Origin of the sequence: Methylobacterium sp. Leaf123 (genome assembly GCF_001423405.1) — a bacterium.
Classification (GTDB): Bacteria; Pseudomonadota; Alphaproteobacteria; order Rhizobiales; family Beijerinckiaceae; genus Methylobacterium.
Window position 1 is genome coordinate 57,672 of record NZ_LMNS01000003.1, and the last position, 113,148, is coordinate 170,819.

The following is a 113,148-nucleotide window of genomic DNA, read 5'->3' on the forward strand; positions in this document are numbered from 1 at the left end:
GTTGGCGTGGCGGTCGGCCAGGATCAGCACTTCGGAGGGGCCGGCGATCATGTCGATGCCGACCTGCCCGAACACCCGGCGCTTGGCCGCCGCGACCCAGGCATTGCCGGGGCCGACGATCTTGGCCACCGGTGCGATGGTTTCGGTGCCGTAGGCGAGCGCGGCCACCGCCTGCGCGCCGCCGACCCGGTAGATCTCGGTGACGCCGGAGAGTTTCGCCGCGGCGAGCACCAGCGGGTTGAGCTGTCCCTCGGGGGTCGGCACCACCATGACGATGCGCGGCACGCCCGCGACGCGGGCCGGCACCGCGTTCATCAGCACCGAGGAGGGATAGCTCGCGGTCCCGCCGGGCACGTAGAGCCCGACCGATTCGATCGCGGTCCAGCGCCAGCCGGCGGTGACGCCGAGATCGTCGGTGGAGAGGTGATCCTCGGGGATCTGGCGGCGGTGATAGGCCTCGATCCGCTCGGCGGCGAGAGCCAGGGCGGCCCGGGCCTCGGCCGGGCAAGCGTCGACCGCCGCCTCCACCTCTTCGGCGGTGATGCGCAGGGAGGCCGGCGAGAAATCCTGGCCGAGCCGGTCGAAGCGGCGGGTGTAATCGACGAGCGCCGCATCGCCGCCGGAGACGACCCCCGCGATGATGCCGCGCACGGTCTCGTCCACGTCCTCGGAGATCTCGCGCTTGAGGCCGAGCAGGCGCTTGAACGCCTCCGCGAAGTCGGGAGAGCGGCTGTCGAGACGGATCATCGGGCGATATCGGCGGTTCGGGGAAGGGGGGTCACGGGCGGTTCTCGACGAGGTTGCGCACGACCTCGTGGTCGGGGCGGCCATCGGCCTCCCAGACGGGGCCGAGATCCTTCAGACGCACCTCGACGCATTCGAGTTCGAGCCGGATCGCGGCCCCCCCGGAAAAGACCAGGGTGGCGACACCGGAGGGCGCCTCGGTTTCCTCGAAGGTGATCGCGAGCAGGCTCAAGGGATCGCCGGAGGTCGCCCCCGGCGTGATGCCCTTGGTCTTCACGGAGAGCACCCGCTCGAAATGCAGGCCCGCGAGGCGCCGCCGGGGCGGCTGGCCCTCCGGCACCGACCAGTCGAAACGGCGCGCAGCCAGGGCGAAGCGGTGCTCGCCCGGCAGCCACGCGAGATCCTCCGCCCGCAGGATCGCGTCCTGAAGGTGGGCGGAGATGACGGCAAGATCCTCGGCATCGAGGGCGGCGAGCTTGAGAAGCTCCATCATTGACGCTCCGAGCTCCCCGACCGAACGCGCGGCGAGCGGATTTCGAGGCGTAGGTAGCGACGCGACCCGCCTGCGGCAACCGGCAGCCGGACGGGTTGGAGCGTCCTTCGGCAAGCGGGAGGCCGGTTCGGCATCGGAAAGATTGCTTTCACAGGACCGTGTGCCGTGCCGGCCGCGGCATGTCGGAGCAGGGACGCTGCGCGTGCGGTTCTTTTGGGCTCATCGTGCGTTCAGAAGCGCATAGCTACGGTCGGCGCGACTTTTCCAAGTCATCCGGAGGGGATGCGGACGATGCAAAACGGAGTTCTGGCCATAGGGCGCGCCTTGGGGGTCGTTTTAGCCCTCGGGTTCGTGGCGAGCCCGGCGAGCGCCCAGTATTATCGCGATGGCTATGACGGTCCGCGCCGCTACGAAGACGGCTACAGCCGCCGCTCCCGCGATGATGACGATGGCTACGGTCGACGCCGCTACGGCGACGATAGCGGCCGCGGTCGCCGCCGCTTCGATGAGGACGACGATGGTCCGCGCTTCCGGGGGCCGCCCCGCGGCGGACGCGGCGGCAGCGTCTGCATCACCGCCCGCGGCAGCTGCTCGACGGGTTTTGCGCCGCCGAACGCGCCCTGCGCCTGCGATATTCCCGGCTTCGGCGTGAAGCGCGGCGCCATCGCCCGCTGACCCACCGGGGATCGTTCAAACGAAAACGGCCTGCACCGCGCGGTGCAGGCCGTTTTCGTTTGGAGCCGAGCGGAAAATCGGCGCCGGGCGCCGTCAGGCCCGCACGCGCTCGATCTGCGCGCCGCAGCGAGCGAGCTTGGCCTCCAGGGCCTCGAAGCCACGGTCGAGGTGGTAGACGCGGTTGATCTGCGTCTCGCCTTCCGCGGCAAGGGCGCCGATCACCAGCGAGACCGAGGCGCGCAGGTCGGTGGCCATGACGGGCGCGCCCTTCAGGCGCTCCACGCCCTCGACCACGGCAAGATCGCCGTCGAGGCGGATCTTCGCGCCGAGGCGGGCCAACTCCTGCACGTGCATGAAGCGGTTCTCGAAGATCGTCTCGCGGATGCGCGACTGGCCCTTGGCCAGCGTCATCAGCGCCATGAACTGCGCCTGGAGGTCGGTCGGGAAGCCGGGGAACGGGTCGGTCGTCACGTCCGCCGGGCTGATGCCGCCACCGTTGCGGCGCACGCGGATGCCGTCGGGCAGGGCCGTGACCTCGGTGCCGGTGGAGGCCAGCGTCTCGAGCGCCGAGGCGAGCAGGTCGGTCCGGGTGTTGACGAGGGAGACGTCGCCCCCGGTCATCGCCACCGCCATGGCGTAGGTGCCGGTCTCGATCCGGTCCGGCAGAACCTCGTGGCGGGTGCCGCCGAGGCGTGCCACGCCTTCCACGACGATGCGGGAGGTGCCGGCGCCCTCGATCCGCGCGCCCATCTTGATCAGGCACTCTGCGAGATCGACCACTTCCGGCTCGCGGGCGGCGTTGTCGATCACCGTGGTGCCGTAGGCGAGGGCGGCCGCCATCAGGGCGACATGGGTGCCGCCGACGGTGACGCTGGGGAAGGCGATCTCGGCGCCGCGCAGCCCGTTCTTCGTCTTCGCGACCACGTAGCCGCCATCGATCTCGATCTCGGCGCCGAGCTTTTCCAGCGCCATGATCAGCAGGTTGACCGGCCGCGTGCCGATGGCGCAGCCGCCGGGCAGCGAGACCTTGGCCTCGCCGAAGCGGGCCAGCAGCGGCGCGATCACCCAGAAGCTCGCCCGCATGGTCGAGACGAGTTCGTAGGGCGCGGTGGTGTCGATGACGTTCGACGCGGTGAGCCGCACGGTCTGGCCGGTCTCGGCGGTCTGGCCCGGCCGCTTGCCGACGACCATGTGATCGACGCCGTGATTGCCGAGGATGCGCGTCAGCGCTGCGATGTCGGCGAGCCGCGGCACGTTGATGAGTTCCAGCGTCTCCCCCGTGAGAAGGCTCGCGATCATCAGCGGCAACGCCGCGTTCTTGGCGCCCGAAATCGGGATCGTGCCGTTGAGCGGCGTGCCGCCGGTGATGTGGATGCGGTCCATCGGGATCCTCGGAGCACCCCCGTTCCGATCGCGGAGGTCGCCTTGCGTGCCGGGCGCGCGGGCGCCCCGTGTTCAGGGTGGAGGTATAGGCGGTATCCGGCAAAAAGAAGAAGCGTGACCGTTCGGTTCCATTTCGCGCGCCAAGCATCGCTTTCGCGCGCCAAGCATCGCTCCGACGATGCGGCGCGGGGGCAGCTAGGACGACGGGAGCTCGCTCTTCTCGGCCGGTTCGGCCGGTGGTGCCTTGGCGGGCTCTGGCGCGTCGTCGGCCCGGCTCCGGGCCTGTGCCTTACGGCGGCGCAGGTTGTCCCGCAGGGCCGCTTTGAGGCGGGCGGCGCGCTCCTCGTCCTTGGTCGCCATCTCGCATTCCGAAACGATGTCATCCGGCTGAGCGCTTGCCGCCGATGCGAGCGCCGTGGCCTTCACGGGAAAGGCCGTATCCCGAATTTATCCCCTTCGCCAGCGTATCGGCCGCCACGGACGGACGTGCTTCGCACCGCGACCCATCGTCACCCACCGCCGGATTCCGCGGCGAATCAGCCGATTTTAGCGCTCGCGAGCGATGCGTCAGATTGGGCCAGGACACCATCGCAAGACACCATCGTAGGGCGAGCCTTCCCTATCCACGCTCGGATAACGGCAAGATCGGAGGGCCCTTCGCGCCTGTGCAAAGCAGGAATGTCTCGAACTCACCTTGAACCAGTTCGAAATTACCTCCTATCTTGCGGTCACGGCGGCACCAGCGAGGGACTCGTCCCGGACGGAATGCGCAAAGCCGCCGGTCGGACGATGACGCGCGGCGAAGGCCGTGCCGCTCCCAGGGGGCTGAACCTCGGGAGATCACCGCCCCGGCCGCGAACGGTTCGGCCACACTCTCCGGGGTAAGGCCCGAGCCCGAATTCTTTGAACCGAGGCGTCCCGAGAAGAACGCCCGGCCAGCCGAAAGCGTCGAGGACGGATGCCCGTGAACCTGATGCCTGTGAACGCGGCCGACAGCGCCACCCTGCCCGACGAGTCGATCGTCGGCGGTGATGGCGGCGTGGACGAGGCCGGTGCTAGCAATGGCCGGGCCAAATTCGAGCGACCGTCGGCGCGCCCCGCCGGGCCGCGCACGGATTACGACGGCCATTTCCGCGCCGCCCTCGACCGGCTGCACAGCGAGCGCCGCTATCGCGTCTTCGCCGACATCGAGCGGATCTCCGGCCGCTTTCCGCAGGCCACGTGGCGCCGCCCCGAGGGCGGCAACCGCGAGATCACCGTATGGTGCTCCAACGACTATCTCGGCATGGGCCAGCATCCCGAGGTCGTCGCGGCCCTGACCGACACGGCCGCCCGGTGCGGCGTCGGCGCCGGCGGCACCCGTAACATCGCCGGCAACAACTCGCCGCTGGTCGATCTGGAGCGCGAACTCGCCGACCTGCACGGCAAGGAAGCGGGCCTCGTCTTCACTTCGGGCTACGTCTCGAATCAGGCCGGCATCTCGACCATCGCGAAGCTGCTGCCGAACTGCCTGATCCTGTCGGACGCCTTCAACCACAATTCGATGATCGAGGGCGTGCGCCATTCCGGCTGCGAGAAGCGCGTCTTCCGCCACAACGACCTCGAACATCTCGAGCAACTGCTCGCCGAGGCCGGCGACCGGCCCAAGCTGATCGCCTTCGAGTCGGTCTACTCGATGGACGGCGACGTGGCGCCGATCACCGCGATCTGCGACCTCGCCGACGCCTACGGCGCCATGACCTATCTCGACGAGGTCCACGCGGTCGGCCTCTACGGCGAGCGCGGGGCCGGCATCGCCGAGCGCGATCGTGTGATGCACCGGGTCGATGTGATCGAGGGGACGCTCGCCAAGGGCTTCGGCTGCGTCGGCGGCTACATCACCGGCTCGGCGACCCTATGCGACGCGGTTCGCAGCCATGCCGCCGGCTTCATCTTCACCACCGCCCTGCCGCCGGCCGTCGCCGCGGCGGCGCGCGCCTCGGTGCGCTATCTCAAGCGCTCGAAGACCGAGCGCGAGGCGCATCAGCGCCAGGCCGCCCGCACCAAGGCGGCCTTGGAAGCTGCCGGCCTGCCGGTGCTGCACACCGAGACCCATATCGTGCCGCTGATGGTGGGCGATGCCGAGCTGTGCAAGGCGGCCGCCGACCACTTGCTGGAGCGCCACGGCATCTACATCCAGCCGATCAACTACCCCACCGTCCCGCGCGGCACCGAGCGCTTGCGGATCACGCCCTCGCCCTTCCATGACGACGAGCGGATCGGCGCGCTGACGGCCGCGCTGGTGGAAACCTGGGATACGCTGGACCTGCCGCGGGCCGGGACGGTGTTCGCCGCGGCCGCGGAGTAGCTTTTCGCGAAGGCCGCGGCATCGGCTACACTGTCCGCATGGCCCCGGCCTTCGATCGCACCCGCCTCCTCCAGGCCCTCGAACGACTCGGCGCGGATCTGTCCGCGCGGGGGCTGTTCGTCGAACTTGCGGTCTACGGGGGCGGGGCGCTGATGCTGCAATTCGCGTGGCGGCGCGGCACCGACGACGTCGATGCTGTGGTGCGCGAAGGCTTCGACGAGGCGACGCTGGCGCCCTCGGTCGCGCGCGTGGCGGAAGATCTCGGGTTGCCGCCCGACTGGCTCAACAATGCGGTCGGCATGTTCACGCCGCTGGACGAGGACGATGCGCTGTTCACGGCCGCCGGCCTCTACCCGGCGGACGGGACGCCGGGGCTGCGCACCTTCCTCGCCACGCCGCGCTACCTCCTCGCCATGAAGCTGCACGCCCTGCAGAACCTCGATCGCGGCGACCGCGACCTGCGGGATGCCCGGCAGCTTGCCGCCCATCTCGGCATCCTCGACGCGGCCGCACTGCACGACCTGTACGTGTCCGTCTATGACGAGACGCCCCCGGACGAGGCGAGCCTGCGCTTCCAGTCCGTGCTTCAGGATGGTCCACGATGAGGCCCGCGAGCCTGCACGCGGTGGTCGAGCGGGCGCGCGAGGACGGTGATTGGGATCATCACCTGCAGAACTTCCTCGACGCCTTCTACGCGCATGACGGCGACACGGCCGCCCAAGTCGCGATGATCGCAGAGGAGCCGGGCTTTCTGGGAGAGGCGCGGCCCGATGCTTTCCTCGGCGGGGTCGGCGAGCACCTCGCCCGGCGCTGGCAGCTGCCGTTCATCCCGGCTTGGGTGCGGCACGAGAGGCGCTATCTCGAAACGGCGATGTTCGTGCCCGACGAGCGCAACCTGCGCAATTACCTGCTCTGCGTCAGCCCGGTCTCGTTCCGCCCGCGGCTGATCTTCACCGGGCCGGACCCGCTTCAGCGCGCCCGCTTCCCCTATCACCGCGGCGTGGTCCGAATGCCCCTGACCTTCCCGCGGGGGCCCGCGGCCGCGGCCTTGTTCGAGCCGGAGGTTTAAGACCGATTGCCCCCGTGAAGGCATTCGGCGGATGTCCGCTGAACGCATGGAAACCGACAATCGGTCGGCTGCCATGCCTTTTGGTCGAAGGGCGGCGTCAGCGCCGCTTGACCTCGTTCGACCAGCCATGCGCCGCGGCGGCCTTCTCGACCTTTTCCTTGATCTGGGGCAGCAGCGTGCCCATCCATTGCTGCATGCCCATCAGCATCGCCTGGCTCAGTTGCGGCTGCGCCTTGACGAGGTTCTTGCCCGCCGGCGTGGCGTAGAAGCTGGCAACCGCCTTCAGATCCTCCTTCGAGAGGACGGAGGCGAAGCTGAGGGCCTGGATCGCGAGCAGGTCGTCGTAATTCTCCGAGAGCGTGGGCATCACGACCTCGTCTACCATCACCTGGGCCTTCTTCGGGTCCGTGAGACCCATCTGCTGCATCACCCCGGCCATCGGCGCCTTCATCGCCGCGAGCACCGCGGCCCGGTCTCCCTGCGACGCGGCGACGACTTCGCGGGCGGCGGCCAAGCGCTCGGGATCGGCGGTGACGGTGGGGGCGGCCGGTTTGGCGGGCGCCTGCGCCGCGGCGGGAGCGGTGCCCGCGACGAGGGCCGGCGCGCAGAGCAGGCCGAGGCCGAGCAATCCGGAGAGCATTTTCGGGCGCATGGTCGGTGTGTCTCCGGTCGTAAGCTGAGGTCGGGGATCTACCCGAATGGGATGACGCGCGGGCAACGGTGGTCCGTGGAACGCCCGCTGCCGACTCGCGAAACGGTGGTTGGTTCCGAGCTATGCCCGCAGCGCGCTTGCCGGCCTGCCCATGGCACCGCTATGGGCGCGCTCACGGCGGCGTGACCGCGGGGAGCCAGACGATGCCGGATTCGGACGACAGCTACATCTACGACGAAGCGCTCGGCGAATGGCGCCCCGCTGGTGCGGCGGCGGCCGAGACACCCGCTGCGAGGGCGCTGGTTCGCGACGCCGCGGGCAACATCCTGGCCGACGGCGATGCGGTCACCCTGATCAAGGATCTCAAGGTCAAGGGCGCCAACCAGACCTTGAAGCAGGGCACCGTCATCCGGTCGATCCGCCTCACGGACGATCCGGAGGAGATCGATTGCCGCCACGACAGCATCAAGGGCCTCGTCCTGCGCACGGAATTCGTGCGCAAGCGCTGATCGCGATCAGCGTGAGGGGCGGGGTCAAAGCGTGACGACGAGCCCGTCCTCCGCCGCGATGTAACCGTCCGGCGGGTGAGCGATCATCTCCGGGCTCATATGCGTGAGCATCAGCCGCTTCGGGGCGATCTCGGGCAGGCGCCGCTTCAGCGTCGCCCAATCGAGGTGGAATTTCACGGGACGCTCCACGGTGTAGCCCTCGGCGATCATCAGATCCGCCCCGCGCCCCAGGGCGACGATGTCCTCCACCCATTCGGTGTCGCCGGTATAGCTGACGACCTTGCCCGCCGCCTCGATCCGCAGGGCGTGTGCCGGCGCGCCGGAGGGGTGGCGCATGGTGAAAGCGGTGGCGCTCACGCCGCCGGTCTCGACCGGGCGTCCGGCTTCCATCTCCACGACCTCGACCCGGAATCGGCGCTCGGCCGTACTGGAGCCGGGAAACAGCACCTCCATCGCCGCCGGAAGGCGCTCGGCCGTGCCCGGCGGCCCGACCACGGTCAGCGGCTCCGTGCGCCCGCTGACGAGTTGCCCGTCGAGGATCAGCCAGGGCAGGCCGCCGAAATGATCGCCGTGGAGATGGGTGAGGAACACCGTGCGGATCCGGTTCGGCTCGACGCCGAAGCGCCGGATCGCGATGAGCGCGGAGGCGCCGCAATCGATGAGGAAGGCGCCACCGGGCGTGTCGACGTGGAAGCAGGTGTTGAAGCGCCCGCCCGAGCCGAACGCGTCTCCGCAACCGAGAACATGGAGCTGCATGGATCACTCCCCCTGACTTGCCCATCCCGGCGGGGATCTCGGTCACCGGGAGCCGCGATCAACCGTCTCCGGCCAGCGATTTATCGCGTTCATGCTCGGCCGGGCGTCTCCCGCATCCTGATCAGCCGCAAGCGCGCCGTCTCAGGAGATCGTTCCTATCTCATTTGTTAGGATATCGAAGCGAGGAATTCGGGGACATACTGAATTTCGTGTCCCACCAGAGGTGCCGGAGTCTGGCGATGTGTCGGCCGGAATTGTTTTGTCGGGGACAATGTCCGGGAAAATACTGTTCCGGCGGGCCGGATGCGGTATCCTGCGGCCTGCGGAGGTGCCAAATTCCCATCTTGCGACCGCACGCCTTCCCTTCTTCTCGCCCGATTCATGACGATCCATTCCCACCCCTTCCCCTCCGCCATCCGCTCGGCCTCGATCGAGCCGGCCGCCGCCCTGTCGGCCGAGGGGGCCGCCCTGATCGACCGGATCTACGAGGCGGCGGCCTTGCCCGAGCTGTGGCGCGCGGTGCTGACCGACCTCGCCCGCTTTGCCGGCGCGCCGCAGGCGGTGATGATCGTCTCGACCGGGACGCACTTTCGCGACTTCGTGACGACGTCGCCTGAGTTCGACGCGCTGGTGGTCGATCATTTCGAGCGCTTCCCCGACAACGTCCGCACGGGGCGCCTGTTGGCGCTGCGCCATCCCGGCTTTCTCAACGACCTCGACGTCGTGACGGAGGAGGAGATCGCGACGCTGCCGCTCTATCAGGACTTCCTGATCCCCCAAGGCTACGGCGCGGGCACCGCGACGGCCGTGCTGGTGCCGAGCGGCGACAGCGTGATCGTCCATTGCGAGCGCGCCCGGAGCGAGGGCGATTTCGGGCCGCAGACCCTGGCCGCGCTCAACAGCCTGCGCCCCCATCTCGCCCGGGCCGCCCTGCTCTCCGCGCGCCTGGAGATGGAGCGGGTCGCCACCACCACCCGGACGCTCGAAGCGCTCGGCCTGCCGGCCGCCGTGCTCGGAAGCGGCGGGCGGGTCATCGACGCCAATCCGTCCCTGGTGGCGATGATGCCCCACACCCTCAGCGACCAGCCCTCGCGGCTCGCCGTGGTCGATCCGGCCGCCGACCGGCTGCTGCGCGAGGCCGTGACACAATCCGCCCAACCGCGGGCGATGCCGGTGCGCTCGATCCCGATCGCCGCCAGCGGCGAGCGTCCCCCGGTGATCCTGCATCTCGTGCCGATCCGCGGCGCGGCCCACGACGTGTTCGTCCGCGCCCGCTTCGTGCTGATCGCCACGCCCGTCGTGGCCCAGGACGTGCCGAGCGCGGATGTCGTCCAGGGCCTGTTCGACCTGACCCCGGCCGAGGCCCGGCTCGCCGCCCTGATCGCGGCGGGCGATGCTCCCGTGCCGGCCGCGGCCAAGCTCGGGATCACCCCCAGCACCGCCCGCTCCGTGCTCAGGCGCATCTTCCAAAAGACCGGCGTGTCGCGCCAAGCCGAGCTCGTCGGCCTGCTCGCCGGCCGGGGCGCCGGGTCGGGATTGCGCAAGTAACGGCCGATGCGCCGGCCGATACTCAGCTATGGCTTCGGCCAACTCGCAACTTCTGAAAAACTGCTCTATAAGCCCGGCTTCGCGCGAGGCGGGAGGGCCCGCGCGCATCACCCGATCGGGTGAGCGGAGAGAGTATCATGGCCGAGCGGTGGACCCCCAAAACCTGGCGCAACCTGCCGATCCAGCAGGTCCCGTCCTATCCGGACGCGGGCGCTCTCCAGGCCGTCGAGGCGCAGCTCGCGAGCTTTCCGCCGCTCGTTTTTGCCGGTGAGGCGCGCAAGCTGAAGGCCGCCCTGGCGCGCGTCGGGGCGGGCGAGGCCTTCCTCCTGCAAGGCGGCGATTGTGCCGAGAGCTTCGACGAGCACTCGGCCGACAACATCCGCGACTTCTTCCGCGTCTTCCTGCAGATGGCGATGGTGCTCACCTTCGCGGGCGGCTCGCCCGTGGTGAAGGTCGGCCGCATCGCCGGGCAGTTCGCCAAGCCGCGCTCCTCGCCGACCGAGACGCTCGATGGGGTGGCGCTGCCGAGCTACCGCGGCGACATCATCAACGGCCTGACCTTCAACGAGGAGGCCCGGATCCCCGATCCGCGCCGCCAGCTCGAGGCCTACCGCCAGTCGGCGGCGACGCTGAACCTGCTGCGCGCCTTCGCCACCGGCGGTTACGCCAACCTCGAGAACGCGCATCGCTGGATGCTCGGCTTCGTGAAGGACAGCCCGCAATCCTCGCGCTACCGCGATGTCGCCGAGCGGATGTCGGACGCGCTCGATTTCATGCGCGCCATCGGCATCAATCCGGAGACGCACCAGGAGGTCCGCACCACGGACTTCTACACCAGCCACGAGGCGCTGCTGCTCGGCTACGAGGAGTCGCTGACCCGCGTCGATTCGACGAGCGGCGACTGGTACGCCACCTCCGGCCACATGCTCTGGATCGGCGACCGCACCCGCCAGCCGGACCACGCCCATGTGGAATATGCACGCGGCATCAAGAACCCGATCGGCCTCAAATGCGGGCCCTCGACCACGGCCGAAGGGCTGATCCGCCTGATCGATCTCCTCAATCCGGAGAACGAGGCCGGGCGCCTGAGCCTGATCTGCCGCTTCGGCGCGGACAAGGTCGGCGACCACCTGCCGGGGCTGATCCGCACGGTGCAGCGCGAGGGCCGCAACGTCGTGTGGGTCTGCGATCCGATGCACGGCAACACCATCGCGGCCGGCCGCTACAAGACCCGGCCGTTCGAGCGGGTGATGCAGGAGATCGAAGGCTTCTTCGGCGTGCACCGCGCGGAAGGCACGATCGCCGGCGGCATCCATCTGGAGATGACCGGCAAGGACGTCACCGAATGCACCGGCGGCGCCCGGGCGCTGACGGCCGACGACCTGCAGGACCGCTACCACACCTATTGCGACCCGCGTCTCAACGCGGAGCAGGCGCTGGAGGTGGCGTTCCTCACGGCCGAACTGGTGAAGCGCGAGCGCGCCGAGATCGAGCGCCCGCGCCTCGACGCGGCGGAATAAGTCCGGTCGGGGCCGTCGGCGGCTCCCAACGCAGGCAAGATAAAGGGCGGGGCGATCCGGCAGGATCGCCCCGCCCTTTATCTTGGGCTGGCCCAAGGACCGTCCGCCCGACGCGGAGCCGACAAAAGATTCGGCGAAGCACCACATCGACGCGCGTCAAGAATGTTTCTCGCGCCCGAGCTTGGTTATCACCCTCTTAAGTGATCGGCTTTGGAGGCGGCATGGCGGTATCGGCGACCAGGAAGACATCTCGCATTCGCAGTCTCTGGCCGAGCTGGAATCCGGGTGTGCTCTCCGCCGCGCTTCCGCTGGATCGGCGCTCGATCGACCTGCGCCCCATCGAGTCCGAGGCGCGCCTGCCGCCGCATAACCTTACCGCCAACGAACTCATCGCCATGGCCCGCGCCGCTCGGGCGCGCCGCGTCGATTCGTGAGCGGAGGCTTCGCCGCCTCGTGACGGCGACGCCCTGATCCCGCCACCGGACGACCCGGCAGGCGCCTACTGCACCAGGGCCAGACGGCCGCGTGCCTCGTTTGCCCCGGTGCGGATCGGCGGCTCGCTGTGGCCGGCGAAGAAATCCTCGACCATCTCGCGCAGGATCTCGGCCAGATCGCCACCGCGATCCGCCTCGACATGCACGTCGCTGCCGACGCAGCGGCCGAGGCCCGGTGTGGCGTTGCTGGCCAGGCTGAGGAGGCGCTCGTTGTACTCCGCCCCCAGACCGTTCACCGCGATGAAGTTGCGCCCACCCAGCACGGGCCCGTACTTCACGGTGATCCGGTGCTCCTGATCGGCATCGTTCTGCAGCGTGGCGGTGAAGCCGACGAAATCGTCGCGATCCACCTCCGGGGCGGGGCAGGTGATCCGGCCGTGCTCGATGCCGTCTTCTTCCAGCACCTCGGCCATAAGATTCAGGGCTTCGGTGATCGGAGCCAGCGCCCGAACGCCGTCCTGAAGAAGCTTGGCCTGGATCCGATGCTTCTGCGCGTCGGCCGCACGCAGGCGCGCCCGGAAGCGGTTCTTGATGTCGAAGGGGTTCGTCATGGATGGGTCCCCGCTCGAATGTTCGGTGCCCTTGGATCGACTTGGAAGTTAGGAAGACAAGCAATAAACGTCAAGCTGATGCACAGTATTCATGCCCGCTTCGACGCTGGGCTCTTGCTTCATTATGTGACGTGAACATTTTTTGTGCAGAATAGAGCGCTGCGGTATTGGTGCAGTGCACGCGGGGGCGCCGCGGACAGTGCCGAGCCGGCCTTCCGCCCGCCTCCGCATTGCGCTTTCTCACGGAAAGTGCGTATCCGACAAACGGACCTTTTCCGGAGTCGTTCCCCGCGATGAGCGGCCGGGCGCCGATGGAGAACGAGCGGGAGCGACGCACCGTTGGCCAAAGCCAGCCGAGATTCGATCAGCCAAGACCCGACTAGCCGGGACACGACCCGCCAAGGCACGGCGAGCGACGGCACGACCATCGCGAGCATGACCGGGTTTGCCCGCTCGGCCGGCACGACCGGCGCGGTGCAGTGGTTGTGGGAGATCCGCACCGTGAACGGGCGTGGGCTCGATATCCGCGTGCGCGTCCCGAACGGCTCCGAGGCGGCGGGGGAGGCGGCCCGCATCGCCCTGTCCAAGGCGCTCTCCCGAGGCCAGTGCCAACTCGGTCTGACCTTGACGCGGCCCGAGGCGGCGGTGCGCGTGCGCATTGACGAAACCCTTCTGGCGAGCCTCGCGGCGGCGGTCGCCCGCGTGCCGCGCCCCGCCGAGGTCGGCCCGGCGACGCTCGACGGGCTGCTCGCCGTGCGCGGCGTCGTCGAGACCGAGAGCGAGGCCGGGGCCGACCCTGAGGCGCTCAATCGAGATCTGGTGACCGGGATCGAGACCCTCGTGGCCGATCTCGTCTCTGCCCGCCGCGCGGAAGGCGCGCGGCTGCACGCGATCGTCGGCGGCCAGATCGCGGATATCGCCCGCCTGACCCAGGCCGCCGAGGACTGCCCCGCCCGCCGGCCCGAGGCGGTGCGCGCCCGGCTCGCGGAGGCCGTGGCGACGCTGGTCGGTACCGGGGGGCTCGACCCCGACCGCCTGCATCAGGAAGCGGTGCTGCTCGCGGCCAAGGCGGATGTGCGCGAGGAACTCGACCGCCTGCGGGCCCACCTCGCGGCTATCGGCGAGCTGCTGGCGCAGGGCGGCGCGATCGGCCGGCGGCTCGATTTCCTGGCCCAGGAACTCGGCCGCGAGGCCAACACCCTGTGCGCCAAGGCCGGCGATATCAGCCTGTCGCGGATCGGACTCGACTTGAAGGCCGTGGTGGAGCAATTCCGCGAGCAGGTGCAGAACGTCGAATGAGAGCGAGAGACATGCGCAGCGGAGTTTCCCGCCGATGACGCAGGATGCCACCCAAGGTGCCACCCAAGGCAGGCCGGACATCGCCCGGCGCGGGCTGATCCTGATCCTGTCCTCGCCCTCGGGCGCGGGCAAGACGACGCTGACCCGCGCCATCGCCCAGCGGCCCGAATGGGGCCTCGACCTGTCGATCTCGGTCACGACGCGCTCGCGCCGCCCCTCGGAGATCGACGGGCGCGACTACCGCTTCATCGACCGCGAGGCGTTCGAGGATCTTCGCACGCGCGACGACCTGCTCGAATGGGCCGAGGTCCACGGGAATTTCTACGGCACGCCGCGCCGCCCGGTCGAGAAGACGCTGTCCCAGGGCCGGGACATGATCTTCGACATCGACTACCAGGGCACCCGCCAGGTGCGGCAGCGGCTGCAGGACGACGTGGTGACGGTGTTCATCCTGCCGCCGAGCTTTGCCGAGTTGCGCAACCGCCTGGAGCGCCGGGCGGAAGACGCGCCCGAGACCATCGAGCGGCGGCTGGCCAACGCCCGCAACGAGATGCAGCGCTGGAGCGAATACGACTATGTCATCGTCAATGACGACCTCGACGAGTCGTTTCGCGCGCTTCAGTCGATCCTGGCTGCCGAGCGCCTCAAGCGCACCCGCCGCACCGGCCTGCCGGGCTTCGTCGATGGCCTGCTGGCGGAGGCCGGGCGGAACGGCTGAGAAGTACGCCCTCCCTTCCCGCACGCGGGGCGAGGGGAGGGCGCTTCACGCCGCGATCTTCACTCCGCCGCCGTGCGCGGCGCGGGCGAAAACGGCTCCTCCACCTGCGCCGCGTGGAGGCGGCGGTAGTAGCCGTCGCCCGCCAGCAGCGCGTCGTGGCGGCCCTGCTCGGCGATGCCGCTCTCGGCCACCACCACGATGCGGTCGGCGTGGCGGATGGTGGCCAGCCGGTGGGCGATCACCAGCGTCGTGCGCCCCTCCGCCAGCTCGAACAGCGAGGCCTGGATCTCCCGCTCGGTCTCGGTGTCGAGCGCCGAGGTCGCCTCGTCGAGAATCAGGATCGGCGGGTTCTTGAGGAAGGCGCGGGCGATGGCGAGCCGCTGCTTCTGCCCGCCCGACAGCTTCACCCCCCGCTCGCCGATCACCGTGTCGAGCCCCTCGGGCAGGGAGGCGATCAGCCCATCGAGCCGGGCGCGGGTGGCCGCGTCCAGAATCTCGGCCTCGCTCGCGCCGAGGCGGCCATAGGCGATGTTCTCGCGGATCGTGCCGGCGAACAGGAACACGTCCTGCTGCACGATGCCGATCTGCCCGCGCAGGGAGGCCAGCGTCAGGTCGCGGATGTCGTGGCCATCGATGGTGATGCGCCCAGCCTCTGCTTCGTAGAACCGCGGGATCAGCGAGAGGAGCGTCGTCTTGCCCGCCCCCGAGGGGCCGACGAAGGCCACGGTCGCGCCCGCGCGGATCGTCAGATCGACGCCGGCCAGCACCGGACGGTCCGGGCTGTAGCCGAAGCGCACGCCGTTGAGCCGGATCTCGCCCTTGAGCGGCGGCGCGGGGAGGGCGCCCGGCCGGTCGGCGATATCGGGCTCGGTGGCGAGCAGTTCTTGGTAGCGGCGAAAGCCGGCGATGCCCTTCGGGTAGGTCTCGATCACCGCCCCGATCTTTTCCAGCGGCCGGTAGAACACCGCCACGAGGAGCAGGAAGCCGACGAAGCCGCCGGCCGTCAGGTCGCCGCGCACCACGAAGGCCGCGCCCCCGAGGAGCACCACGATCTGCACGAGGCGCAGGCCCAGATAGTTGATCGACAGGGCGCCGGCCATCAGCCGGTAGGCTTCGAGCTTGGTGGTGCGGTATTTCCGGTTGTCGGAGGCGAACAGTGCCCGCTCATGCGCCTCGTTGGCGAAGGCCTTCACCACGCGGATGCCGCCCACATTCTCCTCGATGCGGGCGTTGAAGGCGCCGACGCGCCCGTACTGCGCCTGCCAGTTGCGCGTCATGCGCCCGCCGTAGCGGATGACGATGAAGGCGATCAGCGGCAGGATCACCAGCGTCATCAGCGCCAGCGGCGGGTGGACGAGGAACATCAGCGCGAAGGCGCCGAACAGCGTCATCACCGCGATGAAGAGGTCCTCGGGCCCGTGATGGGCGACCTCGCCGATCTCCTCCAGATCCTTGGTGATGCGCGCCACCAGATGGCCGGTCTTCTGTCCATCGAAGAAGCGGAAGGAGAGCTTCTGCAGATGATCGAAAGCGCGGGCGCGCATCTCGGTCTCGATGTTGATGCCGAGCACGTGACCCCAATAGGTCACCACCACCATCAGGCCGGCATTGGCGACGTAGAGCAGGGTCAGGCCCATCGCCGCGAGCAGGATCAGGCTCCAATCCTGCTGCGGCAGCAGCCGGTCGACGAAGGCTTTGACCGCGAGCGGGAAGCCGAGTTCGAGCAGGCCGGAGAGCACGGCGCAGCCGAAATCCACCAGGAACAGCGTCCGGTGCGGCCGGAAATAGGCGAGGAAGGCCTTTAGCATGGCGCGGCTGTCGCGGGTCTTCTGGCCCGGAAGCGGGCACTCCCCGGCGCATAGGCGAGGGCGCATCGAAGCGCCAGCGGCGCCGACGCGGGGCGGCCCTCATGGCGCCGCGCGGTCAAGCCGCCATCGTCCGCGCGATCGCGCCGCGCAGGAGCAGGCCGGACCCCGCGACGCCGAGGGCGGAGACGGTGATGAGCGAGAGCGTGCCGAGCCGCCGCTCAGCGCATCACATACACATCGGTGCCGACGGTGACGCGCCCGAACAGGTCGGCGATGTCCTGATTGTACATGCGGATGCAGCCGTAGGAGGCGAAGGTGCCGATCGAATTCGGCCGGTTGGTGCCGTGGATGGCGTATTCGCCGCCGCGCAGGGTCATCGCCGCCACGCCCATCGGATTGCTCGGCGAGCCGCCGCGGATGAGGTTGGGCAGGCGCGGGTTGTCGCGCTTCACCTCGGCCGGGGGCGACCAGTCGGGCTGGTAATACTTGCCGTCGATCTGCGTGGCGCCGCTCCACTGCTTGCCCGGCTTGCCGACCGCGACGGGGTAGCGGATCGCCGTGCCGTCGCCGTTGACGAGGTAGAGCCGGCGTTCGGTGGTGCGCACCACGATCGTGCCCGCTCCGAGCCCGTCGGCGAAGGGGACGACTTCCCGGGCCTGGGCGGCACCGGCCGCGCACAAAGCCGCCACGACCGCGCCCGCGAGACACGCCCTGTACTTGATTGACCTGAACATCGAAGATCGCCTTCCGAAGCAGAAGCGTAACTGACGAAGACGATCCGACGTTCCAGCTTGCGATTCTGCTTTACGCGCCGCGAAATGCGCGCCTCATGCACGGCCTCTTGGCGGATTAGCGAATGCCGGGCTCGGAAATTGCGGAAAATTTTAAGTATCGGCAGGCGGCGCCGGTCCCAGCGCTGGTCTTAGCGTTCGTGGAGCCGGACTGCTTCCGGGTGCCGCTCCTGCCAGCCATGGCGGACGAGTTCGGGGTCGGCATGCTCCTCGATCGGGTGGCCGACACAGAGATAGGCGATCAGATCCCAGCCCTCCGGCACGTCGAGGGCATCCGTCACGATCGTGGGTTCGAGGATCGAGACCCAGCCGACACCGAGGCCGTGGGCGCGGGCGGCCAGCCAGAAAGCATGGATGCAGGCCGCCACCGAGTAGCGCAGCATCTCCGGCATGGTCGCGCGGCCAAGACCGTGGCCGGCCCCCGTCCCGGAATCGCAGAACACCGCGAGGTGAACGGGCGCCTCGCGCAGGCCCGCGAGCTTCAGGCGGGCGTAGAGCGTGCGTTGGTCCTCGGCATAGGTCGCGCAGGCGGCGGCGTTGCAGCGCTCGAAGCTGGCGATGACCGCCGCGCGTCGCCGGGGCTCGGAGACCCGCACGAACCGCCAGGGCTGGCTGTTGCCGACGGAGGGCGCCAGCGCCGCCAGATCGAGGCAGGTTCGCAGCGCCGCCTCGTCGATCGGATCGCCGGCGAAGCGCCGCACGTCCCGCCGCCACACGAACAGGTCCGCGAGGCGCGCACGGAAGGCGTCATCGAAGATGGGCGGAGGCGCCGCCGCGGGGGGAGGGAACTCGGACATCGCCGCCGCTTCTCGCGCCGACGGACGCGGCTGCCAAGATGGTCGCGACCAAGATGGTGATCCGGGACGCGACCGCGGCTCCATGCCGCGAGCCGCGTCCCGCACGGTGGCGGCCGGCTTTCGGGGCGATGCAGCCACAGGAGGCACCGGCCTCGACACGAAAAAAGGGCGGCGCTCCGAGGAGGCCGCCTGAAGTCCTTGGGTCTCGAAACCCCCTGGATGTCGGTTTGCCGAGATCCGTGGCATTGCCCGAGGGCTGGGGAGCTCGGGTTCAGGCGCCGCCGCGGTGGACAGACCGACGAGGTTTCAAGTCACAGTGAAAGCGTGTCGCGGTGGCGATGGCAAGGCGAGTCTGCGGCGGGACGATGATGTTCACCACCTCAACGTGCGGCGACGCACATGAGTCGCGCGCCGCGCCGAAATCGCGCTGCGCGGATGATGGCCGGCGAAGCACCTTGCGGGTGCCCCCCGCGGAGCCCATCATCTCTCCCACGCCGCAGGAACGCCGGCACCGATACGGGAGTGACGATGAGCGAAGGGCAGAGCGTCGATCACCGCTCGAACGACCGGGACAGCCAAGTGGCTTCACAAGCGCCGCCGCAAGTGATCCCGTTTCCGTCGCCCACCACCCCGCAGGTCGCCTTCCAGCGCGACGAGTTGCGGACCATCTTCAATCTCTACGGACGGCGCGTCGCGGAGGGCGAGTGGCGCGACTACGCCCTCGATTTCCGCCGCGACAAGGCGGTGTTCTCGATCTACCGCCGCGCCTCCGAGATGCCGCTCTACCGGATCGAGAAGGATCCCAAGCTCGCCCGCCGCCAGGGCGCCTACGCGGTGATCGCGGCGAGCGGCCTCGTGATGAAGCGCGGCAACGACCTGGCCCGCGTCATCGGTGTGCTGGAGGGGCCGTTGCGGGCGGTCTGATCCCGCCTCCGAAGGTCTCCAGAGGCGGGATCAGGCTGTGCGGCTACCAGCGCACGATCGCTCTACCAGCGAACGATGAGTCTACCAGCGCACGATCACTTGGGCCCGGACCGTGCGGGGGGCGCCCGGCATGATGTTGTTGTTGTTGTGCGCCGAGACGATGTAGTTGCGGTCGAACAGGTTCTCGATGTTCACCTGCGCGCGCACATTCTCGTTGATCCGGTAGAACAGGCCCATATCGAAGCGCGAGTAGCTCGGGAGGCGTACGGTCTGATCCGAGGTCGCGAAGGTGTGCGACTGGTTGATGAAGCCGACACCGACCGAGAAGCTCGGGTTGATGTCGAACTTGTTCCACAGCGTGAAGGAATTGAGCGGCACCAGCCCGACGAAGTTTCCGGCGACGATCGTCGGGGACAGATTGTTGGTGATGCGCGCATCGGTGAAGGCGTAGCCACCCGCGACCGACCACCAATCGGTGAGGTAGCCGTTGATGCCGATCTCCGCGCCCTGCGTATTGGTCTGGCCCGAGGTCAGGAAGAAGCCGGCCCGGTTCGGGTCGGGAAGGCGCTGGTTGCTGCGGTCGAGGTTGAACAGCGCGCCGGTGAGCTGAAGCACGGGCGAGACGTCGTACTTCACGCCGACTTCCGTGTTCTCGAACTTCTCCGGCTGGGCGATGGCGAGGCCTGGGCTCAACGTGCTGAACTGATCGCCCGACGAAGGCAGGTACGAGATGCTGAAGCTCGTATAGAAGGCGAGGTTCGGCAGCGGCTTCACGACGATGCCGGCCCGCGGCGAGACCAGATCATCCACGCGGGCATTGGTCGCCCTGGTGCCCCGGTCGGTCGCCGAGAAGTCGAAATGGTCGAAGCGCAGACCACCGATGAGCTGCACGTGCTCGTTCAGCTCGACTTGGTCCTGAACGTAGGCCGCCGCGAGGCCGAGATCGTAGACGCTGTTGGCGCCGGTCGTGTTGCGGAAGTTGATGCCCACGCGCGTCAGCGGCGAGAGCGGGTTGACGGCGAGGCTCTGCGGCGCGCCCGGCGTCGCGAAGAAGCCTTCCTGACGGAAGCTCAGGCCTTCCTGGTAGCCGAGTTCGAACCCGCCGAGCAGAGTGTGCTTCACGGGGCCCGTGAGGAACTGGTAAGTGAAGTCGGTCTGGTTGAAGTAGTTCGTCCGGTCGGTCTGACTGTTATAGGCCGAGATGTTGACGGCCGTGCCCGCTGCATTCACCGCGCCACCCGGGAAGACGTTCTGGTAGAACTTCTCGTAGTCGGCGATCCGCGACTGGCTGCGCATCACGACGCCGTTCTCGAAGACGTGGTCGAGCTGCGCCGTGGCGATGTGGGCATTGACGTAGGTCGGCGACAGGAACGGGTTGCCGAAATAGGTCGTCCGGTTGTCGCGATACCGGTAGGGCCGGCCGAACTGCGAGGGGATGCCGCGATCGGTCGTGCGGTCGTCATGGAAGAACTCGTAGGAGAGACGCAGGGTCGTCTGCGGCCCGAGCAGGAAGGTCATCGTCGGGTTCACGCCGTAGCGGCGGATATCGACGAAGTCGCGGTAGGTCGCCGTGTCCTCGAACACGCCGTTCATGCGGAAGAACACGCTGTCGGAGATGCGGTCGCCGACATCGAGCGCCACGCGCTTGTTCGCGAACTGGCCGCCCTGGGCGACGATTTCGCGGGTCGGGACGCCGTCGGCTTCCTTGAGCACGCGATTGATGACGCCGCCGCCGCCGCCGCGGCCGAAGATCATCGCGTTGGGCCCCTTCAGCACTTCGATGCGCTGGATGTTGTAGAGGTCGCGGTAATACTGCACGTCGTCGCGGATGCCGTTGACGAAGAAGTCGGCATTCGAGCGCTGACCGCGGATGATCAGCTCGTCGCGGTTGCCCTCGCCCTGGGCCTGGATCACGCCCGGCACGTAACGCGTCGCCTCGCCGATCGACTGGAAGCCCTGGTCGAGGATCTGCTCCCGCGTAACGACCGAGACGGATTGCGGCGTATCGAGCAGGGGCGTCGGCGTCTTGGTGGCGCTCCGCGTCGCCTTGCCGAGATAGCCGACCGTGACACCGCCCTGGGGTTCGAGGCGCAGGGCGCCGCGGCCGAGGCCCTCGACGGACAGTTCATCCAGCGCGACGGCGGCAGGGGAGGCCGTCACCGGAACGACAGGTTGCGCCTGTACAGGTCCTGCTAGTGCAGCGGTCGCCCCCGCCAGAATCGCAAAGGCGACTTCATTCGTTCCAGGACGTCTCAAGTTCAATCCCCCGTCTTCTTCGTAATATTAGACGATGCCGTTCCGCCGTCTTGGCGGTCATGACGGCATCGCCCGACGGGGATCAAGCGGGTGGGGTTCTATAACAAACGACAGAAACCATTCTTTAGTTTGTAATAATTTGAATTATGCTTCCAAGGCGTTGAGAGCGAACATAACTTTTTCAGAATAGAAACGTTACAGACTGTACAATCCAGCAACAATGTTGCTAATGGGCCACGGCACTGCTTAGAGCTGTTGTAAACTGCGCGCGCCACGCAGCGCCCCACGCAGCGCCCCACGCAGCGCCCCACGCAGCGCCTCCGCGGCGCCGACGAAACCTTGAGCGATCCGAGGCGAATCGCGGCGGCCCCGCATTCCTGTGCCTCACGGACAGGCGCGACGCGCCCGGCGCCCCGGCTGGCTCGGCAGCGGCTTGGGCGACTATGCTTTACCGGGCGGGCCGCAACGTCGCGGCGGCTTCGGCGAACCGGCGGATCGCCGCCGGGTCCGGCTTGCCGGCGGGGACCACCCAGCTTCCGCCGACGCAGAGCACGGCCGGGTGGGCGAGCCACTCCCCGGCGGTCGCTTCGGTGATGCCGCCCGTGGGGCAGAAACGCACCTGCCCGAACGGCGCGGCGAGCGCCTTCAGCGCCTTCAGGCCGCCCGCAGCTTCCGCCGGGAAGAACTTGAAGCGGTCGAGCCCGTGATCGAGGCCGCGCATGATGTCGGCGGCGGTCGCGACACCCGGCAGGTAGGGAACGCCCGAGGCAAGGGCCGCCTCCGTCAAAGGCGCGGTCAATCCGGGGCTGACGATGAACTTCGCGCCCGCGCCGATCGCGGCATCGAGATCGCGCGCATTCAGCACCGTCCCGGCGCCGACCACCGCGCCCTCGACGCTCGACATCGCCCGGATCACGCCGAGCGCCGCGGGGGTGCGGAGTGTGACTTCGAGGGCGGTGAGCCCGCCGCCGACCAGCGCCTCGGCGATCGGCACCGCGTCGGCGGCATCCTCCACCACCAGCACGGGGATGACGGGAACGGAGCGCATCAGCGCGTCGATGGTGCTCATCGGGGTCTCCTCCGGTGTCGGTTCGGCTTATCGCGCGTCTTCGGGACGATGCTCTAAAGGCCCGCTGCCGCCAGCATCGCCGAGCCGCCGCGCTCGGCCTCGTCGGCGCCCCGGCGCATGAAGGCGAACAGCTCGCGGCCGGTGCCGAGGCCGTCCGGCGGCCGCACCGCCTCCGCGCGGCTCTCCCACTCGGCCGAATCGACCAGCACTTCGAGCAAGCCGTGCTCGGCCGAAAGGCGGACGATGTCCCCGTCGCGGATGCGGCTGATCGGGCCGCCGCCGACCGCCTCGGGGCTGACATGGATCGCCGCCGGCACCTTGCCGGAGGCCCCCGACATCCGCCCGTCGGTGACGAGGGCCACCTTGTGGCCGCGGTCCTGCAACACGCCCAGCGGCGGGGTCAGTTTGTGCAGTTCCGGCATCCCGTTGGCGCGCGGGCCCTGGAAGCGCACGACCACCACGACATCGCGTTCCAGCTCGCCCGCCTTGAAGGCGGCGATGACGTCGTCCTGATCGGAGAAGACGCGGGCCGGGGCTTCGATGGTGCGGCGCTCAGGATCGACCGCGCTGGTCTTGAAGGTGGCGCGGCCGAGATTGCCCTTCACCAGCCGCATCCCGCCATCCGGCTGGAACGGCCGAGAGGGGGGGCGGAGCATGGCCTCGTCCAGCGGCTTGGCCGGCGCGTCCTCGAAGGTGAGGTCGTTCCCTTCGCCCAGAAGCTTCGGGTCGCGGGCATGGTCGCGCAGGCGCGTGCCGGCCACCGTCAGGAGATCGTCGTGCAGGAGGCCGGCATCGATCAGCGCGGCGATGACGTAGGACATGCCGCCGGCCGCGTGGAAATGGTTCACGTCGCCCGCGCCGTTCGGATAGACCCGCGCGATCAGCGGCACGACGCCGGAGAGCCGGTCGAAATCCTCCCAATCGACGACGATGCCGGCGGCCCGCGCCATGGCCGGTATGTGGATCGCGTGGTTGGTCGAGCCGCCGGTGGCGAGCAGGCCGACGATGGCGTTGACGATGGCCCGCTCGTCGATGCAGCGCCCGAGCGGCCGGTAATCATTGCCGTTCCAGCCGATTTCGGTGAGCCGGTGGATCGCCGAGCGCGTCACCGCCTGCCGCAGGCGCGTGCCGGGATTGATGAAGGAGGCGCCGGGCATGTGCAGGCCCATCACGTCCATCATCATCTGGTTGGAATTGGCGGTGCCGTAGAAGGTGCAGGTGCCGGCCCCGTGATAGGAGGCGGACTCGCTCTCCAAGAGTTCCGCGCGGCCGACCTTGCCCTCGGCATAGAGCTGCCGGATGCGCTGCTTCTCCTTGTTGGCGAGCCCCGAGGGCATGGGGCCGGCCGGGATCAGGATCATCGGCAGGTGGCCGAAGCGAAGCGCGCCGATGATGAGGCCGGGCACGATCTTGTCGCAGATGCCGAGCAACGCCGCGCCCTCGAACATGCCGTGGCTGAGCGCGACCGCGGTGGAGAGGGCGATGGTATCGCGGGAGAACAGCGACAGCTCCATGCCGCGCTGGCCTTGGGTGACGCCGTCGCACATGGCGGGCGTGCCGCCCGCGATCTGCGCCGTGGCGCCCACTTCGCGGGCGAACAGCTTGATCTGCTCGGGATAGCGCCCGTAGGGCTGATGCGCCGAGAGCATGTCGTTATAGGCGGTGACGATGCCGATATTCATGGCCCGGCCTGCGATGATCGCCGGCTTGTCCTCGCCGGATGCCGCGAAGCCGTGGGCGAGGTTGCCGCAAGCGAGCATCGGGCGGTGCACGCCCGCCTCCCGCTCGCGGTCGATCAGGTCGAGATAGGCACGGCGGCTGTCGCGGGAGCGCGCGATGACGCGCTCGGTGACCGCGGCGACCTCGGGATGAAGCTCCGGCATAGCTCGTTCGCCTCGTTCGGGTATCGACAGCACGGACAGGCCCGCAAGAACGGGGCCTGCGCTCCCCTTAACATGGAGAGAGTCCAAACGGGATCACGCCCGTGAGAACGCCTTCATGAGCCTGAGCCATGGCCGGATCTGCTCGGCAGAGGGTCGGGGATGCCGTCGCCGGATGACCCTGCCGCTGCCTTCGCGCGGGTCTGCCATGGGGATCGCCCCGGCAGGTGATCGGCTGCAAGGCGGGTGATCGCTGGATCGGCGGGCTGTCACCCGCCGATCCATCCGACCCCAGCCCAAGGGTCGCGCGGCCTGTGCCGCGACCCCGCACGTACATTGAAGAAAATGCGCCTCACGCCCCCGGCGCGGTCACGATATCCCGCTCGACCTCGGCCGGGTCGAGCACGTAGCGCCGCGAGCAGAACTCGCAGGTGATGGACACGGTACCGTCGTCGGCCACCATGTCCCGGCGCTCCTCGGCCGAGAACGAACGGATCATACCCAGCACCCGCTCTTCCGAGCAGCGGCAGCGCTCGATCACGCTCTGCGCATCGAACACGCGCACGCCGCGCTCGTGGAACAGGCGGTAGAGCAACCGCTCGCTCGACACCGCCGGATCGACGATCTCGTGGTCTTCCACCGTGTTCACGAGGCTGCGCGCCTCGGTCCAGGCGTCGTCGTCGCGGGCGCCGCCGGTGAGGATCTCGTGGCCCTCCGGTGCGTCGCCGGGCGGAAGGTCGGCTTGGCGCATGCGGTCGGGCGAGGTCGGCAGGAACTGCACCAGCAGGCCGCCGGCGCGCCAGCGGCTCTCCCCGCCCTCCATCTGCTCGGCCACCGCGAGGCGGACCAGCGTCGGGATCTGCTCGGATTGGCGGAAATACTGGTGCGCGGCCTCTTCGAGGCTTTGGCCCTCGAGAGCGACGACGCCCTGATAGCGGCTCTGGGAAGGCCCCTGGTCGATGGTCATGGCCAGATGCCCGCGACCCATCAGGTCGGCGGCGCGCGCCTTCGGGCCGAGGGCGGCCACCGGCTCCGCATCGAAGCGGGCGGTGGCCCGCACCCGGTCGGGCGCCTCGAAATCGACCACCAGCATGTTCACCGGCCCGTCGGTCTTGGTCTGAAGCTGGAAGCGGCCTTCGAGCTTCAGGGAGGCGCCGAGCAGCACGGTGAGCGCCGCCGCCTCGCCGATCAGCCGGGCGGCCGCATCGGGATAGCCGTGGCGGCGCAGGATGGTGTCGATCGAGGGGCCGAGCCGCACCGCGCGGCCGCGCAGATCCAGCGCTTCGACGGCGAACGGCAGGACGGCGTCGTCGTCGCCTTCGAGCGAGGGTGTGAAAGAAGGGGCGTGTCCGGAGCTCATGGGCTCTCCGTATCCGGGCTGGATGGAAAAGAGGAGCGGGAGGGCGGCCGGTCCGGCGGCATCGCACCGAACCGGCGGAAGCGCGTGAACTGGCGCACGTCCTCGGCGCTCCTCATATGGGGGGCACCATGCCCCGGCGCGAGACCGGCGCATGATGCCCTCGGCCGGTGCCGCCGCGCAAACATTTCGGAAGGGGCCGTCATGCCGTCCGGCGCCCTCCACGAACCATCCCGGACGGGTCAGAAATCCGTGTGCAACCGCGTGCCGAAGAAATCGGCCGGGCCCCGGTCGCGGTTATAGGCCGGGTTCTCGATGTGCTGGTAGTCGAAGGACATCGTCACGGCCTTCGTCAGGTTCATCGCGTAATAGACCTCGACCGCCCGCTCCGGGGCATAGTTGTCGAGGCGGCCGTCTCCGATCAGGAGCCCGAGGCCGCCATTGGCGAAATAGGCGCGGTGAGAGGACGAGATCCGGTTCGCAGCGGCGCCGACGCCGACCGTATCCTGCGGCCGGCCCCAGGCCGTGCCCTTGAGCGAGAGGCCACCCGAGACGGAGCCGTCGACATCGGTGAAATTCAGGTTCTCGTTGCGCCCGTCGTTGACGCTCGCCCGCGCGAACAGGCCGAGCTCGGCGGTGAGGGCCTGTTCGAGATTGACGTAGGCGCCGCTCTTGCGCCGGGGCTCCCGCGTCGCGGCGGCGGCCGTGTTGATGTCGGCGAATGCGCCGGCCTGCGTCAGCCCCACGACCTGCCGGAAGTTGGCGGTGTTGCCGACATTCGAGAACAGGCCGAGGCGTACCTTGCCCGGCTGGTCGAGCACGGGCAGCGTGTGGCGCTCCTCGAACTCGATCACGGCGCCGGCCCGCTCGAACACCCGCGGATCGAGCACGTCGGAGGACGGCTCCTTCGGCACCTGCGTATAGGCGGCGCGGATCGCGAATTCCGCCCGATTGTACTCGACCATCACGCCTTGCGTGAAGCCGGGGAGGTTGGCCGGGAAGTCCCAGGCGGCCGCGGCCCAAAGGCCCCAGTTCATGAAATCGACCCGCGGGTCGTGGGCGTAGACGTTGCCGTCGAAGAAATCGCCGAGCGCGAACTTGCCGGCGATGACCGTGATCCGCTCGACATCGCGCGTGCCGGCGATGGAATTCGGCCCGTCCGGCACCTCTTCCGTCTCGCCCCCGAGCCCGAAGGTCTGGCGGACGAAGTAGCGGTTCGAGCGCAGCTTCGGGAACGGCGCGCCCGCCTTCTGTGCCTCGCCGTTGACGAAGCCGGCCACGCCCAGCGTGCGCGACAGGCCGAAGCCCTGGCTGAATTCCGGATTGTAGTAGAGTTCCGTGCCCTCGAAGAGCTTGAGGCCCAGGAACAAGGTCGCGGTCGTCGTCGCCTGCGCTTGGTCCGGTACGAGGCTCTGCGGCCCACGATAGGGGGCCCGGAAGCCCGTCACGCCCTGGTTCACGAAGGTGGTCTGGCCGTGCAGCGAGAAGCGGGCGTCCTTCGGGGTCTCGTCCTCTTCCTCCGGCACCAGGGTCAGCGGCTGAGGGTGCCAGATCAGCCGCGCCATCATCTGGTTGGAGACGAAGCCGGTGCGGGTCGTCACCGGTCCCCCGTCGAGGCCCGGCAGCGTGCCGAGGCCGAAGCGCCGGCTCTCGCCGAGGTCGCTGTAGCGGTAGTCGATGCCGAGCGAGAGATGCGGATCGACCGCGAACTGCACACCCGCACCGAGCGTGAAGCCGAGATAGGAGACATTGCGAGCGGCCGTCGCCGTCGGGCCGCCGGCCAGATCCGGATAGGTGGCGAGCACCCGGCCATTGGCGCCGGTGAGCCCGGCCGTCGCGTAGATCAGATTGTTGCCGAGGGCGTAGCCGAGCCGCGCGCGAGCGGAGCCGAATAGGTCCGTCTTCTCGCGGATCAAGGCGAAGGGCGGATCGATCGCCTCGTAGCCGAAGCCCGGCGCATCGGAGCGCGCACCGCGCTTGAGGTTGGCGCCGGCGAGATCGGCTTCGATCCCATAGACGAGGGCGCCGTCCTGCCCGTTCCAGCCGGCAAAGGCGCCGCCGACCACCGTGGTCGCGTCGCCGCCGAGGTCGCGGCTGCCGGTGGCGTCGCCGGTCGAGATCGCACGGACCCGCCGGGCGCCGATCGCGGTCGGGCCGAAATCGTAATTGCCGAAGGAGGCGCCCGCGCTGCCCTGCACCCCGGCATAGATGCCGGACCAATCGATGAAGCGGGGCCGTGCGAGCTCCGCGAGGTCTGCGGCCAGGCCGGTGCCGGCATGAACGCCGAGGATCGCGGCAAGCCCTGCCGAGACCGCCCCCTGTTTCGCGATTACTCTCGCGCACGCCTTGAACACTGCGCCAGCCCCCGCCGCCACTCCATGAGCGGCCTAGCAGATGCCGGTGCCGCCGCAATGTGCCGACGACCCGCCGACGCACGAGGCATCAGAACGGTTGCGCGGGCGCCACGATGTGCAGTGAGAAGCCGAAACATCCGACAGGACGATGACGGGCCAATCGGCCCAGGCCGGGCCGGAGCGTGCTGAACTGGGATAAAGGCTCTAAAACCGTCCCGAAATGACAAATAAGTGACCGCGGGCGCTCATGCCTACTTGCGGCAGCGCAGCATCGCGCTAACCTTGACCGGACTTGATCCCCATCAGGTTTGTCGAACTTAAGGGCGCGCCAGAAATGGTGCGCCCCTTTTTTTCGAAAACGTTCGGCGCGTCACTCCGCGGGAGCGGCGGCTGCCTTGGCCGGAGCCGGCTTGGCGGCGGTCTTTGCCGGCGTCGCGGCGGCCTGCTGGTTCACATCCGGCACGCGGGTCCACGTTTGTGAGCCGCACAGCACCTTGAGCATGCAGCCCTGCACGCTCAGCTCGCTCTCGCTCTCACGCTCCAGGCTGACCTGATAGATCTTGCCCTCGTCGGCGTTGTAGATCTCGCCCGCGAAGCCCGCATCGTCAGGCTTGAGGTTTTCGAGGAGCGTAAGCCCCATGAGCGGGCGGGCCCGCTTCTTGGGATCGGGGTTCTTCACGTCGTTGCGCGGCGCCCCGGCGTCGTCGGTCGCAGATTTCAGCCAGACCACCTTGCCGCAGGCGTTGCCGCCGCTCGGCCCGCAGCGGTCGATACGGATCTTCGCGCGTCCGTCCCCCGTCAGCCACGTTCCGGAGAGGTCCTTGGGGGCAGCAAAGGCGGCGTTCGAGGCCAGGAGGGCGGCGAGACCGAGAGCGATACGCATGAAAGGCTCCTGAGGCTGGGCCCGAAACGGGCTGTGGCTTGCGGAGAAGGGATCACCCCGGCAGCGAGCGGGGGCAGGCGAACCGTCCACCCATTGAGCCGCCGCAATCCGGCGATTTTTCGGCGGTGTTGCGCTAAAGCCATGGCGGAGCCGAAAAACGCCGCGCTCGCCGGGATTCGGCTCGCACGGGCATCCGCGGCCTGCCGGTGGTTGAGGGCCTACCGGTCCACCGCTATAAGCCCGGCGCGCCGGGCGCCCACCAGGCCGTCGTTCGTCAGGACGGTCGATCTCTCGGGCGGCTTTCGAGCCCGCCCTCCTTCAGCGCGTCGCGCGACCCCTTTTTCCAACGAACCGGACCGGACCATGGCCAACGAGCGCACCTTCTCCATCCTCAAGCCCGACGCGACGCGCCGCAACATCACCGGCGCGGTCAACGCCGTGATCGAGGCCGCCGGCCTGCGCATCGTCGGCCAGCGCCGCATCCGCATGACCCGCGAGCAGGCCGAGAAGTTCTACGAGGTGCACAAGGAGCGCCCCTTCTTCGGTGAGCTGGTCGAGTTCATGACCTCGGGCCCTGTGGTCGTGCAGGTGCTCGAGGGCGAGAACGCCGTCGCCAAGTACCGCGAAGTCATGGGCGCCACGAACCCGGCCCAGGCTGCCGACGGCACCATCCGCAAGCAGTTCGCCGAGTCGGTCGGTGAGAACACCGTTCACGGCTCCGACAGCGCCGACAACGCCCGGCTCGAGATCGCGCAGTTCTTCAAGGACGCCGACATCGCCGCCTAAGGCATGACCCTCGCCGGCCCCACACGAGGGGCCGGCGAAACACGCGCTCGCGCTTGCGCGAGGCTGACCTTCCGGGCGCAATCCGGCGGAGTGTGACTCTCCTGCCCTAGCGGCGCGGGGCGGGCGGCCCGAAGAACGGAACCGATCGACGATTTCCCGTCTCTCTCGGATTTTCGCTCCCATGCGCCTCACGTTTTCGCGCACCGGCCGCCTGCTCGTCGCGGCTGGCCTCGTGTCCCTGCTCGCCGCCTGCAACTCCGCCGGCCGCTCGACGCAGTACACCTCGCTCGAAGGCTACGTGCCCGATCCGGCGCTGAAGACCGCCACGAAGAGCAATCTCTCCGGCCGCGTGCGCCACGCCTGCACCGTCACCCAGGCCCGGTTCCAGAAGGTCCCCGAGGACGCGCTGGCTGCGCCCTGCGGCTGCTATGCCGAGCGCACGCTGTCTACCCTCGACAAGGACGAGATCGCCTCCTACCGCACCACCGGCTACTTCAACGACAGCGCTCGCGCCAAGGCGCTGAACGCGCTCGATAGCTGCAAGCTGCCGCGTCCGGTCTAATGCGATGAGGGGGCGGCGCTGAGCGCCGTCCCATCGTGAAAGGAGCAGGACTCGAACCTGCACCTTTGACAAGGTCTCGGCTTTTCAGAGCCGGGATTTACAGCTTCTGACTCGGCGCGGTGGTGTCCTTGTCGTCCGGCTTGGTCTTCTCCGGCTTTTCCGGCTTCGGGCAGATGCCCTGAAGGCTCTGCCACTCGGCCTCGGACAGGATGCCGGGTCCGGCCGGCTTTGCCCCCGCCAATGACCGGATCCGCGCCGCCCGCTCCGCCGTGACCGGATGCGAGCGCAGGAACGAGGTTGCATCCGGCTTCTCGTCATCCGCGTCGGTGATGCGTTCCAGGATCGCGGCGAGCGCGGCCCCGTCGCCGCCGGCCCGCTTCACCGCCGCCACCGCGTAGGCATCGGCCGTCCGCTCCGCATCGCGTGAGTAGCCAGCCGAAATCGCGGCTTGCCCAATCGTCACCAGCACCGTCGAGCCGGTGAGATCGCCGAGCACGAGGCTCAGCAGGAACGAGGTGCCGCCGGCCGTGATGACCGAGCGCATCGGATCGCGGGCAGCGATGTGGCCGAACTCGTGCGCGAGAATGCCGGCCAACTCATCGCCGCTCTTGGCCTTGGTGATGATGTCCGAGAGCAGGATCACCCGGCCGCCCGGAAGGGCGAGCGCGTTGGCCACCGTATGACGGCGCACGCTCACCTGCGGGGTCGCCGGCAGCGCCATGCCCTCGGCCAGCCGCGTCGTCAGCCGATCGAGCGCTGCCCGCGCGGCAGCCTCGTTGCAGAGCGGCGGGTCGCCGAGCAAACCGACGATCTGCGTATCGACGCTGCGCCCGAGTTGGGCTTCGATCGCCTGCGGGACCAAAGGCGCGAGCAGGTTCGAGGCGGCCGGCACCCCGTAGACGGCGCTCAGCAGCACGGACACACCCGCCGCGATCGACCAGAGCACGAGGCGCGTGAGGCCGCCCCCGCTTTCGGTCCGGTTCAGGTCGGGGCATCGCGCCTTCAGGGCTTCCGCGAACGACGCGTCGGCGAACTCGACGCTCTCCGATCCCTGCGCGTGGTTGATCCGCATCAGGGGCGGGGCGGCGTCGGCCGCGCGCAGGTCGAGCAGGCTCCAGTCGCGGGAAACATCCGCGCCGGAGAGTTCGAGCCGGAACGTCAGCCTCAGCGTCACCGGCCGGGGCCGGGCGCTGATGCCGTCGAAGAACGTGCCGGTCGTGGTGATCGCCTCCATCGACGGGCTAGAACCCGATCTCGAGGGCGCCGCCGACATCGAGCGCATCGGCCAACCCCTCGTTGAGGCCACTGGCCGGTGTCCGCGTCGAGGCAAGCACCGCTTCCAGCGCCGGCAGATTCTCGATCTGCATCGTGGTCGCCACCGCGTGCCACAGGCGCACCGTGATGATGCGGACATAGAGCACGTTCGTGCCGAGGATCGCCCCAAGATAGAGCAGCACGCTCGATGCGATGACGAAGGCCTGGATGCCCGCATTCTCGGCGTCCGTGGCGATCAGGGGCACGAGAAGGGCGAAGATGATGCCCAGCACGAGGCTGAAGCCGATCAACGCCAGCATGTAGACGAGGTAGGGGAAGTAGAACTGGCGCGCCTTCAGCGAGGAGGCCAGCCTCGCCTCACCGAGAAAGGCCGCATTGAGGAAGGCGCGGGTCTCGCGGGCCCGATAATAGGGGATCAGCAGCAGCGCGAAGGGGACCGACACGCTGGCGGCGATCCCGACGACGCCGGCGTAGTAGACGATCGGCGAGTCTTCGTAGGCCGGGTTGAAGACGAATTTGCTCTTCTCGTTCGTCGGATCCACGATCAGCAGATCACTCGGGATGTCGAATCCGGTCGCCGCCAGCAGCGCTACGACGCTCACGAGAATCGGCAACAGCGCGGTGACGTAGAACATCATCCACGGCATCAGGATCGAGCGGCCGGTCGCGGTCGAGCGCATCCGGCTCTGGCCGATCAGCGTATGGTCGATGCGGTAGCGCTCCAGCGCCGCGCGCATGAAGGGGAAGGCCAGGCCGAGGCTGAAGAGAGTCGCAAGCCACCACAGGCAGGCGCGCCCGGCATAGGCGAAGCCCGAGCCGTCCTGACCGAGGCGGATGCCGCGCCAGCGGGTGCGCGAGGCCCGATAGCGCCGGCCGCGGAACAGCGCGTATTGCCCGAGCACGAACAGGCCGATGAAGGAGATCGGCGCGGCCAGGGCTGCCAGCTCCGGGCTCAGCAGTCCGACGACGAACAGGACGATGTAGATCGGCACCAGAATGGCGAGCGCCACGAGGAAGCCAAGGAATAGCTCCTTGCCGTTGCCGAGATACTCGGCCGGGCTGCCGGCAACGACCGTGCGGCTCCAGAAGTATCGCCGCAGATTGGTGATGTACCAGAACCGGTAGATCGAGAAGGTGACCAGCGAGAGCAGGAAGCCCTTGACGACGATGCCCGTCAGCCCCGGCGCCTTCCGGTCGAACGTAATCTCCCCCGTCCGCGCCCCAGCCGGGTTCGGCATGCCTTCCAATCGATCCATCGTCTCAGTCCCCCGCGTTGCCGGGAGACTAGAAGCCGCGCTGGTTGCGTTGCAACAGGCGGAGCACACAATCTTGGCTTTAGGAACGATCGATCAATGGAAAGCCGGTGCACCGGCCCCGCACCGCCAGGTTTTCACGGTTAATTTCACGTGAAAATCGTGTCGCCGCCGTGTCTCGGATGGGGAGGCGCCCGGCCGGTCGCCGAAGCCACTTTCGGTTCCCATTCTCCGCGATCGGGCGCGCAGCGATGCCAAGACGGGAAATCCGCGGCGCGGACTCTCAAAAAGAAAACGCCGGGCCCCATCACGGAGCCCAACGTCTTCACACGATGTCATCGCCGGAAGGACGACCCGCCCTTCCGAGGAATTGGCCGGAGCTTCAGCAGCAGCGGAAACCCGATGTGTTGCCGACGCCGAAGCGCGCGTTCTCGCGGTTGCGAAAAAACTCCCGCTCGGTCATCGGCGCCTGGTCGGGATGGGTCTTGGTGATATGGGCGACGTAGGTCCCGTAATCGCCCTGACCCACCATCAGCCGCGCGCCGTCGCAAACGCACTTGTTGAAGGCCTGAAGGCGTTCGCGAAAGCCCTGCATCGACGGTGCGGAACTGGTCATGATCGTCTCACTCCGCCGGGGCGAGATGGGGATCGGCTTCGAGCGCCGTCCAGCGATCGGCACGGTAGGCCTTCACGCAGGCCATGACGCCGAACACCGCGATCGCCACGACGAGGCCGACGAAGAACACGGCCAGGGCCGCGTCGATGCGGTCGTTGAAGACGATCTTGTGCATGTCCGCCATGCTCTTGGCCGGGCCGAGCACCTTGCCTTCCGCAATCGCCGCCGAGAAGCGGTCGGCATGCGAGAGGAAGCCGATCTTCGGGTCGGGCGAGAAGATCTTCTGCCAGCCGGCCGTCAGGGTGCAGATGCAGAGCCAGATAGTCGGGATGATCGTAACGAAGGCGTAGCGCTCGCGCTTCATCTTGAAGATCACGACGGTCGCGAGGGTCAGCGCGACAGCGGCCAGCATCTGGTTCGAGATGCCGAAGAGCGGCCACAGGGTGTAGATGCCGCCCAGCGGATCGGTGACGCCCTGGTAGAGGAAGAAGCCCCAGGCGCCGACGCACAGGGCGGTGGCGACCACGCTCGGCCCCCAGGCCGAGGTGTTCTTGAAGCTCGGCGAGAGCAGGCCGAGCAGATCCTGCAGCATGAAGCGGCCGGCGCGGGTGCCTGCATCCACCGCGGTCAGGATGAACAGGGCCTCGAACAGGATCGCGAAGTGGTACCAGAAGGCCATCATCGCCTTGCCGCCGATGGCCGAGGAGATGATGTGCGCCATGCCGACCGCGAGGGTCGGCGCGCCGCCGACGCGCGAGATGATCGAGTGCTCGCCGACATCCTTGGCGGTCTGGGCGATGACGTCCGGAGCGATCGGGAAGCCGAGCGCCGTCACCGCGGCGGCCGCGGTTTCCGGTGTCGTGCCGAGCAGGGCGCCCGGAGAGTTCATGGTGAAGTAGATGCCGGGGTCGATCACGCTGGCAGCCACCAGCGCCATGATCGCCACGAAGCTCTCCATCAGCATGCCGCCATAGCCGATGAAGCGGGTGTCCATCTCATTGTCGATCAGCTTCGGGGTGGTGCCCGAGGAGATCAGCGCGTGGAAGCCCGAGACGGCGCCGCAGGCGATGGTGATGAACAGGAACGGGAACAGCGAGCCCGCCCAGACCGGACCGGTGCCATCGATGAACTTCGTCGTGGCCGGCATCTGCATGTGCGGGGCGACGACGACGATACCGAGGGCGAGGCCGACGATGGTGCCGATCTTGAGGAAGGTCGACAGGTAGTCGCGCGGGGCGAGCAGCAGCCACACCGGCAGGATCGCGGCGACGAAGCCGTAGCCGATCAGCATCCAGGTGAGCTGGGTGCCCGTGAAGGTGAAGGCGGGGCCCCAGGTGGGGTGTTCGTTGATCTGACCGCCGCCGACGATCGCGGCCATGAGCAGGACGAAGCCGATGATCGACACCTCGCCGATCTTGCCCGGCCGGATGTAGCGCGCGTAGAGGCCCATCAGGATCGCGATCGGGATCGTCGCGCCGACGGTGAAGGTGCCCCAGGGGCTCTCGGCCAGCGCCTTCACCACGATCATCGCCAGCACGGCGAGCAGAATGACCATGATCATGAAGGTGCCGAACAGGGCGATCACGCCGGGGATCACCCCGAGTTCGGCCCGGATCAGCTCCCCCAAGGACCGCCCATCGCGGCGCATCGAGATGAACAGGACCATGAAGTCCTGCACCGCGCCCGCGAGCACGACGCCGGCGAGGATCCAGAGCATGCCGGGCAGGTAGCCCATCTGCGCCGCGAGCACCGGACCGACCAGCGGGCCGGCGCCGGCAATGGCCGCGAAGTGGTGGCCGAACAGGACCGACTTGTTGGTCGGAACGTAGTCGAGGCCGTCATTGTGACGGTGTGCCGGGGTCTCGCGCTTCGGATCGAGGCGCATCACCTTTTCGGAGATGAAAAGGGAATAGTAGCGGTAGGCGATGAGGTAGACGCAGACCGCAGCAACCACGACCCACAGGGCGTTGATCGCCTCGCCCCGTTGCGTGGCGACCACCGCCAGCGCCGCAGCGCCCAATGCGCCGACCAGGGCCCAAGGCCCGTGCTTCTGTATTGCGCCCATGCGACGCCTCACTCCGTCATTGGCCGCATTCTTGATGCAGGCGGCCTTTCGGCGTTCTGTGTGGCGCAATTTTTCCTGTGATGCCAGTTGCGGTGAACACACAAGTGCAGGTTCCCTCCGCACCGGCCATGACATCCACCATCCCGCGTTACCGAAACCTTGGGATGAGTCTGCCGCGGGGTCTCCAACGCCCATGCAAGGGGCCGCTGGGGGCCACATCCCGGGCGCTGATGAAGCGTCGGAAGACGGCCTCGTGCAATCCGAATCACATCGGCCGTGGGAAGCGCCTTCGAAGTTCTCAGTCGAGGACGATGACGCGGTTGGGGAGCTGGTTGTCGCTGTGGCTGCCCGGCAGCTCCGCCTTCAGCACGGCGCCGACCTGATCCACCGCCGAGACGAGTCCTTCGCCGAGGGCTCCGCGTCCGGCTGCACCGAGCAACTCCGAGACGATGGCGTGCCACCGTGCCTCCTCCACACGGGCCCGCACCCCCTTATCGGTGACGATCTCGGCGTAGCGCTCGGCGAGGGCGACATAGACGAGAACGCCGGTGCGCCCCCGCGTTCCGGTGAGACCGTGGGCGAAGAACTCGCGGCGGGCGGCGGCGTGGGCGCGCTCCCGCTGCCAGCGCCGTGGTGTGAGGGCGATCCGGAGACGCTCGTTCAGGGTCAGCAGCAGCGTGGCAAGCACGGCCGCCGCCTGGGCGAGCGCAATCTCACCCGCGCCGAGATCGGTGAGCAGGATCAGCGGCCAGGGCAGGGCCAGGGCGACCGCCACCGCCAAAGCGAGGCCGGGCGAGCGATAGAGTCCGGCGCTGGCGGAGACCAGAACCACGATCTCGCCCGAGGTTCCGGTTTCCGCCCGGCCGATCGCCGCGGCGATCCGCTCCCGCGCGGCGGAGTCGAGGATGGCCGCACTACCAGTCACCGGACGCTCCTCCGCCGCCGAACGAGCCGCCCCCGCCGGAAAAGCCCCCACCGCCGCCATCGGAGAAGCCGCCGCTCCAGCCGCCAGACGGCCCCGGAATCACGACGAAGCCGCCACCCCGGCCCCGCCGCCCGCCGCCATTCATCCGCGTCATTACGATGACGAGGGCAATGATGACGATGATCCAGAAGATCACCGTGACCGGATCGACCGTGTCCTCCCGCACCGGCGCGCGGCGCTGCCACTCGTCGGCATCGCCCGCGAGGATGGGAAGGATCGCGTCCACCCCGGCTTCCACGCCCCCGGAAAAATCGCCCTGGCGGAAACGGGGCGTGATCGCCGTTGTGATGATCGTCTTCGACAGCGCATCGGTGAGCGCGCCTTCGAGCCCGTACCCGACCTCGATGCGGACCTTGCGCTCCTTCGGGGCCACCAGCAGAAGCACGCCGTTGTTCGTCTTCTTCTGGCCGATGCCCCAGGCTCGGGCGAGACGGTTGGCGAAGTCCTCCACCGTGCGGTCCTGAAGGCTCGGCACGGTGGCGACCACGAGTTGATCGCCCGTCTTGTCCTCGTGGGCCTTGATCTTGCCGTCGATCCGCGCCCGCGTCTCCGGCGAGAGGATGCCGGCCGCATCCACCACCCGACCCGTGAGCTTGGGGAAGTCGGGTTCGGCCGCGTTGGCGAGACCCATGAGGCCCACGACGAACAGCAGCGCGAGCCACAACGCCGGCAGCCGGCCGAATGCAGAGTGCCGAGCGGGACGGGTCATCACTAGTTTGCAGGACGCACTAGAACTTCACGTTCGGCGCGCGCTCTGCGCCCGGCGTCGAGGTGAAGGTCTCCATCGGCTTCGCCTCCGGGTAGAACCACGAGGCGACCCACCGGCCGGGAATGGTGCGGATCTCGGTATTGTAGGCCTGGACCGCCTGGATATAGTCCCGACGCGCCACGGCGATGCGGTTCTCCGTCCCCTCGAGTTGCGACTGGAGGGCCAGGAAGTTCTGGTTCGATTTCAGGTCCGGATAGGCCTCGACCGAGGCGAGCAACCGTCCGAGCGCCCCCGAGAGCTGGTTCTGCGCCTCTTGAAACTGCTTGAACTTCTCCGGATCGCTCACCGTCGAGGCATCGACCTGGATGCTCGTCGCCTTGGCCCTGGCTTCCGTCACCCGGGTCAGGGTCTCCTGCTCCTGCTTGGCATAGCCCTTCACGGTCTCGACGAGGTTCGGGATCAGGTCGGCCCGGCGCTGGTACTGGTTCTGCACCTCACTCCAAGACGATTTCGCCTGCTCCTCCAGGCTCGGCACCCGGTTGATCGCCCCGCACCCTGCAAGGCACGTTGCCAGCCAGAGCGCCGCGAGTGCGGAGATGACCCGACTGAGGATGGAGGGGCGTGTTGGGGTTGCGGGGCTGAGGGAGAGGGACATAGCGCGAGGCCTCCAGGTTGATTTGGCGACAGAAGCCGCGGTCGGTTATCAATACTTTTCTCTTGTAGTAATAAAATTTCTCCCGACAATTATATCTAATAAAGCATGCTACAAAGTCTTGCTAGACAACTTATTGCAAGCATTTGAAAGAATCAAGACATGTAGAATCGATATTAATATCTGGATTTATTGTGATAATATATCGCACGAGGTGTTGCGCTAGTCATTAAATTGTGTTGGTGAAAACGATTTTATGCGGGGATTTAACTCCCAAACTTGCTCAATAAAGCTCAATTTGCTTACTTGTTCGGGAGTGAGAGAATTTATCTTCTCATGCGAACATGTGAACCACGCATCGACCTCGACAATGTCGCCGTCAAAGTGGCTGACAGGTTTGATCCGCCGAAGCATCAAGCCTGCTCGACCTAATAGATCAACAAGATCGTGCAGGAGTTTTTGCCCGTTATAAATTGGATATAGATGGGCTTCAGCTTTTAATCCAAGGCATTGGCTGAGCACTCCTCCAAAACCCTCAAGTACATTGTACTCGAAGCCCTGCACATCAATTTTAATCACGTCCGGAATTGGCACTTCGCCGTTCAGAACAAGACTGTCGAAGCGTACACAATCAACCTGAATCTCGTCCGTCTTTTCAAAGGCTGGAGCAATTGAATATTGCTTAAGAAAATCTTCATTTGGCTTGAGAAGTGATGTGCAGCCAAGACTTTTGGTGACGTGAAGAGTGCGATTCTCTGCTCGATTGCTGAGAGCCCGCTCTATGACGATTCCGCCAGGGCTAGCTGCGATTTTCTGCCGAGCAATTGCAGCTTCTGGGGGATTTGGCTCGAAAAGCACGGCGCGGACACGGCTGATATGCGGAAGCCATTCTTCACCGAGGCCGCCCAATCCTCCGACATCAACAAGCGTTAGCACATCAGATTCTTTTCGCAACGTTACTTCCTCGGGAAGGTTTGGGAAAGTACGGGTCATTTTGCCCATCCAGAGATCTGCAACAGCGCCGATATCAAGAACAACTGCACCCGAAGCCTTTAGCTTCGCCGCGTAAATTTTTCCAAGCATGCCGGCAGCTACAAGCCATAGCTCACCGCGGCGATCGACAGGTTTGTCGAGCAGTTCGTTTATTTCTCGATATCGATCAGGCCAGTGCTTGCCATTCACAGCTTTATCGCCAAGGGTGCTGCTATGAATCTGTTCTCCAGGAACTTTGATGAAGTCTACGTTTCTGATGCCATATGTCCGTTGCAATGCACTTGGTAGCTCATCCTGACAACTAATCAGGCCCACGCCTTGTCTATTTTTTAGGATTCTGCCGAGTGCGCCAGATAAAAGAAGGTCGTAATGAATTACAAGGTGGTAAATAGGGACTTTTTTGGCCCATTCTGGATTGTCTTCAGCGAGAGCCAAGAGCTTGCGCATTGTGTTTACAACCCAAGCAATTCCTCTGCGAGACGAGTAGTTATATTCGAGTTCAATCGCTTCGGGGTACATGCTGCCGCCAATGGCGTCTGCCGACGCTATTGATTTATTGAATTCGCCTATTGCATTAAGAAATTCTCCGTCATCTAGCACGGATGTGTCTTTGAACCATATCGTTGCGAATTCTTCTCTATTAGCTCGGTAGTAATTTGCGCGTGATTGCTCTTCCGTTTCGCTCAGGCGGATGTAGGCTCCTTCGCCGTCCCCGAGCCTAAGCAGAAGATAAGGAGTCCGGGCAACTAATGCGTTAGAAATATCCTTTTCGAGCTCTGAAACTGGTTTGCAAGCAAATAGCCCTTTTACGGTATCCAGTAAATTACATGCTCCGCGACGGTCATAGTCCCGAAGCATGTCAAAAAATTCATTATAAATTTTTATTTCATTCTTAGTTTTTTTATCGGGTTCATTAATCGAAAGCAGAGTAGCATTTGCTTCATTAAATCTTCCAAGCATCGCGTATTGCAAGGAAAGCCATATCCTCCTTTCTGGAGTGTCATCAATTGACATGGCTTTTTCAATGTACAGAATGGCTTTCTCGGGTCTACCAGATACGCCGAAGCTGTAGCCAAGTTCCCATGCAACAAAGCTATTGAAGGGTGTCGCACCAAGGAAATGAGACGCAATTTCTTCCGCCTCATCCAATCGGTTGCGATATCGCAACAAAATAATGGCACGCACAGGAAGAAGGTGTGAATTGCTTTCTTGATAATGCTTTTTGATGTTGTCTAAAAGGTGTAGGCGCGATGCTGTGTCCGAAAATTTGTAGCTGTCTACAAAATTCATGATCTCATCGTCGGTCATTTTAGCCTCTTACTTTTAGTTGCCTTCAATATTGGCATTATTTTAAATTGTCGGCATTCCATTTAATGTGATATTATGGACTCGCCGATTGCAAGATACGATTGGATTGCATGCATTGTTTGATAGAAGCTGTTCGATCAGTGGGAGAGCGTACGATGCCAGATAAATGCGATGCTCTAGTGAAAGCCTCTCCTTCGTTCATAACCCGCCCCCGCATCACGATCACCTACTGCACACAGTGCCAATGGCTCCTGCGTGCGGCGTGGATGGCGCAGGAGCTTCTGTCAACCTTCCGCGATGATCTTGGCGAGGTCGCCCTGCGGCCCGGCACGGGTGGGGTGTTCGTGATCGAGTTCGACGGGGAGGTCATCTGGGAGCGGGTGCGTGATGGCGGCTTCCCCGATGTGAAGGTGCTCAAGCAGCGGGTTCGGGATAAGCTCGATCCGGGGCGGGATCTCGGGCATGTCGATCGGGTTGGGCGGGAGGGCTGAGGCGGGGCAGTTGGCACCTATGCCCGCGCTGGGGCATGATGGGCAGGCGCCATCCTCAAAACCCTTCAGCGCAACGCCGCGGGACGCCTTGATCCGACGCATGCTTTCCCGGCTCGGCCAGCGTGGCTTCTCCACGCAGTTCTACCTGATCATGCTCGTGATCGCGCTGATCGGCCCCGGCCTGATCTTCACGGCGATCCTTTTGACCCGCTACGCCGCCACCGAGCGCGCCCGCTTCGAGCAGGATGCCCGGGAGAACGTGCGGGGCGTCGCGCTCTCGATCGACCGCGACACGGCCGGGCTCGTCTCGGTGCTGCAGACGCTGGCCACCTCGCCGCGGCTCAAGGACGGCGAGTTCGCGATTTTCGAGAATCAGGCGCGTCTCGTGCGTGAGGCGGTCGGCCTCGATCTCGTGCTGCGCCGGCCGGACGGGCAGCAGATCGTCAACACGGCCCTCAAGCCGGCCGCCCCCCTTCCGGTGACGACGCTGCCGATCGACCGCGAGCTCATCGATAGCGGGCAACGCTCGATGGTCACCGGCTATCTCGCGGGGGCCATGCCGGACCAGGCACATTATGCGGTCGCGGTCCCCGTGCGGATCGACGACGCGGCCGCCTTCATCCTCAGCTTCTCGGTGCCCCTGAACCGCATCGCCGGCATCCTCGCCCGCGAGCAGGTCCGGGGTTGGGTCACGGGGGTCTCGGATCGCGACAGCGTCGTGCTCGCGCGCCTGCCGGAGGTGCCGGGCGTGGTCGGGAATCCGCGGCTCGCGACCCTGCGCCAAACGGCGACGGGCACCCCCGGCGTCTGGGAGGGGCGCGACCGCGATTTCAAGCCTGTGACCGTGGTCGAGGCGCGCTCGCGGCTCAACGGCTGGACCGTGGGGGCGAGCATCCCGCGCGAACTGGTCGAGGCGCGGCTGCGGCGCTGGATCTGGGCCTTCGGCGGCTTTGGTCTGCTCGTGCTCGCCACCTCCTCTGTGCTCGCCGTCCATCTCTGGTCGCGGGTCTCGAAGCCCCTGCGCCAGCTCGCGGCGACGGGGCCGGCCCTCGCGCGGGGGCAGGCGATTCCGCGGATCGCCTCGCCGATCCACGAGATCCGCCGCCTGGCCGACGTGCTCTCGGAAGCCTCCCTGCGGCTGCGCACCCGCAGCGAGGAGCGCGACCGGGCGCTCGCCGAGACCCAGCGCGGCCTCGCGGCTTTGCGCGAGAGCGAGGCGCGCTTCCGCCACATGGCCGATTCGGCCCCGGCGCTGATCTGGATGACGGATGAGACCGCGGAAGTGGTCTTCGCCAACATGCATTTCGACCACCTGTTCGGCCGCCCGGCCGCGGAGATGGCCGGCGGCGGCTGGGAATCGATCGTGCATCCGCCGGATCTGCCGGCCTTCCAGGCGACGTTCCAAGAGGCGTTCGAGCACCGGCATCCGTTCCGCGCGGAGATGCGGGTCGTCGATCGCAACGGGGAGATCCGCTGGCTGCGCTGTGAGGGCGTGCCGCGCCTCGACGATCACGGCACCTTCCTCGGCTTCACCGGGTGCAGCGTCGATGTCACCGATGCCAAGCGGGCCGAGGAGCATCTGCGCCTGCTCATCAACGAATTGAACCACCGGGTGAAGAACACCCTGGCCACCGTCCAATCCATCGCCATGCAGTCCCTGCGTGGGCTCGATGGGGAGGAGGCGCTCGCGGCCCGCGCCGCCTTCGAGGCGCGGCTGCTGGCGCTCGCCCGCGCCCATGACGTGCTGACCCGCGAGAGCTGGGAGGGCGCCGAGCTGAAGACCGTGGTGGGGGATGCGATCCGCCCGCTGGAGGCGGGGGAGGGGCAGGACTCGCGCTTCGTCGTATCGGGCCCGCGCCTGCGGCTCGCGCCGCGTCTGGCGCTCTCCATCGCCATGGCCCTGCACGAACTCGGCACCAACGCCGTGAAGTACGGGGCTCTGTCCAAGGAGGGCGGGCGGGTGACGATCACTTGGACCGTGCAGCGCCGGCCGGAGCTCTCGCTGTCCCTACGCTGGACCGAGAGCGGCGGCCCGCCGGTCTCACCCCCGACCCGCCGCGGCTTCGGCTCGCGCCTGATCGAGCGCAGCCTCGCCCGTGAACTCGCGGGCAAGGTCGAGTTGCTCTACGAGCCGGACGGCGTCGTCTGCACGATCGAGGCGCCGGTGCCGCCGCCGGGCCTGTTGGAGCGCAAGGGCGGCACGCAACTCGCCGCGACGAAGCCGCTGCCGCTGGCGGGCTAACGGCCGGTCTCGATGCCGCCGGTGCCGGCCCCCTACTGAAACGTCATCGGGTCGGGCCCGATGCGGCCGTCGGCCCGGTCGAGACCGGCGATGGCCGCGTGGTCCTCGTCCGTGAGCGAGAAGCCGAACACGTCGATGTTCTCGTGCATCCGGGCGGGGGTGGCGGATTTCGGGATCGCCACGAAGCCATTCTCGATGTGCCAGCGCAGCACCACCTGGGCCGGGCTGCGCCCGAGCCGGTCGGCGATCCGGGTGATGGCGGGCTCATCCAGCACCTGCGCCTGGCCTAGGGGGCTCCAGGCTTCCGTGACGATGCCGAGCCGGGCATGGGCCGCGCGCAAGCGGCGCTGCTGGAACCGCGGATGCAGCTCGATCTGGTTGAGGGCTGGGGTGACGCCGGTCTCGTTCACGAGCCGTTCGAGCTGATCCTCGGTGAAGTTCGAGACACCGATCGAGGCGGCGCGGCCCTCCTCCCGCAAACGGATCAGTGCGCGCCAGCTGTCGAGATAGAGACCCTTGTCGGGGCAGGGCCAATGGATCAGGTACAGATCGACATGGTCGAGGCCGAGCCGGGCGAGGCTGTCGTCAAAGGCGTGCCGCGTCGCATCGTAGCCCTGCGCGTCGTTCCAGAGCTTCGTCGTCACGAACACGTCGGACCGGGATACGATCGTCTCCCGCAGACCGCGCCCGACGCCGCCCTCGTTGCCGTAGGCCGCGGCGGTGTCGATCGAGCGATAGCCGCTGCCGAGCGCGGTGCCGACGAGGGCAGGCGTCTCCGCCTCTTGCAGACGCCAGACGCCGAAGCCGAGCTGGGGGATGGACCGCCCGTCGTTGAGGGCGATCTGCGGCACGGGATCGGGGGCTGTCATGGCGTTTTTATTCTCATGCGCTGCCCGAGCGACAGGCCGGGGGCAGGGCTCGGAGAATTGGCATCATCCTGCCTGACGTACAGGCATCCTTCCGGGGGGCAGGCCTGCGCGCGCGTCAGGGCCCGGTGCGCGTCAGGTCCTCGGCGACGTCGCGATCCGGCATTTTGACGAGATGCAGATAGGTCGGATCGAAGTCGCAGAACGCCTGCAGGCGCTTGACGTCCGGAACGTGCAACCGGCGGTCCTTCAACTGGATCAGCCCGGCGAGGCGCAGGTCGCGCAGGATGCGGCTGACATGGATCGTGGTGATGCCGAGGATGTCGGCGAGCATCGGCTGGGTCAGAGGCAACGGGCAGTCCCGCTCCCCGGCCGTCCCGACGAGCTGCTGCCGCAGCAGCAATTCGCAGAACAGGTGGGCGATGCGCTTGTCGGCGGAGCGCTGGCCCATGCTGGCGAGCCATTCCCGCAGGATGCTCTCATCGACCAGGGTCGCCCACCACAGCGCCCGGGCGAGGCGCGAATCGCGGAAGACCAGGGCATCGACCCGGTCCTGCGGGATGTCGGCGACGGTGCAGGCGGTCAGCGCGGCGATGTAGTGGTCCGATGGGCCGAGCACGATCGATTGCAGATCGCAGAAATCGCCCGGCAGGAGCAGGCCGAGGATCTGGCGCTGCCCGTCATCGATGAGCTTGTAGCGGAAGGCGTACCCCTCAAGGACGAGGTGGACCCCCGCCGCCTGGTCACCGGCCCGCACGATATCCTGCTGCGGCTCCAGGCTGCGGTTGGATCGGGACAGGTCGGCCAACAGGGCCTTGTCGCCTGCGTCGAGGTCCGCGCCGTAGCGAAGCCGAAGGATCAGAGGGTTCGTGCGCGTGAGCGTCACAGTCGCGTCCATGGACGCTCAACGCGGATCGCGCCGTTCCGTGCCATGAAAGCGGAGGGCAATGTGCGATAAACCGCCCCTGCGGACGCGATGTTCCCGCCAGAGTGTCGGGCGCCAGACCAAATCCGAGGGATCCCTCCGGACGACCGGATCTTGGCTTCGCTCCCCAGCAGCGCGGGCTTGCTCACACGGTGGCCCGCATGAGCGAGCGGAACCCGTGTGAGCCGCCTCTCAAGCCGCCTTCCAGCGCCGGGCGGTGTGGTTGCCGAAGGCGCGGGCGTAGAGGTTGCAGTAGTTCAGCGCGGCCCCGTCCCAGCCGAAGGAGCGGGACATGGCGCTGCGCCGCATGGTGTTGAGGCGCTTCTTCTGGCCGAAGGTCTCGAAGGCGCGGCGGATCGCGGAAGTCAGCCCCTTCGGTGAAGCCTCCCCGAAGGTGAAGCCGGTGACCCCGTCCTCCACCGTATCGTTGAGGCCGCCGGTGCGGCGCACGATCGGCAGGGAGCCGAAGCGCTGCGCATACATCTGCGCCAGCCCGCAGGGTTCGAAGCGCGAGGGCATCAGCAGGAAGTCGCTGCCGGCGAAGATGCGGCGCGCCTCGGTTTCGCGGAAACCCACATGGACGCCGACATTGTCGGGATGACGCCCGGCGAGATCGCGCAGGGCCTCCTCGAACCGGCCTTCGCCCTGGCCGATCACCACGAGCTGACCGCCCTCGGCGACGATCGATTCGGCGGCGCTGATGCTGAGGTCGATGCCCTTCTGGTGCACGAGGCGCGAGACGATGGCGAAGAGCGGCCCGCGGGAGACCGCCATGCCGAACTGCTTGCGCACCTCGTCGGCATTGGCCCGCTTGCCCTTCCAGTCGTCGGGCTCGAAGCGAGTGGCGAGGTGTGGATCGGTGCGCGGATCCCAGCTCTCGTCGATGCCGTTGAGAATGCCGGTCAGGCGGCCCTGCGCCGCGCGGGTGCGGAGCAGGCCGTCGAGGCCGCAGCCGCCCTCGGCCGTCGTGATCTCGCGGGCATAGGTCTCGCTCACCGTGGTGACATGCGAGGCGTGAAAGATGCCGGCCTTGAGGAAGGAGAGCTGCCCGTAGAACTCCACGCCGTCCATCTGGAAGGCGTGATCCGGTACGCCGACCCGGCCGAGATTGTCGCGGTGGAACAGGCCCTGATAGGCGAGATTGTGGATCGTCAGCACGCTCGGGCGGCGGATGCCGAGCCAGGACAGATAGGCCGGCGCCAGCGCGGTCTGCCAATCGTTGAGGTGGAGCAGATCGGCCGACCAGAACGGGTCGATGCCACCGGCCAGTTCCGCCGCCGCCCGGCTGAGGCGGGCAAACCGCAGATCGTTGTCGCCGAAATCGCCGCGCTCATCGCCGTAGGGCGTGCCGTCGCGCTCATACAGATCGGGGGCGACCAGCACGTAGACGCCGAGGCCGTCCGGCGTGGTGCCGAAGCCGAGTTCGCAGCCCGGAACGCTGGCAAAGCTGCCAAGCCGGGCGATCATCGTCAGATTGTCGAGCCCGGCGAGCACCTGCGCGTAGCCGGGAATGAGGACGCGGACGTCGTAGTGGCGACGCAGGGAGCGGGGCAGGGCGCCCGCGACCTCGCCGAGGCCGCCGGTCTTCACGAAATCCGCCATCTCCGGGGTGGCGTAGAGAATGCGGGGAAGAAGGGCGTTGCCGAGTCTCGGTTCGAGCTCGAAGGTGGACGTCGGGGGCGTTGGATCGGTGACCGGGAACCCACCGAGATCCACGTAAGCCATCGACTCGCCTCTCAGCCACCCGCGCGGCCCGTGAAGGGCAGGAACCGCCGCTGCTGCGCTCGGCATTGAAATGCTCCGGAAGGCAATCCGTTCCGCTGCATCGCACAATTCAGGCCATGTTCAGACCAACATTTGTCAGCGGCCGCCCGCGCTTCCATCATGGGTTGTCTGCGCTGCGCGAATGGCAAGAGCGTCTTGCGTATTCCTCCCGGTTTGGTCCGGGTCGAAAGCGCAGAGTGCAGCGCCGCATCCGTCAGCCCTGCTGGCTTGCCGGCTTGAGGATGACGCCTTCATCGGGGCCGAGCCGGACATGAGCGTCGGCCCTGTCGCCCGCCCGTCCCGGAAAGGTCGAGAGCAGGATCGTCCAGCCCCCATCCTCCAAGGGGATTACCCGTTCCAGGCTGCCGAAATTGAGCAGGATGCGTAAAACATCGTCACCCGAGACGCGCTCGAAGGCAAAGACTTCGGTGGCGTGATCCGGCGAGAGCGGGAGGCTGCGCCAATCGCCGATCGACAGGGCCGGATGGTCGCGGCGCAGGGACAGGAGTCGACGGTAAAGGGTCAGGATCGAGCGGGCATCGTCGCGCATCTCCTCGACGTTGCGCTGCGCCGCATCCGGGCTGAGCGGCAGCCACGGCGTACCGGTGGTGAAGCCCGCATGCGGCGCGTCTTCCCACTGCATCGGCGTGCGCTCGGGGTCCCGGCCATGGCCGGGCTCGTTGCGCCCCCACGGGTCCTGTGCCTGCTCCGGCGGCACCGGAACATCGGCGAGGCCGATCTCGTCGCCGTAATAGAGCGTCGGCGTCCCGCGCAGCGTCAGCAGCAGCATCGCCGCGACGCGGGCCTGCGCCGCGCCGACGCGGGCGGCGATGCGGGGCTGATCGTGGTTGCCGAGCACCCAGTTCGGCCAGCCGCCCTCGGGCAGAGCGGCTTCGTACTCTGCCACCAGGGCCGCCACCGCGTCGGCGCGCCACGGCGTCTGGATGAGCTGGAAGTTGAAGGGCAGGTCGGCCCCGGTCAGGCCGGGCCCGTAATAGGCCACCAGCCGCTCGATCGGCAGGTAGATCTCGCCGATCAGCACCCGCTCGCCGTACTCGCGCAGGACCGCGCGCATCCCGGCGATGACGTCGAGCACCTCCGGGCGGTCGCAGGAAAAGACCTGCTGGAAGCGGTTGATCCCGGCCTGATGCGGCTGAAAATCGGGGTTGTGCGGATTGTCGCGAAATCCCTCGTCCTTGATCAGGTGCCAGATCACATCGACGCGGAAGCCGTCCACGCCGCGCGCCAGCCAGAAGCGCAGGGCGTCATGCATCGCGGCCCGCACGTCGGGGTTGCGCCAGTTCAGGTCCGGCTGCTCGGGCAGGAAGGCGTGGTAATAGTACTGGCCGGTGGCCGGATCACGGGTCCAGGCCGGGCCGCCGAAATTCGAGAGCCAGTTGTTGGGCGGTCCGCCGTCGGGGGCCGGATCGCGCCAGATGTACCAGTCGCGCTTGTCCGCCTCGCGGCTCGCCCGGCTCTCGGCGAACCACGGATGCGCGATCGAGCTGTGGTTGGGCACGAAGTCGAGGATCACCCGCAGCTTGCGCCGATGCGCCTCGGCGATCAGCGCGTCGAAATCCGCCAGCGTGCCGAACAGCGGATCGACTGCACAATAATCGGCCACGTCGTAGCCGAAATCGGCCATCGGCGAGCGGTAGAACGGCGAGATCCACACGGCATCGACGCCGAGCCATGCGAGGTAGTCCAGCCTTGCCGTGATCCCCCGAAGATCGCCGACGCCATCGCCGTCCGTGTCCTGGAACGAGCGGGGATAGACCTGATAGACTGTCCCGCTCTGCCACCAAGCCGCTTCGGAGCCGTTCGTCCCAGATACCGGACCGCCCATCGGACCTCCCGCGATGTTGCCATCGACGCCGTGCGCATCGTCCCAGAGTGGGGTAGGGCCGTTCAGCAAGCCTTCAAGCGGCAGGCGTCATCTCTCGTGCGAGGCGCCGGCCGATGCGTCGGCAATGTGTCTACAGTGACACAGTCCTGCGGGCACACGACTTGCGAATGATAAGTTTGCACGCATGTGTCTCGACAAGTCCGGCGGCCGGCAACACCATGGCGGCACAGGGCGACAGACCACGTCGCGGATCATCGTGCCGTCGCAAGAAGCGGCCAGACTCCGCGTCCAACCGACATCCTCGGCTGTAACGAAGGGGGATACCCAGGTGCTGAACGAAGCTCTGTCCGTTCTCGTCAGGAACGGCGAAGCGGACACTTCCGCTTCATCGGCGAAGACCGCAAAGGCCGCCGCCACCTATGTTAAGCCACGCCCCGCTGCCGGTGGCGACGCGGTGGTTGAGCTGCGCGAGGCCATCCGCGCCAAGCTCCTCTACGTGCTTGGCAAGACGCCCGAGGCCGCCCGCGAGCGCGACTGGTTCGCTGCCACGGCGCTGGCCCTGCGCGACCGGATCGTCGATGCCTGCTACGGCGCGCAAGCCACCCAGGTGCCGGAGAAGCGGGTCTATTATCTCTCGCTCGAATTCCTGATCGGCCGGCTTCTGTCGGACGCGATGAACAATCTCGGCCTCGTCGAGACCACCAAGGCCGCTTTGCGCGACCTCGGCGTCGATTTCGCCGGCGTCGAAGGGGCCGAGCCCGACGCGGCGCTGGGCAATGGCGGCCTCGGGCGGCTCGCCGCCTGCTTCATGGAGAGCATGGCGAGCCTGTCGATCCCCGCGACCGGCTACGGCATCCGCTACGATCACGGCCTGTTCCGCCAGTCGCTGGAGGACGGATGGCAGCGTGAGGCGCCGGAGACCTGGCTCGCGGAAGGCAATCCGTGGGAGTTCCCGCGGCCGGAGGCGACCTACAAGATCGGCTTTGGCGGCCATGTCACCATGACGAGCCAGGGCGACCACCACATCCGCCGGCACTGGCACCCGGCCGAGACCGTGAACGCCGTGGCCCACGACGTGCCGATCGTCGGCTGGCGCGGCAAACACGTCAACGTTCTGCGCCTGTGGAAGGCGGAGTCCGACGCGCCGGTCGAACTGGCGCGCTTCAATGCCGGCGACCATGTCGGTGCTGTGGCCGGCCGGGCCCGGGCCGAGGCGATCTCGCGGGTGCTCTACCCGAGCGATTCCTCCGCCGAGGGGCAGGAGCTGCGCCTGCGCCAGGAGTTCTTCTTCACCTCCGCCTCGCTCCAGGATCTCGTGCGCCGGCATGTGGCGGAGCGCGGCTCCTTGCGCTCCCTGCCCGACCACGCCGCGATCCAGCTCAACGACACCCACCCGGCCATCGCCGTGCCCGAGCTGATGCGCATCCTGATGGAGGATCACGACCTCACCTGGGAGGATGCGTGGCAGATCACGTCCAACACGCTGCACTACACCAACCACACCCTGCTGCCCGAGGCGCTGGAGACCTGGCCGGTGGAATTGATGGAGCGGCTGCTGCCGCGCCACATGCAGATCATCTACCTCATCAACTGGCTGCACCTCGAAGAGCAGAGCAAGAACGCCAAGGGTGGGGCGTTCGACGTGTCCACGGTCTCGCTGATCGACGAGTCGCACGGCCGGCGCGTGCGCATGGGACCGCTGGCCTTCCACGGCTCGCGGCGCGTCAACGGCGTCTCGGCGCTCCACAGCGAACTCTTGAAATCGACGGTGTTCAAGGACCTCCACGCGATCGAGCCGGAGAAGATCCTCAACAAGACCAACGGCATCACATTCCGCCGCTGGCTGCACAACGCCAACCCCGAACTGACGGCTTTGGCTGTCGAGGCGGCGGGCGAGGGCGTGCTCGATGATCCGACCCAGCTCGAAAAGCTGGTGCCGTTCGCCGACGATCCGGAGTTCCGCCAGCGCTACGCGGCGATGCGGACGATCCGCAAGCAGCGCCTCGCCCAGGTCATCGCCGAGCGCACCGGCGTCATCGTCGATCCGTCGGCGCTGTTCGACGTGCAGATCAAGCGCATCCACGAGTACAAGCGCCAGCTCCTCAACCTGATCGAGACGGTGGCGCTCTACCAAGCGATCAAGGCGGCGCCGAACAAGGACTGGACGCCCCGCGTCAAGATTTTCGCCGGCAAGGCGGCGCCGAGCTACGTGCAGGCCAAGCTCATCATCAAGCTGGCCGGCGACATCGCCAAGATCGTCAACGCCGATCCCGAGATCGGCGACCGGCTGAAGGTGGTGTTCCTCCCGAACTACTCGGTGAGTCTGGCCGAGGTGATCATCCCGGCCGCCGACCTCTCCGAGCAGATCTCGACCGCCGGCATGGAAGCCTCGGGCACGGGCAACATGAAGCTCGCGCTCAACGGTGCGCTCACCGTCGGCACGCTCGACGGCGCCAATATCGAGATCAAGGATCATGTCGGCGCGGAGAACATCTTCATCTTCGGCCTCGACGCCGAAGGGGTGCTCGCCCGCGTGAAGGAGCCGGACTACGCCACCCAGGCAATCGCGGCCTCGCCCCGGCTGGCCGCGGCGCTCGACGCCATCGCCGATGGCACGTTCTCACCGGACGACCCGGCCCGCTTCGCGCCGCTCGTGGACGAGTTGCGCCACGGCGACCGCTACCTGACCACGGTCGATTTCGAGGATTACTGGCGTGTCCAGCGCGAGATCGACGCGGCCTGGAAGCGCCCCGCCCAGTGGTGGCGGACGGCGATCCTCAACACTGCGCGCATGGCGTGGTTCTCCTCCGACCGCTCGATGCGGGAATATGCCGAGGAGATCTGGCGGGTGAAGGTCGCCTGAGCGCGGCCACCGGTTAAATCGAGAAAGGGGCAGGACGGGTGATCCGTCCTGCCCCTTTTCATTTGACCGAGAAGGGCAGCGCCCAATCGGTGAATGCGCTGTCCGAACAGGTTCGTCCGAACCAATGCCCTCATCCTGAGGCGCACGCCTCAGCGGGCCTCGAAGGATCCTCCAGGGCCCGCGCGGCTTCTGGAAGATCCTTCGAGGCCGCTTCGCGGCGCTTCAGGATGAGGGAGGTGGACCGGAGAACCGATTGGAAGGAAGCCTATGCCCCCGGTTCGAGCGGGATCGGGTAAAACCGCGCGCCTGCTGCCGCGGCCAGGACTTCCACGGCGCCGAGGGTCGAGGGGCAGCCGGAGGCGTGCACCACGTCGGTGGTCCGCAGGCTCGGGATATGGGCGGTGAGCGGGCCGGGGCGCACGTCGGGCCCCCGCTGGCGATGGCGGTCGGCGGCGAGCGTGATGCGGGTGACGCCAGTGGCGCGCAGCCATTCGAGCGAGGGACGCATGTAGAGGTCGAGGGGATCGCGCGCGCCGACCACGAGGCAGATCTCGCGGGCCGGCTCGATGTAGCGCGCGGCGCGGGCAATCGCCCAGATGCCGGCGAACCCCGTCTCCGCCGCCACCAGCACGAGACGGCCGCCGCCGGGCCGGTAGGTGCCGTTGCCGACGGGACCCTTCACCTTCACCGCGCGGCCGGGCTCGACCGGGCAGCCGAACAGGGCCGTGAGATCCTCCGCGCACTCGCCGCGGAGATGAAAGACGAGTTCGTTCAATTCCGCCCCGCCCTCGACGCCGAGCGTCGGCGTGAGCGTGACCGGGCGCCCGCCTTCGAGCGTGACGACGACTTGGTCGCCTGGCTCGAAGGGAAGTCTCCGCTCCAGGGTGGCGACCACCTGCAGGACCCGCGGGGCCAGCGCCGTGATGGCGTCGATGCTGCCGGTGCGGCGCGCGGCCGTGCGGACCGGCGTCTTGACCGGCCGGATCGTCGCGTCCGGATCGGGCGCGGACAGCGTCACCGCCTCCGCCCGCCGCGCCCGAACGGGCAGCCGCCGTGAGGCCGGGCCGGGGCCCTGGCCGAGCAGCCCGTTCATCGGGCCGATCATGCCATCCGCCAGCGCGGTTTCCAGGGAGGTGTCGCCGGGGGAGACCCGCAGGGGCTGGCCGTTGACGACAAGCGAACAACGGGCGCTCGTGGGAGCACGCATGGCGGCAACCCGCTCCGATCGGATGAGAGGTGTCTTAGAGCGCATTCCAACGAAGTGGTCACCGGTTCGTCGGAAAAATGCGCGTCAAACAATGAGCTAGAGACGCCGACCTGATGCAGTCAGGTCGGGTACGGCTCTAGAGGGATCAGAGCGGATTGTGGATCAGGCGCTCGACCAGCGCGGCCCAGCGCGCACGGACGGCCCGCGCCTCTTCGCTCAGCGTTTCCGCGTCCGCGAGGCCGAGGCTGGTCCGAAGGGCCTCGCTCTCCCGGCGCTCGGCGGCGAGGGCGGCCTTCATCATCGCCACTTCCAGGCGCAGGCGGGCGAGATCCGCTTCACCCGCATCCGCTTCGGGCTCGACGGACAGGGGGGCGGAGATGTCCGTCGCCGCATCGACCGCGATCGGCGCCACGGCGTCTGCCGGAGCCTGCGTCACCGGTTCGGCCGCAACCTCGGCAACGACCGCCCGCGGCTGCACCGCGGCGGCGAGATGCGCGTGGATGGGCCGCGTCATCAGGCGCCGCATTGCGCTGCCAGAGGGGGCCGGGCTCCTGCGTCTCGTCGCCTCGATCATCGTCCATCCTCAGGCCGCCGGGCCCGCCGAAGAGGCGTCCCGGATCACTCGGATGGACCTTCCCGCAACATGGTTAAGGGAGGTTTAAACAGAAGCGCGAGACCCGCGCGTCATCGCGGGATCAGGCGGCTTCGGGCGCGGCGCCGACGAGCTGGCGGGCCTGGAGCACGGTCATCGGCTCGCCGAAGGCCGCCCCTTGCGCGTAATCGCAGCCGAATTCCTGCAACACCTGCGCATCCTCCTCCGACTCGGCGCCCTCGGCGATGGTGGCCAGACCGAGTTCCTGGCCCATCCGCAGGACCGAGCGCAGCATGGCGGTGCGGCCCTGGCCCATCTGGCGCACGAAGCTCTGGTCGATCTTGATCGTGTCGAAGGGGAAGCGCTGGAGATAGGAGATCGCCGAATAGCCGGTGCCGAAATCGTCGAGAACGAGCCCGGCGCCGAGATCGTGGATGCGGGTGAGCATCTGCGCAGCGTATTCCGGGTTCTCCATCACCAACCCCTCGGCCATCTCCAGCTTGAGCGAGCCGGGCAGCACGCCGGTGCGGGCGATCACCGTCTTCACGTCGTGCAGGAGATCGTGGCGCAGGAGCTGGCGCGAGGAGACGTTGACCGAGGCGAAGATCGGCGGCTCGACGTCGAGCGAGCGCTGCCACGCGGCGAGTTCGAGCGCCGTACGTTCGATGGCGAAATTGCCGAGCGGGACGATGACGCCGGTCTCTTCCGCCACCGGCAGGAAGGTCGAGGGCGGGATGCGCCCGAGCTTCGGATGGTCCCAGCGCAGCAGCGTCTCGAAGCCGGCCACCGTGCGGTCTTCGAGCCGAACGATCGGCTGGAACAGCACCTTGATCTCGTTGCGCTCCAGCGCCTTGCGCAGATCCGCCTCCAGCATCAGCCGGTCGGAGCGCTCGAGACGCATATTGGCGCGGAACACCTCGATTCGGTCGCCGCCGCCGCGCTTGGCCTGGATCATCGCCATTTCGGCGTTCTTGAACACCTCTTCGCGTCGCGTTTGCCCGCTGCCCTGGTTGCCCGTGCCTTGCGTCGCCTCGTGCAGGGCGATGCCGATGGAGACGGTGAGGAACACCTCGCGGTCGGCATAGGTGACCGGAGTGGCGATGGCGCGCCGGATCATCTCGGCAAACGAGAGGATGCGGTCGGGCTCGCGCTCGGAGAGCAGGATCACTGCGAACTCGTCGCCTGCGACCCGCGCCAGCGTGTCCTGTGGCCGCAGCAGCCGCCCGAGCCGGCGCGAGAGCGTCAGCAGGATCGAGTCGCCCGCCGAGAGGCCGATGGCGTCGTTGATCGCCTTGAACCGATCGATGTCGAGGGCGATCACCGCGGGCTTGAGGCGCGGGTCCTGGCTCGCCAGAGCCAGCGCGGCCTCCAGCCGGTCGTGGAACAGCTCGCGGTTGGGCAGGCCGGTGAGGCTGTCATGCACGGCGTCGTGCAGCAGACGCTCCTCGGCGGTCTTGGCCTCGGTCACGTCGCTGATGGTGCCGACGATGCGGATCACCTCGCCATCAGTGCCGATCACCGGCCGCGCCTTCAGCCGGTACCACGCATAGGGGCCGTCGGCCGAGCGGAGGCGGAAATCGTGGGTGATGCGCCCGCGCCGCTCCTCGATCACCGTGTCGAGGGCGGCCGAATAGCGCTCCACGTCGAAGGGATGGAGCAGGCCGAGCCAGTTCGCCGCCGGGCCCTCCAGAGTGCCGCGCTTGAGCCCGAGCTGCGCCTCGATCTCGGGGCCGGCGAAGACGCGGTCGCCGGGCACGTCCCAGTCGAACACGATGTCGCCCGCGCCCGTCAGCGCCAGCGCCCGGCGCTCGGTGTCCGAGACGAGGCTGTGGCTGAGGCCGCCGCCGGCGAAGGCGTGCTGCATCACCGTGAAGCCGATCAGCATGACGATGAGCACGAGGCCGCCGATGAGGGCCGGCTGGACGAGGTCGGAGCCGATCTGCCCGGTGATGGCAAAGCCCGCCGCCACCACCCAGACCAGCAGCAGCAGCCAGGTCGGCACCAGCAGGATGGCCCGGTCGTAGCCGTTATGGACGGCGAGATAGAGGATCAGCAGTAGCCCGACGCCCGCCACCGCGGCGATAGAGATGCGCGCCACGCCCGCCGCCACCGGCGGGTCGAACACCGCGAGCGCCACAAGGCCGGCGAGGAAGGTGAGCCAGAAGAAGGCGACGTGGCTGTAGCGCACGTGCCAGCGCGACAGGTTCAGGTAGGCGAACAGGAACACGAGCAGGGTCGCGCCGAGCACGGCCTCGGCCGAGGCGCGGTAAATCCGCTCGGCGAGTTCGGTGACGGGAAACACCCGCTGCAGGAAGCCGAAATCGATGCAGGCATAGGCCAGCACCGCCCAGGAGAGCGCGGCGGCGGCAGGAAAGATGATCGCGCCCTTCACCACGAAGATGATGGTGAGGAACAGAGCGAGCAGCCCGGCAATGCCGATGATGATGCCCTTGTAGAGCGTCAGCCCCGAGGTCTTCTTGCGGTAGGCGTCCTGATCCCAGAGGTAGACCTGCGGGATGTTCGGGCCCTTCAGCTCGGCGACGTAGGTCACCGTGGTGCCGGGATCGATGGTGATCAGGAACTGGTCGGCGTCGAGACTCTCGTCGCGCTCGGGCCGGATGCCCTCGCTCGCGGTGATCGCGGCGATGCGCGAGCCGCCGAGATCGGGCCAGATCACCCCGGAGCCGACGAGGCGGAAATGCGGGGCGACCAGCAGGCGGTCGATCTGCTCGTCGGTGTCGTTGGTGAGCGCGAACACCATCCAGTCCGGCCGCGCGCCCGCCTCGCGCGCCTTGACCGCGATGCGCCGCACGATGCCGTCCTTGCCCGGGGCGGTGGAGATCTGGATCAGGTCGCCGTCCGAGCGGTAGCGCTCGATCGTCGGCGTCAGGTCGATGGCGGGCGCGTCGAGGGTGACGCGCACGGCCTCGACCGCGTAGGCGGGGGCGGCTGTCCCGAGGAGGCAGGCGAGGGAGCCCGCCACGGCCGTCAGGATCGCGAGGGCCAGGGCAAGGGCCAGTGAAAGCGTGCGCAACGGGCGATTCTTGACAACCGGCTTCAGCGGTGGGGGCGTGCGGCCAAGTCGTATCGGCGGCTCCCCGCCCCGGCAAGGCAAGCCGGCCGGGACGCGCGGCCCGCCCACCGCTCTTTCGGCGGACCACGGGAGGCGGATCGCGTGGCTTTGCGGCCAAAACAAGTTGGGATCGGTTGCCGTGGTCTCGCTTGGGCTGGGGCAGGCGGGTAGAGCGGGCGAGATGCGAATGATCGGACCACGCCGCCTTGAAACCCTCGTCCGTCCAAGCGGGAGGGCAGCCGCGCCCCGTGTTGCGATCCGATGATCCTCGCCCCGCTCTTCGTCGTGCCGCTGGCGGCGCTCCTCTCCGCCGGGCTCATCGTGCTGCTGAAGCCGCTCTTGCAGCGCTATGCCCTCGCGCGGCCCAATGCCCGCTCCAGCCATCGGGTGCCGACGCCCCAGGGCGGCGGGATCGCCATCATTGCCGCCGCGCTGATCACCGTGGCCGTCCTGGCCATGCCGGCCGGGATTGCGCTCGGGGGCGTCGAGCTGCTGGTGCTGGCGCTCTCGGTGATCGCCCTCGCCGTGGTCGGCGCCGTCGACGACATCCGGCCCTTGCCGGCCTCGCTCCGGCTGGTGATCCAGGCCGGCGCGGTCGCCGCCGTCGTGCTCACCGCCGAGGGACGCCTGCTGCCGGACGCCCCGCTCTGGCTGGAGCGGGCCTTCGCGATCCTCGCCGGGCTCTGGTTCGTGAACCTCGTCAACTTCATGGACGGGCTCGACTGGATGACGCTGGCCGAGTTCGTGCCGCCCCTCGCCTTCCTGTTCGCCCTCGGCCTCGCGGGCCGCACCGCGCCCGAGCCGACGCTGGTCGCCGGCGCGCTGCTCGGGGGGCTTCTCGGCTTTGCGCCGTTCAACCGGCCGGTGGCGCGGCTGTTCATGGGGGATGTCGGCTCGCTGCCGGTCGGGCTGATCGTGGCGTGGCTGCTGTTTCGCCTCGCCGGGGAGGGGAGTTTGGCCGCCGCTCTGATCCTGCCGCTCTATCCCATCGCCGACGCGACGCTCACCCTGCTGTGGCGCCTGCGGCGGGGTGAGGCCGTCTGGCAGGCCCATCGCAGCCACTATTATCAGGTTGCCACCGTCAACGGGTTCTCCGTGACGGAGACCGTCGGCTCGGTCTTCGCCGTGCAAGCGGCACTGGCGGGGCTGGCGGGCGTGACCTTGCTTTGGCCGTTTCCGGCCGTCACGCTTGCCTGTCTCGTCCTTGCGGCGGGGCTCGTCGGGTGGCTGCTGCGCCGGTTCGCGACGCCGCGGACCGCCAGCGCGTGAGGGGATGACCGGGTGAGCGGAAAGCTGATCGCGCTGACGGGAGCCACCGGCTTCATCGGACGCCACCTGCTGCGGGCCCTCTCGGAGCGGGGCTACCGGGTGCGCGTGCTGCTGCGCCGGCCGGTCGCGGTGCCGGAGGGCGCCAGCGGCGCCGTCGTCGGCGATCTGGCGCGGCCGATGAACATGGCCGCCGCGCTCACCGGGGTCGATGCGGTGGTGCATTCCGCCGGCCTCGCCCACGCGATGTCGGGTGCACCCGAGGACGACTTTCGTAATTCGAACACCGAGGCGACGCGCAAGCTCGCGGACGCCGCGCAGCGGGCGCGGGTGGGCCGCTTCGTGTTCCTCTCCTCGATCCGGGCACAGGCCGGTTCGAGCGCCCCGGCGCCCCTCTCCGAGGCGGACGCGCCCGCGCCGACCGATCCTTACGGCCGCTCGAAGCTCGCCGCCGAAGAGGCCCTGGCCGAGACCGGGCTCGATTGGGTCGCCCTGCGCCCGGTGCTCGTCTACGGCGCCGGCGTGAAGGGCAACATGGCCGCGTTGCTCAAGCTCGCCCGCACGCCCTATCCGCTGCCGCTCGCAAGCCTGACCGGGCGCCGCTCGCTGGTCTCGGTCGAGAGCCTTGCGGGCGCGGTGGCCACGGCGCTGGAGGCGCCCGGCCCCCTGCGGCGCCCCCTGGTGGTGGCCGATCCCGACCCGCTGACGCTGCCCGAGATGCTCGCCGCGCTCCGCGCCGGCCTCGGCCGCGGGCCGGGCCTGCTGCCCTGCCCGGTGCCGCTGATCGGCCTCGCCTGCCGCGCCACCGGCCGCGAGGCCGCCTTCGACCGCCTGTCCGGCTCGCTCGTCGCCCGCGCCGAGGGGCTCGAAGCCCTGGGCTGGCGGCCGGCGCAAGCGTCGCGGGACGGGCTCGCGGCGCTGGCGCGCGGAGGGGGCTGACACCCGGATTGTTGCCGGCCGGTCACCATCGGTGCCGATCCGATCCCGTGCGGTGCCACCTCGATTTCCCTGTCGTCGGTTTCGACGCACAAAGACGCAACCCCAGCTCGAACTTTGAGACACCACGGACATGGCGGATCTGACGATCGTGGCCGGTGAATGCGGCAGGGGAAGCGGCGAGTACGATACCGGCGTGTTCAATCTGCCCGGGCCCTCGGCTCGCGGTGCAGAGACGATTGCGGAGATCGTCGTGCATGGCGGCGTCGGCGAGAAGCCATCGACGCTCGGTCAGATGTTGGGTGGTCTGCGGGGCGGCTTGGCCCTGGCGCAGCAGCTCGATCTGTCCGTCCCCGTCAATGTCGCCGCCTCGGCGCTCGGAGCCGGCCTCGGTGCCCTCGACAGCGGGCCGAAGCAGAAGGCACTGATCGAGGTGCGGTTCCTCGATGGAGCGACCCTGCTCGCGATGACCGATATCGGCATCGCGGCGCTGATGGAGAACGACCGTAGGGTCATCCAGCTCGCGGCCAACCGCCTCCGCGCGGAGCCTGCGGTGCAAGAAACGCCCGTCGATCCATCGGAGGCCGGGTTCGGGGCAACGGCGCTGAATGCGGTCTCCGTCGTTGCCGGCACGACCGGAGCCGCCGTGTCGTCGGCGCTCGGATATCTGAAGCGGAGGACCGTCGGTTAGCGCTGCGCCTGCCCTAAGCGTTCGTCGGCTGTGGAAGCGGCACGGCTGACGGCACGGGTTCGACGGCACGGTTTTCGGGCTTCGCGTTCGGAATGGCCCCGGCGCGATTGCGGAAATCCGGGATCGCCTCCTCGAACACCGCCTCCGCCGCCGCCCGGTCCCCCGCGGCCACGGCCTCGTGCAGGCGAGCGATCCACCCTTCCAGCACGGCGCGGTCGGCGAAGACGGGCTTGGCCGCCATGACGCCTTCGATGCCGGCCAGCGTCACACGCGGCTCTTCCTTGGCGAACAGAATCTCGTTGAGACGCTCGCCGGGCCGCGCGCCGGTGACTTGGATCTCGATGTCCTCGCCGGGCTCGAAGCCCGCGAGCCGGATCATCCGCTCGGCCAGATCCCGGATGCGCACGGGCTGGCCCATCTTCAGCACGTAGACCGCGGCGCGCTGGTCGCCGGTATCGCCGCGCCCTTCCGCGTCGGCGTGGGAGGCGGCGGTGAGCACGAGGTCGGAGGCCTCGCGCACGGTCATGAAGTAGCGCACCATCTCGGCATGGGTCACCGTGACCGGGCCGCCGCGGGCGATCTGAGCCTTGAACACCGGCACCACGGAGCCGGCCGAGCCCAGCACGTTGCCGAAGCGCACGGCGATGAGCCGGGTCGCCTCCGCGCCGCTGCGTTCCGCGTCGAGCGATTGGGCGACCATCTCGGCAAAACGCTTGGTGACGCCGAGCTGCGAGACCGGTTCGATCGCCTTATCGGTCGAGATCATCACCAGGGCGCGCGCACCCGCGGCCACGGTCGCCTCGGCGACGTTGATCGAACCGAACACGTTGGTCTTGATGCCCTCGGCCCAATCGCGCTCGAGATAGGGCACCTGCTTCAGGGCAGCGGCGTGGAAGACGTAGGTCGGCCGGAAGTCGCGGAGGAGGGCGTGCAGCCGCTCGCGGTCGCGGATATCGGCGAGCGCACCCTCGATTGCGGCCTCGGCGTGGAGCAGGGCCGGTCCGTTGAGGACGGCGTGCAGGGCCGGCTCGGAGTTCTCGATGACGAGCAGCGCCGAGGCGCCGAAGGCGACGGCGCGAGCGCAGATCTCGGCGCCGATCGAGCCGCCCCCGCCCGTGACGACGACGCGGGCACCAGTGAGGAAGCGTTCGAGCCGCGGCCGGTCGATGGCGACGGTGGGGCGCAGGAGCAGATCCTCGATCTCCAGCGGCGCGAGTTCGGCGTCGCGCATGCCCTCGCCGAGGCTGGTGACGCGGGCGAGCGGCAGGCCGAGACGGCGGGCGCGGGCGATGAGATCATCGGGCTCGGATTCGGGCGCCAGCGCGCTCGGCGTCGCCACGAGCCGGCGCACCGGCAGGCCGCGATTGGCCAAGTCGGCAACCACCTGTTCGAGGTCGCGGAAACCGCCGAGCACGGGCACGCCGCGCATCATCTGGCCGGCCTCGTCCGCCCGCGGTGAGAGGATGCCCTTGGGGGAGAGCCGTTTGACCGAGCCGGATTCGATTGCCCGCAGCACGATCTCGATATCCGCGCCGCGGCCGAGCAGCAGCGTCGGCGTGGTGGCGGCGCGGGCCTGGCTCTGCCGGGAGCGGGCGTATTTCAGGTAGCGGAAGGCCAGTCGCGGCCCGCCGAGCAGGAAGATCTGCAGCACCCAGTAGAGGAGGATGGCGACCTTGCCGAAGAAGTAGAACCCGTAGAGGTTCGAGGAGACCAGCACGTAGTCAAGCACCAGCAGCGTCAGCGCGGTGACGCTGGCGGCGCGCACGATGCCGGCGAGGTCGGGCAGCGAGGCGAAGCGCCACTTGGTGCGGTAGAGCCGGAACCACGCGTAGATCAGGCCGGCATAGGCCAGGAACGGCGGCAGCAGCAGCGGCAGCGCGTGCAGGCGTTCGGCGAGCGCCCCGTCCTGAAAGCGGAAGACGAAGGTCAGCACCACGGCCGCCGCGGTCGCGGCGAGATCGTGGACGACCATCACCGCCGTCTTGAGGGTGCGCTTCTGCATGGTGCTTCGTGTCAGAGCATCGGCCCGAACGATGGAGACCGGGTTTCGGCACAAGGCCGATGCTCCAGGCGGAGGGCGGTATCGGCGCCGACCGGGGGGAATGTCAACGCGCGGCGCGGACCGCCTTGGCGACCGCCCCATTCCCCTCGTCGAGATCCGGGGCGTCGATATGGCGATAGCGGGCCTGGATCAGGCCGAAGGTGCCGAAGGCGAAGTGGCCGGCGGCGACAATGGCGAGCAAGACCCAGCCATAGGGCTGCGCCCTCAGCGCCGAGAAGGCGCCCGAGAGACCCGTGGCGTCGGAAGAGGCCTGCGTCCAGGCGGCCGTGAGGACGAAGCCGCCGATCATCAGGAAGACGAGCCCCCGCGCCGCGTAGCCGAACCTTCCGAGCCGGTCGATCCAGGCCTCGGAGCCGGCGGGAAGGGAGAGCCGTTCGGTGACGTTGCCCTTCCAGGCCTTCACGGCGTAGCCGATCCCGGCGCCGACGATGCCGAGCCCGACGATCCCGACGAGCCACGGGCCGAGGGGCTGGTCGAGCAGCCACTTGGTCCAATCCTGCACCCCGTCGCCGCCGGACGACGCGCGGCCGATGCCGAAGGCGAGGCGGGCCGCGGTGAGGCTGAGGCCGGCATAGATCACGGCGCTGATCAGGTGGGCGCCGCGCACGACCAAGGCTTTCGCCGAGTGCCCGCGCCGGTCCGCATCGGTCGCGCCTTCGAAGAGGCGCCATACGGCGAAGCCCGCGAGGCCCAGCGCGATCAGCCCGACGATGACGGCGCCGAACGGGCCGCCGAGCACCGCGCGGATCGCGCTCTTGCTGTCGCCAGCCGAGCCGCCCTGCCCGAGGGCGGCGAGCACGGCGAGCGCCCCCACCACGCAATAGACGAAGCCGCGCGCGCCGTAGCCGAAGCGGGCGAGGTGCTCCAACGCGTTGTCGTTCCGGTTCCAAGCCATCCCGGTTCAGTCGCGCTCACGGTCGGGCTTGCCGGCCAGTGCCACGTAGAAGCCGAGCCCGTCGCCCGCGGGCAGGGTCTGAAGCCGCTCGATCCAGCCGCGTCGCTTGGCGTCGAGGAGTTGGCGCCCGATCGGCTGGAACAGGGTCTCGCCCCCACCCTCCGGCGGCGGATCGAGGCGGATCGCCACGGTCTTGCCCTTGGCGAAGCGGCTGCGCTCCAGCATGTCGGTCAGCGAGGCCTCCGCGGTCGGGCGGTTGGACCCGCGCAGATCGAGCACCGATTCCGCATCGGTGACTCCGAGCGAGCCGCGCAGCTTGTTGGCGTAGAAGTCTTCGAAATGGGGCAAGGCCGGTCCCGCGCGGGTTCGTCGTCTAGAAGGCGATGTCGTCATAGATCTCGGCAACGGCCAAGTGGCCGCCGAGTTCGGATAGGTTGATCGCGCCGTCGAGGCCGTGGGCCTCGAACGCCCAGCCGCCCTCGGGCCCGCGGCGCCACACCTCAACGCGCGGTTCGTCCTGATAGGCGATCAGGAACAGCGTGAGCGAGGCGATGCTGCGATAAAAGTCGGTCTTCCGGCCGCGATCCCGGCTCATGGTCGAGGGTGAGAGCACCTCCGCGACGAGAACGGGATCGCGGGCATAGCCATCCTTCAGCGGCGGTCCGCAGCGCACCACCACGTCGGGGATCGGTGCGAAGGTGTCCATGCTGTCGCTCAGGACGGCAATGCCGGGAATCGCGCGGCAACCGCGGCCGCGTCCGAACGGTCGGAGATTCCGGATCAGGTTCGCGACGATCAGCTGATGCCGCTCGCTCTGCGGCGCCATCAGCACCGGCTCGCCGTCGATCAGCTCCCAACGCTCCTCGTCCGGAAGGTCGGCGACCCAGTCTTGATACTCCGCCACCCGCATGCCGGGGTCGCGCCGAAGAGCGAGCGCCATCGTGAGACCTCCGAAAACGAAGGCGATGCTAGCATCGCCCCGGAGCCAAGCAAGCGGCGTGCGGTGCGGGGTCAGAAGCTGAGGCGTGCATCGATCTCTGCCACCGACAGAGTGCCGCCGAGTTCGGGTAGGTCGATGACCGCGCCGGGCCCGGCGAACTGAACCGTCCAATCCGGCGCGCGGCGCCACAGCTCCACCCGCGCCTCGTCCTGATGCACGAGCAGGAGAACGGCGAGGGAGGGAATGGTCTGGTAGAACTCGGTCTTGCGCCCGCGGTCGAGCACGAGGGACGAGGGGGAGAGGACTTCCACGACGAGCAGAGGGTCGCCGGTATAGCCGTCTTCCGGCGGCTCGCCGCATTGCACCACCACGTCGGGAATCGGCGCGTAATCGTCCATGGCCTCGCTCAGGATCGCGAGGCCGGGATAGGCGCCGCAGCCCCGGCGCTCGGCGAGATCGTCGAGATGTTTGACGAGATTGGTGACGATGCGCTGATGTCGGCCCTTGGCGGGCGCCATCAACACCGGCTCGCCGTCGATCAGCTCCCAGCGCTCACCGTCCGGCCGTGTTGCAGCCCAATCCCGATACTCGGCGACCCGCATGCGGGTGTCGCGGCGTGCTGGCGCGGCCATCGGTCAGCCTCCGGTGCGAAGGCGCGAACCGTAACAAAAAGGGGCCGCCCCGGACAGGGCAGCCCCTCAAAGCGTTCGTTCGAAGAACCCTTAGCCGTGCACGAGCACGTTGCGGAACTGCCAGGGGTCGCTCGGATCGATGTCCTCGGGGAACAGGCCCGGACGGTCGGTGAGCGGGGTCCAGTCGGTGTAGACGCCCACGACCGGGCCGAGATACGGCGTCTGCACCTCCAGGCAGCGGCGGAAGTCGATCTCGTCGGCCTCGACGATGCCGGCCTCCGGGTTCTCCAGGGCCCAGACCATGCCGGCGAGCACGGCGCTCGTCACCTGAAGGCCGGTCGCGTTCTGGTAGGGGGCGATCCGCCGGGTCTCCTCGATGGAGAGCTGTGAGCCGTACCAGTAGGCGTTCTTCTTGTGGCCGTAGACGAGGACGCCGAGCTCGTCGATGCCGTCGACGATCTCGTTCTCGTCGAGGATGTGCTGGCGCTCCTGCACCTTGCCGGCATTGCCCCACATCTCGTGCAGCGAGAGCACGGCGTCGTTGGCCGGGTGGTAGGCGTAGTGGCAGGTCGGACGGTAGACCGCCTCGTTCCCCTCGTGGACGGTGTAGTAATCCGAGATCGAGATCGCCTCGTTGTGGGTCACGAGGAAGCCGAACTGCGCCTGCGCGGTCGGCGTCCAGGAGCGCACGCGGGTATCGGCGCCGGGCTGGAGCAGGAAGATCGCGCAGCGCGAGCCCTTGGTCTGCTCCTCGGCGTTGGCGGGCTTCCAGGTCTCGTGCGTGCCCCAGCCGAGTTCGGCCGGCTGATTGCCCTCGGAGACGAAGCCCTCGACCGACCAGGTGTTGACGAACACGCCCTGCGGCTTCGGGTTCTTGGCCCGCTGGGTGTCGCGCTCGGCGATGTGGACGCCCTTGACGCCGAGCTTCTGCATCAGCCCGGCCCATTCCTCGCGGGATTGGGGCTCCGGATCGGTGACGCCCGTATCCGCCGCGATGTTGAGGAGCGCCTGCTTGACGAACCACGACACCATGCCGGGGTTTGCACCGCAGCACGACACGGCGGTCGTGCCGCCGGGCGCGGCGCGGCGGGCGGCGAGGATGTTCTCGCGCAGCGCGTAGTTGGTGCGGTCGGCCTGGCTCAAGTCCTTGTCGAAGTAGAAGCCGGCCCAGGGCTCGGCGACCGTATCGATGTAGAGCGCACCGAGTTCGCGGCAGAGTTCGAGGATGTCGCGCGAGGAGGTATCGACCGACAGGTTCACGCAGAAGCCCTGGCCGCCACCTTCCGTGAGGAGCGGCGTGAGGACGTCGCGGTAGTTCTCCCTCGTCAGGGCCACCGTCTCGAAGCGCAGGCCGTGCTTCTCGGCCAGATCCTTATGGGTATCCACCGGATCGATCACGGTGAAGCGGGCGCGGTCATACTCGAAATGGCGCTCGATGAGGGGCAAGGTGCCCCGGCCGATCGAGCCGAAACCGATCATTACGATCGGGCCGGTGATGCGACCGTGGACGGGCCAATCCTTCTTCGGGCCATCAGACATGCGCGGACACTCCTGTCGGGCTGCTCGTTGTTTGAGAGCGGCGTGATTGATGCTTGGAAGTGACGAGCGGATGACGGTTCGGCGTCTGCCGGTCAACCGGTCGATCCCCTCTTGTGTTGCGGAATGGTGAAGATTGCAGTTTTTCAGCTATGAGTTGAGTGCAGGTCTGGGGCCGGATTGCGTCGGAGGCGTGCGCCGAAAAGTCTGTCTATGCTGCACTGCAACAAGGGAGTGACGCTCAAGGGCAGACAGCACGCACAAGGAACCCGAACCATGCTGACCGTCCTCACCGCACCGTCCATCCATCCCGAAGTCGAGACGATCGATCGCGACCCGGGCATCATCACCCTCCTCGCCGCCCTCGTCCGCGCCGGACGTACGGCCGCCGGTCAGGCCCGCGCCTTCCATGATGGGGCCAGCCGCCTGTCCTTCTCCGCGACCGCGTGGCCCTATCACCGTTGAGCCGGTGATCCGTGCCGGTGCTCCCGGCCCCTTCCATGACGACCATCCTCGACCGGACCAGGGTCCGCCGCCGCTCCTGCGCGTCGACGGGCCCTGTTTCGCATGCGAACCGCGCATTCAATCGAATGACGGGACGCGGGCTCTGCAGCCCGGCCTCGTCTCAGGCGGCCTGTCGTCGTGCCACGACCGCGGCGGCCTCGGCTGCCACCTCCGGCAGGTGCTCGAACGCGCCGGTCGCGCGCAGCACGCCTTCCGCGCCCGCAAGCGCACCGGCCGCCAGTTCCAGCCCGAGGAAGCGCTCGCGCTCGAACGGGCCGGGCATGTAGAGCCCCGCCGCCTTCTCCGGCTCGAAGCCGAAGCGGGCATAGTAGGGCGCATCCCCCACCAGCAGCACGGCGCCGTGGCCGAACGCCGCCGCTTGGGCGAGCGCGGCCCGCATCAGCGCGCCGCCAAGGCCGGCACCCTGAATTTCCGGATCGACCGCGAGCGGGCCGAGCAGCAGGGCCGGCCGGCCGCAGCCGGTCTCGACATCCCACAGCCGGACGGTGCCGACGAGCCTGTCCGCCCGCGCCGCGGTGAGGGCCAGACCGCGCGCGGGCAGGCGGCCCTCGCGCAGACGCTGCGAGGTCTTCAGGAAGCGGCCGGGGCCGAAGCAGGCGTCGAGCAGATGCTCGCGGGCTGCGATGTCGGAGGCGATCTCATCGCGGATCTGGATCATGGCCGTACCCTCCCAAGGTCGCTCGCAAGCGGGGGGAAACAGCCCTCGCACCCGCTCGAAAGCGGGCCGTCCGGGACAATCGACGAGCGCGTCTCGTGAGACGCGCGGCACTTCTGAGGGGAAAGGCGTGAACGAAGCCTGACCGGGGCCGGCCCGCCGGAGCGGGATGGCCTCAAGGATCAGATCACGATCTGCTCGAGGGGCGGGAAGCCGTTGAAGGCGACTGCCGCATAGGTCGTGGTGTAGGCGCCCGCGCCCTCGATCCACACCTTGTCGCCGATCGAGAGGGAGACCGGCAGCGGGTAATGGTTCTTCTCGTAGAGCACGTCGACCGAATCGCAGGTCGGGCCCGCGACGACGCACGGGGCCATGCGGTCCTCGTCGTGGTCGGTGCGGATCGCGTAGCGGATCGACTCGTCCATGGTCTCGGCGAGACCGCCGAACTTGCCGATATCGAGATAGACCCAGCGCACCTCGTCCTCGGCCTCCGACTTCTTGGAGACGAGCACGACCTCGGCCTCGATCAGACCGGCATTGCCGACCATGCCGCGGCCCGGCTCGATGATCGTCTCCGGGATGCGGTTGCCGAAATGCTTGGTGAGCGCGCGGAAGATTGCGTCGCCGTAGGTTTCCACGCCCGGCACCTGCTTGAGGTACTTGGTCGGGAAGCCGCCGCCGAGGTTGACCATCGATAGGCCGATGCCGCGCAGGGCGCATTCCCGGAAGATCTCGGAGGCGGAGGCGAGCGCCCCGTCCCAGGCTTCCGTGTTGGCCTGCTGCGAACCGACATGGAACGACACGCCGTAGGCGTTGAGGCCGTGCCGGTGGGCGTGTTCCAGCACGTTCACCGCCATCTCCGGCTCGCAACCGAACTTGCGCGACAGGGGCCAATCCGCACCGGCGCCGTCGCAGAGGATGCGGCAGAACACCTGCACCTCTTGCGCCGAGATGTCGGCGGCCTCGCTCGCGCGAACGATCTTCTCGACTTCCGCCTGGCAATCGACGGCGAAGAGACGGATGCCGAGCTTGAGCGCGCGGACGACGTCGCGCTCCTTCTTGATGGTGTTGCCGAAGGAGACGCGGTCGGCGGTGGCGCCGGCGGCGAGCGCCATCTCGATCTCGGCCACCGAGGCCGTGTCGAAGCAGGAGCCCATCTCGGCGAGCAGGCGCAGCACTTCCGCGGCCGGGTTCGCCTTCACGGCATAGAACACGCGGGTGTCGGGCAGCGCGCGGGCGAAGGCGGTATAGTTGTCGCGCACGACATCGAGGTCGAGGACCATCACCGGGCCCTCGTCCCGGCCGAGGTCGCGGCGCGCGCGCAGGTAATCGCGGATGCGATCGGTCATTGGTCGTCCCCACCACAGGTTCGAGGCGCCGTCGAGGGCGCAAGATCGAATCGTGACGGTCCGTGAAGGACCGTCGGCGTCAGGGGGCGATGCGTCGCTTCCGCTTCGCGCTTTGGAGACGCGGAACGGCCAGCGGGCGCGAGAAGCACCCCGGAAGCTGCCGTGGATTGGATGGGGGAAACCCCAACCGCACGCCGGGCAAGGATAAACAAGCCTCTTCGGTGTCGGCCTTTGGAGGGCCGACGAGACCAAAAAAGCCCGTTCGTCGTTGCTTTAAGCTGCGTCCCCCGTGGAGAGCGGGGTTCGCCGGTTTCGCCTCCGGCTGCCGGTTGTTGTTAGGGTCTGGTGTTGCCACCCGGATGCCGGCCGTAGGGATCCACCCTTTACGACCATCGATCCTTTAAGACCCCTGGCGGCTGTCCGGCAGTTGACCGGATGCCCACCAACCGACACGCGGCCACAGGCACGTGCGAAATTGGGCAGGCGCCATATACGGCCGGGGGCTCTCGACCACAAGGGAAAAGCCGGTCCGCTACCCCCTGATTTCCGGCCGGAACGGATGAGAATTCGGCTTGGCGCGTGATTGTTGCGCGAAAGACGCAGCCCCGTATCGCGCGAGCCCGGCCGGCCTCTTTCCAAGCCCGACCGAAGCGGCCATTGAACCGTGGCATTTCGGGATAGGATCATGATCCACGCCAAAGGCCATCACGCCCCCAACGGCCCTGTCGAGCCGGCCGTGCCCTCGCGCCGGGGCGTGATGTCGGGGCTGGCCGCCGCAGGTCTCGCTGTGGCGCTGCCGGCTTGCGCCGAAGAGAGCCCAGGGAGCCTTCCCTTCGAGCCCGGCATGGTCGAGCGCCAGGCGCAGGCGCTCGCCGCGCAGCCCTTCGACGGCCGTTTCCCGCCGCTGCCGGCACCGCTCGCGGGTCTCGATTACGACGCCTATCGCGACATCCGCTTCCGGAAGGACCATGCGTTTCTCGGCGAGGCCGGCGGGCCATTCCGGCTTCAATTGTTTCACCGCGGCTTTCTCTATCCGCGCCCGGTTTCCGTGAGCCTCGTGCGCGACGGGATCAGCACGCCGATCCCGTACGATCCGGCGCTGTTCGATTTCGGCCGGACGCGGATCGAGGGGACGCTGCCGAGCGACCTGAACTTTGCCGGCATCCGTATCCATGCGCCGCTCAACCGGCCCGACCGCCTCGACGAACTCGTCGTCTTCGTCGGCGCGAGCTATTTCCGCTTCCTCGGGAAGGACCAGCTCTACGGCCTCTCCGCCCGCGCCCTCGCGATCGGCACCGATGCCGACAAGGAGGAGTTTCCGTTCTTCCGCGCCTTCTTCATCGAGGTGCCGCCCGCGGATGCGAAGACGCTGACGATCCACGCCCTGCTCGACAGCCCCTCGGTGGCCGGCGCCTACCGCTTCACGGTCGAGCCGGGCCAAAACACGACCGTGCAGGTGAGCGCGACGCTCTACCCGCGGCAGGACTTGGCTTCCGTCGGCATCGCCCCGCTGACCTCGATGTTCTTCATCAGCGAGACCGATCGCGGCCATAGCGACGATTACCGGCCGGAACTGCACGATTCGGACGGGCTCCAACTCGCCACCGGCGCCGGCGAATGGCTGTGGCGGCCGCTCGACAATCCGCAGGGCCGGCGGATCTCGACCTTCCTCGACCGCGACCCGAAGGGGTTCGGGCTGATGCAGCGCGACCGCGACTTTGCCAGCTACCAGGATCTGGAAGCCGGCTATGAGCGGCGTCCCGGCTACTTCGTCCAGCCGGAGGGTGCCTGGGGCGAGGGCAGCGTCGTGCTGATGGAACTGCCGACCGACAACGAGACCGCCGACAACGTCGTCGCCTTCTGGCGCCCGAAACAGCCCTATCCGGCGGGTAAGCCGGCGCGGCTCGCCTACACGATCCGCTCGCATACGGGCGAGGATCTCCACCCGAACGGCAAGGTCATGAACACCTTCATCGCCGAGCCCGCCGCGAGCGGCGCTGCGCGCCGGGCCGCGGATCCAACCGCCCTGCGCAACCGCCGCTTCCTGATCGATTTCGGCGGGGGGGAGCTGAAAAACCGTCTCGGCGATCCGACGCCCCCCGACATCGTCGCCAGCGCCAGCAGCGGCCGGATCGTCGCGACCTCGATCGTGCCGAACCCGCATGTCGGCGGTTTCCGCGTCGCCCTCGACGTACAACTCGACGGGCCGGGCGCGACCGAATTGCGGGCCTATCTGAAGAAGAACGATCAGGCCCTGACCGAGACATGGTCCTATCCCTGGAGCGTCGCGTGAGCACTCGCAGCGAACGCGTCGCTGCCCGCATACCGGTGGAGATCCGGCCGGCCCAACTCGCCGATCTCGACGCCCTCGTCTCGCTCGAACACGCCGCCTTCACCACCGACCGGGCCGAGCGGCGGGCGATCCGCCACGCGATCCGCTCGGACAGCATGACCCTGCTGGTCGCGGTCGCGCGCGATCAGGCGGAGGGCGGCGCGGTCGAGATCCTCGTCGGCGCCGCCACGACGGAGCGGCGGCGCACCAGCCGCGTCGCCCGGCTCTCGTCGCTCGCTGTCGCGCCCGCACGCGCCGGTCTCGGGCTCGGGCGGCGCCTGCTCGAAGCCGCCGAGGCTGATGCCCGCGCCCATGGCTGCGAACGGCTGCGCTTGGAGGTGCGGTCCGACAATGGCAGCGGCATCCGGCTCTACGAGCGGGGCGGCTATGCGCGAACCGGGACCAATCCGGACTACTACGAGGACGGCATGGAGGCGTGGTGCTACGAGAAGGCCCTGACGGAGGGGTAACGTTGGCTTGTGCGCCGCAGCGCAGGTGCGCCAGCGCACTGGCGAACCGGTCGGCCAGATACAAGGTTCAGCCCACCCGAAGGTGGTTCACGCGCCTGCACCGCAGCGTTTTCGAGAGCCGCTCCCCTCCCGATCGAGTATCGAATGCCCTCAATCTTTGACCCGATCACGCTCGGCGCGTTGAAGCTGCCGAACCGAATTCTCATGGCCCCGCTGACCCGCGCCCGCTCGACGCGGAGCCACGTTCCGACGTCGCTGATGGGCGAGTATTACGCGCAGCGCGCGACCGCCGGCCTCATTATCTCCGAGGCCACCGGCATCAGCCAGGAAGGGCTCGGCTGGCCCTACGCGCCGGGCATCTGGTCCGACGAGCAGACCGAGGCCTGGAAGCCGGTGGTGAAGGCCGTGCACGAAGCGGGCGGACGCATCGTCTGCCAGCTCTGGCACATGGGCTACCTCGTCCATTCCGACTTCCTCGGCGGCGAGCCGCCGGTCGCCCCCTCCGCTGCCACGGCACCGGACGAGGCGCACACCTACGACGGTAAGAAGCCCTACAGCCCGGCGCGGGCCCTGCGCGAGGACGAGATTCCGCGGCTCATCGCCGATTACGAGCGGGCGGCGCGCAACGCCGTCGCGGCGGGCTTCGACGGCGTGCAGATCCACGCGGCGAACGGCTACCTGCTCGACGAGTTCATCCGCGACGGCAGCAACAAGCGCAGCGACCGCTACGGCGGTTCGGTCGAGAACCGGGTGCGGCTGGTGACCAAGGTGGCGCAGGCGGTGGCCGGCGTCGTCGGCGCGGACCGCACCGGCATCCGCTTCTCGCCCAACGGCCCGATCCAGGGCGTGGATGATTCCAACCCGCACGAGGTCTTCGGGCTTGCCGCCGAGATGATGGAGCGTGTCGGCCTCGCCTTCATCGAGATGCGCGAGCCGGGCCCGGACGGCACTTTCGGTAAGGCGACGGTGGCGCCGGTGGCGCCCGTCATCAAGGAGCGCTTCGGCGGCCCGGTCATCCTGAACTGCGACTATGACGGCGAGCGCGCCAAGCAGGCGGTGGCCTCGGGCGAGGCGGATGCCATCGCCTTCGGCCGGCCCTACATCGCGAACCCCGATCTGGTCGACCGCATCGCCAAGGGCCTGCCCTTCGCCAAGGACGACATGAAGACCTGGTACAGCCAGGGGCCGGAAGGCTACGTCGATTACCCGGCTCTGTCGCAGAAGGCGGCGTAAGCCGAGCGTCGGCCTCCGGGCCGCGTCGAGTGATCGAATACAGGAGGCGGCCTCGCGCAAGCGGGGCCGCCTTCCGCCATTTTGGGAAAGGCCCGATCCCGTGAGCGCCATGATCCCCGAGGACGCCGCGGCGGCCAGTTACCGCCTCGTCGCCTTCGACTTCGACGGGACGCTCGCCGACACCTTTCCCTGGTTCTGCGCCAACCTCAACGACGTAGCCGCGCGCTACCGCTTCCGCCGGGTCGCGGCGAGCGAGTCCGAACGGCTGCGGGGCTTGAGCGCCCGGGCGATCCTGAAGGATCTCGGCATTCCCGCCTGGAAGGTCCCGCTGATCGCCCGTCACATGCGTGCGCTCGCGACCCGCGACGCCCCTCAGGTGCGGCTGTTTACCGGCATTCCGGAGATGCTCGCAGGGCTCGACGCGGCGGGGTTCACGCTGGCCGTCGTGAGTTCCAACAGCGAGGCGAATGTGCGCTGCGCCCTCGGCGCGTCGGCGGGACGCATCCGGCACTATGCCTGCGGTGCCTCACTGTTCGGCAAGGCGCGTCACCTGCGCGCGGTGGCGCGGGCGGCGGGCGTCGAACCGGCGGCCCTGCTGGCGGTGGGAGACGAGATCCGCGACGCGGATGCGGCGGCGCAGGCGCGATGCGCCTTCGCCGCGGTGGCCTGGGGCTACAACAGCCCCGAGGCCCTGGCCAGCACGGGCCCGGCCTTCCTGTTCGCCGAGCCGGGCGACGTGGCGCGGGCCCTGGTGGGCCCGCCCGGAGGCGCTTACTGACCGGCGCGGGCGCCGGGGACGACCGAGGCGCCGGCGCCGCTGCCGAACGGCTCGTAGCGGGTCAGGCCGCGGAAGAGCTGGCTGATGAAGGCGCGGTCGGAGCCGCTGGCCGGCGTCGTGCGCTCGATGAAGTCGAACACGCGCCCGTCCTGCAGGCCGTAGAGCGCCACGCGCTCCACCTTCATGCCCTGGTTGAAATAGACCGCCGTGACCTTCTGGTCCTCGATCTGCTCGCCCAGGAACATCACCGTGCGGCGGGTGTTCTGGCTGATATAGTACCAGGACTTGTTGCCGACCGTGGAGACGGTGGACGGGGTGCCGAGGATCTGCAGCACCTGTTCGGCACCCATGCCCGGCTTCACCGTGGCCAGGGCCGCCTGATCGATCTGATAGCCGTGGCGGATATCCTCGCCGATGCAGCCTGATACGCCGATCGCGACGGAGCCGAGAACGGCCGCGCGGGCAAGCGACGAGACGAGACGGCGCGACATCGGCCCCCCTGATTTCCAGTCAAAAGGGTCTTCATCCGCGGCGCGTTTCAACTCGCGCGTCTTCGGACTTGCACCCTGGTCCGCGGTTGCCGTACCGCGGGGTTATGGCTTTGACAAGGCAAGCTTGGCCACAGCGTCGGCACATCCGGTGGAACGTATGATCGCGGGCTTATTCCGCCGCGCCGACCGGCGGCGGCGGACGATTCAGTCGCTGCATCGGAAGATCGGCGAGGCCGGGCGGCGGCCGGGCCTCTATACGGTGCTCGGCGTGCCCGACACCGTGGAGGGCCGGTTCGAGGCGTTGAGCCTGCACGTGATCCTCGTGTTGCGCCGCCTCGGCCAGTTGCCGCCGCCGGCCGCGGATGTGGCGCAGGATCTGGTCGATTCCGTCTTCATGCAGCTCGATGCTTCCCTGCGGGAACTCGGCATCGGCGATATGGGTGTGCCCAAGCGCATCAAGAAGCTCGGCGCCTCGTTCTATGCCCGCGCCGGAGCCTACGGCGTAGCGCTCGATGCGGGCGACCGGGCCGGGCTGGCCGAAACCCTTGCCCGTAACGTGCTCGACGGCGTCGAACCCGAGGCCGCCGGGCCGCTGGCCTCCTATGTCGAGGCCGCTGCCGCCGCGCTGGGGGCCCAAGATCTCGACGGCCTGCTCGGCGAGGGGCCGCGCTTCCCGGAGCCCGTCGGCGCGCCCGCGACAACCGATTCAGGAGACCATCGATGACGCCGAAGTCCGAAGGGCCGCTCTCCCGCTCCGTCAATGTCGAGCGCCTGCCCAAGGACCGCGCCGAGATCGTCGTCGAGGCGAACCCGGCCGAGTGCGAGGCGCTGGCCCGCGACTTCAAGGTCCCCGCCATCCGCGACCTCGTCGGCCGCTTCATCCTGACCGGTTCGCTGACCCGGCTGCGGGCCGAGGGCCGGGTCGAGGCCGTCGTGACCCAGGTCTGCACCGTGACGCTGGAGCCCTTCGAGGCGAAGGTCTCCGAGCCCGTCGAGGTCGATTTCACCAATGCCGACATCCTGGAGGGCACCGACGCCGAGGATGTCGATCTCCCCGACCCGATCGTGAACGGGCGCGTCGATTTCGGCCTGCTGACCGCGGAGTTCCTGGCGCTCGGCCTCGATCCCTACCCGCGCAAGCCCGGTGTCGCCTTCGATGCGGTCACGGTCGGCGAGGATCCGCTGCCGCTCTCCGATCTGGCGGCGCTGCGGGAAAAGCTCGCTCAGGACAAGGGTTGATGGACGGGCCCGCCAGCCCTCCGGCGGGCCTCATCACGACGATGGTTGAGTTTTTGTTTGCCCGGCGGGGCGCTGCCGTTATTTTGCGCCGCCGATTCCGGGGCCTGTGATGCCCCTTCACGCTCGCTGCCCGCCGGCTCACCCCGCGGCGTCCCGAAGGAACCATGTCGAACCGCGTTTGCATCTCGCTCGACGCCATGGGCGGCGATCACGGCCCCACGACCGTCGTGCCCGGTGCGGCCATCGCCCGTGAGCGGCACCCCGAGCTTCACTTCATCCTGTTCGGTGACGAGACGGTGGTGCGCCCCCTCGTCGAGGCCGAGCCGCGCCTGAAGGGCGCCGTCGAGATCCGCCACACCACCGTCTCGATCGCCATGGACGACAAGCCGAGCCAGGCGGTGCGCCAGGGCCGGGGCAAGTCCTCGATGTGGCGGGCAATCCAGGCGGTGCGCGACGGCGAGGCCCAGGCCGCGGTCTCCGCCGGCAACACCGGTGCCTTGATGGCGATGTCGAAGATCTGCCTCAAGACCATGGCTGGCATCGAGCGCCCCGCCATCGCCTGCCTGTGGCCGACGGTGCGCGGCGAGAGCGTGGTGCTCGATGTCGGCGCCACCATCGGCACCGATGCCGAGCATCTCGTCGAGATGGCGGTGATGGGCGCGGCCATGGCCCGGATCGTCCTCGACGTCGAGCGCCCGACGGTCGGCCTGCTCAATGTCGGCACCGAGGAGATGAAGGGCAACGAGGCCGTGAAGGAGGCCGCCCGCCTCCTGCGCGAATCCGAGCTGGCCAATTTTACGTATCACGGCTTCGTCGAGGGCACGGATCTCGGCCGTGGCACCACGGATGTCGTGGTGACGGAAGGCTTTACCGGCAACATCGCCCTCAAGACGGCCGAGGGCACGGCCAAGCAGATCGGCTCTTATCTCAAGGCGGCGATGGGGCGGACCCTCTCGGCCAAGATCGGTTACCTGTTCGCACGCCAAGCCTTCGCGGCTCTGCGCGAGAAGATGAACCCGAGCCGGGCCAATGGCGGCGTGTTTCTCGGGTTGGAGGGCATCGTCATCAAGAGCCACGGCTCGGAGAATGCGCAAGGGTTCGCCGCCGCCGTCGATCTGGCTTACGACATGGCGCGCTATGACCTGATGCGGACGATCCGGGATATGCTGGAGCAGACGCCGGCGGTCGCCGCCGGGCTCGAAGCCGGCTTGGTCGAGAAGTGAGCCGGGCACAAAAGTGAGAAAGGGACGGATCTGATGGCGCAGCGGCGCTCCGTCGTGGTCGGCTGCGGGGCGTATCTGCCCGAGACCGTCGTCACGAACACAGACCTCGCCGAACGCGGGATCGAAACCTCCGACGAGTGGATCGTCCAGCGCACCGGCATTCGCCAGCGCCACATCGCGCGCCCCGACGAGACGACGTCGGTGCTCGGCACCCGCGCGGCGCGGGCGGCCCTCGACGATGCCGGGCTCTCGCCCGCCGATATCGATTTCGTGATCTGCGCGACCTCGACGCCCGACCACACCTTTCCCTCCACCGCCACCCAGATTCAGGCGGCGCTCGGGATCGAGGGCGGCTTCGCCTTCGACCTCCAAGCGGTTTGCGCCGGCTTCGTCTATGCGGTGGCCACGGCCGATCGCTTCCTGACGACGGGCGGGGCCAAGCGCGCCCTGGTCATCGGCGCCGAGACCTTTTCGCGGCTGCTCGATTGGGAGGATCGCACCACCTGCGTGCTGTTCGGCGACGGCGCGGGCGCCATCGTGCTGGAGGCCCGCGAGGGCGAGGGCACGAGTGCCGACCGCGGCGTGTTGTCGAGCTGCCTGCGCTCGGACGGGCGCCACCGGGCCAAGCTCTATGTCGATGGCGGGCCGGGCTCGACCGGCACCACCGGCAAGCTGCGCATGGAGGGCCGTGAGGTGTTCCGCTTCGCGGTAGGCTCGGTGACCGACGTGATCGAGGATGCCTTTCGCGCCTCCGGCACCACCGCCGACGACCTCGCGTGGTTCGTGCCGCACCAAGCCAACCGCCGGATCATCGAAGCGTCCGCCGACAAGCTCGGCATCGCCCGCGAGAAGGTGGTGCTCACCGTCGATCGGCACGGCAACACGTCCGCGGCCTCGATTCCCCTGGCGCTGGACGCCGCCCGCCGCGACGGGCGCATCCGCGAGGGCGACCTCGTGATGATCGAGGCGATCGGCGGCGGGTTCACCTGGGGCGCCGCGCTTATCCGCTGGTAGGCGAAGGGCGCCGAAGCGGGCCTGGATTCCTGTCAACCGCAAGGTTCTGTTGACCGTCGCCCTTCCGCCGATTAGCGTGTTCGATCATAGAGATACACGGCGGGATCCTGTGTCGAGGGAGCCGCACGGCGTTTGAGCGGAGGCTGCATCCGTCCGTCCTGAGAAGGATGGCATGGATGTCGAGCAACTCGGCCGGAAGGGGGAGCGGATGGCGGGCAAGACGGTCACACGCGCAGATTTGAGCGAGGCCGTCTATCAGCAGGTCGGTCTGTCACGGGCCGAATCGGCCGCGCTGGTCGAGACGGTGCTCGCCGAGATCTGCACCTGTCTGTCCTCGGGTGAGACGGTGAAATTGTCCTCGTTCGGCTCCTTCGTGGTGCGCTCCAAGGGCAAGCGCATCGGCCGCAATCCGAAGACCGGCGTCGAGGTCGAGATCGAGCCGCGGCAGGTGATGGTGTTCAAGCCGTCGAACGTGCTCAAGGCCCGCATCAATGGCGGCCACGTCAACGGGCTCGACATGGATGAGGACGAGTGACCCGGCCAAACCGCCCCGGTCCTCTCCCGTACAATCTGGTTTGAGGCGCTGCCATGGGACTGCCGCTGGAATCGTCCGCCCTCGATTCTCCCGCCGGTGACGAGCGGAGCGAGAAGAGCCCCGGCGCCTTTCGCACCATCACCGAGGTGTCCGAGGAGCTCGGCGTGCCGCAGCACGTCCTGCGCTTCTGGGAGAGCCGGTTCAGCCAGATCAAGCCGATGAAGCGGGCGGGCGGGCGGCGCTACTACCGCCCCGACGACGTCGAACTCCTCAAGGGCGTGCGCCGGCTGCTGCACGGGCAGGGCTACACGATCCGCGGAGCGCAGCGGGTTCTCAAGGAGAACGGCGTGCGGTTCGTCCAGGCGCTCGGCCGGGGCGAGGTGGAGGTCGGCGCGCCCACCGGCATCGACCGGGACGACGAAACCGTCGAGGCCGCCGCCTCGGATCGCCGGGCGCTCGAACGGGCGCTCGCCGAGCTGCGCGCCTGCCGGGCCCTGCTCGCTGGCCTCGACGAGGCGGATCACGAGGCCGCCTGAGACCGGGCCGCCGGCCGGCCCTGAACTCCGAAAATTCGCTTGTGCGCAAAGCATTGGCCGGCCTTGCGGATTTCGGCTCATCCCGACGCTTTTGCCGGCCGATCCGGGCTGAACTTTACCGTCGGACCGGCGTTGAGGCGCCATGGCTCCCCCTCGCTCCCGGATGTCTCCGACCCAGGAACTCATCGCCCGCGTCATGCGGATCGTGCGCGCTTGCCCGGAAGCCGCCAACGAGGTTCTGGAATTGATGTTCCTCGTCAGCCAGATCGAGGCGTCGACGACCGTCGATCGGGAATACCGGGACGCGCGGCGGGTCATCAGTCGGTTGCGGGCGCCCCTCTGGGATATGGGCCCGGCCGACCGGGAGACGCTGCTCAAGGCCGCCGACACCATCCGCCGCGCCTGCGACTTGGGCGACGGAGACATTCCGGCGGCCCCCTTCGCCGATCTCGGCGAACGCGAGCGTGTCGAGAAGGCGCTGACCCAGGCCCTCGCCGGCCATCTCGATGACGCGCAGATCGCGCGGGTGGCCGGCACGGTCGCCGCCGCGCTGCAGCACTGAGCGGGCGCGGCCTTCGCCAATTTCGGGCGGCAAGATTCGAGGGAGCAAGCCTCGATGCGGGCCGGCGCCCTCCCCACATCTTCATCGGCGCCCGGCCGCCCCGCGGCGGGTCGCCCGACGACGCTCAAGGAAACGCCGATGGATCTGCCGATCACTGTCACGAGACCGATTGCAGCGCTGCCCGCCGCCTTCGCCGCGGTCTGGCTCTGCCTCGCCGGGCCCGCCCTCGCGCAGACCACCGTCACCAAGAGCGAGACTGTGCCCGCCGGCAAGCAGGCCCGCCTCGTGATCGTGCCGAACCTGAAGAAGGATTGCTCGGCCGGCCCGATGCCCGAGATCAAGGTGGTGACGCCGCCGAAATCCGGATCGCTGATCACGAAGGCCGGCAAGCTCAAGACGCCGGCCAAGTACCGCTGCCCGAACAAGGACGCCGAGGTTCAGGCGATCTTCTACCAGCCCAATAACGGCTATACGGGCGCCGACGGGGTCGTCGTCGAGATCAAGAATTCCGACGGCGAGATCGAGAAGCGCGACATTCGCATCACCGTCGGTAAGGACGAAAAGTCCAAGGACGAGAAGAAAGGCGGCACCGATCTCTGATCGGATAGGCTGCCTCGCACGCAAAATACCGCGCTGCAGCAATTTGACGGATTTTTGGAGACTTCCGGTTCTCGGCCGGAGGTTTCCGCCTCTGGTTCGAGGTTGGTTAAGCTCGGGCTAAATCCCGGCCAGATTTGAGTGTGTCCCGTTTCACACGCAAGACACCCCTCCTGTGGGCGGTGCGACAAAACCCGCAATGTCAGTTGCGTTCGACCCGAGACAGGATGAAGCTGTCATCAGCCTGAAGGGGGTGTTCGAATGCCGCTGCACTCGACGAACGACCTGTTCCAGAGCTTCGCTCGCGGCTATGAAGCGCGCCGCGACACGGAGATGACGCTCTCCGAGTATCTTGAGGCGTGCCGCGACAATCCGCTGATGTACGCCTCCGCTGCTGAGCGCATTCTCGATGCGATCGGCCAGCCGGAGATGGTGGATACCGCCCGCGACGCCCGCCTGGGCCGTGTGTTCATGAACCGCACGATCCGGGTCTACCCGGCCTTTGCCGAGTTCTACGGCATGGAGGAGACGATCGAGCGGATCGTCTCGTTCTTCCGCCACGCCGCGCAGGGGTTGGAGGAGCGCAAGCAGATCCTCTACCTGCTCGGCCCCGTCGGCGGCGGCAAATCCTCGCTCGCCGAGCGCCTCAAGGCGCTGATGGAGGTCCACCCGGTCTACGTGCTGAAGGCCGGCGACGAGGTCTCCCCGGTCTTCGAGAGCCCGCTCGGCCTGTTCGATCCCGAGACCATGGGCCGCGAGATCGAGGAGCGCTTCGGCATCCCGCGCCGCCGCCTCACCGGCCTGATGAGTCCCTGGGCCCTGAAGCGCCTCGACGAGTTCGACGGCGACATCTCCCGCTTCAAGGTGATCAAGGTGCGGCCCTCGCGCCTGCGCCAGATCGCCATCGCCAAGACCGAGCCGGGCGACGAGAACAACCAGGACATCTCCTCGCTGGTCGGCAAGGTCGATATCCGCCGCCTCGAAACCTTGTCCCAGGCCGATCCGGACGCCTATTCGTATTCGGGCGGCCTCAACCGGGCGAACCAGGGCGTTCTCGAATTCGTCGAGATGTTCAAGGCGCCGATCAAGATGCTGCACCCCCTGCTCACGGCGACGCAGGAGGGCAACTATGTCGGCACCGAGAATATCGGCGCGATCCCCTTCACCGGTGTGATCCTGGCCCACTCGAACGAGGCCGAGTGGCAATCGTTCAAGACCAACAAGAACAACGAAGCCTTTATCGACCGTATCTACGTCATCAAGGTGCCCTACTGCCTCCGCGTCACCGAGGAGCAGCGCATCTACGAGAAGCTGATCTCGAGCTCCGAGCTCTCCAACGCCGCCTGCGCGCCGGGCACGCTGGAGATGCTGGCCCGCTTCTCGGTGCTCTCGCGGTTGCGCGAGCACGCCAATTCCAACCTGTTCTCGAAGATGCGGGTCTACGACGGCGAGAGCCTTCGCGAGGTCGATCCTCGCGCCCGCTCGATGCAGGAATACAAGGATACCGGCGGCGTCGATGAGGGCATGGACGGGATCTCGACCCGCTTCGCCTTCAAGGTGCTGGCCGCGACCTTCAACCACGACACCACCGAGGTCTCGGCCGATCCGGTTCACCTGATGTACGTGCTGGAACAGGCGATCCGGCGCGAGCAACTGCCGCCGGAGACCGAGAAGCGCTATATCGAGTTCATCAAGACCGAGCTCGCGCCGCGCTACGCCGAGTTTATCGGCCACGAGATCCAGAAGGCCTATCTCGAATCCTACCACGATTACGGGCAGAACCTGTTCGACCGCTACATCGACTACGCGGACGCCTGGATCGAGGATCAGGACTTCAAGGACGCCGAGACCGGACAGCTCCTCAACCGTGAGCTCCTCAACCAGGAGCTGACCAAGATCGAGAAGCCGGCCGGCATCGCCAACCCGAAGGATTTCCGCAACGAAGTGGTGAAGTTCGCGCTGCGCTCTCGGGCGCAGCATGGCGGCCGCAATCCGTCCTGGACGTCCTACGAGAAGTTGCGCGAAGTGATCGAACGGCGGATGTTCTCGCAGGTGGAGGAACTGCTGCCCGTGATCTCCTTTGGATCCAAGAAGGACAGCGACACGGAGAAGAAGCACGGCGAGTTCGTCGATCGCATGACCGATCGGGGCTACACCGAACGGCAGGTCCGGCGACTCGTGGAATGGTACATGCGGGTGAAGCAGGCGGGTTGAGGCCAAGTCTTCTAAGGCCTTCGGCATCCGCCGCCGCACTTCCGCACCTTTGTCCCCGAGCGGGGACGTGAGACTTGAAGGCGCTGAGCGACCCCGGATGCACATCGTCGACCGTCGGCTCAATCCAGGTGGTAAGAGCCTCCCGAACCGCCAACGCTTCCTGCGCCGGGTCAAGGACGTCGCACAGCGCGCGGTTCGGGAATCCGCCCGAGAGAAGGATATCAAGAACCTCGGCAAGGACGGGCGCATCACCGTGCCCGGCGACGGGGTGCGCGAGCCGCGCTTCTCGCGCCAGCCGGGGACGGGCCATCAGGATTACATCCTGCCCGGCAACAAGACTTACGTGGAGGGCGACCGCATCGAGCGCCCGCCGGGCGGCGGGGGAGGTGGCGGCGCCGGCGAAGGCGGGGATGGTGGTGAGAACGGCGAGGACGCCTTCCACTTCGTCCTGACCCGTGAGGAATTCCTCGACCTCTTCCTCGAAGACCTCGAACTGCCCGATCTCGCCAAGCGGCGTCTGGCTGTGGTCGAGACGGAAGGTCTGCGCCGGGCCGGCTACACCGTCTCGGGTTCGCCGGCCAACCTCGCCCTGTCGCGCACCTTGCGCAATTCCATGTCCCGGCGCATCGCCCTCAAGCGGCCGAAGCTGGAGGAGGTGGCCGCCTTGGAGGCCGAGATCGCCGCGGCCGAGGCGGCGAACGATCCGCGCCTGCCCGACCTGCAACTCAAGCTACTCGGCCTGCGCGAGCGCTCCAAGCGCATCCCCTATGTCGATCCGATCGACCTGCGTTTTCGCCGCTTCGAGCCCTATCCGAAGCCGATCGCGCAAGCCGTGATGTTCTGCCTGATGGACGTCTCGGGCTCGATGACCGAGCACATGAAGGATCTGGCCAAGCGCTTCTACATCCTGCTGCACATCTTCCTGACGCGCCGCTACAAGCACGTCGAGATCGTCTTCATCCGCCACACCGACAAGGCGGCCGAAGTGGATGAGGAGACCTTCTTCGGCTCCCGTGAGACCGGCGGCACGCTGGTCTCCTCGGCCCTGGTCGAGATGAAGCGCATCGTCACCGAGCGCTACTCGCCGGACGACTGGAACATCTACGCGGCGCAAGCCTCGGACGGCGACAACGTCTCCTCCGATGGGCCGACCTCGACCGAATTGCTGCGCGCCCACATCCTGCCGGCCTGCCAGCATTTCGCCTATCTCGAAGTCGGCGACGAGAACGGGCCGCGCGCCGGCTTCGTCGAGCACCGCACCACCCTGTGGCGGACCTACGAGGCGCTGGCCAAGGCCGGCGAACCGCTCGCCATGCGCAAGGTGAACCACCGCCGCGACATCTACCCCGTGTTCCGCGAGCTGTTCGGCCGCAAGGATGCGCGGGCGGAGGCGTAGCGACAGGCCTCCCCGCGCGGGGAGGCGAGACAGCGTCGAAGAGAAGGGCCGACATGGTCGCGAGCCTGAGCCGCACGAAATCGACAGCGCCCAAGCCGGGCGAGCTGCTGTTTTCCGGCAATGACTGGGACTTCGAGACGATCCGGCGCATCCACGATGCCTGCGAGGCGGTGGCGGGGCCCGAACTCGGCCTGTCGTGGTACCCGAACCAGATCGAGATCATCACCGCCGAGCAGATGCTCGACGCCTATGCCTCGATCGGCATGCCGCTGTTCTACAAGCACTGGTCCTTCGGCAAGCATTTCGCCCAGCAGGAGGCGAGCTACCGCCGCGGCCTGATGGGGCTCGCCTACGAGATCGTCATCAATTCCGATCCGTGCATCTCCTACGTGATGGAGGAGAACACGGCGACGATGCAGACGCTGGTGATCGCCCACGCCGCGTTCGGGCATAACCACTTCTTCAAGAACAACTATCTGTTCCGGCAGTGGACGGATGCCGAGGGCATCCTCGATTATCTCGACTTCGCCAAGAGCTACATCGCCCGCTGCGAGGAGCGCTACGGGCATCAGGCGGTCGAGCACGTACTCGATGCCGCCCACGCGCTGATGAGCCAGGGCGTCCACCGCTATCCTCGCAAGAAACGGCCGGATCTGGCGAGCGAGCAGCGCCGGGAGCGCGAGCGCGAGGAGCACGGCGAGCAGATCTACAACGATCTCTGGCGCACCCTGCCGGCCAAGACCGGCGGGCAGAAGGGCGACCCGGCGCTGGAGCGGCGCCGGGCGCTGCTCGAACTGCCGCAGGAGAACATCCTCTACTTCCTGGAGAAGATCGCGCCCCGCCTGCGGCCCTGGCAGCGCGAGATCCTGCGGATCGTCCGCCTCGTGGCGCAGTATTTCTACCCGCAGCGCCAGACCAAGGTGATGAACGAGGGCTGCGCCACCTACTGCCACTACCGGATCATGAACGCGCTCTCGCAGAAGGGGCAGCTCAGCGAGGCGGCCTATCTCGAATTCCTGCAATCGCACACCAACGTCATCCGCCAGCCGACGTTCGACGACCGCTCCTTCGGCGGCCACAACCCCTACGCCTTAGGGTTTGCGATGATGCAGGACATCGCCCGCATCGTGGAGCAGCCGAGCGACGAGGACCGCGAGTGGTTCCCCGACATCGCCGGCCGCGGTGACGCCATGGGCGTGCTGCGCGATTGCTGGGAGAACTACCGGGATGAGAGCTTCATCGCGCAGTTCCTCAGCCCGAAACTCATGCGCGATATGCGGCTGTTCCACGTCGTGGACGATCCCGACGAGCCCGAGATGCGCGTCGCGGCGATCCACGACGAGCGCGGCTACCGCAAGATGCGCCGCTCCTTTGCCCGCCAATACGACGTGGCCTGGCTCGACCCCGATATCGAGGTGGTGGACGTGGATCTCGAGGGCGACCGCCGTCTCATCCTCCACCACAAGGCGCTCAACCGCATCACCCTGCAGCGGGAGGATGCCCGCCGCGTGCTCCAGCACCTCGCCGATTTGTGGGGCTACGACGCGGTGCTGAAGGAGGTCGATCCGGCGACCGGCGCGGTGCTGGTCGAGCACTCGGCGAGCGCGCGGCCGATTTTCTTCTGATTTTCAGAAGCCGGGTCACTCGCTCCCATCTCCACCCTCATCCTGAGGTGGCGGCGCGGAGCGTCGCCCTCGAAGGATGGTCCAGGGATCGCGCGGAAACGGGAACACCCTTCGAGACCGCTTCGCGACGGTTCAGGATGAGGGTGCGGGGGGTAGAGGCTTAGTGAACTCAAGGCTCAGAGCGAGAGGATCGCGGCCCCGGCGTCGCGCGCTTGCTCGGTGAAGCGGACCCGCCCTCCGTCCAACACCGCGCCGTCGCCCGCGATCAGCGCCAAGGCCGCCGGGTAGAGCCGGTGCTCCTGCACGATCACCCGGGCACTCAGCGTGTCGGCGTCGTCACCCGGCAGCACCGGCACGGCGGCCTGGGCCACGATCGGGCCGGCATCGAGTTCCGGCACGACGTAATGCACGGTGCAGCCGTGCAGGCGCACGCCGGCCCCCAAAGCGCGCTCGTGGGTGTGCGTGCCCTTGAACAGCGGCAGCAGCGAGGGGTGGATGTTGATCATCCGCCCCGTCCAGGCTTCCACGAAGGCGTCGGTGAGAATGCGCATGAAGCCGGCGAGCACGATCAGCTCGATCCCGGCGGCGTCCAGCTCCGCCTGAAGCGCGGCGTCGAAGCGGGCGCGATCGGGGAACGCCTTGTGGTCGATGGCGCGGGCCGGGATGCCTGCCGCCCGCGCGCGGTCGAGGCCGGCCGCGTCGGGGCGGTTCGAGAGCACGAGCACGATCTCGGCCGGATAGTCCGGCGCGCGTGCCGCCTCGATCAGCGAGACCATGTTCGAGCCGCGACCCGAGATGAGGATCGCGACGCGCTTCTTCGGAGCCGGCGTGCTCACAGGGCGAGCTGCCCCGTGAAGGTCACCGGCTCCGCGCCGCGCTCGGTGATGTGCCCGAGCCGGACCGGCGCCTCGCCGGCCTCGGTCAGCGCATCCGCCACGGCGTCGGCTGCGTCGGCGGCGGCGACCACCACCATGCCGATGCCGCAGTTGAAGGTGCGCAGCATCTCCGCTTCCGCGACCCCGCCCTCACGCGCCAGCCAGCCGAAGACCGGCGGCACGGCAATCGCCGAGAGATCGATGTCGATGCCGACGCCATCGGGCAGGACGCGGGGGAGGTTGTCGGGGAAACCGCCGCCGGTGATGTGGGCGAGCGCCCGGATACCGCCGGCCCGCTTCAGGGCGGCGAGCAGCGGCTTCACGTAGATCCGGGTCGGCTCCAGCAGCGCCTCGCCGAGGCTGCGGCCGGGGGCGAACGGCGCGTCGGCGTCGTAGCCGAGGCCGGTCTTGGCCACGATCCGGCGCACCAGCGAGAAGCCGTTCGAGTGGACACCCGAGGAGGGCAGGCCGAGCACGACGTCGCCGGGCAGGATGCCGGGCCGCGGCAGCAGCGTGCCGCGCTCGGCCGCGCCCACCGAGAAGCCGGCGAGATCGTAGTCGGCGCCGTCGTAGAGGCCCGGCATCTCGGCGGTTTCGCCGCCGATCAGCGCGCAGCCCGCCTGTCGGCAGCCTTCCGCGATGCCGCGCACGATGTCGGCGCCGACGCCGGGCACGAGCTTTCCGGTGGCGTAATAGTCGAGGAAGAACAGCGGCTCGGCGCCCTGCACGATTATGTCGTTGACGCACATCGCCACGAGGTCGATGCCGATCGTGTGGTGGCGCCCGGTCTCGATGGCGATCTTCACCTTGGTGCCGACGCCGTCATTGGCAGCAACCAGGATCGCGTCCTTGAAGCCTGCCGCCTTGAGGTCGAACAGGCCACCGAAGCCGCCGATCTCGGCATCGGCCCCCGGCCGGCGCGTGGCGCGCACCAGCGGCTTGATCGTCTCGACGAGCGCGTTGCCCGCGTCGATGTCGACGCCGGCCTGCGCGTAGGTGAGCCCGTTTCCGTCCTGCGCCGTCATCGCCGCCCCGTCGTCCGGTATTCGCTGATCATTCCAAAACCCGCTGCCACATTGCGGCGCGATTGGCCACTGTCACCGGCGCGGAGCGGCGTGTTCGGGCACAGCATCATGCCGTGCCGCGGGCGAAAAGTGCCGCGGAACAGTCTATCCCCTCCGGCGTGAGCGGAAGCAGGGCCAGAATCGCAAGGTCGATCCGGTCGGTGTCCGCAGGTTTCATGGCGCCTGTTGCCCTCGGGGCGAGGCGGTGATCGAGCGCCCTCCCGCCGCGCGCGGCAAGCCCCGCCATGCAAGGTCCGCCTTGACCGGGCGTGCCCCGCTTCCCACTGTCCGCGCCGGACGGATTGACGGGGACGGCATCTCGATGCGTGGGCGGGCAATCATCGGGCTCTCGATCCTCGCGATCGTGATCTTCCTGCTCTACGAGCTGCGCGAGGTGATGCTGCCCTTCGTGGCGGGGCTGGCGCTGGCCTACCTGCTCGATCCGCTGGCCGACCGGCTGGAGCGGCTCGGCCTCGGCCGGCTCGCCGCGACCCTGCTGATCCTGGCGGGCTTCGTCGTCGGGTTCGTGGTGCTGCTCATCATCGTGGTGCCGCTGGCCGCCGGGCAGATCGCCTCCCTCGTCAATTCCCTGCCGACCATGGTCGGGCGGCTGCAGAGCATCCTCGTGGAGCGGGCCGGGCCGCTGCTCGAGCGGATCGGCGGCACGGAGGTCGTCAACGAGCTGCAATCCTCCGTCGGCACGTTGGTCGGGCAGGGCGGGGCGTGGTTCCTGGCCTTTTTGAAGTCGCTCTGGACGGGGAGCCAAGCCCTCGTCTCCATCGCCTCGCTCCTCGTCGTCACGCCGGTCGTCGCCTTCTACGTGCTGCACGATTGGGACCGGATGATCGCCGCCCTCGACGGGTGGGTGCCCCCGCGCCACCGCCCGACGGCGCGGCGGCTCGCGGGCGAGATCGACGGGGCGGTGACCGGCTTCGTGCGCGGCCAGAGCCTCGTCTGCCTGATCCTCGGCTCGTTCTACGCGGTCGGCCTGTTCCTCGTCGGGCTGAATTTCGGCGTCCTGATCGGGATGATCTCGGGCTTCCTCACCTTCATCCCCTATGTCGGCACGCTGACCGGCTTCCTGCTCTCGGTCGGCGTCGCCCTGGTGCAATGGTGGCCCAGCGGCGACTGGCTGCATATCGGGCTCACCGTCGGGGTGTTCCTTGTCGGGCAGTTCCTTGAGGGCAACGTGATCTCGCCCAAGCTCGTGGGCGACTCGGTCGGGCTCCATCCGGTCTGGCTGATGTTCGCGCTGCTCGCCTTCGGCTCGCTGTTCGGCTTCCTCGGGCTCCTGCTCGCGGTGCCGGTCGCCGCCTCCATCGGCGTCGTCGTGCGCTTCGGCATCGAGCGTTACCTCGAGAGCAAGCTCTACCGGGGCGACGGGCCGTTGCTGATCGGGGAATCGGGGAACGCGACGCTGCCCGCCCGCGATTGATCGCGCGAGGCCACGAAAATCCGGCGCCGAGGATCCGTCCCGAGGGCCGGCAAGGGCCGTGCGGGCGTCGGCTGCGCGCAAAAGCGCTTTCCGACGAAGTGGACGCCGGTTCGGCGAAAGAAAGCGCGTTGAAGCAAAGACCGAGAGACGCCAACCTGATGCCATCAGGTCGGATACGGCTCGAGGCTTCCGGCTGTCGGCCGGTGTCGGGCAACTTGGTGTAAGGTGCGAGGATGCGCGACACAGCTCCCCCGAAGCAGCTCACCTTCGACCTGCCGCTCGACCCGCGCTTTGGCGCCGAGGACTTTCTGGTCAGCCCCTCCAACGAGGAGGCCTATGCCCTGATCGAGGCATGGCCCGATTGGCCGGACACCGTGTTCCTGCTCCGCGGCCCCCCCGGCAGCGGAAAGAGCCATCTCGCCTCGATCTGGGCGACGCGGGCGCAAGCCTGGACGGTCTCCGCCGCTGACGTCGCGATGGACCGCGTTTCGCATCTGATTTCCAACGGCGCCCTCGTGGTCGAGGACGTGGACCGCGAGGCGGGCCGCGACGAGGCGGCTCTGTTCCATCTGCTCAACCTTGCGCGCGAGCGCCGCTTTCCGGTGCTGCTCACCGCCTGCGGAGCGGTGGACGGCTTCGGGCTCAAGGTCGCCGACCTGCGCTCGCGGCTGCGGCTCGCCCCCGGTGCCGAGATCGGCCAGCCGGACGACGCGCTCCTGAAGGCGGTGATCGTCAAGCTGTTCGCCGACCGGCAGCTCGGCATCGACACTTCGGTGGTCGATGCCCTGGCCCTGCGCATCGACCGCTCGCTCGCCCGCGTCCGCGAGGTCGTGGCCGAACTCGACCGCGACGCGCTCGGCCGCCGCCGCCGCATCACCCGGCCGCTCGCCCTCGCCGTCCTCGACCGGATGGAGGCCGCCGACGGGGGGCAAGAGCTGGAAGAGCGGGAAGAGGGGGACGGCGAAGAGGAAGACGCCGCGGGAGGGGTGTGAGCGGCCCTCCATTGTCACGAAACCGTCAAACCGGTTCGGCCGCCCTATGTTAGGGAGCCGCGCAGCACTGCAAGGGGTGGAGTCGTTCCGGGTCGCATCGTGACCGGGACGCGCTTCGGAGCGGAAGGGAGCCAGGGCGTTGTCGGAAGTGGAGTCGGATGTCGTCGCCCGGGATACGGAGGCGACCGAGACCGAAGAGACCAGCCTTGCCACCGAGCGGGGTGTGCGCAGCGAATCCGCCCGCGCCCGGACGGCCCGCGCCGCCCGCATCCTCGCGGCGGAGAAGGCCGCCGAGAAGCCGTCCGAGGCCGATGCCAAGGCGGAGAGCGATGCGGCCGAGGCCGCCCGCGAGCCGGTGCTGGAGGCCGGGCGATCGCTCCGCCACTCGCCCGAGCGGTTCGTGAACCGTGAACTGTCCTGGCTTCAGTTCAACCGTCGGGTTCTGGAGGAATCCTCCAACCCCAACCATCCCCTGCTGGAGCAGCTCCGCTTCCTCTCGATCTCGGCCAACAATCTGGACGAGTTCTTCATGGTGCGTGTCGCCGGCCTGCACGATCAGGTTCGCGCCGGCCTCGTCGTGCCCTCGCAGGACGGCCTGACCCCCTCCGAGCAGCTTGCCCGCATCGGCACGGAAGTCTCGCGGCTGGCGCTGGACCAGCAGGATCGCTGGCGCGCCCTGCGCGCGGAGCTGAACGGCAACGGCATCCATCTCGCGGAGCCGGCGGAGCTGTCGGCGGAGCACCTTGCCTGGCTCGACGACTACTTCCTCACCTACATCTTCCCGGTGCTAACGCCGCTCGCCATCGATCCGGCCCACCCCTTCCCGTTCATCCCCAATCTCGGCTTCACCGTCGCGCTGATGATGGTGCGGCCCCGTGACGGGCGCACCCTGCGCGCCTTGATCCGTCTGCCGTCGCTGCTCGACCGATTCGTGCGCCTGCCCGACGTGGCCGGCGACGGCACCGCCCGCTTCATCGCCATCGAGCAGGTGATCGCGAAATACGCGAGCCGGCTCTTCCCCGGCTACTCGCTGAAGGGGCAGGGCGCCTTCCGCGTCGTGCGCGACTCCGATCTCGAAATCGAGGAGGAGGCGGAGGACCTCGTCCTCCACTTCGAATCGGCGATCAAGCGCCGCCGCCGCGGCGTCGTCATCCGCCTGGAGGTCGAGGCGGGCATGACGGAGGAGCTGCGCGCCTTCGTTGCCGACGAATTGGAGATCGCCCCCGATTCGGTCTTCGTGGTCGAAGGGATGCTCGCGCTCAACGAGCTGTCGCAGATCGTCGGGATCGACCGGCCGGACCTCAAGTTCAAGCCCTACAACCCGCGCTTCCCCGAGCGCATCCGCGAATCGGGCGGCGACGTCTTCGCCGCGATCCGCCAGAAGGACTTCATCGTCCACCACCCCTACGAATCGTTCGACTCGGTGGTGCAGTTCCTGTCCCAGGCCGCCCGCGACCCGAACGTCGTAGCGATCAAGCAGACGCTCTACCGCACCTCGTCGAACTCGCCGATCGTCGCCGCGCTCGCGGAGGCGGCGGAGGCCGGCAAGTCGGTCACCGCGCTCGTCGAGCTGAAGGCCCGGTTCGACGAGGAGGCCAATATCCGCTGGGCGCGCAACCTCGAAAAGGCAGGCGCGCAGGTGGTGTTCGGCTTCGTCGAGCTGAAGACCCACGCCAAGCTGTCGATGGTGGTGCGCCGCGAGGGCGACCGCCTCGTCACCTACTGCCATGTCGGCACCGGCAATTATCATCCAATCACCGCGCGCATCTACACCGACCTGTCCTTCTTCACCGCCGACCCGGCCATCGCCCGGGACGTCTCGCGCATCTTCAACTTCATCACCGGCTACGCCGAGCCGGCGGAGCTGGAGCGCATGGCGGTGTCGCCGCTCACTCTGAAGCCGCGCTTGCTTCAGCACATCGAGGAAGAGATCGCCCACGCCAAGGCCGGGCGTCCGGCGGCGATCTGGATCAAGTGCAACTCGCTGGTCGACAGCCAGATCATCGACGCGCTCTACGATGCCAGCCAGGAGGGCGTGCAGATCGATTGCATCGTGCGCGGCATCTGCTGCCTGCGCCCGGGCATTCCGGGCCTGTCCGATACGATCCGGGTCAAGTCGATCGTCGGGCGCTTCCTCGAGCACGAGCGCGTCTACGCCTTCGGCAACGGCGCCGGGCTGCCGCACCCGAAGGCCACCCTCTACATCTCCTCGGCCGACCTGATGCAGCGCAACCTCGACCGGCGGGTCGAATCCCTGCTGCCGATCACCAATCCGACTGTGCATCAGCAGGTGCTCGATCAGATCATGCTGGCAAACCTTCTCGACAACCGGCAGAGCTGGCGTGTACTGGCATCGGGTGCGAGTGAGCGGATCAGCCCTGCGGACGGGGAGGAACCGTTCAATGCGCACAAGTATTTCATGACGAATCCAAGCCTGTCCGGGCGCGGCAAGTCGTCGAAGAAGTCGAGCCCGCGGTCGCTCAGCCGTCGCGCCCAGCGGTCCTGACCACGGCCTGCATCGGGCCGGTTTCCGGCCCGATACTTATCGTAAGTGCTCGGCCTTACGGCCTGGCACCATCGTGAGCGCCCCGCGCCCGGGGTGCTTCCCTGAGAGGGGGCTGCATGGGTCCGACACGTCCTCACCTGACGCTCGCCCACTCCGCCGAACGGCCGGCCCCGGTTATGACTGGCATGACGTTCGAACCCGTCGCGATCATCGATATCGGCTCGAATTCGGTGCGACTCGTCGCCTATGACGGGCTCCAGCGGGCCTCGACGCCGCTCTACAATGAGAAGGTGCTGTGCGGCCTCGGCCGCAGCGTCTTCTCCACCGGGCGCCTCAACGAGGATTCCGTGCAGCGGGCGCTCACGGCGCTCCGCCGCTTCCGCGTCCTGTGCGACACGATGCGAGTCTCGCGCATCTTCGTGCTGGCGACCGCCGCCGCGCGGGACGCGGCCAACGGCCCGGCCTTCCTGGACGCCGCCCGCGAGGCGCTGGGCCAGGAAATCCAGCTTCTCTCCGGCCGGCGCGAAGCGGAGCTGTCGGCGCTCGGCGTCGTCTCCGGTTTCTACGCGCCCGACGGCGTGGTCGGCGACCTCGGCGGCGGCTCCCTCGAACTCGTCGATGTCAACGGCACCACGGTCGGCCAGGGCGTGACCATGCCGCTCGGCGGGCTGGCGCTTCAGGACCTCTCCGAGGGCTCGCTCAAGAAGGCGCGCAAGATCGCCCGCGAGCATCTGAAGAAGGCCGAGCCGCAGCTCGACACCCTGCGCGGGCGCACCTTCTACGCGGTCGGCGGCACGTGGCGGGCCCTGGCCCGGCTGCATCAGGCCGCCCGCGATTATCCGCTCCACGTCATGCACGGCTACGCCGTGGAGCCGTCCGACGAACTGAGCTTCCTCGAAATGGTCGAGGCGAGCGACGCCGCGACCCTGCAGGAGGTCGAGACCATCTCCGAGGCGCGCCGGCCGCTGCTGGCCTTCGGCGCGGTGGTGCTCGAAGAGATCATCCGGGCAGGCCGTCCGCGCGAGATCGCGATTTCGGCCTTCGGCGTGCGCGAGGGCCTGCTGTTCGAGCAACTCGACCGCGAGACGCGTCTGACCGATCCGCTAATCGTCTCGGCGCAGGAGCTGAACGTTCAGCGCGCCCGCTCGCCCGGCCACGGCGACGAGCTGCGCGACTGGACCGATCAGTTCATCACCAGCCTGGACGGCCCCGAGACCGCGGGCGAGCGCCGCCTGCGCCATGCCGCCTGCCTGCTCTCGGATATCGGCTGGCGGGCGCATCCCGATTACCGCGGCGAGCAGAGTCTCAACGTCATCGCCAACGCCGCCTTCGCCGGCATCGACCATCCCGGCCGTGCCTACCTCGCCCTGTCGGGCTATTTCCGCCACGAGGGCGTGGCGCCGGAAAAGGCGAGCCCGACCCTGCGGGCGCTCGCCGGCCCGCGCCTGTTCGACCGCGCCCGCCTCGTCGGGGCGCTCATGCGCGTCGCCTTCCCGGTCTCGGCCGGGATGGCGGGCCCGCTCAAGCGGATGCCGCTCTTGGTGGAAGACGGCAAGGTGGTGCTGCGCCTGCCCGCCGAATGGGCCGAACTCAACGGCGAACGCCTGCTCAGCCGCGTCCGCGGCCTGGGCCGTGTCGTCGGGCTCGACGGGCGGATCGAGGTCGCCTGACCGCGTGCCTCACGGCCGAAACTGTTGCATGATGCTCGTATGAGCGAACTGTTCGAACAAGCCATCGAGCGCGTCCGCGCGCTTCCCCAGCGAACGCAGGATGATGTCGCCCGCTTGCTGCTGCGCCTCGCCGGCGATGAGGGGCCCGTCTATCCATTGACGCCGGAGGAGGATGCCGACCTCGCTATGGCCGACGAAGAGATCGCGCTCGGCAAACTTGCCTCGGACGAGCAGATGCGGACGCTGCGGGCGAAGCTCGGCCTGTGAAGGTCCGGTTCACGCTTGCCGCCTTGCGTCAGATCGAGCGCATTTTGGGGGAAGCGGAGGTTCACTCGCCGCACGGTGCCGCCGGTATGCGGACACGGTTCTCGGCGGTCATCGGCCTGCTGGAAGATTATCCGTTGGCCGGGCAAGCCACGAGTCGTAAGGGTGCGCGTCGCATCGTGCTGACACCCTATCCCTACATTCTGTTTTATCGTGTCGTTGCCGACGAAATCATCGTGACGCGCATACGACATGGCGCCGGCCGCCCCCTCCTCGGTGAAGGATTGCCATAGGGTTTGTCACGAGGCTGGTACGCTCGCCTCCGTTGCTGCGTGACGAACCGTTCAGCCCGACAGCCGCGTGTGGGCGACCGCGATCTCACGCTCGGCGTCGGCCATCAGATAGGCGATGCGCGGCCCGTCGAGATTGGCGTCGGTGAGGCGCTGGCGTAGGTCGGCCTCGTACTGCTTCTCCTCGACACGCCGCGGCGGCGGCAGAAGGCGCAACAGCATCGGGCTGGCAATCTCGCTGCGGACGAGGCCGCGATGGTTGGCCAGCCGCCGCAGGCTGCTGGCGAGGTCGTCGAGCTTCGATTCCGGCAGATACTGGCGAGCGGATGTGCGAGCTCTGGCGACCTGAGACATGGTGCGACCTTTCGGCGACAATCTGCGATAAATCGCCCGCGATCGGTTCGCTTTCCCTTGAGAAAGACCGTTAACGCTTCGCTCGCCGGTCTCCCAGCCCCGGGCCGGACGAATGCCGGCCTGGGGCGGGGGGAATTCGGGTAGGTGGGCCTTGCGCCGAGATCGCGGTTCCTGTTCCCCGCGCTCCCGACGCACCTGCAGCCGCTCGGCCCACTGAGCGTCACAGGAACGGCGCAGAGAACTGGTCCGCACCGCCCCGTCACTGCCGGCCCCGCCACCACGCAAGCCTGAGAGGGCTCGCGAAACCATCAGGCGCATCGGCCGCGGGGAGGGCCGATGTAGAGGCCCGCGCCGCCAACGGCAACCGCGCCGTGATGCCGCGACGCTTTCGCTTCACGGCAAGGGGCCTGCGTCGAGTGGATCAGCGCGTTGAAACGCTGGAGGGACCTGCTACCCTCGACCGTATGAAGGGACGGTCCAATCCAACCGGTCCGGGGACTGCCTCGGGTCGCACGTGGCGGCTGGTGGATGCCAGGGCCCGCTTCGGCGAGCTCGTCCGGCGCGTGCGAAGCGAGGGACCGCAATACGTGACGGTTCGAGGAGACGAGGAGGTCGTCGTCATCCCCGCGGAAGAGTTCCGGCGCCTGAAGGGCGAGGCGACGGGGGCGGCTCTGGTCGCTGCCTTTCAGGCCTCGCCGTACCAAGACATCGAGATCGAGCCTGAGCGCTATCCGATGCCCGTGCGCGACCCGGCGTTGTGACGGGTTGGCTCCTCGATACGAACGTTCTCTCTGAACTGCGCCGGCCGCGGCCGGAGCCCAAGGTCCTCGCCTTCGTCAGCGCTCAGCCGCTCGCCAGCCTGTATGTCAGCACCGTAAGCTTGGCGGAAATCCGGTTCGGCATCGAGCGTCTTGGCGACGAAGCGAAGCGAGCGGCCCTTCGCGATTGGCTCGACACAGGCATCCGCCCGATGTTCGAGGGGCGCGTTCTGCCCGTCACCGAAGATGTCATGCTGCGATGGCGGATCCTCGTCGAGGAGGGGCGACGGGTTCGCCATACCTTCTCGCAGCCCGATCTCATCATCGCTGCGACAGCGCTTCAGAACGGGTGCACGGTCGTGACCCGCAATCTCGACGATTATCGGAAGACCGGGGTCGCTCTGGTCGATCCCTGGGCCGGGGACATGGTCCCCGGCTGAGATGTGATGGGCTGCTGTCTAAGGCAGCCGAAGTGCCGCTTACCGCAGCGAGCCGCAGAAGCGCTGGATGCGGCGGCAGGCCTCTTCCAGGGTCTTGTTGGAGGTGGCGTAGGAGATGCGCAGGTTCGGGCCCAGGCCGAAGGCCGAGCCGTGGACCGCGGCGACGCCCTCCGCCTGGAGCAGCTCGGTGACGAAGTCCTGGTCCGAGCCGATGGTCTTGCCGGTCTCGGTCGTCTTGCCGATCAGCTCGGCGCAGGATGGGTAGACGTAGAACGCCCCCTCCGGCACCGGGCATTTCAGGCCGTTGGTCTGGTTGAGCATCGAGACCACGAGGTCGCGCCGCTCCTGGAACGCCGCCTTGAAGCGCGCGAGGTGCTCCTGCGTGCCGTCGAGCGCGGCCACCGCCGCCCATTGCGAGATCGAGGAGGCGCCCGAGGTCTGCTGGCCCTGGACGAAGTCCATCGCCTTGATGAGCTGCTCGGGGCCCGCGGCGTAGCCGATGCGCCAGCCGGTCATGGCATAGGCCTTCGAGACGCCGTTCATGGTCAGCGTGCGCTCGTAGAGGCCGGGCTCGACCTGGGCCGGGGTGACGAACTCGAAGTCGCCGTAGGTCAGGTGCTCGTACATGTCGTCGGTGAGCACCCAGACCTGCGGATGCCGCATCAGCACGTCGGTGATCTTCTTCATCTCGTCGCGGGTATAGGCGGCGCCCGAGGGGTTCGACGGCGAGTTGAGGATGATCCACTTGGTCTTCGGGGTGATGACGCGCTCCAGCTCCTCCGGCTGGAGCTTGAAATCATGCGCCATGTCGGTCTCGGCAAAGACCGGCGTGCCGCCGCACAGGATCACCATCTCCGGATAGGAGACCCAGTAGGGGCGGGGGATCACCACCTCGTCGCCGGGGTTCAGGGTCGCGAGCAGCGCGTTGTAGATGACGTGCTTGCCGCCGGTGCCGACGATGGTCTGCGAGACCTTGTAGTCGAGCCCGTTCTCGCGCTTGAACTTCTTGACGATGGCCTCACGCAGCGGATTGATGCCGGAGACGGGCGGGTACTTGGTCTCGCCGCGGCGGATCGCGTCGATCGCCGCCTCCTTGATGTGGTCGGGCGTGTCGAAATCCGGCTCGCCGACCGAGAGGCTGATGACATCGACGCCCGAGGCTTTCAGCTCGCGCGCCTTCTGGGTCATCGCGATGGTCGCGGACGGCTTCACCCGCGAGAGGGCGTCGGCGAGAAAGCCCATGGGAGATCTCCGAAAGGTCTTCGAGTGTGCGGCGGCCCGAAGGATGTTCCGGGCATCGCGGCTCTCGTAATCACGCGCCGCCGCACGAGCAAGCGCGGCCGGCGGGACGCTGCTCCCCAGCCGTGCGGTCGCAGACGGCATCGCCGCCGCCGTGGCCCGTCAGCGGAGCATCTGCAATTTTTCTCAATCTGGAACGAAGTGTTTTTCAGGCGTACGCTGCGAAGGTTTTCGGGTATTGTCACAGACAAGACGTGCAGTTTCTTGCAGTGCGACAGCATATCGATGCACCGCAACGAGAATTGTATGCAGAATTCAGCCGCCCCTGTGAGGCCGGGACTTGTCCGGTGTCACAGGGGCGGCCGACAATATTCCGGGCGGAAGCGGCAAGAGGCGGGCGGTACCGTCCGGCCAGGCCAGGAACGTGGAGGACGGCGGGCCCTATGAAGAAGAACAAGGTCATCACGGCCGAGGAAGCGATCGCACTGATTCGCGAGAACGACGTCCTCACCACGACCGGCTTCGTCCAGAGCTGCATTCCGGAGGCGCTGCACGCGGCGTTGGAGAAGCGCTTCGTCGAAACCGGTTCGCCGCGTGGCCTCACCCTGATCATGACCGCGGGCGCGGGTGACAGCAAAGGGCTGGGCACCGGTCGCCTGCATCACGACGGGCTTCTCTCCCGCGTCATCGCCGCCAATTTCGGGCGTATGCCGAAGGTCGCGCAGGCCGCGCAGGCCAACCTGATCCGTGGCTACAACCTGCCCCAGGGCGTGATCTCCCAGCTCTACCGCGCCTGTGCCGCCGGCCAGCCGGGCCTGTTCTCGAAGGTCGGGCTGAAGACCTATGTCGATCCGCGCCACGGCGGGGCCAAGGTCAACGACCTGACCACCGAGGACATCGTCAAGCTCGTCGAGGTCGATGGCGAGGAGTGGCTGTTCTACACCGCCACCAAGATCGACGTGGCCTTCATCCGCGCCACCTCCGCCGACCCGTCGGGCAACCTCTCCTTCGAAAAGGAAGCGTTGACCCTCGATTGCCTCGCCCAGGCCATGGCCGCGCGCAACAATGGCGGCATCGTCATCGCCCAGGTCGAGCGCATCGTCGATGACGGCTACCTGCTGCCCAAGGATGTGCGCGTCCCCGGCATCCTCGTGGATTGCGTCGTCGTGGCCGAGCCCGAGATGCACCGCATGAATTACGGCGTGATGTACGACGCCGCGCTCGCGGGCGAGATCCGGGTGCCCGTCACCGGCATCAAGCGGATGCCGCTCAACGAGCGCAAGATCATCGCGCGCCGCGCCGCCTTCGAGCTGCCGCCCAACGGCGTGGTCAATCTCGGCGTCGGTGCGCCCGAGGGCATCTCCTCCGTCGCCAACGAGGAGAAGATCACCCCCTACATCACCCTGACGACGGAAGCGGGCGCCGTCGGCGGTGTGCTGGCCTCCGGATCGAGCTTCGGCGCGGCGACGAATGCCGATTGCATCATCGACCAGAACCAGATGTTCGACTTCTACGACGGCGGCGGCCTCGACATGACCTGCCTCGGCATGGCCGAGTGCGACGGCGCCGGCAACGTCAACACCTCGAAGTTCGGGGGCAAGCTCAACGGCTGCGGCGGCTTCATCAACATCTCGCAGAACGCCCGCTCGGTCGTCTTCGCCGGCACCTTCACCGCGGGCGGCCTGGAGATCGCGGTGCAGGACGGTCAGGTGAAGATCGTCACCGAGGGCCGCGCCCGCAAATTCGTGACGGAGGTGCAGCAGAACACCTTCTCCGGCCCCTACGCGGTCGAGCGCTCGCAGCCGGTGATCTACGTCACCGAGCGCTGCGTCTTCCAACTGACGAAGGAAGGGCTCGAACTGATCGAGGTGGCGCCGGGCATCGATATCGAGCGCGACATCCTCGCCCACATGGATTTCTCTCCCATCGTACGCAATCCGGTGCCGATGGACGCGCGCATCTTCCGCGAGGAGCCGATGGAGCTGATCTCGGATCTGCTCAACCTCGACCTGAAGTCGCGTGTCAGCCTGGATGCCGAGCGCAACATCCTCTTCATCAACTTGGAAGGCTGGTACTGCCGGGTGAAGAGCGACATGGACGAATTGCGCATGACCATCGTCGAGGCCTGCCGCAAGGCCGGCCAGCGGGTCAACGCCGTCATCAATCACGACGGCTTCCGGCTCAACGAGAACCTCTACGACGACTATGCCGGGATGATCCAATATCTCCAGGCGAACTACTACGCGACGACGACCCGCTACGCGACCAGCGCCTTCCTGCGCCTGAAGATGGAGGAGGCGCTGACCAAGCGCGGCGTCGCCCCCCACGTCTTCGAGCGCAAGGAAGAGGCTCAGGCCTTCCTCGGCACGACCGAGGACAAGAAGGCCCGCAAGATGATCTCCCCGGCGGTGGCCTCGGCGGCGTAGCGGGAGCCGGTCGGGCTAGCGCCGTTCGGGCGGGACGGAACCCGGTTCCGTTTCCGCCTGAAGCGCCCGTGCCCGCCACGCGGTGAGCAGCGCCGCTAGATCATCGGGATCGAGCCCGAACGTGTCCGGAAAGGCCGCGTTGCGGCCGGTGAGTGTGCGGTTCAGGTTGGCGAGCCGCGTGTTGCGGACCGTTGCATCGTCGAACACCGTCAGGCGTGTCGATGAACCTGCGACGGTGGCCGTCGTGAAACCGTCGGCGTCGGCCCATGACAGACGTTTGACCCACCACGTGTCCCGAAGCGCAAAGCCACTGTCATCGAGCCGGAGCGAGATTCCCCGGATGGCGGCAAAAAGCATCAGGGGGGTGCCGCAGAGAGACCCGATGAGGCCCGGCCATACCAGGATCTGCATCACCAGCGGGGGCTGCTCGGCCAGCATCATCTGAAGCCCGACACCGCCGAAGGCGGCCGTGCCGGCCGATCCGAGGGGCGGCCCCCGATGACCGCCCAGGCTTCACGCCGCAGGTAGGTGAAGGGAGGGAGGCCATCGCCCGTCTCCGTGGAGCGAAGGCCGAGGCTTCCACGGCGCGACCCGCGTGTATTCTGATGAAAAACGCGCCAGTTCACCAAAAACCGAGCGAAAAGATGAGATTCTAAAGGTGCCGGCCCGATGCGATGGGGATGAAAGAGCCTCTCGGTAGTCAACCTCGACGCGGTGATAACATTTCTTAAGCGGGTTGCGGAAAGCATTCGGCGTCTTCGAATTCGACGCAGGTATCTCGTGACAATGACACTCAAGCGCACTCTCATGGGGCTGTTCGCGCTCATGCTGCTGTTCGCCGTCGGGCAGGGCGTTCTCGCCTTGATCAAGCTCGACACGATCGGTGAGCGGACGACGGAGCTCCTTGACACCACGATCCCGTCGATCAACGAGGCCCACAGCATCAACGCCTTCATAATTCGGACGCGGCTGTGGCAGTTCCGCTATGTGACGGCCGAGAACGAGACCGTGCGGGCCGAAAGCGGTGAGAAGGTTAAGGCTTTCATACGGGACCGTGATGCCAAGGTCGAAGCGTATCGTCGGCTGGTCTCCTCGCCCGAGGAGCAGCGGATCTACAACGATCTCCTGGCCAAGCTGGAACAATTGAAGCCCGATTGGGACCGGCTTCGCGACTTCCGGCCCGACCAGCAGGATGAGGCGCTCAACTACTTCCGCGGCCCCATGAACACGCGCTACCTCGCCACCTCCGAGGCGGCGCGGGCCCTCGTCGATGTCAACCTGGCTGCCAGCAAGGTCGCCGACACCGCGATCCGCGCCGAGCAGGCCACGGCGGTGAAGGTCACGCTGGTGGCGCTCTGCGTCACGACGCTGACGGCCTTCGGCGCGATGATCTTCTCCTTCGTCGGCGTGTCGCGCCCGATCGAGCGGATGACGGCGGCAATGCGCCGTCTGGCCGGCGGTGACACCGATGCGCCGATCCCCTTCGCGCAGCGGCGCGACGAGATCGGGGAGATGTCCGCCACCGTCCACGTCTTCCGCGACAACCTGCTGCGGGCCCGCGCGCTCGAGAAGGAAACCGAACTCGCCCGCGCCTCGGCGGAAGAGCAGCGCAAGGCCGGCATGCGCGAGATGGCCGACGGCTTCGAGCAGGCGGTCGGCGGCATCCTAGGCACGGTGACCGCGGCGGCGACCGAGCTTCAGGTCACGGCTCAGAGCATGACTGCGATCGCGACGGAGACCGCGGCACAATCCACCGCCGTGGCCGCTGCGGCCGAGCAGGCGGCCGGCAATGTCGGCATGGTGGCCGCCGCGAGCGAGGAACTCGGCGCGTCGGTGCAGGAGATCGGGCGGCAGGTCGCCGGCTCGGCCGAACTCGCTGGGGTCGCCGCCGGCGAGGCCGGGCAGACCGTCGCCCTGGTCCGCGATCTCTCGGAGGCCGCGGCGCGGATCGGCGATGTGGTGGCGCTGATCTCGACCATCGCCGGCCAGACCAACCTGCTGGCCCTCAACGCAACGATCGAGGCGGCGCGGGCCGGGGAGGCCGGTCGCGGCTTTGCCGTCGTCGCCGCCGAGGTCAAGGAGCTCGCCAACCAGACGGCGCGGGCGACCGAGGAGATCTCGACCCAGATCGCCCGCATTCAGGGGGCGACCGGCGAGGCCGTCTCGGCGATCGACGGCATCAGCACCCGCATCCGCGAGATCAGCGGCGTCGCCACCGGCATCGCGGCGGCGGTGGAAGAGCAGGGCGCAGCCACCCAGGAGATCGTGCGCAATGTCGGCCAGGCCTCGACCGGCACGTCCGAGGTGACGAACAACATCGCGGGCGTCGCTAACGCCGCCGAGGAGACCGGGGCGGCCGCGTCCCAGGTGCTGCACTCGGCATCGGACCTCTCCCGGCAGGCCGAGCGCCTGAACACGGAGATGACCCGCTTCCTCACCACCGTGCGGGCGGCCTGAAGCATCGCCCTCCAACCGCCTCGTCAGACCGACGGGGCGGGACAAAGAGTTCGACATGGCGGCGGGGCCGGGACGCAGATGCCGTCCCGGCCCCGCCTTGCGTCGCACGCTTCCATCTGCTAACGCCCCGCCCATCCCACACGCGGAGCCGGCCCCATGCCTGAATGGGGCGTTTCCGGTGGCCGGCCGATTGGCCAGCTACTCCTCCGCGGCGGTATCAACCGGAGAGACCAAAGATCATGGCCGTCGATTTCTCTATGCGCCAGCTCCTCGAGGCCGGCGCCCATTTCGGGCACCAGTCGCACCGCTGGAACCCGAAGATGCAGCCCTACATCTTCGGCACCCGCAACAACATCCACATCATCGACCTCGCCCAGACGGTGCCGGCGCTGCACGCCGCCCTCCAGGCGGTGAGCGACACGGTTGCCCGCGGCGGTCGCGTGCTGTTCGTCGGCACCAAGCGCCAGGCGGCGGATTCCATCGCCGAAGCCGCCAAGCGCTCGGCCCAGTACTACGTCAACTCCCGCTGGCTCGGCGGCATGCTGACCAACTGGAAGACCATCTCCGGCTCGATCCAGCGCCTGCGCAAGGTCGATGAGACGCTCGAAGGCGGGGCCGTCGGCCTCACCAAGAAGGAGCGCCTCATGCTGACGCGTGAGAAGGACAAGCTCGAGAAGGCGCTCGGCGGCATCAAGGATATGGGCGGCGTGCCCGACCTGCTGTTCGTGATCGACACCAACAAGGAGCAGCTCGCGATCAAGGAGGCCCAGCGCCTCGGCATCCCGGTTGCCGCCATCGTCGACACGAACTGCAACCCGGACGGCATCTCCTACATCGTCCCCGCCAATGACGACGCCGGCCGCGCCATCGCGCTGTACTGCGATCTCATCGCCCGTGCGGCGATCGAGGGCATCGGCCGCGGCCAGGGCGCGCTCGGCCTCGACATGGGCGCCTCCGAGGAGCCGACCGCCGAGGAACTGCCGCCGGCCAACGACGACGTCGCGGTGTCCGTGGCTTCCGACGCGATCGCCCCGGCCGACGTTGCCGCGCTTGCCGAGTCGACCGAGCATTTCGAGCAGCTCGCCGCCCCGCGCGGCGCGCCCGACGACCTGACCAAGCTCAACGGCGTCGGCCCGCAGCTCGTGCAGAAGCTCAACGATGCCGGCGTGTGGCACTACTGGCAGATCGCCGCGATGCAGCCCGAGGACGTGGCCAAGCTCGACGCCGACCTGAAGCTCAACGGCCGCTTCGCCCGCGACGGCTGGGTCGAGCAGTCCCGCGCCTTCGTCGAGGCCTCCGCGGCGTAAGTCCCGCGTTCACCGCCGGGCTTTTTCGCCCGGCGGCCCGACCGTCATCTTCCTGCAAAGCCCGGTGCTTTCAAAGAGCGCCGGGCTCATTCACTTGAAGACCCGCTCTTCAAGCCCCGTTCTTCAAGACCTCGAGAGGATCGCCATGGCCAACATCACCGCCGCACTCGTGAAAGAGCTTCGCGAAAAGACCGGCGCCGGCATGATGGATTGCAAGGGCGCGCTCAACGAGACCAACGGCGACCTCGAAGCGGCGGTCGATTGGCTGCGCAAGAAGGGTCTCGCCAAGGCCGCCAAGAAGGCTGGCCGCGTCGCCGCCGAGGGCCTCGTCGCCGTCGAGTCCGCCGGCCGCCACGCCGCGGTGGTCGAGGTGAATTCCGAGACCGACTTCGTCGCCCGCAACGACGGCTTCCAGGCCTTCGCCCGCGAGGCCGCCAAGCTCGCGCTCAACACCGACGGCACCCTCGAAGGGCTCCAGGCCGCGACCTTCCCCGGCTCGTCCGAGACGGTGCAGGAGAAGCTCTCGAACCTCATCGCCACCATCGGCGAGAACATGACCCTGCGCCGCGTCTCCAAGCTCGAAGTGAGCAAGGGCGTGATCGCCTCCTACGTCCACGGCCAGATCAACGAAGGCCTCGGCAAGATCGGCGTGCTCGTGGCGCTCGAGTCCGAGGGGGACGTCGAGTTCCTCTCCACGCTCGGCCGCCAGATCGCCATGCACATCGCCGCCACCAACCCGACGGCGCTCGATGCCTCGGGCGTCGATCCGGCCGTGGTCGAGCGCGAGAGCAACATCCTGCGCGAGAAGAACGCCGGCAAGCCGGACCACGTGATGGCCAAGATCGTCGAGAGCGGCCTGAAGAGCTACTACAAGGAGGTCACCCTCCTGGAGCAGCCCTTCGTCCATGACGGCTCCAAGACCGTCTCGCAGATCCTCAAGGAAGCCGCGGGCAAGGCCGGCGGCGAGGTCGCGATCAAGGGCTTCGTCCGCTACGCGCTGGGCGAGGGCATCGAGAAGGACGACGGCCCGGATTTCGCTTCCGAAGTCGCGAGCATGTCGCGCTAAAGGCTGGGCAAGGGGGCATCGGGAGCCGGGTTCGGCCTCCGGTCGTCACCGATCCTCACAGGTCGTCATACGGGGGCGGCGGCAGCGATGCCGTCGCCCCTCGACGTTCGGCCCCCCGTCTTGTTAGAAGCCGCGGCGCCCGGAACCCGAGACGACGAGGATCTTCGATGTCGGAGACGACAAGCTACCGCCGCGTCCTCGTCAAACTCTCCGGGGAGGCCCTGGCCGCCCCAGACGGTTTCTGGCTGCATCCACCGATGCTGGCGTCTTTGGCCGAGGACATCGCGGCCACGATCTCCCGCGGGATTCAGATCGCGGTGGTGGTCGGCGGCGGCAACCTGATCCGTGGCGCGCGCATCTCCCAGGCCGGCTGGATCGACCGGGCGACGGGCGATTCCCTCGGCATGATGGCGACGGTGATGAATTCGCTCGCCATCGAGACCGCGCTCAATGCCGCGGGCGTTCAGGCGCGCACCATGTCGGCGGTGTCGATGCCGACCATCTGCGAGACCTATGCCCGCCAGCCGGCGCTGCACCATCTCGACAAGGGACAGGTCGTGGTGCTCGCGGGTGGCACCGGCAACCCGTACTTCACCACCGACACCGCTGCGGTCCTGCGCGCGGCGGAACTGCGCTGCGATGCCGTGCTGAAGGCGACGCAGGTGGACGGCGTCTACTCGGCCGATCCGAAGCGCGACCCGGACGCGATCCGCTACGATCGCATCACCCACGACGAGGCGATTGCCCGCGATCTCAAGGTGATGGACACCGCCGCCTTTGCCCTGGCGCGGGAGAGCCGCCTCACCATCGTGGTGGGCTCGGTGCACGTCCCGAGTTCGATCAATGCGATTCTGACGGGCGCCTCGGTCGCGACCCGCGTGGTGCCCTGACGATCACAGACTCCGGCGTGACAGGGTGCGGTGTTCCACCGGTACAGTCCGGACGCTGACGCTTCTCAGGTCGATCTGCGGGGCCTTCCCGTTCCGTACCCGTGGGTTGCCGGAGCTAAGCCTCGGATCAGCCATGGCCAAGACGCTTTTCCTTCCCGGAGCCTCGGGGCATGCGTCCTTCTGGAAGCCGGTCGCCCGCAAGGCCGGGCTGGAAGGTACGTTCCTGTCGTGGCCGGGGTTGGGTGCAGAACCCCCACAGCCGGGTATTGCGGGAATCGACGATCTCAGCGCCTTCGTGGAGCGTGAGATGACGGAACCGGTCCGCATCGTTGCGCAGTCGATGGGCGGCCTGATTGCGATCAATCTGGCCTTGTCGAAGCCCCACTTGGTCGAACGCCTCGTGTTGGCGGTGACGTCGGGAGGCGTGCCGGTCGCCGATTTGGGAGGGGCGGACTGGCGGTCTGATTACTTTGCCGCTTTCCCCGATGCGGCGCGGTGGATCGGCGATCCCGTCTGTGATCTGTCGAGCCGGATTCCGGAAATCGAAGCGCAGACATTGCTCCTATGGGGCGACTCGGACCCGATCAGTCCTGTCGCCGTCGGGGAGCGCCTGCTGGCCCTTCTCCCGAATGCGCGTCTTCGCGTTTTTCCCGGCGCAGAGCACGACCTTGCTCAAACGCATACGGATGCGGTCGCAGCGGAAATCAGGTCTCATCTCATGAACGAGACCAGTTCCCTCATCTGAGGTGGACGTTCGGCGTTCCGGCCTGGAACCGACCCTACCCTTGAGAAGCGGGCCGCGACGGAACTGCGCTGCGGCCCGCTTCTGTCGTCGAAGAACGAATCAGCCGACCTTCTGGGCCTTGGCGCGCTCGATGCCTTCGAGAATCAGGCGATGGGCCTCCGCCTTGTCGCCCCAGCGCACGACCTTCACCCACTTGCCGGGCTCCAGATCCTTGTAGTGCTCGAAGAAGTGCTGGATCTGGCTGACCGTGATCTCGGGCAGGTCGGTGTAGTTCTCAACGCGGTTGTAGCGCTGGGTCAGCTTGCGCGAGGGGACGGCGATGATCTTCTCGTCCTCGCCGCCGTCATCCTCCATCACCAGAACGCCGACGGGGCGCACGCTGATGACCGCGCCCGGGATGATCGCGCGGGTGTTGGCCACCAGCACGTCGCAGGGATCGCCGTCGCCGGAGAGGGTATGCGGGATGAAGCCGTAATTGCCCGGATAGAACATCGGCGTGTAGAGGAACCGGTCGACGACGAGCGTGCCGGCGTCCTTGTCCATCTCGTACTTGATCGGCTCGCCGCCGAGCGGCACTTCGACGATCACGTTGACGTCGTCCGGCGGATTCTTGCCGATCGAGATGGCGTTGATGTCCATGGGCCTGTGCTCTCTGAAATCCGGCCGTCGGACGCTTCGCCCTGTCCGGCGGGTTGCATCGTGCGGGGGCGGCTGACGACGCCGCACCCATCGATCGATGTCTTAGATTGTGCGAGCGGGAAATGAAATCGTCCCTCTGGCCAAGTTGTGTGTCCTCCGCCATCGCGTGGCGGAAAACGCTGGTTTGCCCCGTCCGGCCCTGATTCCAGCTTCGGGCGGCGGCCCGCTTATCCCCGGCGCACACGCAAACGCGCCATGCAAACCCGGACCGGGAACACTCCGTCGGTCCAAGCGTAAGCATGAAGGTACAACCGAGCGTAGGCGTCGCCCGAGCCCGCGCCATGCAAGGGCAGGATATGAATCGCATTGCCATCATCGCCTTGGGTGCACTGGCTTTGGGAGTGGGATCCCTCGCCGCCACGGCTCCCGCGAAGGCGGACGAAGAGGCCGGATACGGCCGCCGCAGCGTTTATCGGGAATCCAGAATCGTCCGGCGCCACGTCGTCCGCCGGCCGCGCCGCATCGTGCGCGAGGTCATCGTCGAGCGGCCTGTCTACCGCACCCGGATCGTCCGCCGGATCGTGGTCGAGCGCCCCGTCTACCGGACCCGGATCGTGCGCGAGGTGTTCGACGAGCCCTTCGACGTCGGACCGCCGCCCTTCGCCTACGGACCTCCGCCGCCCTTCGCCTACGGGCCGCCGCCCCGGTTCGCCTACGGCCCCCGCTACTTCCGGCCGCCGCTTCGCCCGGTCGGTTACGGGCCGGGTTTCGGCCCCGGCTTCGGGCCCGGTTTCGGCTACGGCCCGTTCTTCTAGAACCCTATAGAAGGGCGGCCTTTCGCATCGTCTGAACCCTCAGGCGGTCCGGAAGGCCGTCGTGTCAGGTCGATGCGCTGGTCGATTCGCTGGCGCCGAGGCGATCAGGTGAACAGGTAGCCGATCTTCGGCAGGCAGAAGCCGGAGACGCGCTCCACCGATTCCGCGCCCGCCACGCCGCCCAAACCCTCGTAGAAGCCGCAGGCGCGGGCGTTGTCGGCCAGCGCCCAGACGCCGATGCGGGTGAACCCGCGGTCGATCAGGTCGTTGCGCACCGCCCGGAACAGGCGGGTGCCGAGCCCGAGGCCCTGGAATTCCGGGGCGATGTAGAGTTCGTCGATCTCTCCGTCGGCGCGCATGGCCCGGTCGCGCGCCCGGCCGTAGGCGGCATAGCCCGCGATCCGCTCGCCGAAGGCGATGACCGCGAATCCGCGCCCGCCGCCGATCATGTCGCGCCAGGTCTCCGGCCCGCGCCGGGCCAGGAATCGCTCCAGGGCGACCCCTGGTATCACGCCCTGATAGGCCTCGCGCCACGCATCGTCGAAGACCGCCGAGAGGCTGGCCGCGTCCGCGGCGCGGGCACGGCGGATGCTCACCGTGGTCGTCGTCATGGTGTGGTCCGGGTACGAGCCGATGCCGCATGATGAGGGCAAAGCGAGCGGTTCGGCAACGGCCTGAAACGGGATGCGTTGTCGCCCGAATCGCGGGCTGTTAGAGGAACGCTCCGACACGCCTCGCGCAGCAATCCGTGTTCAACCGCTTCCTTCCTCCCGAGACCCGCTACGCGCGGCGTATGGCCCGCATCGCGAAGTTCGAGCGGCCGATCGATGGCTCCGTCGACCGGGCGAAGGCCTGGGCGAACATGCTGCTGGTCGATCACGGGATTTTCCGTCTCGCCTATCTCAACCGGCACCGGATCGGCACCGGGATCGTCTGGCGCTCGGCCCAGCCGACGCCGCACCAGCTCGCATGGTTCAAGCGCCAGGGCGTGCGCACCATCGTCTCGCTGCGCGGCGGGCGCGAGCACGGCTCCTGGCCCCTCCAGCGCGAGGCCTGCGAACGGCAGGGGCTAAAGCTCGTCGAGTTCGTGCTGCGCTCGCGCGAGGCGCCTTCCCGCGAGACCCTGCTGGCGGCGCGCGACTTCTTCGCGGGCCTCGAATACCCCGCGGTGATGCATTGCAAGTCGGGGGCGGACCGGGCCGGGCTTGCCGCGACCCTGTTCCTGATCCTGCATGAAGGTCGGCCGGTGCGCGAGGCCTTGCGCCAGCTCTCGCCGCGCTACGGCCATTTCCGCTTTGCCAAGACCGGCATTCTCGACGCGTTCTTCGCCACCTATCTCCGCGAGGGCGAGGCGCGGGGTCAGAGCTTTCTGGAGTGGGTCGAGCACAGCTACGACCCGCAGGCGATCACCCACAACTTCCGCCCCGGTTTCTGGTCCGACGTCGTCGTCGACCGCCTGCTGCGGCGCGAGTAGGCGCCGCCTTGGCCCTCAGGCTGTCCCGGCTGCTCGGAGCCATGTCTCCCCCCTGGACCGGACGGCGCGGGTCGGACGAGGCCGGTCTGAACGGTCCCCGGATCGCGGTGATCGGCAATTGCCAGGCGAAGGGCGTGGCGGAGGCCGTGCGCATCCTCGCGCCGGGCGCGCGGGTGCGGCTGATCCCGATGAGCATGTTGGGCAAGCGCGAGCGCAGCCTCGATGCCTTCGCCGCCACGCTCGGCGATTGCGATCACGTCTTCTCCCAACCCTTCCCGGCGGGCTTCTTCCCGGAGGGCGGCTCGGAGGCTTTGCGCGAACGGCTGCCACGGATGCGGCTGTTCCCCTCGATCGTCTTCACGGCGTTCCACCCGGATGCGGTCTATGTCGGGGACCTCACCTCGGTCGCGCGGATGACACTGGTGCCGTCTCCGCTCGGCGCCTACCACTCGGCGATCATCCTGTTCGGTTTTCTCCAGGGGCTCTCGCAGGAGCGGATCGTCGGGCTGTTCCGCGAGGACGTGTTTTCGCGCCTGGGCTATCTCGACGCCTGGGGGCTGGCCGCCACGGACCTGATCGCATCGAGCCGGGCGATCGGCTTCGACCTCTCGGGCGATCTGCTGCGCTGGTCGCGGGGCGGCCTGTTCATGCACAACATCAACCATCCGCGCCTGAGCGTGCTCGGCGACATCGCCGGGCGGCTGCTGCGGGAAGCCGGGCTCACGCCGCGGCCGGTCGCGGTGGAGGCCTACGTGCCGGATGAACTTCTCGATGACGCGATCTGGCCGGTCTATCCGCCGGTGGCGATGCTCTACGGCGTGCCGGGCTCCACGGTGTTCAAGCGCCGCCAACGCCGGGGCGCACCGCCCGCGACGCTCGGCCTCGACGCCTTCGTCGCGGAAAGCCTCGCGATCTATCGCGGGCAGCCGCGCGAAATCCTGACCTGCCACCGGATCGAGCACTGGGCGGCCTCACCCGAGATTCGCCAGCTGTTCGCGACTTGAGCCCGTAACGGGTTCCCGAAGGGCAAGCCCTTTGGCGGGTCTCAGGGCAGAGCCCTGAATCTCACCCCTCCGCCTCGTCCTTGCCTCCGCGCTCGGCGAGGCGGGCCAGCGTCGTCATCTCCCGGAACCACGTCCGCACGGGCTTGGCCGGCGTGCCGCCCCAGCGCGAGCCCGGTGGCACGTCGCGGTTGACGTTGGAGGAGCCGGCGATCTGCGAGCCCATGCCGATGCGCAGGTGGCCGACGACGCCGACCTGCCCGCCGAGCACGACGTAATCCTCCAGCGTGGTCGAGCCGGAGATGCCGACGCCGGAGACGATCACGCAGTGGCGACCGATCACCACGTTGTGGGCGATCTGCACGAGGTTATCGATCTTGGTGCCCTCGCCGACCACCGTGTCGCGCGAGGCACCCCGGTCGATGGTGGTGTTGGCGCCGATCTCGACATCGTCCTGAATGATGACGCGGCCGACCTGCGGCACCTTGATGTGGCCGCCCGCGCCCATGGCGAAGCCGAACCCGTCCTGGCCGATCCGGGCGCCGGGATGGACGATGACGCGGTTGCCGACCAGTGCATGGGTCAGGGTCGCGCCGGCACCGACGGAGCAATCGCGGCCGATCCGCACGTTGGGGCCGATCACGGCGTTGGGGCCGAGCACCGTGCCCGATCCGATCTCGGCACCGGGGCCGACGACGGCGCCGGGATCGACGCGCACGCCATCCTCCAGCCGCGCCTGCGGGTGGACATGGGCGCCGGGGGACACCCCGGCGGCAGCAAACAGCGAGCCCGGCCGCATCGCCTCCTCGTAGAGGCGTGCCAGCAGCCCGGCATAGGCGCGGTAGGGATCGCGGGTGACGAGGGCGACGGTGCCGGTCGGCACGCGGGGAGCGAAGCGCGGCGAGACGAGGCAGGCCAGTGCCCGCGTCGTGGCCAGCGCGTCGCCGTAGCGCGCGTTGTCCATGTAGGCGAGTTCGCTCGGCCCCGCGGTTTCGAGGGGGGCGGCGCCGGTCACGGCTTGCGACGGGTCGGCGCCTTCGGGGAGGGGGACGCCGCAGGCCTCGGCGACGCTGCCGAGGGTCAGGCCGCCTTTCGGCGCGATGAAGACGGGATCGGACATGAGGCTCGGAGGCGCCGGCAGGGGAGGGGTCTGAGCGCCGCTATAGCGCGCTTCGCCGGAAGGGGCATCCGTCCGCAGCGAAACGGATGGGGCGTCACAAAGCAAAAGAGCCGCGCCTGACCGGGATACGGTCAGGCGCGGCTCTTTCAAGCCAAGGCTTCGAGGATCAGAAGCGCGAGCCGCCGGAGAAGCGGAACGCCTGGAGCTGGTCCTTGCCGACCTTGCCCAGAGCCGTCTGCACACCTTCGTCCTTCGACAGAGCGTAGGCGTAGTCGAAGCGGATCGGGCCGAGCGGCGAGTTCCACAGGATCGAGGCACCGACCGAGGAGCGGATCGTCGCCTTGTCGCGGACGTTCACGCATTCGGGCTCGACCGTGATCGCACCGGCACCGAAGTTCGTGTAGTTGCAGCCCGATCCCGGCGCGAAGCCGTTGATGAAGCCGTCGCGGTTCACGTCGAAGTTGCGGCGGCCGTCATAGCCGAACAGCGTACCGGCATCGGCGAAGAGCGCGCCCTTCAGGCCGAGATCCCGCGGCAGACCCCAGATCGGGAACTGAACTTCGACGGTGGCGCCGAAGTAGGTCGTGCCGCCGATGGCGTTGGAGCGGGCGTCGGCGATACCGATGTCGCGCGGGCCGAGGCCGTTCGGGGCGAAGCCGCGGACCAGCGACGGGCCGAGGAAGAACTGGTCGGTGATGCGCAGCGGCTGGTCGTCGAGGTTCGAGACGTGGCCGCCCTGGAGTCGCACGAAGCCGACCACGTCTTCCCAAAGTTCCTTGTAGTAACGGGCATCGCCCGTCACGCGGAAGAACTTGGAGTCGCCGCCGATGCCGGCGACGTCCGGCTTCAGCTCGCCGTAGAAGCCGTTCGTGGGCCGCTGAAGGTTATCCAGCGTCGAGTAGGCCAGGGTGACGCCCGCGAGCGAGGTCAGCACGTTGCCCTGCTGGCCCTTGAGGGCGATCGAGGCCTCGCCGTCGAAGGCGCAGTTCGGGTAGGCCGGGAGGCCACCGACGTCGCGGCCGCTCGACGGATCGATCGTGCCGGCCGCGTTCAGCCTCGTGTAGCCGGGGATCGCCACCGAGCAATCGTTGTAGGGCCGCTTGATGGTGTTCGGCACCCGCAACTCGGTGTTGTAGATCGAGTAGCGGAAGGTGACGCCGAATTCCTCGGTGATCGGCAGGCCGAGGCGGAGCTGACCGCCATAGACGGTCGTCTCGTAGCGCGACCAACGGGTCAGGTCGGAATATTTGTAGAAGGCGTCGAAGCCGGCCGCGAGGCGGTAGCCGAGGAAGTACGGCTCGGTGAACGAGAAGTCGATACCGCGGGCGAACTGGCCGCCCTGCACCGCGAGGCGCACATACTGGCCACGGCCGAGGAAGTTCGACTCGGAGACCGAGACTTCGCCGATGATGCCGTCCTGGGTGGAGTAGCCGCCGGCCACCGAGAACGAACCCGTGGGCTGATCCTCAACGTCGATGTTCACCACCACCCGGTCCGGGGCCGTGCCCGGCTCGTTGGAGAAGCGCACCTTCTTGAAGAAGCCCAGGCCGTTCAGCCGGCGCTCGGCACGGTCCACCAGAACGCGGTTGTAGGCATCGCCCTCGGTCAGATCGAGTTCGCGGCGGATGACGTAGTCGCGGGTACGGGTGTTGCCGCGGATGTTGATGCGCTCGACGTAGACGCGCGGTCCGTCCTCGACGACGAAGCCGAGGGCGACCTGATGGGTCGCGCGGTCGCGCTGGCCGGTGGGGCGCACCTGGGCGAAGGGGTAGCCCTGGCGGTTGACCTCGTTGGTCACGCCAACCAGCGTCTTCTCGACGTCTTCGGCGTTGTAGACGTCGCCGACCTGGGCGCGGATCTGACCGTCGAGCGCCTCGCGGTCGATGCCGGCGATGCGCGGGTCCACGGCCACGGCGCCGACGGTGTATTGCTCACCTTCCTCGACGGTGACGTTGATGACCCAGCCGGCGTCCTCGCCGGTCTCGACGTAGCGGGCATCGGCGTTGACGACGCGGAAGTCGGCGTAGCCGTTCTTGAGGTAGTAGCGGCGGACGATGTCGAGGTCGGCGGAGATGCGATCGGGATCGTAGACGTCGGAGGTCTTGATGAACGAGAGGAAGTTCATCTCCGAGGAGGACATCAGACCCTTGAGGGTCGATTCCGAATAGGCCTGGTTGCCGATGAAATGGATCTCGCGGATGCCGGTCTTGTCGCCCTCGTCGATGGCGTAGATGACGTCGGAGCGTCCGCTGGGCAGGTCGACGAGGCGGTAGCTGACCTTGGCGGTGCCGCGGCCCGAGCGCTTGTAGACGTCGCGGATGCGCTCCACGTCGGCGGCGATCACCGCCGGGCTCAGAGCGCCGCGGTCCTTGGTCTCGACGATGCTCTCGAGCGTCGCCTTCTCGACCTTCTTGTTGCCCTCGAAGAAGACACGGCCGACGACGCTGTTCTCACGCACGCGCACCACGGTGGTGCCGCCGCGTCCAGAGACCTGCACGTCGGAGAAAAGGCCGGTGGCGAGAAGGTTGCGCCGCGCCTCCTCGGGAGACCCGGTGGCGGTGCCGGTGACGTAGGAGCGAATCGTGTCGGAGTCGACCCGGCGGTTGCCTTCGACGACGACTTGCTGCGCCTGCGCGGCCGCGCCGCCGAGGATCACGGTGGCGGCGGTGGCGACCAGAACGATGGCACGCTCCGCCGACTTTCGCCGGCGCTTTCCCGTCATCGACATCATGTAATCGCCCGTCTCTTTTTGTCTCAGCACGGGTTCGCACCCGCAGGCAGCCGCCCTTAAGGCTCACCGCCCTCTGGTCCCGGCCACGCTTGTATCGGGATTCCCCCACGAAGCAAACGCGGCGGCCGTCCGACATACCGGGATTTTGAGGGGTCGTGGCCTTCGCGCCACTTAACGACGAAGCACCTTTTCACGCGATCTCAGATTAGCGTGAATAGGGCGTAAATATGATCGAGAGCACGACTTTCCGGTTCGCGTTCTGATCGCAGTAAGGCGGCGTTCACCGCAAAAGCGAACGGCCCGGCGGGGTCGCCGGGCCGTCGATACAGGGTCGGGAAGGGGCAGGGAAGAGGGCGTGGGAAGAGGGTCCGGATCAGGTGCCGCGCTGGCTCAGCGAGGCGCCGAGATTCAGGATGTCGTTCCAGGCCGCGAACAGCATCAGCATCAGCACGAAGGCCAGCCCGATGCGGAAGCCGATCTCCTGCGCGCGCTCGCTCAGGGGGCGGCCGCGCACCGCCTCGAAGGCGTAGAACAGCAGGTGGCCGCCATCGAGGAGCGGGATCGGGAACAGGTTGAGCAGGCCGATCGAGACCGACAGGAGCGCGACGAGTCCGATCAAACCGCCGACGCCGCCGACGCGCGCCACCTCGCCCGAGACGCGGGCGATGCCGATCGGGCCGGAGAGCTGGTCGGCGGATTCGCGGCCGGTGACGAGCTTGCCGATGTAGTCGAAGGTGCGCTCCACCACGAAGGCCGTCTCGTGGACGCCGAGCTTCAGCGACTCGAACGGGCTGTAATGGACCAGCTTGGCCGCACCGGCATTCGGCCCGTTGATGCCGAGCCGGCCGAAGCGGTGGCGACCGAAGGGCGTGCGCTCCTCGATCATGTCCGGCACGGCGGTCAGGGTC

Annotated in this window: 102 protein-coding genes (2 of these 102 running past the window's edge); 52 read left to right on the plus strand and 50 right to left on the minus strand. The window is 67.9% G+C overall.

Annotation, left to right across the window (positions count from 1 at the left end; translation table 11 throughout):
* Together hisD and ASF53_RS04540 are read right to left on the minus strand one after the other, a co-directional pair.
* A protein-coding gene (gene hisD, locus ASF53_RS04535; protein ID WP_056194533.1) for a histidinol dehydrogenase crosses the window boundary here: on the minus strand, positions 1-747 show its 5' portion. The gene continues 549 nt to the left of window position 1, outside the view; the window shows 747 of its 1,296 coding nt (coding positions 1-747); it begins with the start codon at positions 745-747; its stop codon lies off the left edge, out of view.
* A 31-nt stretch (positions 748-778) separates the two neighbouring features.
* A complete protein-coding gene (locus ASF53_RS04540) occupies positions 779-1,234 on the minus strand; it encodes a DUF2948 family protein (RefSeq protein ID WP_056194536.1) in 456 nt (151 codons plus the stop codon).
* Between the two features lie 294 nt (positions 1,235-1,528).
* On the opposite strand from ASF53_RS04540, the gene ASF53_RS04545 reads away from it, so the two are divergent.
* Positions 1,529-1,912 carry a hypothetical protein gene (locus ASF53_RS04545; RefSeq protein ID WP_056194892.1) on the plus strand — a complete coding sequence of 128 codons (384 nt, stop codon included), beginning with the start codon at positions 1,529-1,531 and terminating at the stop codon, positions 1,910-1,912.
* Between the two features lie 93 nt (positions 1,913-2,005).
* Here ASF53_RS04545 and murA read toward each other — a convergent pair whose 3' ends face one another.
* A complete protein-coding gene (gene murA, locus ASF53_RS04550) occupies positions 2,006-3,295 on the minus strand; it encodes a UDP-N-acetylglucosamine 1-carboxyvinyltransferase (protein WP_056194540.1) in 1,290 nt (429 codons plus the stop codon).
* A 195-nt stretch (positions 3,296-3,490) separates the two neighbouring features.
* Positions 3,491-3,655 (minus strand): hypothetical protein, encoded by a 165-nt coding sequence (locus tag ASF53_RS26235; RefSeq protein WP_200943165.1) that lies wholly within the window; start codon positions 3,653-3,655, stop codon positions 3,491-3,493.
* A gap of 598 nt (positions 3,656-4,253) precedes the next feature.
* On the opposite strand from ASF53_RS26235, the gene hemA reads away from it, so the two are divergent.
* From hemA to ASF53_RS04570, 3 genes are read left to right on the plus strand one after another with little or no spacing between them, the layout of a single operon-like run.
* Positions 4,254-5,642, plus strand: coding sequence for a 5-aminolevulinate synthase (gene hemA / locus ASF53_RS04560; protein WP_056194547.1), 1,389 nt, complete (start codon positions 4,254-4,256; stop codon positions 5,640-5,642).
* 38 nt (positions 5,643-5,680) lie between these two features.
* Positions 5,681-6,247: a hypothetical protein gene (locus ASF53_RS04565; RefSeq protein ID WP_056194551.1), complete on the plus strand. Its 567-nt coding sequence runs from the start codon at positions 5,681-5,683 to the stop codon at positions 6,245-6,247.
* Positions 6,244-6,711, plus strand: coding sequence for a hypothetical protein (locus tag ASF53_RS04570; RefSeq protein ID WP_056194554.1), 468 nt, complete (start codon positions 6,244-6,246; stop codon positions 6,709-6,711). Before ASF53_RS04565 ends, ASF53_RS04570 begins: the two co-directional genes overlap by 4 nt.
* 97 nt (positions 6,712-6,808) lie before the next feature.
* Here the strand turns inward: ASF53_RS04570 and ASF53_RS04575 are convergent, their stop codons facing one another.
* Positions 6,809-7,363 carry a DUF2059 domain-containing protein gene (locus tag ASF53_RS04575; protein ID WP_056194559.1) on the minus strand — a complete coding sequence of 185 codons (555 nt, stop codon included), beginning with the start codon at positions 7,361-7,363 and terminating at the stop codon, positions 6,809-6,811.
* A 203-nt stretch (positions 7,364-7,566) separates the two neighbouring features.
* Here ASF53_RS04575 and ASF53_RS04580 point away from each other — a divergent pair, with 203 nt between their 5' ends.
* Positions 7,567-7,872: an alkylphosphonate utilization protein gene (locus tag ASF53_RS04580; protein ID WP_056194562.1), complete on the plus strand. Its 306-nt coding sequence runs from the start codon at positions 7,567-7,569 to the stop codon at positions 7,870-7,872.
* 24 nt (positions 7,873-7,896) lie between these two features.
* Here ASF53_RS04580 and ASF53_RS04585 read toward each other — a convergent pair whose 3' ends face one another.
* Positions 7,897-8,628, minus strand: coding sequence for an MBL fold metallo-hydrolase (locus ASF53_RS04585; RefSeq protein WP_056194566.1), 732 nt, complete (start codon positions 8,626-8,628; stop codon positions 7,897-7,899).
* Positions 8,629-9,009: 381 nt separating this feature from the next.
* Here ASF53_RS04585 and ASF53_RS04590 point away from each other — a divergent pair, with 381 nt between their 5' ends.
* The 3 genes from ASF53_RS04590 to ASF53_RS04600 all read left to right on the plus strand — a co-directional run bounded on the left by ASF53_RS04590 (position 9,010) and on the right by ASF53_RS04600 (position 12,130).
* Positions 9,010-10,176, plus strand: coding sequence for a helix-turn-helix transcriptional regulator (locus ASF53_RS04590; protein ID WP_056194569.1), 1,167 nt, complete (start codon positions 9,010-9,012; stop codon positions 10,174-10,176).
* Positions 10,177-10,313: 137 nt separating this feature from the next.
* Positions 10,314-11,696: a class II 3-deoxy-7-phosphoheptulonate synthase gene (locus tag ASF53_RS04595; protein WP_003606127.1), complete on the plus strand. Its 1,383-nt coding sequence runs from the start codon at positions 10,314-10,316 to the stop codon at positions 11,694-11,696.
* Positions 11,697-11,917: 221 nt separating this feature from the next.
* Positions 11,918-12,130 (plus strand): hypothetical protein, encoded by a 213-nt coding sequence (locus ASF53_RS04600; RefSeq protein WP_056194573.1) that lies wholly within the window; start codon positions 11,918-11,920, stop codon positions 12,128-12,130.
* A 65-nt stretch (positions 12,131-12,195) separates the two neighbouring features.
* Here ASF53_RS04600 and ASF53_RS04605 read toward each other — a convergent pair whose 3' ends face one another.
* Complete coding sequence (locus ASF53_RS04605; RefSeq protein WP_056194576.1) at positions 12,196-12,741, minus strand: hypothetical protein; 546 nt, start codon at positions 12,739-12,741, stop codon at positions 12,196-12,198.
* A gap of 435 nt (positions 12,742-13,176) precedes the next feature.
* Between ASF53_RS04605 and ASF53_RS04610 the strand changes: the two genes are divergently transcribed.
* Both ASF53_RS04610 and gmk read left to right on the plus strand, forming a co-directional pair.
* The gene (locus ASF53_RS04610; protein WP_056194895.1) at positions 13,177-14,040 is read left to right on the plus strand and encodes a YicC/YloC family endoribonuclease; all 864 of its coding nucleotides are present in this window, start codon (positions 13,177-13,179) and stop codon (positions 14,038-14,040) included.
* Positions 14,041-14,074: 34 nt separating this feature from the next.
* Positions 14,075-14,758, plus strand: coding sequence for a guanylate kinase (gene gmk / locus ASF53_RS04615; RefSeq protein ID WP_056194580.1), 684 nt, complete (start codon positions 14,075-14,077; stop codon positions 14,756-14,758).
* A gap of 59 nt (positions 14,759-14,817) precedes the next feature.
* Here gmk and ASF53_RS04620 read toward each other — a convergent pair whose 3' ends face one another.
* The 3 genes from ASF53_RS04620 to bluB form a co-directional block, all read right to left on the minus strand.
* Entirely contained in the window at positions 14,818-16,566 is a 1,749-nt protein-coding gene (locus ASF53_RS04620; RefSeq protein WP_056194583.1) for an ABC transporter ATP-binding protein, read from the minus strand.
* Between the two features lie 218 nt (positions 16,567-16,784).
* A complete protein-coding gene (locus tag ASF53_RS04625) occupies positions 16,785-17,300 on the minus strand; it encodes a L,D-transpeptidase (RefSeq protein ID WP_056194587.1) in 516 nt (171 codons plus the stop codon).
* A 188-nt stretch (positions 17,301-17,488) separates the two neighbouring features.
* A complete protein-coding gene (bluB, locus tag ASF53_RS04630) occupies positions 17,489-18,154 on the minus strand; it encodes a 5,6-dimethylbenzimidazole synthase (protein ID WP_056194591.1) in 666 nt (221 codons plus the stop codon).
* Positions 18,155-18,682: 528 nt separating this feature from the next.
* On the opposite strand from bluB, the gene ASF53_RS04635 reads away from it, so the two are divergent.
* On the plus strand, positions 18,683-19,078 hold the full coding sequence (locus ASF53_RS04635; protein WP_056194595.1) for a DUF2794 domain-containing protein: 396 nt from the start codon (positions 18,683-18,685) through the stop codon (positions 19,076-19,078).
* A gap of 81 nt (positions 19,079-19,159) precedes the next feature.
* Here ASF53_RS04635 and ASF53_RS04640 read toward each other — a convergent pair whose 3' ends face one another.
* The 6 genes from ASF53_RS04640 to ASF53_RS04665 form a co-directional block, all read right to left on the minus strand.
* Complete coding sequence (locus ASF53_RS04640) at positions 19,160-21,334, minus strand: TonB-dependent receptor (RefSeq protein ID WP_156635369.1); 2,175 nt, start codon at positions 21,332-21,334, stop codon at positions 19,160-19,162.
* A gap of 448 nt (positions 21,335-21,782) precedes the next feature.
* On the minus strand, positions 21,783-22,403 hold the full coding sequence (gene eda / locus ASF53_RS04645) for a bifunctional 4-hydroxy-2-oxoglutarate aldolase/2-dehydro-3-deoxy-phosphogluconate aldolase (protein ID WP_056194602.1): 621 nt from the start codon (positions 22,401-22,403) through the stop codon (positions 21,783-21,785).
* A 53-nt stretch (positions 22,404-22,456) separates the two neighbouring features.
* Positions 22,457-24,286: a phosphogluconate dehydratase gene (edd, locus tag ASF53_RS04650; RefSeq protein ID WP_056194607.1), complete on the minus strand. Its 1,830-nt coding sequence runs from the start codon at positions 24,284-24,286 to the stop codon at positions 22,457-22,459.
* Between the two features lie 349 nt (positions 24,287-24,635).
* A complete protein-coding gene (locus ASF53_RS04655; protein ID WP_056194610.1) occupies positions 24,636-25,643 on the minus strand; it encodes an Hsp33 family molecular chaperone in 1,008 nt (335 codons plus the stop codon).
* Between the two features lie 239 nt (positions 25,644-25,882).
* Entirely contained in the window at positions 25,883-27,994 is a 2,112-nt protein-coding gene (locus tag ASF53_RS04660) for a carbohydrate porin (protein WP_056194613.1), read from the minus strand.
* Positions 27,995-28,364: 370 nt separating this feature from the next.
* Positions 28,365-28,877, minus strand: a complete 513-nt coding sequence (locus ASF53_RS04665; RefSeq protein WP_056194616.1) for a DUF2147 domain-containing protein — start codon at positions 28,875-28,877, stop codon at positions 28,365-28,367.
* Positions 28,878-29,240: 363 nt separating this feature from the next.
* Here ASF53_RS04665 and ndk point away from each other — a divergent pair, with 363 nt between their 5' ends.
* Positions 29,241-29,663 carry a nucleoside-diphosphate kinase gene (ndk, locus tag ASF53_RS04670; protein ID WP_056154457.1) on the plus strand — a complete coding sequence of 141 codons (423 nt, stop codon included), beginning with the start codon at positions 29,241-29,243 and terminating at the stop codon, positions 29,661-29,663.
* Between the two features lie 181 nt (positions 29,664-29,844).
* On the plus strand, positions 29,845-30,225 hold the full coding sequence (locus ASF53_RS04675) for a hypothetical protein (protein ID WP_056194619.1): 381 nt from the start codon (positions 29,845-29,847) through the stop codon (positions 30,223-30,225).
* Positions 30,226-30,322: 97 nt separating this feature from the next.
* On the opposite strand, the gene ASF53_RS04680 is transcribed toward ASF53_RS04675, so the two are convergent.
* The 8 genes from ASF53_RS04680 to ASF53_RS24700 form a co-directional block, all read right to left on the minus strand.
* Positions 30,323-31,459: a M48 family metallopeptidase gene (locus ASF53_RS04680; RefSeq protein WP_056194622.1), complete on the minus strand. Its 1,137-nt coding sequence runs from the start codon at positions 31,457-31,459 to the stop codon at positions 30,323-30,325.
* 7 nt (positions 31,460-31,466) lie between these two features.
* The gene (locus ASF53_RS04685; RefSeq protein WP_056194625.1) at positions 31,467-32,756 is read right to left on the minus strand and encodes a YjgN family protein; all 1,290 of its coding nucleotides are present in this window, start codon (positions 32,754-32,756) and stop codon (positions 31,467-31,469) included.
* A 379-nt stretch (positions 32,757-33,135) separates the two neighbouring features.
* Positions 33,136-33,369, minus strand: coding sequence for a YbdD/YjiX family protein (locus ASF53_RS04690; protein ID WP_056194628.1), 234 nt, complete (start codon positions 33,367-33,369; stop codon positions 33,136-33,138).
* Between the two features lie 7 nt (positions 33,370-33,376).
* Positions 33,377-35,434 (minus strand): carbon starvation CstA family protein, encoded by a 2,058-nt coding sequence (locus tag ASF53_RS04695; protein WP_056194631.1) that lies wholly within the window; start codon positions 35,432-35,434, stop codon positions 33,377-33,379.
* 298 nt (positions 35,435-35,732) lie between these two features.
* Complete coding sequence (locus ASF53_RS04700) at positions 35,733-36,359, minus strand: TPM domain-containing protein (protein ID WP_056194636.1); 627 nt, start codon at positions 36,357-36,359, stop codon at positions 35,733-35,735.
* Positions 36,349-37,128 (minus strand): TPM domain-containing protein, encoded by a 780-nt coding sequence (locus tag ASF53_RS04705; protein ID WP_056194638.1) that lies wholly within the window; start codon positions 37,126-37,128, stop codon positions 36,349-36,351. Before ASF53_RS04705 ends, ASF53_RS04700 begins: the two co-directional genes overlap by 11 nt.
* Before the next feature lie 19 nt (positions 37,129-37,147).
* On the minus strand, positions 37,148-37,783 hold the full coding sequence (locus ASF53_RS04710; RefSeq protein WP_056194641.1) for a LemA family protein: 636 nt from the start codon (positions 37,781-37,783) through the stop codon (positions 37,148-37,150).
* A gap of 219 nt (positions 37,784-38,002) precedes the next feature.
* Complete coding sequence (locus ASF53_RS24700; protein WP_082482308.1) at positions 38,003-40,081, minus strand: FkbM family methyltransferase; 2,079 nt, start codon at positions 40,079-40,081, stop codon at positions 38,003-38,005.
* 155 nt (positions 40,082-40,236) lie between these two features.
* Here ASF53_RS24700 and ASF53_RS04720 point away from each other — a divergent pair, with 155 nt between their 5' ends.
* Together ASF53_RS04720 and ASF53_RS04725 are read left to right on the plus strand one after the other, a co-directional pair.
* Positions 40,237-40,572: an Rdx family protein gene (locus tag ASF53_RS04720; RefSeq protein WP_056194648.1), complete on the plus strand. Its 336-nt coding sequence runs from the start codon at positions 40,237-40,239 to the stop codon at positions 40,570-40,572.
* Positions 40,573-40,672: 100 nt separating this feature from the next.
* A complete protein-coding gene (locus ASF53_RS04725; protein WP_056194651.1) occupies positions 40,673-42,814 on the plus strand; it encodes a sensor histidine kinase in 2,142 nt (713 codons plus the stop codon).
* A 32-nt stretch (positions 42,815-42,846) separates the two neighbouring features.
* Here ASF53_RS04725 and ASF53_RS04730 read toward each other — a convergent pair whose 3' ends face one another.
* The 4 genes from ASF53_RS04730 to ASF53_RS04745 form a co-directional block, all read right to left on the minus strand.
* Complete coding sequence (locus tag ASF53_RS04730; RefSeq protein WP_056194654.1) at positions 42,847-43,683, minus strand: aldo/keto reductase; 837 nt, start codon at positions 43,681-43,683, stop codon at positions 42,847-42,849.
* Positions 43,684-43,798: 115 nt separating this feature from the next.
* The gene (locus ASF53_RS04735) at positions 43,799-44,578 is read right to left on the minus strand and encodes a Crp/Fnr family transcriptional regulator (protein ID WP_056194658.1); all 780 of its coding nucleotides are present in this window, start codon (positions 44,576-44,578) and stop codon (positions 43,799-43,801) included.
* A 219-nt stretch (positions 44,579-44,797) separates the two neighbouring features.
* Positions 44,798-46,330: a glycogen synthase GlgA gene (gene glgA, locus ASF53_RS04740; RefSeq protein WP_056194660.1), complete on the minus strand. Its 1,533-nt coding sequence runs from the start codon at positions 46,328-46,330 to the stop codon at positions 44,798-44,800.
* Positions 46,331-46,583: 253 nt separating this feature from the next.
* Entirely contained in the window at positions 46,584-48,215 is a 1,632-nt protein-coding gene (locus tag ASF53_RS04745; RefSeq protein WP_056194664.1) for an alpha-amylase family glycosyl hydrolase, read from the minus strand.
* 328 nt (positions 48,216-48,543) lie between these two features.
* Between ASF53_RS04745 and ASF53_RS04750 the strand changes: the two genes are divergently transcribed.
* Positions 48,544-51,078 carry a glycogen/starch/alpha-glucan phosphorylase gene (locus ASF53_RS04750; protein WP_056194667.1) on the plus strand — a complete coding sequence of 845 codons (2,535 nt, stop codon included), beginning with the start codon at positions 48,544-48,546 and terminating at the stop codon, positions 51,076-51,078.
* Positions 51,079-51,343: 265 nt separating this feature from the next.
* Here the strand turns inward: ASF53_RS04750 and ASF53_RS04755 are convergent, their stop codons facing one another.
* The 3 genes from ASF53_RS04755 to ASF53_RS04765 form a co-directional block, all read right to left on the minus strand.
* Positions 51,344-52,285, minus strand: a complete 942-nt coding sequence (locus ASF53_RS04755) for a ferredoxin reductase domain-containing protein (protein WP_056194670.1) — start codon at positions 52,283-52,285, stop codon at positions 51,344-51,346.
* 145 nt (positions 52,286-52,430) lie between these two features.
* Entirely contained in the window at positions 52,431-52,859 is a 429-nt protein-coding gene (locus ASF53_RS04760) for a hypothetical protein (protein WP_056194674.1), read from the minus strand.
* A gap of 121 nt (positions 52,860-52,980) precedes the next feature.
* Positions 52,981-55,911 (minus strand): EAL domain-containing protein, encoded by a 2,931-nt coding sequence (locus ASF53_RS04765; protein WP_056194677.1) that lies wholly within the window; start codon positions 55,909-55,911, stop codon positions 52,981-52,983.
* A gap of 300 nt (positions 55,912-56,211) precedes the next feature.
* On the opposite strand from ASF53_RS04765, the gene ASF53_RS04770 reads away from it, so the two are divergent.
* From ASF53_RS04770 to ASF53_RS04780, 3 genes are all read left to right on the plus strand, one after another.
* Positions 56,212-57,219 (plus strand): MraY family glycosyltransferase, encoded by a 1,008-nt coding sequence (locus ASF53_RS04770; protein ID WP_056194680.1) that lies wholly within the window; start codon positions 56,212-56,214, stop codon positions 57,217-57,219.
* Between the two features lie 12 nt (positions 57,220-57,231).
* Entirely contained in the window at positions 57,232-58,155 is a 924-nt protein-coding gene (locus tag ASF53_RS04775; protein WP_056194683.1) for an NAD-dependent epimerase/dehydratase family protein, read from the plus strand.
* Positions 58,156-58,285: 130 nt separating this feature from the next.
* Positions 58,286-58,843 (plus strand): hypothetical protein, encoded by a 558-nt coding sequence (locus ASF53_RS04780; protein ID WP_056194685.1) that lies wholly within the window; start codon positions 58,286-58,288, stop codon positions 58,841-58,843.
* Between the two features lie 13 nt (positions 58,844-58,856).
* Here ASF53_RS04780 and ASF53_RS04785 read toward each other — a convergent pair whose 3' ends face one another.
* The 6 genes from ASF53_RS04785 to ASF53_RS04810 all read right to left on the minus strand — a co-directional run bounded on the left by ASF53_RS04785 (position 58,857) and on the right by ASF53_RS04810 (position 64,911).
* Positions 58,857-60,845 carry a nucleoside-diphosphate sugar epimerase/dehydratase gene (locus ASF53_RS04785; RefSeq protein ID WP_056194688.1) on the minus strand — a complete coding sequence of 663 codons (1,989 nt, stop codon included), beginning with the start codon at positions 60,843-60,845 and terminating at the stop codon, positions 58,857-58,859.
* 103 nt (positions 60,846-60,948) lie between these two features.
* Positions 60,949-61,800: a DUF1206 domain-containing protein gene (locus ASF53_RS04790; protein ID WP_056194690.1), complete on the minus strand. Its 852-nt coding sequence runs from the start codon at positions 61,798-61,800 to the stop codon at positions 60,949-60,951.
* 6 nt (positions 61,801-61,806) lie between these two features.
* Positions 61,807-62,148: a hypothetical protein gene (locus tag ASF53_RS04795; RefSeq protein WP_056194693.1), complete on the minus strand. Its 342-nt coding sequence runs from the start codon at positions 62,146-62,148 to the stop codon at positions 61,807-61,809.
* 25 nt (positions 62,149-62,173) lie between these two features.
* Positions 62,174-62,740 (minus strand): Uma2 family endonuclease, encoded by a 567-nt coding sequence (locus ASF53_RS04800; RefSeq protein WP_056194696.1) that lies wholly within the window; start codon positions 62,738-62,740, stop codon positions 62,174-62,176.
* A 71-nt stretch (positions 62,741-62,811) separates the two neighbouring features.
* Positions 62,812-63,372 (minus strand): Uma2 family endonuclease, encoded by a 561-nt coding sequence (locus ASF53_RS04805; RefSeq protein WP_056194699.1) that lies wholly within the window; start codon positions 63,370-63,372, stop codon positions 62,812-62,814.
* Between the two features lie 90 nt (positions 63,373-63,462).
* A complete protein-coding gene (locus ASF53_RS04810; RefSeq protein WP_056194702.1) occupies positions 63,463-64,911 on the minus strand; it encodes a homospermidine synthase in 1,449 nt (482 codons plus the stop codon).
* A gap of 273 nt (positions 64,912-65,184) precedes the next feature.
* Between ASF53_RS04810 and ASF53_RS04815 the strand changes: the two genes are divergently transcribed.
* Positions 65,185-65,373: a hypothetical protein gene (locus tag ASF53_RS04815; protein WP_056194705.1), complete on the plus strand. Its 189-nt coding sequence runs from the start codon at positions 65,185-65,187 to the stop codon at positions 65,371-65,373.
* A gap of 160 nt (positions 65,374-65,533) precedes the next feature.
* Here ASF53_RS04815 and ASF53_RS04820 read toward each other — a convergent pair whose 3' ends face one another.
* Both ASF53_RS04820 and ASF53_RS04825 read right to left on the minus strand, forming a co-directional pair.
* Entirely contained in the window at positions 65,534-66,091 is a 558-nt protein-coding gene (locus ASF53_RS04820; protein ID WP_056194709.1) for a GNAT family N-acetyltransferase, read from the minus strand.
* Positions 66,092-66,270: 179 nt separating this feature from the next.
* Entirely contained in the window at positions 66,271-67,437 is a 1,167-nt protein-coding gene (locus ASF53_RS04825) for a type III PLP-dependent enzyme (RefSeq protein ID WP_056194712.1), read from the minus strand.
* A gap of 685 nt (positions 67,438-68,122) precedes the next feature.
* Between ASF53_RS04825 and ASF53_RS04830 the strand changes: the two genes are divergently transcribed.
* From ASF53_RS04830 to ASF53_RS04845, 4 genes are all read left to right on the plus strand, one after another.
* Positions 68,123-69,730: a glucan biosynthesis protein G gene (locus tag ASF53_RS04830; protein WP_056194716.1), complete on the plus strand. Its 1,608-nt coding sequence runs from the start codon at positions 68,123-68,125 to the stop codon at positions 69,728-69,730.
* Positions 69,703-70,239, plus strand: a complete 537-nt coding sequence (locus ASF53_RS04835; RefSeq protein WP_056194720.1) for a GNAT family N-acetyltransferase — start codon at positions 69,703-69,705, stop codon at positions 70,237-70,239. Before ASF53_RS04830 ends, ASF53_RS04835 begins: the two co-directional genes overlap by 28 nt.
* A 144-nt stretch (positions 70,240-70,383) precedes the next feature.
* Complete coding sequence (locus ASF53_RS04840) at positions 70,384-71,472, plus strand: alkene reductase (RefSeq protein WP_056194723.1); 1,089 nt, start codon at positions 70,384-70,386, stop codon at positions 71,470-71,472.
* A 109-nt stretch (positions 71,473-71,581) separates the two neighbouring features.
* Positions 71,582-72,250 (plus strand): HAD hydrolase-like protein, encoded by a 669-nt coding sequence (locus tag ASF53_RS04845; protein ID WP_056194728.1) that lies wholly within the window; start codon positions 71,582-71,584, stop codon positions 72,248-72,250.
* Here ASF53_RS04845 and ASF53_RS04850 read toward each other — a convergent pair.
* Entirely contained in the window at positions 72,244-72,741 is a 498-nt protein-coding gene (locus tag ASF53_RS04850) for an outer membrane protein assembly factor BamE (protein ID WP_003597998.1), read from the minus strand. The two genes, ASF53_RS04845 and ASF53_RS04850, sit on opposite strands and share 7 nt — an antisense overlap.
* Before the next feature lie 157 nt (positions 72,742-72,898).
* On the opposite strand from ASF53_RS04850, the gene ASF53_RS04855 reads away from it, so the two are divergent.
* The 11 genes from ASF53_RS04855 to ASF53_RS04905 all read left to right on the plus strand — a co-directional run bounded on the left by ASF53_RS04855 (position 72,899) and on the right by ASF53_RS04905 (position 83,682).
* A complete protein-coding gene (locus ASF53_RS04855; RefSeq protein WP_056194732.1) occupies positions 72,899-73,465 on the plus strand; it encodes a ubiquinol-cytochrome C chaperone family protein in 567 nt (188 codons plus the stop codon).
* Positions 73,462-73,980, plus strand: a complete 519-nt coding sequence (locus tag ASF53_RS04860) for a YceD family protein (protein ID WP_056194737.1) — start codon at positions 73,462-73,464, stop codon at positions 73,978-73,980. The genes ASF53_RS04855 and ASF53_RS04860 overlap by 4 nt, the downstream gene beginning before the upstream one ends.
* A 164-nt stretch (positions 73,981-74,144) precedes the next feature.
* Complete coding sequence (gene plsX / locus ASF53_RS04865) at positions 74,145-75,203, plus strand: phosphate acyltransferase PlsX (RefSeq protein WP_056194740.1); 1,059 nt, start codon at positions 74,145-74,147, stop codon at positions 75,201-75,203.
* 33 nt (positions 75,204-75,236) lie between these two features.
* Positions 75,237-76,217 (plus strand): beta-ketoacyl-ACP synthase III, encoded by a 981-nt coding sequence (locus ASF53_RS04870; RefSeq protein WP_056194745.1) that lies wholly within the window; start codon positions 75,237-75,239, stop codon positions 76,215-76,217.
* Positions 76,218-76,425: 208 nt separating this feature from the next.
* Positions 76,426-76,752 (plus strand): integration host factor subunit alpha, encoded by a 327-nt coding sequence (locus tag ASF53_RS04875; RefSeq protein WP_003598011.1) that lies wholly within the window; start codon positions 76,426-76,428, stop codon positions 76,750-76,752.
* A 53-nt stretch (positions 76,753-76,805) separates the two neighbouring features.
* Entirely contained in the window at positions 76,806-77,288 is a 483-nt protein-coding gene (locus ASF53_RS04880) for a MerR family transcriptional regulator (RefSeq protein WP_056194747.1), read from the plus strand.
* A 142-nt stretch (positions 77,289-77,430) separates the two neighbouring features.
* Entirely contained in the window at positions 77,431-77,850 is a 420-nt protein-coding gene (locus ASF53_RS04885) for a hypothetical protein (RefSeq protein ID WP_056194749.1), read from the plus strand.
* 138 nt (positions 77,851-77,988) lie between these two features.
* Positions 77,989-78,450, plus strand: a complete 462-nt coding sequence (locus ASF53_RS04890) for a hypothetical protein (protein WP_056194754.1) — start codon at positions 77,989-77,991, stop codon at positions 78,448-78,450.
* Positions 78,451-78,708: 258 nt separating this feature from the next.
* Positions 78,709-80,661 carry a PrkA family serine protein kinase gene (locus ASF53_RS04895; protein ID WP_056194757.1) on the plus strand — a complete coding sequence of 651 codons (1,953 nt, stop codon included), beginning with the start codon at positions 78,709-78,711 and terminating at the stop codon, positions 80,659-80,661.
* Positions 80,662-80,758: 97 nt separating this feature from the next.
* Positions 80,759-82,057, plus strand: coding sequence for a YeaH/YhbH family protein (locus ASF53_RS04900; RefSeq protein ID WP_056194760.1), 1,299 nt, complete (start codon positions 80,759-80,761; stop codon positions 82,055-82,057).
* Positions 82,058-82,110: 53 nt separating this feature from the next.
* Positions 82,111-83,682 carry a SpoVR family protein gene (locus ASF53_RS04905; RefSeq protein WP_056194764.1) on the plus strand — a complete coding sequence of 524 codons (1,572 nt, stop codon included), beginning with the start codon at positions 82,111-82,113 and terminating at the stop codon, positions 83,680-83,682.
* Between the two features lie 176 nt (positions 83,683-83,858).
* Here the strand turns inward: ASF53_RS04905 and purN are convergent, their stop codons facing one another.
* Together purN and purM are read right to left on the minus strand one after the other, a co-directional pair.
* Positions 83,859-84,518: a phosphoribosylglycinamide formyltransferase gene (gene purN, locus ASF53_RS04910; protein WP_082482300.1), complete on the minus strand. Its 660-nt coding sequence runs from the start codon at positions 84,516-84,518 to the stop codon at positions 83,859-83,861.
* On the minus strand, positions 84,515-85,582 hold the full coding sequence (gene purM / locus ASF53_RS04915; RefSeq protein WP_056194769.1) for a phosphoribosylformylglycinamidine cyclo-ligase: 1,068 nt from the start codon (positions 85,580-85,582) through the stop codon (positions 84,515-84,517). The genes purN and purM overlap by 4 nt, the downstream gene beginning before the upstream one ends.
* Before the next feature lie 361 nt (positions 85,583-85,943).
* Between purM and ASF53_RS04925 the strand changes: the two genes are divergently transcribed.
* The 6 genes from ASF53_RS04925 to ASF53_RS04950 all read left to right on the plus strand — a co-directional run bounded on the left by ASF53_RS04925 (position 85,944) and on the right by ASF53_RS04950 (position 92,781).
* Complete coding sequence (locus ASF53_RS04925; protein WP_056194775.1) at positions 85,944-87,056, plus strand: AI-2E family transporter; 1,113 nt, start codon at positions 85,944-85,946, stop codon at positions 87,054-87,056.
* A 233-nt stretch (positions 87,057-87,289) separates the two neighbouring features.
* Positions 87,290-88,048, plus strand: a complete 759-nt coding sequence (locus tag ASF53_RS04930; protein WP_056194780.1) for a P-loop NTPase family protein — start codon at positions 87,290-87,292, stop codon at positions 88,046-88,048.
* A 139-nt stretch (positions 88,049-88,187) separates the two neighbouring features.
* Positions 88,188-90,554: an RNA degradosome polyphosphate kinase gene (locus tag ASF53_RS04935; protein WP_056194788.1), complete on the plus strand. Its 2,367-nt coding sequence runs from the start codon at positions 88,188-88,190 to the stop codon at positions 90,552-90,554.
* Positions 90,555-90,670: 116 nt separating this feature from the next.
* Complete coding sequence (gene ppx / locus ASF53_RS04940) at positions 90,671-92,224, plus strand: exopolyphosphatase (protein ID WP_056194791.1); 1,554 nt, start codon at positions 90,671-90,673, stop codon at positions 92,222-92,224.
* 39 nt (positions 92,225-92,263) lie between these two features.
* The gene (locus tag ASF53_RS04945; RefSeq protein ID WP_056194795.1) at positions 92,264-92,491 is read left to right on the plus strand and encodes a hypothetical protein; all 228 of its coding nucleotides are present in this window, start codon (positions 92,264-92,266) and stop codon (positions 92,489-92,491) included.
* Positions 92,488-92,781, plus strand: coding sequence for a type II toxin-antitoxin system RelE/ParE family toxin (locus tag ASF53_RS04950; RefSeq protein ID WP_056194800.1), 294 nt, complete (start codon positions 92,488-92,490; stop codon positions 92,779-92,781). Before ASF53_RS04945 ends, ASF53_RS04950 begins: the two co-directional genes overlap by 4 nt.
* Before the next feature lie 51 nt (positions 92,782-92,832).
* On the opposite strand, the gene ASF53_RS04955 is transcribed toward ASF53_RS04950, so the two are convergent.
* Positions 92,833-93,132 carry a hypothetical protein gene (locus ASF53_RS04955; protein ID WP_056194804.1) on the minus strand — a complete coding sequence of 100 codons (300 nt, stop codon included), beginning with the start codon at positions 93,130-93,132 and terminating at the stop codon, positions 92,833-92,835.
* 464 nt (positions 93,133-93,596) lie between these two features.
* Between ASF53_RS04955 and ASF53_RS04960 the strand changes: the two genes are divergently transcribed.
* Together ASF53_RS04960 and ASF53_RS04965 are read left to right on the plus strand one after the other, a co-directional pair.
* Positions 93,597-93,893 (plus strand): type II toxin-antitoxin system Phd/YefM family antitoxin, encoded by a 297-nt coding sequence (locus tag ASF53_RS04960; RefSeq protein ID WP_056194806.1) that lies wholly within the window; start codon positions 93,597-93,599, stop codon positions 93,891-93,893.
* Entirely contained in the window at positions 93,890-94,330 is a 441-nt protein-coding gene (locus ASF53_RS04965) for a type II toxin-antitoxin system VapC family toxin (protein WP_056194809.1), read from the plus strand. Before ASF53_RS04960 ends, ASF53_RS04965 begins: the two co-directional genes overlap by 4 nt.
* A 39-nt stretch (positions 94,331-94,369) precedes the next feature.
* Here the strand turns inward: ASF53_RS04965 and ASF53_RS04970 are convergent, their stop codons facing one another.
* Complete coding sequence (locus ASF53_RS04970) at positions 94,370-95,572, minus strand: pyridoxal phosphate-dependent aminotransferase (protein WP_012253580.1); 1,203 nt, start codon at positions 95,570-95,572, stop codon at positions 94,370-94,372.
* Positions 95,573-96,012: 440 nt separating this feature from the next.
* Between ASF53_RS04970 and ASF53_RS04975 the strand changes: the two genes are divergently transcribed.
* Positions 96,013-97,995 carry an acyl CoA:acetate/3-ketoacid CoA transferase gene (locus ASF53_RS04975; protein ID WP_056194811.1) on the plus strand — a complete coding sequence of 661 codons (1,983 nt, stop codon included), beginning with the start codon at positions 96,013-96,015 and terminating at the stop codon, positions 97,993-97,995.
* Between the two features lie 15 nt (positions 97,996-98,010).
* Here the strand turns inward: ASF53_RS04975 and ASF53_RS04980 are convergent, their stop codons facing one another.
* Positions 98,011-98,436 carry a hypothetical protein gene (locus ASF53_RS04980; protein ID WP_056194815.1) on the minus strand — a complete coding sequence of 142 codons (426 nt, stop codon included), beginning with the start codon at positions 98,434-98,436 and terminating at the stop codon, positions 98,011-98,013.
* 345 nt (positions 98,437-98,781) lie between these two features.
* Between ASF53_RS04980 and ASF53_RS04985 the strand changes: the two genes are divergently transcribed.
* The 5 genes from ASF53_RS04985 (at position 98,782) to ASF53_RS05005 (ending at position 104,460) form a co-directional block, all read left to right on the plus strand.
* The gene (locus tag ASF53_RS04985; protein ID WP_056194818.1) at positions 98,782-100,452 is read left to right on the plus strand and encodes a methyl-accepting chemotaxis protein; all 1,671 of its coding nucleotides are present in this window, start codon (positions 98,782-98,784) and stop codon (positions 100,450-100,452) included.
* A 239-nt stretch (positions 100,453-100,691) separates the two neighbouring features.
* Positions 100,692-101,759 carry a 30S ribosomal protein S2 gene (locus tag ASF53_RS04990; protein WP_056194820.1) on the plus strand — a complete coding sequence of 356 codons (1,068 nt, stop codon included), beginning with the start codon at positions 100,692-100,694 and terminating at the stop codon, positions 101,757-101,759.
* A gap of 145 nt (positions 101,760-101,904) precedes the next feature.
* Entirely contained in the window at positions 101,905-102,825 is a 921-nt protein-coding gene (gene tsf / locus ASF53_RS04995) for a translation elongation factor Ts (protein WP_056194825.1), read from the plus strand.
* 167 nt (positions 102,826-102,992) lie between these two features.
* Positions 102,993-103,715 (plus strand): UMP kinase, encoded by a 723-nt coding sequence (gene pyrH / locus ASF53_RS05000; protein WP_056194830.1) that lies wholly within the window; start codon positions 102,993-102,995, stop codon positions 103,713-103,715.
* 133 nt (positions 103,716-103,848) lie between these two features.
* Positions 103,849-104,460 carry an alpha/beta fold hydrolase gene (locus ASF53_RS05005; RefSeq protein ID WP_056194833.1) on the plus strand — a complete coding sequence of 204 codons (612 nt, stop codon included), beginning with the start codon at positions 103,849-103,851 and terminating at the stop codon, positions 104,458-104,460.
* A gap of 99 nt (positions 104,461-104,559) precedes the next feature.
* Here ASF53_RS05005 and ppa read toward each other — a convergent pair whose 3' ends face one another.
* Entirely contained in the window at positions 104,560-105,099 is a 540-nt protein-coding gene (gene ppa, locus ASF53_RS05010; RefSeq protein WP_056194836.1) for an inorganic diphosphatase, read from the minus strand.
* Positions 105,100-105,455: 356 nt separating this feature from the next.
* Here ppa and ASF53_RS05015 point away from each other — a divergent pair, with 356 nt between their 5' ends.
* Positions 105,456-105,914, plus strand: a complete 459-nt coding sequence (locus tag ASF53_RS05015; RefSeq protein ID WP_082482311.1) for a hypothetical protein — start codon at positions 105,456-105,458, stop codon at positions 105,912-105,914.
* A 104-nt stretch (positions 105,915-106,018) separates the two neighbouring features.
* On the opposite strand, the gene ASF53_RS05020 is transcribed toward ASF53_RS05015, so the two are convergent.
* Positions 106,019-106,525 carry a GNAT family N-acetyltransferase gene (locus ASF53_RS05020; protein WP_056194841.1) on the minus strand — a complete coding sequence of 169 codons (507 nt, stop codon included), beginning with the start codon at positions 106,523-106,525 and terminating at the stop codon, positions 106,019-106,021.
* A 137-nt stretch (positions 106,526-106,662) separates the two neighbouring features.
* Here ASF53_RS05020 and ASF53_RS05025 point away from each other — a divergent pair, with 137 nt between their 5' ends.
* Both ASF53_RS05025 and ASF53_RS05030 read left to right on the plus strand, forming a co-directional pair.
* Positions 106,663-107,388, plus strand: coding sequence for a fused DSP-PTPase phosphatase/NAD kinase-like protein (locus tag ASF53_RS05025; RefSeq protein WP_056194844.1), 726 nt, complete (start codon positions 106,663-106,665; stop codon positions 107,386-107,388).
* 8 nt (positions 107,389-107,396) lie between these two features.
* Positions 107,397-108,392, plus strand: a complete 996-nt coding sequence (locus ASF53_RS05030; RefSeq protein ID WP_056194848.1) for a WcbI family polysaccharide biosynthesis putative acetyltransferase — start codon at positions 107,397-107,399, stop codon at positions 108,390-108,392.
* A gap of 61 nt (positions 108,393-108,453) precedes the next feature.
* Here ASF53_RS05030 and lpxD read toward each other — a convergent pair whose 3' ends face one another.
* The 3 genes from lpxD to rseP all read right to left on the minus strand — a co-directional run.
* The gene (lpxD, locus tag ASF53_RS05035) at positions 108,454-109,509 is read right to left on the minus strand and encodes a UDP-3-O-(3-hydroxymyristoyl)glucosamine N-acyltransferase (protein WP_056194852.1); all 1,056 of its coding nucleotides are present in this window, start codon (positions 109,507-109,509) and stop codon (positions 108,454-108,456) included.
* 166 nt (positions 109,510-109,675) lie between these two features.
* Entirely contained in the window at positions 109,676-112,240 is a 2,565-nt protein-coding gene (gene bamA, locus ASF53_RS05040) for an outer membrane protein assembly factor BamA (RefSeq protein WP_056194854.1), read from the minus strand.
* A gap of 373 nt (positions 112,241-112,613) precedes the next feature.
* Positions 112,614-113,148: the final stretch of an RIP metalloprotease RseP gene (rseP, locus tag ASF53_RS05045; protein ID WP_056194858.1), read on the minus strand. 626 nt of this gene lie beyond the right edge of the window; the window shows 535 of its 1,161 coding nt (coding positions 627-1,161); its start codon lies beyond the right edge, outside the window; it ends in the stop codon at positions 112,614-112,616.

Excerpts from the sequence above, each read along its gene's own strand:
- ASF53_RS04780 (WP_056194685.1), top strand. The coding sequence starts at position 58,286 with ATGGCGGATCTGACGATCGTGGCCGGTGAATGCGGCAGGGGAAGCGGC.
- ASF53_RS04685 (WP_056194625.1), bottom strand. The coding sequence starts at position 32,756 with ATGGATCGATTGGAAGGCATGCCGAACCCGGCTGGGGCGCGGACGGGG.
- ASF53_RS04875 (WP_003598011.1), top strand. The coding sequence starts at position 76,426 with ATGGCGGGCAAGACGGTCACACGCGCAGATTTGAGCGAGGCCGTCTAT.
- ASF53_RS05005 (WP_056194833.1), top strand. The coding sequence starts at position 103,849 with ATGGCCAAGACGCTTTTCCTTCCCGGAGCCTCGGGGCATGCGTCCTTC.
- ASF53_RS04770 (WP_056194680.1), top strand. The coding sequence starts at position 56,212 with ATGATCCTCGCCCCGCTCTTCGTCGTGCCGCTGGCGGCGCTCCTCTCC.
- ASF53_RS04590 (WP_056194569.1), top strand. The coding sequence starts at position 9,010 with ATGACGATCCATTCCCACCCCTTCCCCTCCGCCATCCGCTCGGCCTCG.
- ASF53_RS26235 (WP_200943165.1), bottom strand. The coding sequence starts at position 3,655 with ATGGCGACCAAGGACGAGGAGCGCGCCGCCCGCCTCAAAGCGGCCCTG.
- ASF53_RS04610 (WP_056194895.1), top strand. The coding sequence starts at position 13,177 with ATGACCGGGTTTGCCCGCTCGGCCGGCACGACCGGCGCGGTGCAGTGG.
- ASF53_RS04815 (WP_056194705.1), top strand. The coding sequence starts at position 65,185 with ATGCTGACCGTCCTCACCGCACCGTCCATCCATCCCGAAGTCGAGACG.
- ASF53_RS04845 (WP_056194728.1), top strand. The coding sequence starts at position 71,582 with ATGATCCCCGAGGACGCCGCGGCGGCCAGTTACCGCCTCGTCGCCTTC.
- ASF53_RS04890 (WP_056194754.1), top strand. The coding sequence starts at position 77,989 with ATGGATCTGCCGATCACTGTCACGAGACCGATTGCAGCGCTGCCCGCC.
- ASF53_RS04835 (WP_056194720.1), top strand. The coding sequence starts at position 69,703 with ATGGTCCTATCCCTGGAGCGTCGCGTGAGCACTCGCAGCGAACGCGTC.
- ASF53_RS04595 (WP_003606127.1), top strand. The coding sequence starts at position 10,314 with ATGGCCGAGCGGTGGACCCCCAAAACCTGGCGCAACCTGCCGATCCAG.
- ASF53_RS04805 (WP_056194699.1), bottom strand. The coding sequence starts at position 63,372 with ATGGCCGCGCCAGCACGCCGCGACACCCGCATGCGGGTCGCCGAGTAT.
- purM (WP_056194769.1), bottom strand. The coding sequence starts at position 85,582 with ATGACGGCGCAGGACGGAAACGGGCTCACCTACGCGCAGGCCGGCGTC.
- bluB (WP_056194591.1), bottom strand. The coding sequence starts at position 18,154 with ATGTCCGAGTTCCCTCCCCCCGCGGCGGCGCCTCCGCCCATCTTCGAT.
- ASF53_RS04990 (WP_056194820.1), top strand. The coding sequence starts at position 100,692 with ATGGCCGTCGATTTCTCTATGCGCCAGCTCCTCGAGGCCGGCGCCCAT.
- ASF53_RS04900 (WP_056194760.1), top strand. The coding sequence starts at position 80,759 with ATGCACATCGTCGACCGTCGGCTCAATCCAGGTGGTAAGAGCCTCCCG.
- pyrH (WP_056194830.1), top strand. The coding sequence starts at position 102,993 with ATGTCGGAGACGACAAGCTACCGCCGCGTCCTCGTCAAACTCTCCGGG.
- glgA (WP_056194660.1), bottom strand. The coding sequence starts at position 46,330 with ATGGCTTACGTGGATCTCGGTGGGTTCCCGGTCACCGATCCAACGCCC.
- ASF53_RS04575 (WP_056194559.1), bottom strand. The coding sequence starts at position 7,363 with ATGCGCCCGAAAATGCTCTCCGGATTGCTCGGCCTCGGCCTGCTCTGC.
- ASF53_RS04745 (WP_056194664.1), bottom strand. The coding sequence starts at position 48,215 with ATGGGCGGTCCGGTATCTGGGACGAACGGCTCCGAAGCGGCTTGGTGG.
- ASF53_RS24700 (WP_082482308.1), bottom strand. The coding sequence starts at position 40,081 with ATGACCGACGATGAGATCATGAATTTTGTAGACAGCTACAAATTTTCG.
- ASF53_RS05015 (WP_082482311.1), top strand. The coding sequence starts at position 105,456 with ATGAATCGCATTGCCATCATCGCCTTGGGTGCACTGGCTTTGGGAGTG.
- ASF53_RS04880 (WP_056194747.1), top strand. The coding sequence starts at position 76,806 with ATGGGACTGCCGCTGGAATCGTCCGCCCTCGATTCTCCCGCCGGTGAC.
- hemA (WP_056194547.1), top strand. The coding sequence starts at position 4,254 with ATGCCCGTGAACCTGATGCCTGTGAACGCGGCCGACAGCGCCACCCTG.
- tsf (WP_056194825.1), top strand. The coding sequence starts at position 101,905 with ATGGCCAACATCACCGCCGCACTCGTGAAAGAGCTTCGCGAAAAGACC.
- ASF53_RS04825 (WP_056194712.1), bottom strand. The coding sequence starts at position 67,437 with ATGACCGATCGCATCCGCGATTACCTGCGCGCGCGCCGCGACCTCGGC.
- ASF53_RS04570 (WP_056194554.1), top strand. The coding sequence starts at position 6,244 with ATGAGGCCCGCGAGCCTGCACGCGGTGGTCGAGCGGGCGCGCGAGGAC.
- ASF53_RS04625 (WP_056194587.1), bottom strand. The coding sequence starts at position 17,300 with ATGTTCAGGTCAATCAAGTACAGGGCGTGTCTCGCGGGCGCGGTCGTG.
- ASF53_RS04975 (WP_056194811.1), top strand. The coding sequence starts at position 96,013 with ATGAAGAAGAACAAGGTCATCACGGCCGAGGAAGCGATCGCACTGATT.
- ASF53_RS04580 (WP_056194562.1), top strand. The coding sequence starts at position 7,567 with ATGCCGGATTCGGACGACAGCTACATCTACGACGAAGCGCTCGGCGAA.
- ASF53_RS04810 (WP_056194702.1), bottom strand. The coding sequence starts at position 64,911 with ATGTCTGATGGCCCGAAGAAGGATTGGCCCGTCCACGGTCGCATCACC.
- ASF53_RS04760 (WP_056194674.1), bottom strand. The coding sequence starts at position 52,859 with ATGATCGAGGCGACGAGACGCAGGAGCCCGGCCCCCTCTGGCAGCGCA.
- ASF53_RS04735 (WP_056194658.1), bottom strand. The coding sequence starts at position 44,578 with ATGGACGCGACTGTGACGCTCACGCGCACGAACCCTCTGATCCTTCGG.
- murA (WP_056194540.1), bottom strand. The coding sequence starts at position 3,295 with ATGGACCGCATCCACATCACCGGCGGCACGCCGCTCAACGGCACGATC.
- ASF53_RS04695 (WP_056194631.1), bottom strand. The coding sequence starts at position 35,434 with ATGGGCGCAATACAGAAGCACGGGCCTTGGGCCCTGGTCGGCGCATTG.
- ASF53_RS04585 (WP_056194566.1), bottom strand. The coding sequence starts at position 8,628 with ATGCAGCTCCATGTTCTCGGTTGCGGAGACGCGTTCGGCTCGGGCGGG.
- ASF53_RS04545 (WP_056194892.1), top strand. The coding sequence starts at position 1,529 with ATGCAAAACGGAGTTCTGGCCATAGGGCGCGCCTTGGGGGTCGTTTTA.
- ASF53_RS04600 (WP_056194573.1), top strand. The coding sequence starts at position 11,918 with ATGGCGGTATCGGCGACCAGGAAGACATCTCGCATTCGCAGTCTCTGG.
- ASF53_RS04885 (WP_056194749.1), top strand. The coding sequence starts at position 77,431 with ATGGCTCCCCCTCGCTCCCGGATGTCTCCGACCCAGGAACTCATCGCC.
- ASF53_RS04655 (WP_056194610.1), bottom strand. The coding sequence starts at position 25,643 with ATGAGCTCCGGACACGCCCCTTCTTTCACACCCTCGCTCGAAGGCGAC.
- ASF53_RS04830 (WP_056194716.1), top strand. The coding sequence starts at position 68,123 with ATGATCCACGCCAAAGGCCATCACGCCCCCAACGGCCCTGTCGAGCCG.
- ASF53_RS04680 (WP_056194622.1), bottom strand. The coding sequence starts at position 31,459 with ATGGAGGCGATCACCACGACCGGCACGTTCTTCGACGGCATCAGCGCC.
- ASF53_RS04790 (WP_056194690.1), bottom strand. The coding sequence starts at position 61,800 with ATGGCTTGGAACCGGAACGACAACGCGTTGGAGCACCTCGCCCGCTTC.
- ASF53_RS04820 (WP_056194709.1), bottom strand. The coding sequence starts at position 66,091 with ATGATCCAGATCCGCGATGAGATCGCCTCCGACATCGCAGCCCGCGAG.
- ASF53_RS04985 (WP_056194818.1), top strand. The coding sequence starts at position 98,782 with ATGACACTCAAGCGCACTCTCATGGGGCTGTTCGCGCTCATGCTGCTG.
- ASF53_RS04540 (WP_056194536.1), bottom strand. The coding sequence starts at position 1,234 with ATGGAGCTTCTCAAGCTCGCCGCCCTCGATGCCGAGGATCTTGCCGTC.
- plsX (WP_056194740.1), top strand. The coding sequence starts at position 74,145 with ATGTCGAACCGCGTTTGCATCTCGCTCGACGCCATGGGCGGCGATCAC.
- gmk (WP_056194580.1), top strand. The coding sequence starts at position 14,075 with ATGACGCAGGATGCCACCCAAGGTGCCACCCAAGGCAGGCCGGACATC.
- edd (WP_056194607.1), bottom strand. The coding sequence starts at position 24,286 with ATGCCGGAGCTTCATCCCGAGGTCGCCGCGGTCACCGAGCGCGTCATC.
- ASF53_RS04945 (WP_056194795.1), top strand. The coding sequence starts at position 92,264 with ATGAGCGAACTGTTCGAACAAGCCATCGAGCGCGTCCGCGCGCTTCCC.
- ASF53_RS04675 (WP_056194619.1), top strand. The coding sequence starts at position 29,845 with ATGCGCCTCACGTTTTCGCGCACCGGCCGCCTGCTCGTCGCGGCTGGC.
- ASF53_RS04895 (WP_056194757.1), top strand. The coding sequence starts at position 78,709 with ATGCCGCTGCACTCGACGAACGACCTGTTCCAGAGCTTCGCTCGCGGC.
- ASF53_RS04755 (WP_056194670.1), bottom strand. The coding sequence starts at position 52,285 with ATGCGTGCTCCCACGAGCGCCCGTTGTTCGCTTGTCGTCAACGGCCAG.
- ASF53_RS04635 (WP_056194595.1), top strand. The coding sequence starts at position 18,683 with ATGAGCGAAGGGCAGAGCGTCGATCACCGCTCGAACGACCGGGACAGC.
- ppa (WP_056194836.1), bottom strand. The coding sequence starts at position 105,099 with ATGGACATCAACGCCATCTCGATCGGCAAGAATCCGCCGGACGACGTC.
- ASF53_RS04665 (WP_056194616.1), bottom strand. The coding sequence starts at position 28,877 with ATGCGTATCGCTCTCGGTCTCGCCGCCCTCCTGGCCTCGAACGCCGCC.
- ASF53_RS04955 (WP_056194804.1), bottom strand. The coding sequence starts at position 93,132 with ATGTCTCAGGTCGCCAGAGCTCGCACATCCGCTCGCCAGTATCTGCCG.
- ASF53_RS05020 (WP_056194841.1), bottom strand. The coding sequence starts at position 106,525 with ATGACGACGACCACGGTGAGCATCCGCCGTGCCCGCGCCGCGGACGCG.
- ASF53_RS04785 (WP_056194688.1), bottom strand. The coding sequence starts at position 60,845 with ATGCAGAAGCGCACCCTCAAGACGGCGGTGATGGTCGTCCACGATCTC.
- ppx (WP_056194791.1), top strand. The coding sequence starts at position 90,671 with ATGGGTCCGACACGTCCTCACCTGACGCTCGCCCACTCCGCCGAACGG.
- ndk (WP_056154457.1), top strand. The coding sequence starts at position 29,241 with ATGGCCAACGAGCGCACCTTCTCCATCCTCAAGCCCGACGCGACGCGC.
- ASF53_RS04710 (WP_056194641.1), bottom strand. The coding sequence starts at position 37,783 with ATGTCCCTCTCCCTCAGCCCCGCAACCCCAACACGCCCCTCCATCCTC.
- ASF53_RS04720 (WP_056194648.1), top strand. The coding sequence starts at position 40,237 with ATGCCAGATAAATGCGATGCTCTAGTGAAAGCCTCTCCTTCGTTCATA.
- eda (WP_056194602.1), bottom strand. The coding sequence starts at position 22,403 with ATGAGCACCATCGACGCGCTGATGCGCTCCGTTCCCGTCATCCCCGTG.
- ASF53_RS04960 (WP_056194806.1), top strand. The coding sequence starts at position 93,597 with ATGAAGGGACGGTCCAATCCAACCGGTCCGGGGACTGCCTCGGGTCGC.
- ASF53_RS04850 (WP_003597998.1), bottom strand. The coding sequence starts at position 72,741 with ATGTCGCGCCGTCTCGTCTCGTCGCTTGCCCGCGCGGCCGTTCTCGGC.
- ASF53_RS04605 (WP_056194576.1), bottom strand. The coding sequence starts at position 12,741 with ATGACGAACCCCTTCGACATCAAGAACCGCTTCCGGGCGCGCCTGCGT.
- ASF53_RS04925 (WP_056194775.1), top strand. The coding sequence starts at position 85,944 with ATGCGTGGGCGGGCAATCATCGGGCTCTCGATCCTCGCGATCGTGATC.
- ASF53_RS04730 (WP_056194654.1), bottom strand. The coding sequence starts at position 43,683 with ATGACAGCCCCCGATCCCGTGCCGCAGATCGCCCTCAACGACGGGCGG.
- ASF53_RS04620 (WP_056194583.1), bottom strand. The coding sequence starts at position 16,566 with ATGCTAAAGGCCTTCCTCGCCTATTTCCGGCCGCACCGGACGCTGTTC.
- ASF53_RS04905 (WP_056194764.1), top strand. The coding sequence starts at position 82,111 with ATGGTCGCGAGCCTGAGCCGCACGAAATCGACAGCGCCCAAGCCGGGC.
- ASF53_RS04870 (WP_056194745.1), top strand. The coding sequence starts at position 75,237 with ATGGCGCAGCGGCGCTCCGTCGTGGTCGGCTGCGGGGCGTATCTGCCC.
- bamA (WP_056194854.1), bottom strand. The coding sequence starts at position 112,240 with ATGATGTCGATGACGGGAAAGCGCCGGCGAAAGTCGGCGGAGCGTGCC.
- lpxD (WP_056194852.1), bottom strand. The coding sequence starts at position 109,509 with ATGTCCGATCCCGTCTTCATCGCGCCGAAAGGCGGCCTGACCCTCGGC.
- ASF53_RS04690 (WP_056194628.1), bottom strand. The coding sequence starts at position 33,369 with ATGACCAGTTCCGCACCGTCGATGCAGGGCTTTCGCGAACGCCTTCAG.
- ASF53_RS04800 (WP_056194696.1), bottom strand. The coding sequence starts at position 62,740 with ATGGCGCTCGCTCTTCGGCGCGACCCCGGCATGCGGGTGGCGGAGTAT.
- ASF53_RS04930 (WP_056194780.1), top strand. The coding sequence starts at position 87,290 with ATGCGCGACACAGCTCCCCCGAAGCAGCTCACCTTCGACCTGCCGCTC.
- ASF53_RS04725 (WP_056194651.1), top strand. The coding sequence starts at position 40,673 with ATGCTTTCCCGGCTCGGCCAGCGTGGCTTCTCCACGCAGTTCTACCTG.
- ASF53_RS04840 (WP_056194723.1), top strand. The coding sequence starts at position 70,384 with ATGCCCTCAATCTTTGACCCGATCACGCTCGGCGCGTTGAAGCTGCCG.
- ASF53_RS04860 (WP_056194737.1), top strand. The coding sequence starts at position 73,462 with ATGACGCCGAAGTCCGAAGGGCCGCTCTCCCGCTCCGTCAATGTCGAG.
- ASF53_RS04980 (WP_056194815.1), bottom strand. The coding sequence starts at position 98,436 with ATGATGCTGGCCGAGCAGCCCCCGCTGGTGATGCAGATCCTGGTATGG.
- ASF53_RS04970 (WP_012253580.1), bottom strand. The coding sequence starts at position 95,572 with ATGGGCTTTCTCGCCGACGCCCTCTCGCGGGTGAAGCCGTCCGCGACC.
- ASF53_RS04855 (WP_056194732.1), top strand. The coding sequence starts at position 72,899 with ATGATCGCGGGCTTATTCCGCCGCGCCGACCGGCGGCGGCGGACGATT.
- ASF53_RS04705 (WP_056194638.1), bottom strand. The coding sequence starts at position 37,128 with ATGACCCGTCCCGCTCGGCACTCTGCATTCGGCCGGCTGCCGGCGTTG.
- ASF53_RS04565 (WP_056194551.1), top strand. The coding sequence starts at position 5,681 with ATGGCCCCGGCCTTCGATCGCACCCGCCTCCTCCAGGCCCTCGAACGA.